106 protein-coding genes and 5 pseudogenes are annotated in these 115,343 nt (G+C 58.7%); 63 read left to right on the forward strand and 48 right to left on the reverse strand.

Features of this window, described 5'->3' with window-relative positions; translation table 11 throughout:
- Positions 1-416 (reverse strand): helix-turn-helix domain-containing protein (locus J2X43_RS27885; RefSeq protein ID WP_310300333.1); only part of this gene is annotated, 416 nt, incomplete at its 3' end.
- A 122-nt stretch (positions 417-538) separates the two neighbouring features.
- Between J2X43_RS27885 and dnaE2 the strand changes: the two are divergent.
- The 3 genes and pseudogenes from dnaE2 to J2X43_RS27900 form a co-directional block, all read left to right on the forward strand.
- Positions 539-1,075, forward strand: a pseudogene (dnaE2, locus tag J2X43_RS27890) (error-prone DNA polymerase); the annotation flags it as partial.
- Between the two features lie 248 nt (positions 1,076-1,323).
- Complete coding sequence (locus tag J2X43_RS27895; RefSeq protein WP_112386889.1) at positions 1,324-1,632, forward strand: DUF1778 domain-containing protein; 309 nt, start codon at positions 1,324-1,326, stop codon at positions 1,630-1,632.
- Positions 1,632-2,174, forward strand: coding sequence for a GNAT family N-acetyltransferase (locus J2X43_RS27900; protein ID WP_310300336.1), 543 nt, complete (start codon positions 1,632-1,634; stop codon positions 2,172-2,174). Before J2X43_RS27895 ends, J2X43_RS27900 begins: the two co-directional genes overlap by 1 nt.
- Before the next feature lie 634 nt (positions 2,175-2,808).
- Here the strand turns inward: J2X43_RS27900 and J2X43_RS27905 are convergent.
- The 6 genes from J2X43_RS27905 to J2X43_RS27930 all read right to left on the reverse strand — a co-directional run bounded on the left by J2X43_RS27905 (position 2,809) and on the right by J2X43_RS27930 (position 10,031).
- Complete coding sequence (locus tag J2X43_RS27905) at positions 2,809-3,210, reverse strand: carboxymuconolactone decarboxylase family protein (RefSeq protein ID WP_112540884.1); 402 nt, start codon at positions 3,208-3,210, stop codon at positions 2,809-2,811.
- An 18-nt stretch (positions 3,211-3,228) separates the two neighbouring features.
- On the reverse strand, positions 3,229-4,737 hold the full coding sequence (locus J2X43_RS27910) for a sugar ABC transporter ATP-binding protein (RefSeq protein WP_112540883.1): 1,509 nt from the start codon (positions 4,735-4,737) through the stop codon (positions 3,229-3,231).
- Position 4,738: 1 nt separating this feature from the next.
- Positions 4,739-5,788: a hypothetical protein gene (locus J2X43_RS27915; RefSeq protein ID WP_310300340.1), complete on the reverse strand. Its 1,050-nt coding sequence runs from the start codon at positions 5,786-5,788 to the stop codon at positions 4,739-4,741.
- Positions 5,785-7,908 (reverse strand): ABC transporter permease subunit, encoded by a 2,124-nt coding sequence (locus J2X43_RS27920; protein ID WP_310300343.1) that lies wholly within the window; start codon positions 7,906-7,908, stop codon positions 5,785-5,787. Before J2X43_RS27920 ends, J2X43_RS27915 begins: the two co-directional genes overlap by 4 nt.
- A gap of 73 nt (positions 7,909-7,981) precedes the next feature.
- Positions 7,982-8,998, reverse strand: coding sequence for a sugar ABC transporter substrate-binding protein (locus J2X43_RS27925; RefSeq protein WP_310300345.1), 1,017 nt, complete (start codon positions 8,996-8,998; stop codon positions 7,982-7,984).
- Positions 8,999-9,047: 49 nt separating this feature from the next.
- Entirely contained in the window at positions 9,048-10,031 is a 984-nt protein-coding gene (locus tag J2X43_RS27930) for an ABC transporter permease (RefSeq protein WP_310300348.1), read from the reverse strand.
- Positions 10,032-10,453: 422 nt separating this feature from the next.
- On the opposite strand from J2X43_RS27930, the gene J2X43_RS27935 reads away from it, so the two are divergent.
- The 8 genes from J2X43_RS27935 (at position 10,454) to J2X43_RS27970 (ending at position 16,337) form a co-directional block, all read left to right on the forward strand.
- Positions 10,454-11,350, forward strand: a complete 897-nt coding sequence (locus J2X43_RS27935; RefSeq protein WP_310300350.1) for a MurR/RpiR family transcriptional regulator — start codon at positions 10,454-10,456, stop codon at positions 11,348-11,350.
- On the forward strand, positions 11,343-11,987 hold the full coding sequence (locus J2X43_RS27940) for an isochorismatase family cysteine hydrolase (protein WP_310300352.1): 645 nt from the start codon (positions 11,343-11,345) through the stop codon (positions 11,985-11,987). Before J2X43_RS27935 ends, J2X43_RS27940 begins: the two co-directional genes overlap by 8 nt.
- Complete coding sequence (locus J2X43_RS27945; protein ID WP_310300355.1) at positions 11,984-13,303, forward strand: glutamine synthetase family protein; 1,320 nt, start codon at positions 11,984-11,986, stop codon at positions 13,301-13,303. The genes J2X43_RS27940 and J2X43_RS27945 overlap by 4 nt, the downstream gene beginning before the upstream one ends.
- Positions 13,300-14,049, forward strand: a complete 750-nt coding sequence (locus J2X43_RS27950; protein ID WP_310300360.1) for an N-formylglutamate amidohydrolase — start codon at positions 13,300-13,302, stop codon at positions 14,047-14,049. Before J2X43_RS27945 ends, J2X43_RS27950 begins: the two co-directional genes overlap by 4 nt.
- A gap of 191 nt (positions 14,050-14,240) precedes the next feature.
- On the forward strand, positions 14,241-14,417 hold the full coding sequence (locus J2X43_RS27955; protein WP_310300363.1) for a hypothetical protein: 177 nt from the start codon (positions 14,241-14,243) through the stop codon (positions 14,415-14,417).
- Between the two features lie 63 nt (positions 14,418-14,480).
- Complete coding sequence (gene rsgA, locus J2X43_RS27960; RefSeq protein WP_310300367.1) at positions 14,481-15,503, forward strand: ribosome small subunit-dependent GTPase A; 1,023 nt, start codon at positions 14,481-14,483, stop codon at positions 15,501-15,503.
- 308 nt (positions 15,504-15,811) lie between these two features.
- The gene (locus J2X43_RS27965) at positions 15,812-16,018 is read left to right on the forward strand and encodes a hypothetical protein (RefSeq protein WP_310300370.1); all 207 of its coding nucleotides are present in this window, start codon (positions 15,812-15,814) and stop codon (positions 16,016-16,018) included.
- 97 nt (positions 16,019-16,115) lie between these two features.
- Entirely contained in the window at positions 16,116-16,337 is a 222-nt protein-coding gene (locus tag J2X43_RS27970) for a hypothetical protein (RefSeq protein ID WP_112540874.1), read from the forward strand.
- 196 nt (positions 16,338-16,533) lie between these two features.
- On the opposite strand, the gene dhaL (J2X43_RS27975) is transcribed toward J2X43_RS27970, so the two are convergent.
- The 10 genes from dhaL (J2X43_RS27975) to J2X43_RS28020 all read right to left on the reverse strand — a co-directional run bounded on the left by dhaL (J2X43_RS27975) (position 16,534) and on the right by J2X43_RS28020 (position 26,502).
- Entirely contained in the window at positions 16,534-17,175 is a 642-nt protein-coding gene (gene dhaL / locus J2X43_RS27975; protein ID WP_310300374.1) for a dihydroxyacetone kinase subunit DhaL, read from the reverse strand.
- 56 nt (positions 17,176-17,231) lie between these two features.
- Positions 17,232-19,256 (reverse strand): bifunctional sugar-binding transcriptional regulator/dihydroxyacetone kinase subunit DhaK, encoded by a 2,025-nt coding sequence (locus J2X43_RS27980; protein WP_310300741.1) that lies wholly within the window; start codon positions 19,254-19,256, stop codon positions 17,232-17,234.
- A gap of 201 nt (positions 19,257-19,457) precedes the next feature.
- Positions 19,458-20,105: a dihydroxyacetone kinase subunit DhaL gene (dhaL, locus tag J2X43_RS27985; protein ID WP_310300377.1), complete on the reverse strand. Its 648-nt coding sequence runs from the start codon at positions 20,103-20,105 to the stop codon at positions 19,458-19,460.
- A gap of 10 nt (positions 20,106-20,115) precedes the next feature.
- The gene (locus J2X43_RS27990) at positions 20,116-21,108 is read right to left on the reverse strand and encodes a dihydroxyacetone kinase subunit DhaK (protein WP_310300380.1); all 993 of its coding nucleotides are present in this window, start codon (positions 21,106-21,108) and stop codon (positions 20,116-20,118) included.
- 33 nt (positions 21,109-21,141) lie between these two features.
- Entirely contained in the window at positions 21,142-21,915 is a 774-nt protein-coding gene (locus J2X43_RS27995; RefSeq protein ID WP_112517603.1) for an SDR family oxidoreductase, read from the reverse strand.
- Positions 21,916-21,977: 62 nt separating this feature from the next.
- Positions 21,978-22,964, reverse strand: a complete 987-nt coding sequence (locus tag J2X43_RS28000; protein WP_112386871.1) for a substrate-binding domain-containing protein — start codon at positions 22,962-22,964, stop codon at positions 21,978-21,980.
- 84 nt (positions 22,965-23,048) lie between these two features.
- The gene (locus J2X43_RS28005; protein WP_310300386.1) at positions 23,049-24,053 is read right to left on the reverse strand and encodes an ABC transporter permease subunit; all 1,005 of its coding nucleotides are present in this window, start codon (positions 24,051-24,053) and stop codon (positions 23,049-23,051) included.
- Between the two features lie 54 nt (positions 24,054-24,107).
- Complete coding sequence (locus tag J2X43_RS28010) at positions 24,108-25,586, reverse strand: sugar ABC transporter ATP-binding protein (RefSeq protein ID WP_310300389.1); 1,479 nt, start codon at positions 25,584-25,586, stop codon at positions 24,108-24,110.
- A 333-nt stretch (positions 25,587-25,919) separates the two neighbouring features.
- Positions 25,920-26,333, reverse strand: coding sequence for a helix-turn-helix domain-containing protein (locus tag J2X43_RS31165; protein WP_405049654.1), 414 nt, complete (start codon positions 26,331-26,333; stop codon positions 25,920-25,922).
- Positions 26,269-26,502 (reverse strand): BrnA antitoxin family protein, encoded by a 234-nt coding sequence (locus J2X43_RS28020; RefSeq protein WP_310300396.1) that lies wholly within the window; start codon positions 26,500-26,502, stop codon positions 26,269-26,271. Before J2X43_RS28020 ends, J2X43_RS31165 begins: the two co-directional genes overlap by 65 nt.
- A gap of 469 nt (positions 26,503-26,971) precedes the next feature.
- Between J2X43_RS28020 and J2X43_RS28025 the strand changes: the two genes are divergently transcribed.
- From J2X43_RS28025 to J2X43_RS28055, 7 genes are all read left to right on the forward strand, one after another.
- Positions 26,972-27,604: an SDR family NAD(P)-dependent oxidoreductase gene (locus J2X43_RS28025; RefSeq protein ID WP_310300398.1), complete on the forward strand. Its 633-nt coding sequence runs from the start codon at positions 26,972-26,974 to the stop codon at positions 27,602-27,604.
- A gap of 214 nt (positions 27,605-27,818) precedes the next feature.
- Positions 27,819-28,916: a GSU2403 family nucleotidyltransferase fold protein gene (locus J2X43_RS28030; protein WP_310300401.1), complete on the forward strand. Its 1,098-nt coding sequence runs from the start codon at positions 27,819-27,821 to the stop codon at positions 28,914-28,916.
- A gap of 153 nt (positions 28,917-29,069) precedes the next feature.
- On the forward strand, positions 29,070-29,933 hold the full coding sequence (locus J2X43_RS28035; protein ID WP_310300403.1) for an SDR family oxidoreductase: 864 nt from the start codon (positions 29,070-29,072) through the stop codon (positions 29,931-29,933).
- Positions 29,930-30,817 carry a TIGR02587 family membrane protein gene (locus tag J2X43_RS28040; protein ID WP_112386863.1) on the forward strand — a complete coding sequence of 296 codons (888 nt, stop codon included), beginning with the start codon at positions 29,930-29,932 and terminating at the stop codon, positions 30,815-30,817. The genes J2X43_RS28035 and J2X43_RS28040 overlap by 4 nt, the downstream gene beginning before the upstream one ends.
- Before the next feature lie 67 nt (positions 30,818-30,884).
- Entirely contained in the window at positions 30,885-31,235 is a 351-nt protein-coding gene (locus J2X43_RS28045; protein WP_310300406.1) for a hypothetical protein, read from the forward strand.
- A gap of 57 nt (positions 31,236-31,292) precedes the next feature.
- The gene (locus J2X43_RS28050) at positions 31,293-31,502 is read left to right on the forward strand and encodes an SDR family oxidoreductase (RefSeq protein WP_310300409.1); all 210 of its coding nucleotides are present in this window, start codon (positions 31,293-31,295) and stop codon (positions 31,500-31,502) included.
- Positions 31,503-31,530: 28 nt separating this feature from the next.
- The gene (locus tag J2X43_RS28055; RefSeq protein WP_310300412.1) at positions 31,531-32,322 is read left to right on the forward strand and encodes an SDR family oxidoreductase; all 792 of its coding nucleotides are present in this window, start codon (positions 31,531-31,533) and stop codon (positions 32,320-32,322) included.
- A gap of 57 nt (positions 32,323-32,379) precedes the next feature.
- On the opposite strand, the gene J2X43_RS28060 is transcribed toward J2X43_RS28055, so the two are convergent.
- The 6 genes from J2X43_RS28060 to J2X43_RS28085 form a co-directional block, all read right to left on the reverse strand.
- Positions 32,380-32,829 carry a hypothetical protein gene (locus J2X43_RS28060; RefSeq protein WP_310300415.1) on the reverse strand — a complete coding sequence of 150 codons (450 nt, stop codon included), beginning with the start codon at positions 32,827-32,829 and terminating at the stop codon, positions 32,380-32,382.
- 62 nt (positions 32,830-32,891) lie between these two features.
- Entirely contained in the window at positions 32,892-33,014 is a 123-nt protein-coding gene (locus tag J2X43_RS28065; RefSeq protein ID WP_310300418.1) for a hypothetical protein, read from the reverse strand.
- A gap of 972 nt (positions 33,015-33,986) precedes the next feature.
- Positions 33,987-35,150, reverse strand: coding sequence for a zinc-dependent alcohol dehydrogenase (locus tag J2X43_RS28070; RefSeq protein ID WP_310300420.1), 1,164 nt, complete (start codon positions 35,148-35,150; stop codon positions 33,987-33,989).
- A gap of 43 nt (positions 35,151-35,193) precedes the next feature.
- Positions 35,194-36,069 carry an SDR family oxidoreductase gene (locus J2X43_RS28075; protein ID WP_310300423.1) on the reverse strand — a complete coding sequence of 292 codons (876 nt, stop codon included), beginning with the start codon at positions 36,067-36,069 and terminating at the stop codon, positions 35,194-35,196.
- Between the two features lie 168 nt (positions 36,070-36,237).
- On the reverse strand, positions 36,238-36,756 hold the full coding sequence (locus tag J2X43_RS28080; RefSeq protein WP_310300426.1) for a DUF4142 domain-containing protein: 519 nt from the start codon (positions 36,754-36,756) through the stop codon (positions 36,238-36,240).
- Between the two features lie 11 nt (positions 36,757-36,767).
- Positions 36,768-37,817: an alpha/beta hydrolase gene (locus tag J2X43_RS28085; protein WP_310300430.1), complete on the reverse strand. Its 1,050-nt coding sequence runs from the start codon at positions 37,815-37,817 to the stop codon at positions 36,768-36,770.
- A gap of 372 nt (positions 37,818-38,189) precedes the next feature.
- On the opposite strand from J2X43_RS28085, the gene J2X43_RS28090 reads away from it, so the two are divergent.
- The 6 genes from J2X43_RS28090 (at position 38,190) to catE (ending at position 47,414) form a co-directional block, all read left to right on the forward strand.
- Positions 38,190-39,266 carry a catalase family protein gene (locus J2X43_RS28090; protein ID WP_310300433.1) on the forward strand — a complete coding sequence of 359 codons (1,077 nt, stop codon included), beginning with the start codon at positions 38,190-38,192 and terminating at the stop codon, positions 39,264-39,266.
- Positions 39,267-39,343: 77 nt separating this feature from the next.
- Entirely contained in the window at positions 39,344-41,737 is a 2,394-nt protein-coding gene (locus J2X43_RS28095; protein ID WP_310300437.1) for an FdhF/YdeP family oxidoreductase, read from the forward strand.
- Complete coding sequence (locus J2X43_RS28100) at positions 41,734-43,002, forward strand: cation:proton antiporter (RefSeq protein ID WP_310300440.1); 1,269 nt, start codon at positions 41,734-41,736, stop codon at positions 43,000-43,002. Before J2X43_RS28095 ends, J2X43_RS28100 begins: the two co-directional genes overlap by 4 nt.
- A 16-nt stretch (positions 43,003-43,018) precedes the next feature.
- On the forward strand, positions 43,019-43,894 hold the full coding sequence (locus J2X43_RS28105; protein ID WP_112386852.1) for an alpha/beta fold hydrolase: 876 nt from the start codon (positions 43,019-43,021) through the stop codon (positions 43,892-43,894).
- 778 nt (positions 43,895-44,672) lie between these two features.
- The gene (locus J2X43_RS28110) at positions 44,673-45,176 is read left to right on the forward strand and encodes a ferritin-like domain-containing protein (protein ID WP_112386851.1); all 504 of its coding nucleotides are present in this window, start codon (positions 44,673-44,675) and stop codon (positions 45,174-45,176) included.
- Between the two features lie 87 nt (positions 45,177-45,263).
- Positions 45,264-47,414, forward strand: a complete 2,151-nt coding sequence (catE, locus tag J2X43_RS28115; RefSeq protein ID WP_310300444.1) for a catalase C — start codon at positions 45,264-45,266, stop codon at positions 47,412-47,414.
- A gap of 59 nt (positions 47,415-47,473) precedes the next feature.
- Here catE and J2X43_RS28120 read toward each other — a convergent pair whose 3' ends face one another.
- Positions 47,474-47,641: a hypothetical protein gene (locus tag J2X43_RS28120; RefSeq protein ID WP_310300447.1), complete on the reverse strand. Its 168-nt coding sequence runs from the start codon at positions 47,639-47,641 to the stop codon at positions 47,474-47,476.
- Between the two features lie 526 nt (positions 47,642-48,167).
- Here J2X43_RS28120 and J2X43_RS28125 point away from each other — a divergent pair.
- The 3 genes from J2X43_RS28125 to J2X43_RS28135 all read left to right on the forward strand — a co-directional run bounded on the left by J2X43_RS28125 (position 48,168) and on the right by J2X43_RS28135 (position 50,455).
- Positions 48,168-48,521 (forward strand): response regulator, encoded by a 354-nt coding sequence (locus J2X43_RS28125; protein WP_310300450.1) that lies wholly within the window; start codon positions 48,168-48,170, stop codon positions 48,519-48,521.
- A gap of 532 nt (positions 48,522-49,053) precedes the next feature.
- Positions 49,054-49,281 carry a DUF6894 family protein gene (locus tag J2X43_RS28130; RefSeq protein WP_310300453.1) on the forward strand — a complete coding sequence of 76 codons (228 nt, stop codon included), beginning with the start codon at positions 49,054-49,056 and terminating at the stop codon, positions 49,279-49,281.
- Positions 49,282-49,831: 550 nt separating this feature from the next.
- Positions 49,832-50,455, forward strand: coding sequence for a hypothetical protein (locus J2X43_RS28135; protein ID WP_310300744.1), 624 nt, complete (start codon positions 49,832-49,834; stop codon positions 50,453-50,455).
- A 20-nt stretch (positions 50,456-50,475) separates the two neighbouring features.
- Here the strand turns inward: J2X43_RS28135 and J2X43_RS28140 are convergent, their stop codons facing one another.
- Complete coding sequence (locus J2X43_RS28140) at positions 50,476-51,228, reverse strand: sulfite exporter TauE/SafE family protein (protein WP_310300456.1); 753 nt, start codon at positions 51,226-51,228, stop codon at positions 50,476-50,478.
- A 97-nt stretch (positions 51,229-51,325) separates the two neighbouring features.
- Positions 51,326-51,462 (reverse strand): annotated as a pseudogene (locus tag J2X43_RS28145) (SDR family oxidoreductase); the annotation flags it as partial.
- A 205-nt stretch (positions 51,463-51,667) separates the two neighbouring features.
- Here J2X43_RS28145 and J2X43_RS28150 point away from each other — a divergent pair.
- From J2X43_RS28150 to J2X43_RS28160, 3 genes are all read left to right on the forward strand, one after another.
- Positions 51,668-51,883: a hypothetical protein gene (locus tag J2X43_RS28150; protein ID WP_162698877.1), complete on the forward strand. Its 216-nt coding sequence runs from the start codon at positions 51,668-51,670 to the stop codon at positions 51,881-51,883.
- A gap of 412 nt (positions 51,884-52,295) precedes the next feature.
- Positions 52,296-52,499, forward strand: coding sequence for a cold-shock protein (locus tag J2X43_RS28155; RefSeq protein ID WP_112386845.1), 204 nt, complete (start codon positions 52,296-52,298; stop codon positions 52,497-52,499).
- Positions 52,500-52,689: 190 nt separating this feature from the next.
- A complete protein-coding gene (locus tag J2X43_RS28160) occupies positions 52,690-53,139 on the forward strand; it encodes a hypothetical protein (RefSeq protein ID WP_310300460.1) in 450 nt (149 codons plus the stop codon).
- A 31-nt stretch (positions 53,140-53,170) separates the two neighbouring features.
- On the opposite strand, the pseudogene J2X43_RS28165 reads toward J2X43_RS28160, so the two are convergent.
- The 8 genes and pseudogenes from J2X43_RS28165 to J2X43_RS28200 form a co-directional block, all read right to left on the reverse strand.
- Positions 53,171-53,798, reverse strand: a pseudogene (locus tag J2X43_RS28165) (SDR family oxidoreductase).
- A gap of 217 nt (positions 53,799-54,015) precedes the next feature.
- Positions 54,016-54,654 (reverse strand): glutathione S-transferase, encoded by a 639-nt coding sequence (locus J2X43_RS28170; RefSeq protein ID WP_310300463.1) that lies wholly within the window; start codon positions 54,652-54,654, stop codon positions 54,016-54,018.
- An 80-nt stretch (positions 54,655-54,734) separates the two neighbouring features.
- The gene (locus tag J2X43_RS28175; protein WP_310300467.1) at positions 54,735-54,962 is read right to left on the reverse strand and encodes a hypothetical protein; all 228 of its coding nucleotides are present in this window, start codon (positions 54,960-54,962) and stop codon (positions 54,735-54,737) included.
- Positions 54,959-55,141 carry a hypothetical protein gene (locus tag J2X43_RS28180; RefSeq protein WP_310300470.1) on the reverse strand — a complete coding sequence of 61 codons (183 nt, stop codon included), beginning with the start codon at positions 55,139-55,141 and terminating at the stop codon, positions 54,959-54,961. Before J2X43_RS28180 ends, J2X43_RS28175 begins: the two co-directional genes overlap by 4 nt.
- Before the next feature lie 762 nt (positions 55,142-55,903).
- A complete protein-coding gene (locus J2X43_RS28185) occupies positions 55,904-56,239 on the reverse strand; it encodes a hypothetical protein (RefSeq protein WP_310300473.1) in 336 nt (111 codons plus the stop codon).
- 561 nt (positions 56,240-56,800) lie between these two features.
- Entirely contained in the window at positions 56,801-59,086 is a 2,286-nt protein-coding gene (locus J2X43_RS28190) for a xanthine dehydrogenase family protein molybdopterin-binding subunit (protein ID WP_310300476.1), read from the reverse strand.
- On the reverse strand, positions 59,083-60,072 hold the full coding sequence (locus J2X43_RS28195; protein WP_112386838.1) for a xanthine dehydrogenase family protein subunit M: 990 nt from the start codon (positions 60,070-60,072) through the stop codon (positions 59,083-59,085). The genes J2X43_RS28190 and J2X43_RS28195 overlap by 4 nt, the downstream gene beginning before the upstream one ends.
- The gene (locus tag J2X43_RS28200; RefSeq protein ID WP_112386837.1) at positions 60,069-60,602 is read right to left on the reverse strand and encodes a 2Fe-2S iron-sulfur cluster-binding protein; all 534 of its coding nucleotides are present in this window, start codon (positions 60,600-60,602) and stop codon (positions 60,069-60,071) included. Before J2X43_RS28200 ends, J2X43_RS28195 begins: the two co-directional genes overlap by 4 nt.
- Before the next feature lie 846 nt (positions 60,603-61,448).
- Between J2X43_RS28200 and J2X43_RS28205 the strand changes: the two genes are divergently transcribed.
- The 5 genes from J2X43_RS28205 (at position 61,449) to J2X43_RS28225 (ending at position 64,371) form a co-directional block, all read left to right on the forward strand.
- Positions 61,449-61,631 (forward strand): hypothetical protein, encoded by a 183-nt coding sequence (locus J2X43_RS28205; RefSeq protein ID WP_112446054.1) that lies wholly within the window; start codon positions 61,449-61,451, stop codon positions 61,629-61,631.
- A gap of 175 nt (positions 61,632-61,806) precedes the next feature.
- Positions 61,807-61,995, forward strand: coding sequence for a hypothetical protein (locus J2X43_RS28210; protein WP_112386836.1), 189 nt, complete (start codon positions 61,807-61,809; stop codon positions 61,993-61,995).
- A 229-nt stretch (positions 61,996-62,224) separates the two neighbouring features.
- Positions 62,225-62,434: a hypothetical protein gene (locus J2X43_RS28215; RefSeq protein WP_112386835.1), complete on the forward strand. Its 210-nt coding sequence runs from the start codon at positions 62,225-62,227 to the stop codon at positions 62,432-62,434.
- 288 nt (positions 62,435-62,722) lie between these two features.
- Entirely contained in the window at positions 62,723-63,079 is a 357-nt protein-coding gene (locus J2X43_RS28220) for a hypothetical protein (RefSeq protein WP_310300484.1), read from the forward strand.
- A 959-nt stretch (positions 63,080-64,038) separates the two neighbouring features.
- Entirely contained in the window at positions 64,039-64,371 is a 333-nt protein-coding gene (locus J2X43_RS28225; RefSeq protein WP_310300487.1) for a hypothetical protein, read from the forward strand.
- Positions 64,372-64,569: 198 nt separating this feature from the next.
- Here the strand turns inward: J2X43_RS28225 and J2X43_RS28230 are convergent, their stop codons facing one another.
- Positions 64,570-64,863: a hypothetical protein gene (locus J2X43_RS28230; protein WP_310300490.1), complete on the reverse strand. Its 294-nt coding sequence runs from the start codon at positions 64,861-64,863 to the stop codon at positions 64,570-64,572.
- 1,189 nt (positions 64,864-66,052) lie between these two features.
- On the opposite strand from J2X43_RS28230, the gene J2X43_RS28235 reads away from it, so the two are divergent.
- From J2X43_RS28235 to J2X43_RS28255, 5 genes are all read left to right on the forward strand, one after another.
- Positions 66,053-66,778 carry a Crp/Fnr family transcriptional regulator gene (locus J2X43_RS28235; RefSeq protein WP_310300493.1) on the forward strand — a complete coding sequence of 242 codons (726 nt, stop codon included), beginning with the start codon at positions 66,053-66,055 and terminating at the stop codon, positions 66,776-66,778.
- Between the two features lie 77 nt (positions 66,779-66,855).
- Positions 66,856-67,083: a DUF6894 family protein gene (locus tag J2X43_RS28240; RefSeq protein WP_310300496.1), complete on the forward strand. Its 228-nt coding sequence runs from the start codon at positions 66,856-66,858 to the stop codon at positions 67,081-67,083.
- Positions 67,084-67,506: 423 nt separating this feature from the next.
- Positions 67,507-67,944, forward strand: coding sequence for a DUF2231 domain-containing protein (locus J2X43_RS28245; RefSeq protein ID WP_310300499.1), 438 nt, complete (start codon positions 67,507-67,509; stop codon positions 67,942-67,944).
- A 1-nt stretch (position 67,945) separates the two neighbouring features.
- The gene (locus tag J2X43_RS28250) at positions 67,946-69,283 is read left to right on the forward strand and encodes a PQQ-dependent sugar dehydrogenase (RefSeq protein WP_405049655.1); all 1,338 of its coding nucleotides are present in this window, start codon (positions 67,946-67,948) and stop codon (positions 69,281-69,283) included.
- 120 nt (positions 69,284-69,403) lie between these two features.
- The gene (locus J2X43_RS28255) at positions 69,404-70,588 is read left to right on the forward strand and encodes a low temperature requirement protein A (RefSeq protein WP_310300502.1); all 1,185 of its coding nucleotides are present in this window, start codon (positions 69,404-69,406) and stop codon (positions 70,586-70,588) included.
- A 693-nt stretch (positions 70,589-71,281) separates the two neighbouring features.
- Here the strand turns inward: J2X43_RS28255 and J2X43_RS28260 are convergent.
- From J2X43_RS28260 to J2X43_RS28275, 4 genes are all read right to left on the reverse strand, one after another.
- Positions 71,282-72,481: a mandelate racemase/muconate lactonizing enzyme family protein gene (locus J2X43_RS28260; protein ID WP_112386826.1), complete on the reverse strand. Its 1,200-nt coding sequence runs from the start codon at positions 72,479-72,481 to the stop codon at positions 71,282-71,284.
- 17 nt (positions 72,482-72,498) lie between these two features.
- The gene (locus tag J2X43_RS28265) at positions 72,499-73,860 is read right to left on the reverse strand and encodes a mandelate racemase/muconate lactonizing enzyme family protein (RefSeq protein WP_310300507.1); all 1,362 of its coding nucleotides are present in this window, start codon (positions 73,858-73,860) and stop codon (positions 72,499-72,501) included.
- 66 nt (positions 73,861-73,926) lie between these two features.
- Positions 73,927-75,093: a mandelate racemase/muconate lactonizing enzyme family protein gene (locus J2X43_RS28270; RefSeq protein WP_310300510.1), complete on the reverse strand. Its 1,167-nt coding sequence runs from the start codon at positions 75,091-75,093 to the stop codon at positions 73,927-73,929.
- Between the two features lie 42 nt (positions 75,094-75,135).
- A complete protein-coding gene (locus tag J2X43_RS28275; RefSeq protein WP_112386891.1) occupies positions 75,136-75,846 on the reverse strand; it encodes a GntR family transcriptional regulator in 711 nt (236 codons plus the stop codon).
- Between the two features lie 203 nt (positions 75,847-76,049).
- On the opposite strand from J2X43_RS28275, the gene J2X43_RS28280 reads away from it, so the two are divergent.
- The 7 genes from J2X43_RS28280 to J2X43_RS28310 all read left to right on the forward strand — a co-directional run bounded on the left by J2X43_RS28280 (position 76,050) and on the right by J2X43_RS28310 (position 84,454).
- Complete coding sequence (locus tag J2X43_RS28280) at positions 76,050-77,528, forward strand: sugar ABC transporter substrate-binding protein (protein ID WP_310300513.1); 1,479 nt, start codon at positions 76,050-76,052, stop codon at positions 77,526-77,528.
- 75 nt (positions 77,529-77,603) lie between these two features.
- Positions 77,604-78,563 carry a sugar ABC transporter permease gene (locus J2X43_RS28285; RefSeq protein ID WP_310300516.1) on the forward strand — a complete coding sequence of 320 codons (960 nt, stop codon included), beginning with the start codon at positions 77,604-77,606 and terminating at the stop codon, positions 78,561-78,563.
- Positions 78,560-79,450: a carbohydrate ABC transporter permease gene (locus tag J2X43_RS28290; RefSeq protein WP_112386821.1), complete on the forward strand. Its 891-nt coding sequence runs from the start codon at positions 78,560-78,562 to the stop codon at positions 79,448-79,450. Before J2X43_RS28285 ends, J2X43_RS28290 begins: the two co-directional genes overlap by 4 nt.
- Positions 79,451-79,460: 10 nt before the next feature.
- Entirely contained in the window at positions 79,461-80,558 is a 1,098-nt protein-coding gene (locus J2X43_RS28295) for an ABC transporter ATP-binding protein (protein WP_310300520.1), read from the forward strand.
- A gap of 30 nt (positions 80,559-80,588) precedes the next feature.
- Positions 80,589-81,752: a mandelate racemase/muconate lactonizing enzyme family protein gene (locus J2X43_RS28300; RefSeq protein ID WP_112386819.1), complete on the forward strand. Its 1,164-nt coding sequence runs from the start codon at positions 80,589-80,591 to the stop codon at positions 81,750-81,752.
- Between the two features lie 23 nt (positions 81,753-81,775).
- Positions 81,776-82,522 carry a ribonuclease activity regulator RraA gene (locus tag J2X43_RS28305; protein WP_310300523.1) on the forward strand — a complete coding sequence of 249 codons (747 nt, stop codon included), beginning with the start codon at positions 81,776-81,778 and terminating at the stop codon, positions 82,520-82,522.
- 225 nt (positions 82,523-82,747) lie between these two features.
- On the forward strand, positions 82,748-84,454 hold the full coding sequence (locus J2X43_RS28310; protein WP_310300526.1) for an adenylate/guanylate cyclase domain-containing protein: 1,707 nt from the start codon (positions 82,748-82,750) through the stop codon (positions 84,452-84,454).
- A gap of 178 nt (positions 84,455-84,632) precedes the next feature.
- On the opposite strand, the pseudogene J2X43_RS31170 reads toward J2X43_RS28310, so the two are convergent.
- A pseudogene (locus J2X43_RS31170) lies at positions 84,633-84,767 on the reverse strand (hypothetical protein); the annotation flags it as partial.
- A 250-nt stretch (positions 84,768-85,017) separates the two neighbouring features.
- Between J2X43_RS31170 and J2X43_RS28315 the strand changes: the two are divergent.
- The 5 genes from J2X43_RS28315 to J2X43_RS28335 all read left to right on the forward strand — a co-directional run bounded on the left by J2X43_RS28315 (position 85,018) and on the right by J2X43_RS28335 (position 91,643).
- Positions 85,018-85,524 (forward strand): hypothetical protein, encoded by a 507-nt coding sequence (locus J2X43_RS28315; RefSeq protein WP_310300528.1) that lies wholly within the window; start codon positions 85,018-85,020, stop codon positions 85,522-85,524.
- A gap of 83 nt (positions 85,525-85,607) precedes the next feature.
- Positions 85,608-86,765, forward strand: coding sequence for an efflux RND transporter periplasmic adaptor subunit (locus J2X43_RS28320; RefSeq protein ID WP_112515449.1), 1,158 nt, complete (start codon positions 85,608-85,610; stop codon positions 86,763-86,765).
- Complete coding sequence (locus J2X43_RS28325) at positions 86,765-89,902, forward strand: efflux RND transporter permease subunit (RefSeq protein WP_310300534.1); 3,138 nt, start codon at positions 86,765-86,767, stop codon at positions 89,900-89,902. The genes J2X43_RS28320 and J2X43_RS28325 overlap by 1 nt, the downstream gene beginning before the upstream one ends.
- 21 nt (positions 89,903-89,923) lie before the next feature.
- Entirely contained in the window at positions 89,924-91,177 is a 1,254-nt protein-coding gene (locus tag J2X43_RS28330) for an arsenic transporter (RefSeq protein WP_310300537.1), read from the forward strand.
- A gap of 166 nt (positions 91,178-91,343) precedes the next feature.
- Positions 91,344-91,643 carry a PRC-barrel domain-containing protein gene (locus J2X43_RS28335; protein ID WP_112386813.1) on the forward strand — a complete coding sequence of 100 codons (300 nt, stop codon included), beginning with the start codon at positions 91,344-91,346 and terminating at the stop codon, positions 91,641-91,643.
- Positions 91,644-92,564: 921 nt separating this feature from the next.
- Here the strand turns inward: J2X43_RS28335 and J2X43_RS28340 are convergent.
- The 6 genes and pseudogenes from J2X43_RS28340 to J2X43_RS28360 form a co-directional block, all read right to left on the reverse strand.
- Positions 92,565-92,996 (reverse strand): hypothetical protein, encoded by a 432-nt coding sequence (locus J2X43_RS28340; RefSeq protein ID WP_310300751.1) that lies wholly within the window; start codon positions 92,994-92,996, stop codon positions 92,565-92,567.
- Between the two features lie 96 nt (positions 92,997-93,092).
- Entirely contained in the window at positions 93,093-93,344 is a 252-nt protein-coding gene (locus J2X43_RS28345; protein ID WP_112386811.1) for a hypothetical protein, read from the reverse strand.
- 384 nt (positions 93,345-93,728) lie between these two features.
- Positions 93,729-93,995, reverse strand: a pseudogene (locus J2X43_RS31175) (VapC toxin family PIN domain ribonuclease); the annotation flags it as partial.
- A gap of 72 nt (positions 93,996-94,067) precedes the next feature.
- Positions 94,068-94,466 carry a response regulator gene (locus J2X43_RS28350; protein WP_310300540.1) on the reverse strand — a complete coding sequence of 133 codons (399 nt, stop codon included), beginning with the start codon at positions 94,464-94,466 and terminating at the stop codon, positions 94,068-94,070.
- Between the two features lie 394 nt (positions 94,467-94,860).
- The gene (locus J2X43_RS28355) at positions 94,861-95,181 is read right to left on the reverse strand and encodes a helix-turn-helix domain-containing protein (RefSeq protein WP_310300543.1); all 321 of its coding nucleotides are present in this window, start codon (positions 95,179-95,181) and stop codon (positions 94,861-94,863) included.
- Between the two features lie 149 nt (positions 95,182-95,330).
- The gene (locus tag J2X43_RS28360) at positions 95,331-95,870 is read right to left on the reverse strand and encodes a Pycsar system effector family protein (RefSeq protein ID WP_112540852.1); all 540 of its coding nucleotides are present in this window, start codon (positions 95,868-95,870) and stop codon (positions 95,331-95,333) included.
- 112 nt (positions 95,871-95,982) lie between these two features.
- Here J2X43_RS28360 and J2X43_RS28365 point away from each other — a divergent pair, with 112 nt between their 5' ends.
- Positions 95,983-99,630 (forward strand): FecR domain-containing protein, encoded by a 3,648-nt coding sequence (locus J2X43_RS28365; RefSeq protein WP_405049656.1) that lies wholly within the window; start codon positions 95,983-95,985, stop codon positions 99,628-99,630.
- Positions 99,630-101,609 carry an adenylate/guanylate cyclase domain-containing protein gene (locus J2X43_RS28370; protein ID WP_310300549.1) on the forward strand — a complete coding sequence of 660 codons (1,980 nt, stop codon included), beginning with the start codon at positions 99,630-99,632 and terminating at the stop codon, positions 101,607-101,609. Before J2X43_RS28365 ends, J2X43_RS28370 begins: the two co-directional genes overlap by 1 nt.
- Before the next feature lie 529 nt (positions 101,610-102,138).
- Here the strand turns inward: J2X43_RS28370 and J2X43_RS28375 are convergent.
- Entirely contained in the window at positions 102,139-102,375 is a 237-nt protein-coding gene (locus J2X43_RS28375; protein ID WP_310300552.1) for a hypothetical protein, read from the reverse strand.
- Between the two features lie 634 nt (positions 102,376-103,009).
- On the opposite strand from J2X43_RS28375, the gene J2X43_RS28380 reads away from it, so the two are divergent.
- From J2X43_RS28380 to J2X43_RS28420, 9 genes are all read left to right on the forward strand, one after another.
- Positions 103,010-104,947 (forward strand): methyl-accepting chemotaxis protein, encoded by a 1,938-nt coding sequence (locus tag J2X43_RS28380; protein WP_310300555.1) that lies wholly within the window; start codon positions 103,010-103,012, stop codon positions 104,945-104,947.
- Between the two features lie 4 nt (positions 104,948-104,951).
- Positions 104,952-106,385, forward strand: a complete 1,434-nt coding sequence (locus tag J2X43_RS28385) for a chemotaxis protein CheW (RefSeq protein WP_310300558.1) — start codon at positions 104,952-104,954, stop codon at positions 106,383-106,385.
- Positions 106,386-106,387: 2 nt separating this feature from the next.
- Positions 106,388-107,473, forward strand: a complete 1,086-nt coding sequence (locus J2X43_RS28390) for a chemotaxis response regulator protein-glutamate methylesterase (RefSeq protein ID WP_112386803.1) — start codon at positions 106,388-106,390, stop codon at positions 107,471-107,473.
- Positions 107,473-108,339, forward strand: a complete 867-nt coding sequence (locus J2X43_RS28395) for a protein-glutamate O-methyltransferase CheR (protein WP_310300562.1) — start codon at positions 107,473-107,475, stop codon at positions 108,337-108,339. Before J2X43_RS28390 ends, J2X43_RS28395 begins: the two co-directional genes overlap by 1 nt.
- On the forward strand, positions 108,340-109,842 hold the full coding sequence (locus tag J2X43_RS28400; protein WP_310300565.1) for an Hpt domain-containing protein: 1,503 nt from the start codon (positions 108,340-108,342) through the stop codon (positions 109,840-109,842).
- Entirely contained in the window at positions 109,724-110,299 is a 576-nt protein-coding gene (locus J2X43_RS28405) for a chemotaxis protein CheW (RefSeq protein ID WP_310300753.1), read from the forward strand. The genes J2X43_RS28400 and J2X43_RS28405 overlap by 119 nt, the downstream gene beginning before the upstream one ends.
- A gap of 346 nt (positions 110,300-110,645) precedes the next feature.
- Positions 110,646-111,029 (forward strand): response regulator, encoded by a 384-nt coding sequence (locus J2X43_RS28410; protein WP_310300569.1) that lies wholly within the window; start codon positions 110,646-110,648, stop codon positions 111,027-111,029.
- The gene (locus tag J2X43_RS28415; RefSeq protein ID WP_112386798.1) at positions 111,026-111,664 is read left to right on the forward strand and encodes a chemotaxis protein CheX; all 639 of its coding nucleotides are present in this window, start codon (positions 111,026-111,028) and stop codon (positions 111,662-111,664) included. The genes J2X43_RS28410 and J2X43_RS28415 overlap by 4 nt, the downstream gene beginning before the upstream one ends.
- A gap of 30 nt (positions 111,665-111,694) precedes the next feature.
- Entirely contained in the window at positions 111,695-114,055 is a 2,361-nt protein-coding gene (locus J2X43_RS28420; RefSeq protein ID WP_310300572.1) for a PAS domain-containing protein, read from the forward strand.
- Positions 114,056-114,215: 160 nt separating this feature from the next.
- Here the strand turns inward: J2X43_RS28420 and J2X43_RS28425 are convergent, their stop codons facing one another.
- Positions 114,216-115,262 carry an HWE histidine kinase domain-containing protein gene (locus tag J2X43_RS28425; RefSeq protein WP_112386796.1) on the reverse strand — a complete coding sequence of 349 codons (1,047 nt, stop codon included), beginning with the start codon at positions 115,260-115,262 and terminating at the stop codon, positions 114,216-114,218.
- Between the last annotated feature and the right edge of the window lie 81 nt (positions 115,263-115,343).

The raw sequence follows: 115,343 nt of genomic DNA on the forward strand, positions 1-115,343 counted from the left end.
TAGGCTTCGCGCCGCAGCCGCGGCTGATGAAACGTCCGCCGCTGCTTGCGCGACAGCCAGAGGCCGGCATCCGCCATCCAGTTGCGCACCGTCTCGCGCGACACCCGCAAACCATCGCGTTCAGCCAGCTTCTCCGTCGCCAACGTCGGCCCGAAATCCGCATAGCGTTCGCGAACCAGCGTCATCGCATAATCGCGAACCCCGTCGCTGATCCGGTTGTTCGACGGTCGGCCGATCGCCTTGTGCCGGATCGAAGCCGCGCCGCCAGTCCGCATACGCTCCAGCAGCCGGCGCACCTGGCGCTCGCTCAGATCAAGCACATGCGCCGCTGACACCGTGGTCATCCGCTGGGCAACCACCTTCGACAAAATCTCGATCCGCTGCAGATCGCGTTCGCTCATCGCAATCAATCCCATCTGCAATCTCCCAGACGTCATTCAGACCCGGGGAGTGTGACATTCCAACTTTGCAGAAACAGGACATTCTAACTTTGCGGCTACACACGAAGATCGCATAATCAACATTATGGAACATGCTGCAGCAGGAGCCGGCGGTGGCACTTCGGCAGATGACGGATGGCCAGAACGCCATCTAGGATTACAGCCATACTGGGCTGACCCTGCCGCAGCATCCGATTGCCTTCCTCCGCGAGGATCTTTCGGCGCGCAACATCAACACCTGCGCCGATGCGATGAGCGCGCGCGACGGGCGATGGGTCTATACGACCGGCCTTGTCCTAGTGCGCCAAAAGCCGGGATCCGTAAAAGGCTTCATGTTCATCACCATCGAGGACGAAACCGGCCCCGCCAACCTTGTCGTCTGGCCGACGCTGTTCGAGAAGCGCCGGCAGGTCGTTCATCTCGTTGCCCATCAGCTGTTCGACCTGTCTGGCGATCTCGGCCTCGCCGATCGCGACGAGGCCTTCAGATTGCCGGCCGGCCCCGGCGACGAGTTTGCCCATGGCGGAGGGCCGGATCCGCGGGATACACCGAAGCCGGTCATCGCTCCGCGCGATATGTTCGTTCCGGACCTTCATATCGACACACTGAAGATCAAGGCGCGGAATTTTCACTGATAGCGGTGCGGTTGCGTGAATTAAGGACCCCTGCTGTTTTTCACGATTGCTGAACGTTGAAGTCGATGGTTCTGTTTCTTCGACGACAGCAGCAGCGCTGCCGGAACAGCCGATCAAAAGAATCATGGACGCAGTTCGATCGTCATTGTACGTATGTATGACGTACAATGATCCATCTGCTAACTTGACGTGTACGTCGTTTAGACGTACATGCATAATGACAATATTATCCTGACCAGGAGGCGATGATGGTTGCTTTCAAAGATATGACCGCAGAGATCGATGAGCCAAGCGACGCACGTATGGGCTTTCGTACGAAGGCGCGGATCAAGACAGCAATCCAACGTGCTGCTGCGCTGTCCGGTGTGGACGATTCGGCTTTTACCATCAACGCGGCTTATCAAGCGGCTATGACCACGATTGCCGCTCATGAACGGACCCTTTTGCAGCCGGCCGATCATGCTGCCTTTTTTGCGGCGCTGGACAATCCGCCAGAGCCGACAGATAGCCTTAAGGCGGCTTTCAAGCGCCATAGCGCGACTGTCGTCTCAAAATAATGCCGCAGAGTGAGGCACCAAAGCCGATCATCGAGCCGTTCGATCCTTCGAAGCACGATCGGGCGGCGTTTTCTTGCGGGATTGAGCAGGTCGATAACTTTTTCCAGAAGACGGCAAACAAGCTTCAAAAGAGCGACAATCTTCGTGTTTTCGTGATGACTCGAGACGGAGGCCTAGTGATGGGCTTCTACGCCATCAACAACCATGCCGTGGACTATACCGAGCTTCCGAAGAAGTTTGCCCGTGACCGGCCCGGACACGGCTCAATTCCGGCAGCCTACATCTCGATGATCGGTCGCGACCTGAAATTCGCGGGCAGCGGATACGGCGGCGACTTGCTGATCGACTGTCTCATGAGAATAGCGCGGATCTCCGATGAGATAGGAACGGCTATCGTCATGCTCGATGTCCTTGATTGCGGTGATGCAGCGCGAACCGAGAGGCGGGTGAAGCTTTACAAGCAATACGGCTTTCAGCCCTTGGCCACCAACGCGATGCGGATGTTCATCGCCGTCGCAACGATCAAGAAGATGTTCGACTAACGCCCTGCCGCTCAGACGTCCTTCGACGATTTTCCCGTAAAGATTCAATGCCAGTTTATAATGTGAGGCAGGGCGCCCGAACCGCCGCGTCGTAAACCCGGAGCACCATGCCACGCTAGTGCTACCTGATTTCGTTGCGCTCATTCTCTACGCTGGCAAAAGCTGCTGTCGCCGTAGCGTCGGCTGACCGAAAAGCTGGTTTGCACCGCTATCGATTGCGTGTGAGTGCCTCTACTTCCTGAAGGTATTCCTCAGCCTGTCTGGCCAGATCGGCGAAGAAATCCTTGGCGACGGCGGAAGCTGAATAAACGGCCGGTTCGGTGCCTTGGTATTCCTGCTCCACCGTGAGGGCGGTGCCCCAGGCCGTCATCCCAGCCGGATAGGCGATCTCACGTTCGAACGTGAGGATCGTCTCGTCGCGCAGGTGATGAAGAATGCCGAAGGTCTCGATATCGTTCCAAAGCGTCGAACACCAACAAACGCATCCGACGCTTCATGCCTGGGGACATGGATCTTGCCAATGTCACCCAGCAACGGTTGAGCGACTTGGCGCCAAGCCTTTGCTGCCTATCTGCGAGAAAGTGGCTGATGCCCTACCCTCCAAGGCGGCCATCATGCGCTTGGGTTAGCTTCTCTAGAGAAACGCCTCATCGACCGGAATTTGCATCGCGGTGACAAGATGATTTGTTTGCCCTGCGAGCCCTATCACCGCCAGCAGTTCCGCATGCTGAGCCTCAGTCATGCCACGCGCCTTCGCTGCGGCCGTGTGCGAATGAACGCAATAGGAACAGCCATTTGCGGTGGAGACCGCAATGTAGATCATCTCGCGCGTCAGCGGATCGAGAACGCCTTCGACAGCCATGACGGCCTTGAGGCCTTCCCAGGTGCGCTTCAGCAAGGGCGGATCATTGGCTAGGCCACGCCAGAAGTTGTTGATGAAATCCGACTTCCGGGTCGCCCGGATATCGTCGAAAACGGCCTTCGCAGCCGGGATCACTTCGATTTCGGCATCGGTCAGGAGTTTCACGGTCGCCATTGTCGTTCCTTTCGCTCGTCAGTGGACGGCAGCGTACATGATCTTTGCCTCGGTGGAATCGCCTGGCGAAAATTCCTCGACGATCCGGCCCTGCCTGCAGACAAGGATGCGGTCCGACAGGTTCATGATCTCTGGCAGATAGGATGAAATCACCACGACCGCCAATCCGCGATCGGCGAGCTCATTGATGATCTGATGGATTTCAGCGATGGCGCCGACATCGACGCCGCGGGTCGGCTCGTCAAAGATCACCACCCGCGGCTCCTGAACGAGACCCTTGCCAATCACGACTTTCTGCTGGTTGCCGCCTGACAGTTCAACGACGCGCGCGTTGTCGTTGATCGCGCGGATGTTCAGCTTGCTCGTCCACTCGACGGCAAGCTTGTGCATCTCGCTCATGCTGATGATGCTGCTCTTCTCGCGGTCGGCGGACAGAAGACCGCCGAAGATATTCTCGGCAATCGACATCGTTTCGAAAAAACCCTCGCTCTTTCGATCCTCGGTGACGTAGACGATGCCGTCCTTCACCGCCTCGCGGGGAACGTAATAGCGGACGGGCTTGTCATCGAGCTCGACAGAGCCGCCGCGCTTGAAGTCGCGCTTGTAGATGCCGGAGACGACCTTGAAGGTTTCGGTCCGGCCCGATCCGATAAGCCCGAAGACGCCGGTGATCTGTCCTTCGAAAATCGAGAACGAGTTGTTGCGCACAACATTGCTCATCGACAGGTCCTGAACCGAGAGCACCTTCTTGCCGGGCTTACGGATGGTGGATGAATCGCGCTTGCGATAGAGTTCTCCGGTCAGCGTTCTGCCGACCATCGCCGCGATGATCTTTTCCCGGTCGAACTCCGACGTGTCTCCCGATGCGACGAGTTCACCATCACGAAGGATGGTGATGCGATCGGCGATCGCCAACGCTTCCTCGAGCGCATGGCTGATGAAGACGATCGACACTCCCCTCGCCTTCAACCGCCTCACGAGTGCAAAAAAGTGGCGCTTCTCTTCAGGGGTCAGCGTTGCAGTCGGCTCGTCGAAAATGATGATCTCGGCATTGTGGTGAACGGCGCGGGCAATCTCGACCATCTGCTTCTTGGCGGCACCCAGGGTTTCGACCATAGCCGTCGGATCGACAGGGAAGTTGAGTGACTGCAAAAACTGCTGAGCGGAGATGTAGATGCCGCGCAGGCGGTTCAGAAAGCCTTCCGTCCCCAGATAGAGATTTTGTGCCACCGTCATGGACGGTACGAGACTGGTCTCCTGGAAGACCATTGCGATCCCGGCGTCCAGCGCCTGGTACGGCGAGCCGTAGCTGACCTCCTTGCCATGGTGGGTCATGGTACCGGACGTCCGTTCGACGACACCGGCGATGATCTTCGTCAGCGTCGACTTGCCGGCGCCGTTTTCGCCCAGCAGCGCGTGGACTTCGCCCTTGCGCAAATCGAAGCTGACATTCTTGACCGCGGGAACGCCGCGATACTCCTTGGTGACGTTCTCCAGGTGGACGATGATCTCGTTTGCTGCCGCCATTCTATCTGACCTCCGCCACATCCATGGATACGAGCATGCCGGCGCCCTTGCAGGTGATGAATAGCCTGCCCTCGTGTTCGGCAACGCTGGTGGTGCCGTGCCTGATGCCATCGGCGCGGCTGTGCAGGCTTGATAGCGGTTGCAGCCGGGCATCAAGCTTGACGACCAGACCGTAGGAGCGGCTCGGTGACCAAGGCTTGTGGATTCCCATGGTCTTGATGCTGCCGCACTGCAGCGGCTCGAGAAAACTCGTTCCCGATGAGAGCGATGGCGCGATCCAGAATTCGGGCGGGACGCTTGCCATCATGTCTTCACGATACCGCTGCTCCTGAAGAACAAATTCGATCAGGCGGTTACGCGGAGCAAAGATCGAGAGCCACGCTCCCCCATCGGCGGCCTGAGAAAGCCGCGCTGGGTATCCGGGAAGATTGTCGACCACTGTCTCTATGGGGCCTGATGCCGAGATCCTGACGATCCGGTGATGCCAGGCTTCGCTGACGGCAACGCCATCGGAATTTGCCAGAAGCCCATAGGGGAATGCCAGGCCGCCGGCGACCTTGCGCGGCGCCCGGCTGCCGGGTTCGATCTTCCAGACGCTTCCTGAGCGCCCTTTTGACATGAGATCCTGTGCCCATTGATCCGGCGCGATGCGATCTGCACCATTTGCCAGCCACAATGCCCCATCGGGGGCGAAGGCAAGCGCGGTGATGCACCTGATCTCTTTAGGGAGCGGCAGCGCTTCGCGATCGAGAACGAGTGAGCCGGACACTAGAGCGATCGCCAGCGTCCCCGACGCCGACGCCGCCGTTGCGCAGATTTCCGCATCGAACTCCTGCAACACCTCTTGTTGCCCTGTGGACAAGATAGAAAGCAGTTTTCGTCCGGACGAGACGACGAGCCGGCCATCGTGCACGAGCGCATTGTCGACGTCAGGAAGTGTCGCGATCAGCGGCGCATCGTCGAGCGCCTGGTTCGGACGAAATGCACCGTCGAGCGGCGGGATGGTCACGGCCTTGCCGCGAAACAGATCGAGGATCGGATCGAAAATCATAGGGCGCTCCCCCAATAGGAGGACGGCCCGGTCCATGTCTGACTGGCGCTCGAGAGCTTGTAGCGGCCGACGCGGTTATTCAGGATGCCCCCGACGTAGAGATAGCCCTTGTGCTCGCGCATCGATGTGACCATCGGGTGTGAGACGCCGGAAAGATCGGCCATGGCATCGCGGATGGTTCCGGTCTCATCGAATTTGACGATGCCGCCGGTGTTGATGTTCGGAAACAGCCAGTCGTCCTGAGGGAGGCGCCGGGTCATGCGCTTGCGCATGCCTGGGTGGCGAAGCGACAGGTCGAAGCTTGGTGTTCGCATGCCGAGCCAGGCCATCCAATAGGTGCCGTCCGAGGCGCGATTGATATTGTCGGGATAGCCAGGCATATCGGCGATCACGCATTTGGCTGTGCCGGCCTTCGGTCCTTCCAGCCAGTAGCGGTGAACACGGCAGGCCCAGCTTTCGGCAAAGAAGATTGATTTGCCGTCATGGGCGACGCAAACGCCGTTGGTGTAGCGATACCCATCCAGCAGGGTCTTGGTCTTGCCAGTCTTTGGATCGTAGACCAGCAAGCGGCCCGTCGCGCGGTTTTCGATCGAGTCCAGCGCCCAGTCATGCGCGTCGTATCGCTTCGTCGAATCGGTGAAGTAGATTTGGCCGTCGGGCGCGATGTCGCAGTCGTTCGGGTCGCGCAGCCGCGCGTCATCGACGACGGAAGTCCAGGACCTCGATGTCTCGGCCGTCAGCTTGGTCACCGTACGGTCCGGCGCGATCGAATAGAGACCCATCGCACCGACACAGCTGATCAGGTTGCGGCCCTTGTCGAAGGCGAGGCCCAGCGGGAAGCCGCCGACATGGGCAAAGACTTCCGAGCGCTGGTAATCAGGGGCGAAGAAGCGGACGATCTCGCCGTGACGCGTGCCGCAATAGAGATTGTCGTCATCATCAAGGATGACATCCTCGGGACCTTCGAGCTCGCCAAGGCCGATATATTGCGTCTGCGACAACCGGTCGTCCAGCGCATAGGGCGTGCCCGAACCGGGGACGGCGGATTGCGCTTCCCCCATGCGCAGGTAGACGGGAGCGACATAGACTTCGTTCAAGACCTTGTGACGGTTCTTCAGCCATCTGATATCGATCGTGACGGCGACTGCCAGCATCAGGCCGAGTACCATCTGGTTGGTGCCGGTTCCGTAACCCAGCCGGATAAGACCGTTGGTCATGACGAGGACGATGATTGCGCCCATCAGGCCCTTGATGACCGACCCTCTTCCGCCGCCAAGACTATTGCCGCCGACGACCGCCGCCGTAAGCGCCAGAATCTCGAGGTTGAGGCCCGTGCCGGGCCCTGCCCCGCTCAGCCGGCAGGCAATCAGGAAGCCTGCGATCGAGGAGCAAAGCCCAGAGAATACATAGGTCAGGAACACGGTCCGCTTGACCTTGATGCCGGCATTATGCGCCGAGCGGCGCGAGCCGCCGACGGCGAGAATATGCCAGCCTGGGCGCGACCGCGTCAGGGCAATATGCGTCAGGACGATGAAGACGATCGCCGTCAGGACGGACACCGATATGCCGAGCACCGTGCCATCGCCGACGAAATCCCAGACGTCAGACATGGCCGAGGACATCTGGATCTGGGCGGCGAAATTGACGACGAGGATGTCGTAGACCGCTCTGCCGATGATGAAGGTCACCAGCGTCGTCAGAAATGCCCGGAGCCTGAGAAAACCGACCAGATAGCCGTTGATCGCACCGAAAGCGACACCGGTCGCGATCGAGGCCAGCAGGGCGACCCAGACGGGCTGCTCGAAGATGAAGAAGGTGGAGACGGCCGCAAAGCAGGACAGCGCAAAAATCGAACCGACCGAAAGATCGATCCCGCCCCCCAGCATGACGACGGTCAGCCCGGTGACGACGATCGAGAACTCGCCGAGCTGACGGGTCGAATCCTGGAGCGAATTGATCTTGAAGAAACCCGGGATTGCCGAGCCAAATCCGGCGACGACGATCACCAGGGCAAGGAATGGTATTGCATTGTCGGTCCAGCGCTTGGTCAGGATCTCGCCGGCGAGGTGATCCGGGATCAAATTGTATCGCCACACCTGCAAGCGTTCTCTGAATGTCATGTGTATGGACCGGATGAGATGGGGAAGACGTGCGAAGCCCCTCGGCCGAGGGGCTCCATTTGCAGACAGGTGCTTACTTCGCAGCCGTCTTCAGTGCCTTGAGGTCCCAGCAGCTGTCGGGCTTCAGGTCCGCCTTGGTCGTCGCCTTTTCCAGGGTGTAGATATAAGCCTTGGAGGTGCCGGCAGGCTGGCCGCTCTGCAACAGGAATTTGATGATGGCGTTGATGTCGCGCGACTGGTGATGAAGTTCGGTCATCACGACAGCGCCGTAGGTGCCGTTTTCCAGATTATCGCAGTCGGCAGCCTTTTCACCGCCGCCGGTGGTGACGAGGAACACCTTGTCCTGCAGCTTGGCATCGCGAATGGCTGCAGCTGCACCCGAGGCGTCGCCATCCCAGAAATCGATGATGCCGCAAATATCGGGGTGCTGTTGGAGCATCGTCGTGGTGACGTTGCGGGAGGTCGTCGCATCCCAGTTGGAATCGGGTTTCGCGACCACCTGGAAATCCGGGTTCTTCGCCAGAACCTTGGTGATGCCTGCATATTGGTAGAGGCTGGAGGCATTGACCTGGTCGCCCTGGACGAGGCCGATCTTCTTCGAGGAATTGGGCCCGCAGCCCTTGATCACCGCTTCGGCTTCCAGCTGGCCAAGGCGGTCCCAATCGCTGCCGACGAAAGCGTCAGCGGCGAAGTTTGCAGGATTGTCGATCAGGATGACGTATGTACCGGCGGCTTGCGCCTTCTTGAGCAGACGCGCGTAGGAGTTCAGGTCCGGCGAATGGACGATGAGGACATCCGGCCGGGTGTCCGAGGAGATCGCCTCGGTGATCGCCTGAGCGCCGGCCTCGACGCTCCAGTTGGGGTCGCGGGTCTCGAACACGCCGCCGAAGGCCTCAACTTCGGTCTGGAGATAATGCGCCCAGCCCTGCGCGAGGTCGAAGCCCATGGCCATCGGAACGAGCATCACCCGCTTGCCATTGAGGGCCTGGGAATAAGCTGCCGGACCCGGATCTTCCTGCGCTGGAGCGGCGGTTACGAAAACCGACAGCGACAAAGTCGCTGCGGCAAAGAGTGCCTTCACGTATTTCATGGGGTCCCCCGATGAGTTGACGGATGAATTCGTTCGTCCCGCGCCACGTTCAGATGTCCCCCTGCTGGGCCGTCTGCTCGTCACGCGGATTGAGAAGCCCGTCGATTACGATGGCGACGAGCAGGATCGTGGATTTGATCAGGTTCTGGTAGATCAGCGGGATGTCGATGATGGTCATCGCGTTCAGCATGATGCCGATCAGCGCCGACCCGAACAGCACGTTGCGAACGCTCCCCTTTCCCCCCGAAAGGCCGATCCCGCCAATCACCGCGACCAGCACGATGTCATAGAGGAGCGTCGAGTTGACGACGCGCGTATTGATCGAGTGAAGGCTGGCGGCCGTCAGCAGGCCGGCAAGAAACGCGACGAGCGCGGAGAGGACGTAACGAAAGACCAGCATCGGCCGGACGGGCATGCCCGCGTTGCGGGCGGCGACCGGATTGTCCCCGGCATAATACACGTAGCGTCCCCATTTGGTGTAGCGAAGGAACAGGAAGATAACGAACGCGAGAGCGGCGAAAATGAAGACCTCGATCGGGATGTCGAGAAAGCGCAGGCCGCCCAACAGCTGCAGCCAGTTGTCGGGCGGAACCGGCACGGCATCCTGGGCGATCAGCTGCGAGCGCACGAAGCCGAAGACGAACGAACCGCTGGCAAGGGTGACGAAGATCGCCGGCACATCGGCATAAGCGACCAGAAAGCCGTTGAGCAGGCCGATACCGACGACCCCTGCGAGCACAAGGGCGAGCGCTTGCCAGCCGGAGCTTCCATCGTTGAGCAGCTGGAGATACCACGCGACGGACATCGCCATGACGGCGACGGCCGACAGATCGATGCCACGCCCGATGATGACGACGGCCATTCCAAGCGCCAGGATGCCGAGCACGGATACCGAGCGGATGATCGAGACGACGTTTTCGGCCGTGAAGAAACCAGGCAGAGTAGCCGACGCCACGATAAAGATGATGACGGCGATCGCGGCCACGATCGTCTCCTGGCTCAACGCCGTCAGATGCAGTCCGCTACGTTTCATTCCACGTCCCCAAATCACGCGAAGCCTGCCGGTGCGCGGGAAGATCGTCAAAGTTTGAAGCCCCTAAATACAGCCGGAGTTGGAGAAGGAATTTCGACGCAAAGAGGCTTTCGCGCGAAATCGAATTCTCGGCGCTCCTCCACGCCAATGCGCGGAGCGGTGCATGCTGTACGGTGCTATTCGACTTGTTCCCACGCAGTCTGTTGCTGCGTTGCGAGAACGTTAGGCCCCTGCCCGCCGCGATGTCAATATCATTTCATGATGGGATGAAGCGCAAAGGCTTGAAATGAGATCGACAAGAAACGGGGACGGCGCCGCAGAAGGGACAATCTGAAAAATTCCTTTCACATTTTGCCATTTTATTGTATTTCGCAGATTGAACTTCAGGGGGAGCAGCCGTGACGGACGTCAGGACATTGCTGTTGGATCAAAAGCTGGTGCTGACGCCGTCGGAAGAACGGATCGTGCAGATTCTGCTGGCCGACTATCCGGCATCCGGCCTTGGTACGGCCGGAAATCTCGCCAAAAAGGCAGGCGTCAGCGATGCGACTGTCGTTCGTCTTGCGGTCAAGCTTGGCTTTGAGGGTTTTCCCGATTTGCAGAAGCGGTTGCTGTCGGAGGTCGAGGCCCGTCTCCATTCTCCGTTGCTGATGATGGAGGCAAAAAGGCAGGATGGCGCAGTCCAGGGCATTGCAGAGGCCTATCTTCACGCTGTCTCCGAGACCATCGACAAGACGATCGGCGCGACGCCCAGCAATACCTATGATAAGGTCGCCAAGATCATCATGGCGGCCAAGGGACGCGTCGGCCTGGTCGGCGGCCGCTTTAGCCGCCACATCGCCGGAATGCTCTCCGGATATCTGTCGCAGTTCCGGCCGAACGTGCACGATATCGGCACGCTTTCCGCACAGTCGTTCGACATTCTGGTCGACTATGGCAAGCGAGATGTGCTGATCGCCTTCGACTACAGGCGATATCAGAACGACGTCATCGCCTTTGCCTCACAGGCCGCCGATCGCGGAACATCCGTCATCCTGTTTACCGATCAGTGGCTCTCGCCGATTGCGGAACATGCCGAAGTCACGATCATCTGTCCTCTGGACGTCCCTTCGCCCTACGACACGCTGGCACCGGCCGTGGCCCAGATCGAGGCGCTGGTAGCACAAATTCTCGCCTCGCTCGACGATGCGACGCGCAGGCGCGTTGAAAGCCTCGAAGCTGTGCGTGCCTACAATGCCGTCACGCTCGATGGCGCCGACATTGTCAGCTCCACCCAACCCGGCCCCAAGCGCACGAAAGGTACCACAAGCGATGCCTAGCCCAATTCTGAGGCGGGATGCCCCTTACGTCCCAGGCGAAACGGCGATCTTGCTCGTCGACATGCAGCGCATCTGGCTGGAACCGGGGCTCGATCCCGATCATCCGGAGCGTGGTCCCGATCACTATTTCTACCGCCAAACGGCATCGGTCACCATTCCCAACAACGAGCGCCTGCTTGCAGCGGCAAGAGCGAACGGCATCGAGGTGTTGCACACGATCATCCAGAGCCTGACGGAGGATGGCCGTGACAGATCGCTCGATCACAAGCTGACGCCAATCCATATCCCGCCAAGCAGCCCTGAGGGCTTTCCTCCTGAAAATCTCGGCCCGAGGAATGACGAGATCCTCATCCCGAAGACGTCGTCCGGCGTCTTCAACTCGACCAACATCGACTACGTTCTCAAGAATCTCGGCATCCGCTACCTGATCATCACTGGCATCATGACCGACCAATGCGTCGACATGGCCGTCAGAGACGCGGCAGATCGCGGTTACTACGTGACCTGCGTATCCGACGCCTGCGCCGCCGCGTCCCAGGAACGCCATGACATCGCCTTGAAGGCATTCGGTGGCTATTGCTGGGTCACCGACACCGATACGGTCGTCAACCGCCTGGCTGCGAGGTCGGCTGCATGACCGGCGCCGGGGCTCTGACCGGGATCGTCACGACCGACATTGCTGCGGTGACCCGGGGCCGCTTTGTTGCCAGCAGCGCGTTTGAAAAGATGCTTACGGGCGGCGTCGGCTGGCTGCAGGCGAACCTTTCGCTGACGCCGTTCAACGTCATTGCGCATCCCAATCCGTGGGGCTCTTCGGGCGATCTGCGATTGCTGCCGGACGCGACAGCCCGATTCCGCACCGCAAAGACCGGCGCGGACACGCCATTCGATATGGTGCCGGGCAACCTTGTGGAACTGGACGGCCAGCCCTGGGCATGCTGCACCAGAACCATCCTGGCCAATGCTCTCAATGACCTGAAGGCACAGACCGGACTGACGATCGTTGCCGCTTTCGAACACGAGTTCAAACTGCTGGACGCCGGCCTGCCACGCGAACATGTGATGTCCTTTGCCGGCTTGCGGCGCGTGGATGGCTTCGCCTCGCAGGTGATGGAGGCGCTCGACGAAGCCGGTCTCAAACCTGAAGTCATCATCTCGGAATATGGGGAAGACCAGTTCGAGGTGACGAATGCACCGTCAACAGGACTTGCAGCCGCCGACCGTGCCGTCGCTCTGCGAGAGATCATCCGCGAAATCGCCCGTAACCGCGGCTGGAAGGCGTCATTTGCCCCGAAGACATCGCCGTCATCGGTCGGAAACGGTGTCCATATTCATTTCAGTCTCGTCGGGGCCGATGGACAACCGGCCTCCTATGACGCTTCAGGGCCATCGGGACTGTCGGAAGCGGCTGGCGCCTTCTGCGCCGGCATCCTCAAGCATCTTCCAGCGATCACCGCATTAACGGCGTCGAGCGTCTCCTCCTACTATCGTCTGAAGCCGCACAACTGGAGCTCTTCCTACACTTGGCTCGGCGACAAGGACCGGGAAGCGACCCTCAGGATATGCCCGACGGTGACGATCGGCGGCAACGATCCGGCGAAAAGCTTCAACGTCGAATATCGTGCTGCCGACGCGACGGCAAATCCCTATCTGGCGCTGGCGGCCATTGTTCGCGCCGGTCTGGAAGGCCTGAAGGCGCGGCTGCCCTGTCCGCCCGTTCACTCCGGCGACCCCGACGAACTGACGGAAGCAGACCGCGCAGAGCTGGGTCTTCGACGGCTCCCTGAAACGCTTGAGGACGCCCTCGAGGCACTGCAAGGCGATCCGGTCGTCGCATCATGGTTCCCGAAGGTATTCCTGGACACATTCACCGGAATGAAGGCGTTCGAAATCAAGTCGCTTGAAGGCCTCGACGAGGAGGCGACCTGCGCCAGCTACAGGGCGGTCTATTGAGCAGCCGGACATCAGATTTTCACGCGTGGCCAGATCCGGTCGAGGTGCTCAACGCCGAAGGCCAGTCCGAGATCGTGCTGATTTGCGAGCACGCCTCGAATTACATTCCGGAGGTGTTTGACGGCCTCGGGTTACCGCCCGAAGACCTGGTTCGCCATATCGCCTGGGATATCGGAGCAGAAGCCGTAAGCCGCGCGCTTTCATTGCATCTCGACGCCCCGTGTTTCATCGGCAAGTATTCGCGGCTTCTCATCGACCTCAACAGGCCACCCGAAAGTCCGACAAGCATTCCCGAACGGTCCGAAGCAACCGATATCCCCGGCAATTTCCACCTTGGGGCCGAAGACAGGCAACTCAGAACAGACAGAATATTCACGCCGTTCCAGGCTGCAATCTCGCGGCATCTCGACCTGCGCCAGCAGCAAGGACGGCCAACGAAGATCATTGCGATCCATTCGTTCACCCCAGTGTTCCTGGGAGAGCAGCGTCCCTGGCACGCCGGCATCCTGTTTGGTAAGTCGTTTGGACTGGGACGGCAGATCATCGACCGTCTGACGGAGATCACCAAGTTGAGGATAGGAGCGAATGTCCCCTACGTGATCGAACGGATCAGCGACTACGCCATCCCTGTCCATGGCGAAGACCGGGGGCTGGATGCCGTGCTGGTCGAGATCCGCCAAGACCTGATCGGATCCGCCGATGGTCAATCGCGCTGGGCAACCTATCTCGCCGGGGCTTTGAGCTGAAACCGGCGTGTTGCCGACCCTTGGACAGCCGGGTCATGTGGGTGCCCGGCAGAGCGCTTACTTGAAATGTTCATCTTCGTTGCCGCGATGATTGATCGCATTTTGTGTCAGCAAGTGGTAGATGACAGCCGACGGGGGCATGAGCCGTTGTGTATCATTCTCAAAACTGTGAAACGGTACTGGAGAACTTTTTGGGTTGGAAAACACCGAAGTTTGAATACGTGAACGGTTATAAGATCGTTGAAATTGATGGGCCTGCCTTCAAGGTCTATGACGGTGACCGTCAGCTTGGGGAGGATTTCCCCTATCCCGGCGAGGCTGCAGCTTACGCAACCTCTCTGCCAAAGCCGGATCAGCCACGCCGTTAGGCGATAAACCGCGAAACAGCATTGAGAAACGAATGTGACAACCTTACCCGATGCGGTGCAAGATTGACCAGCTTCCCCCTTTCGTCACCGCTTAAACTGCTTGGGTGGTCTGAGTTCTTCGCGAAACAGGTCCAGCCCGGCGAGGCGGACTTGATCCCCAGACGGATTGCTTCAGTTCACCGCGCACGTCTTGAGGCAATCGACGTCACTGGACCGGCCGGAATTGAACTTCCAGCCCACGCCAACACCGCTGAATATGCGGTGGGCGACTGGATTCTTGCCGATCCCCTGACCGGTATGCTTGTCCGCCGTCTCGATCGGAAAAGTGTCTTTCAACGATGCCCGGAAGCTGGACGTGGCCAGCAACTTGTTGCCGCCAACATCGACACGCTGTTCATCGTCACCTCCTGCAATGCGGATTTCAATCTCGCCCGGCTGGAACGCTACCTGATCATGGCGATCCAAGCCGGCAGTAGCCCGGTGATTGTACTGACAAAGGCCGACGTCACTGAAGACGCCGGCAGGTTCATGGCGGAAGCCGGGGCGCTACAACGGGATGTGCCTGTCGTCGCCCTGAACGGGCGCTCTGCCGATGCAGTGTCGCAGTTGAGACCTTGGTGCGGCGCAGGTCAGACCGTCGCGCTGGTGGGATCCTCCGGTGTCGGAAAATCGACGCTTGTGAACACAATGACGGGGTCGGAATCTGACGCGAAGCAAAAGACGGGCGCGATCCGGGAATATGATTCACAGGGCCGGCACACGACCACGGCTCGATCCCTGCACGCAATTTCAGGCGGCGGCTGGGTCATTGATACGCCAGGAATAAGAACACTTTACGTAAGCGATGTTGCCGACGGCATAGATACACTCTTTGCTGAAATCACCGAGCTGGCGCCGCTTTGCCGTTTTCGCGACTGCACCCATGCCCATGAACCCGGATGCGCCGTCCAGGCAGCTGTTGCAAGTGGCGCCCTGTCCGCCGATCGCTTGGAACGCTGGCGCAGCCTGCTTGCGGAAAACCGTGAGCGAACACCTGTCGTGAGCGGACCACGCGGCAACAAGATCGTTCGCAAGAAGAAATATTGAACGCCTGTGGCGGGCGGCAATCGCGGGCGTCGCGTAAGCGGCGTTGGCAGGACCCGGCCTTGATTCGTATTTCGGCGGCTGCAGGGCAAAAGTTTATCAGCGCATCTTTCCCACCGTCATGCCCCGCCAGCACGGCTTATTTCTCGGCAGGGCCACGCAAGATCGGCAGCAGCAGAAAATCGTTCCGGTTGGGATCGAAGGCAACGATCTCCAGACCGCACGAAAATGCCTCCTACAGACCACCGCGTAGCGAAAGGAGATCGGAATCGTCAAACGTGCTGTTAACGGCAGGTGGCACGCGAACTCGCGTGCATTGGTCCCATGGCCGTCCCGCGGCGCGACCTGCATCGCTGAAATTCCTGGTATTGAAGTCGATGCAGCATTTCCGCGCCGCCTTCGAGCCACTCGCCGGCCAGGTCGTCGTCTGCTACAGCGGCGCTCTGGCCACGCCGCGCGCGGAGTTGCGGCCCTACGTCAATGTAAAGCGGTCGATCTGGCCGCTGGATCGCACCTGAAGCCTCATCGCTCTCGAAGCAATGCGAAGCCATAGCGCGACAATTGCTGCAGTTTACTCTACGTTCCCGCCTAAGATGAAGCGGGCAGAGAGTTGAGATGGGCCGATTTGAAGATACCGAAGCCGCAATAACCGAACGGCTCCGTGCGATGAAAGGAAATCCGGATGTGACGATCAACCTCTTCGAACTCGGGGTTCCCTTGAATGCAGCGGGGTTTACGCAGGATGAGATCACGGCGGTGCTCGAAGCCCTGGAGCAGGACCGTATCGTCGAGTTTGCACCTGGCAACAGGCTTCGGCTGATTAAGCCGCTGCCCTGACATCGTGCTGGTGCGTCCGAACCGGCGACAATCTCGCTCTGGCCCGCTTTCCTCTGCAATCGGTCATTTGGCGTATGTTCTCGCGCAAGCCCGTCGCACAAAGCCCTTTGCCTCCAGCCGCTGAAGCTGTGTTCCCGGTGCAATCGGATGGAGCATTGCTATCGGATGTCACGCGACAAATGCCGCTCTGATCAACTCAATCCGCGAATACTTCCATCATCGCTTTCAAAACCAGAACCGCAGAAGCCGCGCCCGGGTCGACATGGCCGAGGGATCGCTCGCCAAGCCGCGCCGCTCGTCCGCGCACCGCCACCATTGAACGTGTGGCCTCCGCCCCACCCTCGCCTGCCACCACCACGTCACGCCACAGTTCCCTTACCCCGCTTTTGCGCACGAGTGCTGCACGAGCCGCCTCGGCGGCCGGAATCCAGGCGTCAAGCATCGTCTTGTCGCCACGCTGGCCCTTCCCACGTTCCTGTATGCCAAGCGTTATCGCCTCCAACATGGCGACTTGCCCCGCAGCGTTCAGAGACTGCCGGCCTTCCAGTGCCTTTGCGGCACGTAAAAACGCTGTCGCATAAAGAGGGCCTGTCGAGGCGCCGACGGCGTTGAGGAACACCGAAGCTGCGGTTGTCATCACAACCGACGGCGGCATCTCGTCGAGATCGGACCGTGCCAATTCACCAGCGACGGCGCCAAAGCCAAGAGACATCGTTATCCCATGGTCGGCATCACCAATCGCGCCGTCAAGCTCGGTCAGGTAGTCTTTTTCTGCCGCGATCAAGCTGGATATCCGATTGAACATCCGGTTGAGCTTGCGCGCATCATTCTCTGCCATTGCTTCCCCTCCCATATGCACAAGACGCCCGATGATGAGGCCGGTGCATGCCGATCTTACGTTATCTTCAGCACCGCGGTGTCGCAGGGATGGTGCAAGAGTTCCGTCAGTTCCTGATCCAGCACCATGATCGAGATGGACGCCCCGACCATGTCGAGCGACGTACAGTAGTGCCCGACCCAATTGGCTTCGATCGCAATGCCCTTGGCACTCAACCGCTGCTCGACACGTCTGAACAGGATATAGAGCTCCATCATCGGCGTCCCGCCGAACGAGTTGACGAGCACGGCGACACGGCTGCCTTTGGCCGCCCTCATCTCCTGGAATATCCGATCCATCACCCTGTCGACGATCTCATCGGCGCTGATCATCTTTTCGCGAATGACGCCCGGCTCACCATGGATGCCCATGCCGAACTCGATATCTTCGGCGCCGATCTCGAAATTGGGCCGTTGCGTCTGCGGCATGGAGCATGGCTCAAGCGCCACGCCGACCGTATAGGTCTGTAAATTCGCCTTGCGGGTCACGGCTTCGCAGGCATTGAGCGGCAGACCGCGATCGCAGGCCGCACCAGCTATCTTGAAGGTGAAAAAATTGCCCGCCACGCCGCGCCGCCCATCCCGGTCTTCGATCGGCGAAGAGGTGATGTCGTCGGTGGTAAGAACCGTTCGCACGGGAATTCCCGCAGCCTCTGCCATCTCCGCCGCCATTTCGAAATTCATCACATCGCCGGCGTAGTTGCCATAAACGAAAAGAACGCCGGCGCCGCCGGATGCAGCTTTCGCGCAATGCAGGATGGGTATGGGAGGCGGTGACGAGAAGATGTTGCCGATCGCGACGGCATCCGCCAAACCTTTGCCGACATAGCCCAGGAATCCCGGCTCATGTCCGGATCCACCACCGATGACCAGCCCTACCTTGCCCGGTCTTGGTCCGTCGCGCGCAACCAGCGCGCGGTGCGATTTTTCGATCGGCGAAAGATACTTGCGATGGGCGCGCACTACGCCATCCAGCATCTCTTCGACGACATTGTCGGGATCGTTGAGAAATTTCTTCACGCGCGTTCGCGCGGCCGGCGGTAGAGGCGTCTGGCTTTCCGGCCGCAGGCGCTGGGGCGATCGCTGATCGATATCGGTCACGCCATCGGCGTTGAGAATGCCGCGGCCGGTCGCCGCGTCGGTAATCAGCACGTTGACATAGCCGCCGCGCAACGCCGCAAGAATGGACGGCACCTTGTCGAAGCCGCCGGCGGCGGCAATGCGCAGATCGATGTTCTTCAGCATCTCAAGGGAAATGCCGATCGTTCTGTCGTCGAGCGGCCCAGCGATCGCGCGGCCCTGCCCATCGATGAAACGTCCGGCCACCACGCCGACGGCGCCCTTGGCTAGATAGTCCTGCAGTGGAACAGATTCGAAGAAGCCGCTGGTATGAATGGTGGAATTGGGGCGCAGCGACGAAATGCCAAAAAGCGCCTTGTTGGCACCGGCAAGAGCACCGAATTGGCTCTCGATGAGCGGCTCTTGCATAAACGACTCACGCACGGCGTTCGCCGAGACGATGGCGGGTGCGGAGATGTTGATCAGCTTGCCGTTGACGGCGGTGGCCAGCGCCGCGGCGCAGAGTTCAGGCGTATAGGCGAAGCTTGCGCGCGTGCCGCCCGTTGCCTGCACAACGGTGACATCCTGCAATCCTGGAACCTCGGCGCGCTCGCTGATCGCCAGCACCGTGCGGCCCCACGACACTGCGACGGTATCGCCCGATTTGATCAATCGATGTAGCGCTTGGCCGCCGGCAACGCCGATCCTGTCGATCAGCGGCCTGGCGGTGTCCTCGCTCGGAACGACGAGGCAGTCGGCAAGGCCAAAATGCCGCTTGAGCGCTTGCGCAACGGTGAGCGATGCAAGCCGTGCCGGTTCGATAGCAATGTTGACGATGCCGCGATCACGTGCGTCGGCGAGATAGCTGTTCACCGTTGCGCGGGATATGCCCATCACCTCGGCGATATCGCCTTGAGTTAATCCGTCTTCGTAGTAGAGCCAGCATGCCCAGACATAGGGGTCGTCGCCGTAGCGCAACGGCATGGCGTCCGGCGCCTGTGCGAGGTCGTTCTTGCCTGCGCCTGCTTTTCGCGCCTGCTGGGTCTTAACCGCTGCCACTCTGGAATGAACTCCCGCTTAGATCTGCCGGGAAGATGCCGCCAATACCAACGCATTGCAACCGCGCGGCGCGCGGCCCGCCGCCATGGGGCGAGGCCGCGCTGTCTTGGGAGACAAACCGTCTGATCAGCCGCCCTCAAGCCGGCTGGCAACACCGATTGAAATTTCACTGAGAATGAGGGCACAGGAGGTCGCGCCCGCATCCAGAACACCGCGAGAGCGTTCGCCCAGGCGGCTGGCGCGGCCGATCTTGGCGACCAGATCGATCGTCGAATCGCGCCCCTTTTCGGCTGCTTCCGCCAAAGCCGCGAGCGCATCGGCAAAAGACTTTCCGGATGCTGTCGCCTCGTCGAAAGCATTGACCGCCGGGACAAAGGCATCAATCAGCGTTTTGTCCCCGACTTTGGCCGAGCCGATCGACTGAATGCCATCCAGGCCAGCATGCAACATCTGGCTGAACAGCTTGGCATCGACGGCATCCCTGCCCTCGATTGTCTCACCGAATTCGGTGAACATGACGCCATAGAGCGGGCCCATTGAGCCGCCGATCTCGGTCATCAGCAACGTGCCCAGCGTCTCGAACGCGCCGCTGAGCGATGAGTCCTGGCCTTTCAGACGCTCCGCCGCCATGCCGAACCCCTTCGCCATGTTAACCCCATGGTCGCCGTCGCCAATCTTGCCATCGATCTCGCTGAGATAGGCCCGGTTTTCAACGATACGGTCGGCCACCGAAAGAACGATGGCGCCCGCCGAGGCATTCTTGAAACTTTGCATGTAGCGTTCCCTAGAGCAAGATTGTGCAGGACGTTTCGAGGTCGAGCAGCGGCTTCGTCTCGTCATCGAGCGCAAAGACCGTCAGCGTCGCGCCAACCATCTCAAGCGACGTGAAGTAATTGCCGACATAGGTTTTGTAGACAACGAGACCTCGGCCGCTGATCTCGCTCTCGATCGTGTCGTTGAGAATGTAGAGTTCATTGAGCGGCGTGGCGCCCAGGCCAGAGACAAGAACAGCAACCTCGGTGCCTTCCGGAAGATTGTGATCGTCGAGCACGATCTTGCACATGTCCTTGGCCACCTCGACCGCAGTCTTGAGCGGCTCGACGCGCACGCCAGGCTCGCCGTGGTGGCCGATGCCGACTTCCATCGTACCCGGCTCGATCTGGAAATTCGGATGACCGACGGCCGGCAAGGTGCAAGGACCGAGACCGACGCCGATCGAGCGGCAGTTGTCGATCGCCTTCTGCGCCGCGGCGCGAACCTCTTCGAGACTGCCGCCCTTGGTGGCCTTGGCACTGCCGATCTTCCACATGAAGATCTCGCCCGCAACGCCCCGGCGCTTTTCGCGTTCCGACAGCGGTGCCGAGCAGACGTCGTCATTGGCAACGACGGTCGCGACCTCGATGCCGTCCTTGGCGGCAAGTTTGGTCGCCATCTTCACGTTCATATTGTCGCCAGCATAGTTTCCATAGAGGCAGACGACGCCCGCGCCGCCATTGGCTTCGCGAATTGCATCGTGGAAGCTCTTGGCGGTCGGCGACGAGAACAGCTCGCCCACGGCGACGGCGTCCAGCATGTTCTTGCCAGTGTAGCCCATGAAACCGGGCTCGTGGCCAGAACCGCCACCCGTGATCACGCCAACCTTGCCATTCACAGGCGCGTTCTTGGCGACGACAACACGCGGGTTTTCGGCAAGCCGTACGATATCGGAGTGGGCCTTGATGAAGCCCTTGACTGTATCCTCGACGACGAGATCGGGATTGTTGACGAACCGCTGCATGGGATCTCCTTAAAAATGTCCTGGCGCTCCGGCTCAGAGAATGGTGTAGCCGCCGTCGATCAGAAGATCGGCGCCGTTGATCATGTTCGCGCCGTCCGAAACCAGAAAGACAGCAGCGGCAGCGATTTCCTCGGGATAAGCGAAGCGGCCGGTGGGGATCCGCTTCTTGGCGGCCTCCCCCTTTTCGCCCGCCCAGGCCTTCTTGCCGAGTTCGGTCAGGACCACAGTTGGCGAGATAGTGTTGACGGTTATGCCGTACTTGCCCCATTCGGCGGCAAAGGTCTTCGACATACCGATGACGCCGAATTTCGAGGCGCAATAAGCCACGTGCTCTTCAATGGCCACGGTGCCAGCCTGCGACGCAAGATTGATGATCTTGCCGCCTTTACCGGCGGCGATCATGGCGCGGCCGGCAGCCTGCGTGACAAGAAAGCTGCCCTTGAGATTGATGTTGATCGTCTTGTCCCAATAGTCGAGCGACAGGTCTTCTGCAGGCGCCAGGAACACGACGCCGGCGCTGTTGACGGCAATGTCTATCTGGCCGAAAGCGGCGACCACGTCGGATATGGCGCGATTGACGGAATCAGGCTGCGAGACGTCACAGACGAAGAATTTAGCCCCATGACCAAGCGAAGCTGCCTTGGCGCTGGCGATATCGGCATTGATATCCAGGACAGCGACCGTGGCGCCCTTTGCCGTCAATGCATCGGATATCGCCGAGCCGATCCCGGACGCGGCACCCGTGACGACAGCGATCTTGCCGGTCAGGGGGAAATTGAGGTCAATCTGGGGAGAAGTGTCTGTCATCTCTTCAAGCCTTTGCGATGTGGATGCCGGGGCGGCGCGACGCCGCCCCGGCGGTGCATTTTTTACTTGCGGGATTCGAGCAGCTTGTCGGCATTTTCCTTGGTGACCGGCGTCCACGGGACGAGGTAGTCCTTGGATGCGCCCTCTTCCCACTTCATGTCAGGATACTGGGTCCAGATCGCCGATTCCGGCTTGGCGTCCTTGTTCGCAGCCTTGATGGCCACGTCGAGAGCACCCTGTGCCTGTGCGTTGGCGTCCTGCAGGATCGATGCCATCTCGCCACGCTTGACGGCATTGATCGCATCGGTAACGCCATCGACGCCAGCGATCGCGAAGTCTTCGACCTTCAGGTTGGCGGCCTTGATCGCTTCAATAGCGCCGAGCGCCATTTCGTCGTTCTGGCCGATGACGCCGTTGATCTGGCCGGGATGCGATGTCAGCCAGTTCTCCATCAGGGTCTGGGCTTCCGCACGCGACCAATTGGCTGTCTGCTTTTCGAGAACCTTGACGTCAGGGCACGCCTTCAGCGCCTTCTCGTTGCCTTCGAGGCGCTGGATCTGACCGGACTGGCCGATCGGGCCCTCGAGGATGACGAGGTTACCCTTGCAACCCATCTTGTCGAGAACGGCCTTGGCTTCCAGTTCACCGGCCTCGACGTCGTTCGATCCGACGTAGGAGGTCAGGAGATCGGAGTTGACGCGGGCGTTGGACCCGACGACCGGGATGCCGGCATCGTGGGCGGCCTGAACAGCTGCGGCACCCGCCTCGACGTCCATCGGCACAAAGATGATAGCGTCGAACTTCTGGGTGATCATGGTGTTGAACTGTTCCTGCTGGACCAGCGCATCATAGCGGCCGTCGAATACCGTCAGCTCCACCTGGCCGCTCTTGACCGCCGGATGCTGCTTCAGCGCGGCCGACCAGATCTGCATGAATTCGGCATTGAGGCCGTAGGTCGTTGCACCGATCTTCAGCTTCTTGTCCTGCGCCATTGCTGGCGCGGCAAGGATCGCAGCGCTGGCGACGAGGGCGAGCATCAGTTTCTTCATGTTTTTCTCCTCCATAGAGATATCCGGTCGCCGTTATGACGCGCGGTTGGTCGACGGACCGCGGATGCGATCCGAATGATGAGGTCAGAGACCTTGATTTCGCTTCTGATCCAGCATGACGGCGCCGACGATAAGCGCGCCCTTGAGCACCTGCTGGTAGTAGGATTGGATACCGAGCAGATCGAGACCGTTGTTCATGACGCCGATGATCAGCGCCCCGATCAGCGTTCCCGTCACCCGGCCAACACCGCCCGAGAGGCTGGTGCCGCCAATGACGACGGCCGCGATGGCATCGAGCTCGTAGGCGATACCGGCTTGCGGCAGCGCAGATCCCGTGCGGGCCGAGAGCATCATTCCGGCGAGACCGGCGAGCGAGCCCGAGATGCAGTAGACCGTGAAACGGATGCGGGTGACGTTGATCCCGGAGGTAATCGCCGCATGCGGATTGCCGCCGACCGCGTAGATGTAGCGGCCAAAGCGGGTGCGAGTCAGAACCCACCAGGACACGATGAAGACGACGGCCAGGATTACCACCGGCATCGGCACGCCGAGAATGTTTCCGGTACCTATCCAGCGGAACTCGGGGATCAGCGCCGGGACAGGCTTGCCGCCACCATAGATCAGCGTCATGCCGCGCGCTGCCGACAACATGCCGAGCGTGGCGACGAAGGCCGGGACGGCAAAGCGCGAGACGATGAAGCCGACGACAGCGCCACAGGCCAGACCGACCGCGATACCGGCAATCAATGCGACGATGGCAGGGTACGGGGCACCCGCAATGCCGGCCGTTGCCGACGTCGTGACGAAGCTGGCGCTGACGATGCCGGCAAGCGCCACCACCGAACCGACCGACAGATCGATACCACGCGTCAGGATGACGAAGGTCATGCCGATCGCCAGCACGCCGTTGATGGATGTCTGCAGCAGCACGTTCGAGATGTTGCCGGCTGTTAGGAAGTACTCGTTCGACACCGACAGGATCACGGACAAGAGTAGGAAGGCGAAGAAGATGCCATATTCCTGGATGAGCAGCCTGCGGCGATCCGAGTTGAACCAGCCCGTCGTTGGTTTGTTATCTGTAAGGGACACTGTTTCTAACCTCTTCCCATGCCGATCCGTATTGAGAAATTCGCGGCGCACCTGTTACGTCGACAGATGCACCAGCGCTTGCGCGTCGGTTTCCACCCGCGGGTAGACGCCCGCCGAGCGGCCGTTGCGCATCACGAGAATGCGGTCGGACATGCCGAGCACCTCGTCTATCTCCGATGAAATCATCACCACCGTGCCTCCCGTGGCTGCGAACTCGCAGATGATCCGGTAGATTTCGCGCTTGGCGCCGACATCGACGCCGCGCGTCGGTTCGTCGAGCAGAAGCACCTTTGGGTTGCGCAGGAACCACTTGCCCAGCACGACCTTCTGCTGGTTGCCGCCTGATAGTCCCGAGACCGCCATGGTGTCGCGTGCGGTCTTGATGCCGAAACGCTCGATCATCTGCTGGCTGGCCGCCTGCTCGCGGCCGCGGCGCATGACGAAAGCCGGGCTGAACTCCGGCAGGCTGGCAAGCGCGATGTTGCCCCTGACGTTATCGACGAGATTGAGCCCTGTCAGCTTGCGATCCTCGGTGACGAGGGCAAGCCCTTGCTCCATGGCCTCGACAGGCTTGCTGACGGTGATCGCCTTGCCATCGAGCCTGATCTCGCCCCTATCCATCCGGTCGAGACCGAAGAGGCAGTTGAAGATCTCCGATCTGCCGGACCCCATCAGCCCATAGATGCCGAAAATCTCGCCCTTCTTCACGGAGAACGATACGTTCTCGACCTTGCCGCTCGCCGTCAACCCTACGACCTCGAACCCCGTGACATCGGTGGGCGTGTTGGTCTTGATATATTCCTCGCCGAGTTCACGGCCGACGATCATCCGGATCAGTCCCGCGCGATCAATATCGGCAAGGTCACCCGCACCGATATACGAACCGTCACGGAACACGGTGTAGGCGTCGGCGATCTGGAAAATCTCCGACAGACGGTGCGAGACGTAGACCACGCCCTTGCCCGCGGCCTTCAACCGTTCGATCGTCTTGAAGAGTTGCTGTGCTTCCTTTTCGCCGATCGCTGAGGTCGGCTCGTCCATGAAGATCACTTCAGCGTCATGGCTCAACGCCTTGGCGATTTCGACCAGCTGCATCTGCGCAACAGAGAGATTCATCATGAATTGCGTCGGGCGGATGTTGAACTCGAGTTGCTCCAGCAGCCGCTGCGCATTCTGGTTCATGGTCTTGAAGTCGATGCCGCCGAAACGTCCTGACGGCTCACGGCCGAGATAGATGTTTTCGGCGACCGTCATGTGCGGCACCGGACTGAGCTCCTGCTCAATGATCGCGATGCCTGATGCCAAAGCCGCCGCCGGACCGGAGAATTCCACGTCCACACCCCGTCGCCGGATAGATCCCGCGTCGCGCTTGTGGATACCCATCAAAATCTTGAGGAAGGTGGATTTTCCGGCGCCATTGCCACCGCATAGCGCATGCACGGATCCAGCCTTGAGCTGAAACCGGCCGTCGCGAAGCGCCGCGACGCCATTGAAGGACTTTGCCAGCCCTTCGACTTCCAGAAGATGTTCCACCCAAGTTCCTCCCGCGATCGGGCCATCTCACGATGGACCAATCATGCATCACGCTCCATCTCCAATGGAGCGATTTTTACAAGTGTCAAATACATTTCGACAAATGTCAATCAAGCAATTTACCTTGTGCATATCCCTTGAAGACGAGCGGAGGCGGCGTCCTCCCCTTTCAGGTAAGGCCGGCTGAGAGAACCGCATTTGCTGACGAGTTGCCGTAATTTCACGGCTGCGGACTACATGATGAGTGCAATCACATACGCTTGCGGAGAAGCTAGCGTCGTCTGACTGAGATCAAACATCGATCGGTGAATACAAAGATCAGAACAGCCGCCTTCAGCCTTTTCGGGGTCGCCCGCTCTCCAAACTGCGCGCGATAGAACTCTGGGCCGGCGTGGAACGCGCCTGCCGTGGCGACAGGCCGCACAGGGTCTTGAACGCCCGGCTGAAGGCGGCCTCGGAATCGTAGCCGTGGCAGCCGATATTGCCGACGCGCAGGTTCGATTTACGCAACAGGTTGGAAGCGACAGCCAGCCTCCAGCCGTGCACGTATCGCAACGGAGACTCGCCAACAGAAGCGCATTCGACGCGCCTGATCCGTGCATAGGTCAGGGCTGCCGGCGCCGTCCAGCCATCTATTGTCACCCTGACACGGAAGGTAGGCCCATCATAGCGGAAACCGATGTCATCGGCTGGCTTCCATGGTCTCGCGCAGCGCCGCGTTGATGCGGTCCTGCCAGCCGGGGCCATCTTCCTGGAAGAAGGCGAGCACGTCGGTGTCGATCCTGATCGATACCGGTTCCCGGGTGGAGGGGATTGCCTGCCGTTCTGCAGGTGCAGCCGGGGCCTTGGTGGCGGGCTTAAACAGGGCTTCAGCAGCATCGAGCGGATTGGCCGGCCTGCGGGGTGTGCGGTTCATGGATTTCCTTTAAATTTGTTGCGTAGAAGGGCTCGCTCACCGAGACACTCGGTCATGAGCATGAAATATCAGACGATACGTCTAGGCGCAGTCGCGAAGCGCACGATAGGACGGATGTAGCATGGATCGGCTGGGTTCCGCCGTGTTTTCCGTGCGAGCAGGGAAGAAAACCGGTGAGATTGTAGGCGGCCCCTGCAGCAGAAAACGAGACAACTCGTCGAAGAAGACGGGAACAGCCGATCCGTGCATCCTGAGGAGCCGTCTGCTGGCCAAGGACGCCAGTTTCTGCGCGGATTTTGCGCAGGCTTATGGCATGGACGCTCTCGAGTGCGAGATGCGATTGCCGATCAATGATTGTCCTGCGCTTTCGACCGGATAGCGGCGCGCTCGCGTCGGGAGTGGTCACTGAAACAGGCGGCCGCGTGCAGACAATATCGCCGTCGCGAAAGTTCGAACATTCATACTCCTGTTGATTGGAAGTCGGGTAGTTAATAGGATACGAGCGCCGCTCATCCGCCAGTCGCGCGACGAAACATCCCTCTGGAGCAATTGTAAGCTTCGTGGTGAACGCTTCCCCACGCCCAATGTGGTGATCGCCAATGCCGGAATCTCGCGGACCGAAGACATGACGTCCGACACATGGAATGTCTCATCGTCGGTGGACATGATCCAGACTAACATTGTCGGCGTGATTAGCACTGTTGCGGCTTTCCTGCCTGTTCTGAAGGCCCAGCGGAATGCCACCATCATGGCAACCAGCTCTGCTCTCGCCTTCCTGCCGCGGGCAGATTTTGCCACCTACTGCGCCAGCAAGGCCTTGCTGCATTCATGGCTGACGTCGTTGCGTCATCAGCTGCGGAAGTTGCCAATCGAGGTTCTCGAACTTTCCCCGCCCTATGTGCGGACGGAGGTGACCGGCCTTTCTCCAGCAGCCGATCCGCGCGCCATGCCGCTCGCCTCTTACATCTGCGAGGTCATGTCCATGCTTGAAAACGGACAGCACCCGCGTGGCGAGCTGCTCCTGGAGCGGGATCAAGCCCGCCGCTGGGCCGAGCGTGACGGGACGTTCGACAGCATCTTCGCGGCCATGAATCCAGCCTGAGCTTGTCCGGGCGCGGCATATCCAAATGTAACAAGGCGCACAGTCACAACGCGCGTCTTGTGCACGCCATCGCAGGTTGTACGCGGGCAAGTTATAATGTTCCTGCCAAATCATTATAACCCCTCCGTTGGCTTCTCGTATCGGCGCTATAATGTTTTTGTCAGAAAATTATAACTCCGGTTCGGTGCTGAGAAGGCTACAAGCAGGAACGGCCATGTCGAAAATCAAACAAGTCGATATTAGCTACCGGACAATGTTCGCAGAGCTCGTCGAGCGCTCGCTCGATGCCCAATTCCAGGCAGACTTTCCCTTGGAGGGCCGGTTCGTGACCGTACCGGTCAAGGATCGCAATTACTGGTACTTCGACCTGCCCACTCCTGGCGGCAAAGACAAGCGAAGCTATGTCGGCCCGCACCACGATGAAGCGATCACCGCCCGAGTGAATGCCCACATGGAACTAAAGAATTCGATTCGTGACCGGAGGCGAATGGTAAGCACATTGCGCCGCGCTGGTCTTCCAGGCCCCGATCCGTTTGCCGGAGACGTCACGCAGGCGCTTGCAAATGCAGGGTTATTCCGCCTGCGCGCAGTTCTAATAGGGCCCGTCGCTTTCAGCGCCTATGCAGGCATTCTCGGCGTTCGCTTACCATCCTCGGCCATGCAGACCGGCGATGCTGACTTTGCACAGGACTTCGCGATTTCGGCGGAGGTGGGCGACAGCCTGCCTCCCGTCCTGGAAATCCTCCGGTCAATCGATAGCGGCTTTCGCCCGGTTCCCCACCAAGGGGACAAGGCCAAGGTTGTCGCCTTCCAGAATGCGAGGGGATACCGGGTGGAATTTCTCACCGGCAATCGCGGATCAGCCGAACACACGGGCAAGCCCTCGCCGATGCCCGCTCTTGGCGGCGCTTCCGCAGAAAATCTAAGGTTTCTCGACTACCTCATCTACGAACCGGTGCGCACCGTTCTCCTGCATCGAGAGGGTGTGAATGTGCTGGTTCCTGCTCCGGAGCGTTTTGCTGTCCATAAGCTCATCGTCGCTTCGCGGAGGCTCGGAGATGCGCTGGGGCGAGCAAAGGCCGACAAGGACCTTTCTCAGTCGGCCCTGCTGTTTGAGGCACTCGTTGAAACGCGACAGGGCGACGTTGTTTCAGATGGCTGGCAAGAGGCGTGGGATCGCGGCGCAGCCTGGAAAGAAGGCATCTCAAAAGGCTTTCTCAGGCTACCTGAAAACGGCGTCGCCGCTTTAAGAGCCGCGCTCGGCCCGCAGCAGCTCGAAGGCGTCATGAGTGGTGATAGTCCCTCCCCGTGACATACGATCGCATCGAAGGCCCGGTCGAACGCACGCATGTCGCCGTTGGTCGACAATGGCTGCGCGAGCCCAAACTCCGCTGATACCTCTCGCTGGATTGTGGAACCAAGCCCTATCCGGTCCGTTCTCTCACCTAAAGGAGAGGACACAACCATGCCGGAAACCAATCGCCCAATACCGCCGCAACCTGAGCAGCAGCAACCGCCGCCTGGGCTGACAAGATTGATGAAGCCCGCACCCGATCACGGCGAGGAGAGCTACAAAGGCAGCGGCAGGCTCAAGGGAAAGGTAGCGCTGATTACGGGCGCAGATTCCGGCATCGGTCGTGCCGTGGCGATCGCCTTTGCGCGTGAAGGCGCCGATGTCCTGATCTCATATCTCAGCGAAGACGAAGATGCCGTGGAAACGGCGAGATGGGTCGAAGAAGCTGGTAGCCGTGCCTTGGCCGTTGCCGGCGATATCACCTCAGAAAGTCACTGCATTGCTCTCGTCGAACGAACCGTCAGGGAGTTCGGAGGCATCGATATTCTTGTCAACAACGCAGCCTTCCAGCGCACCTACGCTGCAATCGGCGACATCACCGAGGAGGAATGGGACGAGACGTTTCGCACGAACATATATGCCCCTTTCTTCCTCGCCAAGGCTGCCGTGCCTCACATGAAGCCTGGCGCCAGCATTATCAACACCACGTCCATCCAATCGCGCCAACCCTCCTCCCATCTTCTGGCCTATGCCTCCACCAAAGGCGCGGTTTCGAACTTCACCGCGGGCCTTGCCGAAATGTTGGCGGAAAAGGGCATACGCGTGAACGCGGTCGCCCCCGGCCCGATCTGGACGCCTCTTATCCCTTCGACCATGCCGCCAGATAAGACTCAGGATTTCGGCAAAAAGACGCTGATTGGCCGCGCTGGCCAACCGGCCGAACTCGCCGGGGCATATGTGTTGCTGGCCTCGGCTGAGGGTAGCTATATGACCGGCGCCATTATTCCGGTCACGGGCGGCGAGATCATGATTTGAGCGCGGCACCGTCGTCAGAAAAGCTCAGGGGCAAAACCCAGCCGAAATTCGACAGTCTAGAGTTCGCCGCTGGAATAGCGCGCGGTTTTGCAGGCGCACTGCTTTTTGCCCTGCCGATGCTGATGACTATGGAGATGTGGGAACTCGGGTTCTACATGGACCGCACGAGACTGCTGCTTCTCCTCGTCATCAATATCCCGCTGCTCATCTTTCTGTCTGACCGCATTGGCTTCGAGACAACGTCTACCTGGAGCGAAGCGGTCCGAGACGCGAGCATCGCCTACGGCCTTGGCATCGTCTGCAGTGCTCTTATCTTGTCCGCAATGGGCATCCTCCGGAATGACCAGTCTGCGCATGAGGTCATCGGCATGATTGCCATCCAGGCAGTGCCGTCGAGCATCGGAGCAATGCTGGGGCGCAGCCAGCTTGGCGGGCAGTCCGATGAGATTGATGATCACGGTGACGGAGATGACCCGGTGGATAGCCGGGAGACGAGCTATGCAGGCGAACTGTTCTTGATGGCTGTCGGCGCCCTTTTCCTCGCGCTTAATGTGGCGCCGACCGAGGAAATGATCCTCCTCTCCTACAAAATGTCGCCCTGGCACGCATTGGCTATCATCGTGGCGTCTCTGGCGATAATGCATGGCTTCGTCTACACCCTGTCGTTCCACGGAAGCCATGACCTTGCCGAGGGGACGCCTGGGTGGCACGCCTTTGTCCGCTTCACCCTGCCAGGCTATGTCATCGCTCTCGCTATCAGCGGCTTTTGTCTGTGGACGTTTCACCGGATCGACGACACTTCTACGACACAGGCGTTGATGACAACTGTGATCTTGAGTTTCCCGGGCGCTATTGGCGCGGCTGCTGCGCGGCTGATTTTATGAGGCAGGCATGACCAAGATATCGAGATCTTCAAACATCGAAAATGCCGAACCGCATTGGATTGAATGGTTGACCGGCCTCGTCTCGGCAGCCCTCGTGATCGTGCTGATTACCTGGATCGGCAAGGACGCGCTGATGGATAAAGACAGCTCTCCTGACCTTGAGGCGGCTGTCGTCCGGACGGAACAACGCAGCACCGGCTATCAGGTTTTGTTCGAAATGAGCAACAAGGCCAGCGCCACGGCCGCCGACGTGACGGTGCGAGGTGAACTACAGGACGGAAAAGCCATCATCGAGAGTGTCGAAACCGTGCTTGCCTATGTTCCAGGCCGGTCCAAAACGAGGGGCGGTTTGATCTTCGAGAATAACCCTGCCGGAAAGACGGTGGTTGTCAAAGCCTCGGCCTACAACGAGCCGTAAAGCTGATCACGCGGCAAGTTCGATTGCTTTCAGCTCAGTTCCAGGGCTGAACGCGGGATGATCTTTGCGGGGTTCGGGGCATTGGTGCGTGCGATAATCGAGCCGATCGATATCTTTCACGGATGCCGGCATCAGCTGGTCGGGTCGACGCCTTTACGAATCAACGTGTCGGAGGTTGCAAAGACCGTGGTCTTCTTCGCATCTGACGAAGCCTCCTATATCGTCGGCAGCGAGCTCGTTATCGACGGCGGCATGAGCAATCTTTAACCGGTACCCAACTTCACAGGAGCGGAACATGCAAATCGATCTCAAAGGCAAGACCGCTCTGGTGACTGGGTCCACGGAGGGCATAGGCTACGCCATCGCCCGTCAGCTCGCCAGAGCCGGCGCGGACGTCGTTGTCAACGGCAGGTCCGAAGGCAAGACCGAGAAAGCAGCAGGACGGCTGAGAAGCGAAGGCGCCAAAGGCAGTGTCACGGGGGTGGCGGCCGATCTCGCCACCGCCGAAGGGTGCGCAAAACTCGTGGCAAAGGTGCCGCTGGTCGACATCCTCATCAACAATGCCGGTATCTTCCAGCCAAGCGATTTCTTCGACACCACGGACGAGGTATGGGACCGTCACTGGCAGGTGAACGTCATGTCTGCAGTCCGGCTGTCCCGCGCCTATCTCCCAGGCATGCAAGAAGCAAACTGGGGCCGCGTCATCTTCATCGCATCGGAATCCGGCTTCAACATTCCGGTGGAAATGATCCACTACGGCGTCAGCAAGACGGCCGACATCGCTGTCGCGCGCGGGCTTGCCAAACGAATGGCAGGCACTGGAGTTACCGTAAACTCGGTTCTTCCTGGTCCCACCCTTTCAGAAGGCGTCGAAGCAATGCTTGCCGCCGAGCGCGAAAAGACAGGAAAGTCGATTGAGGAGGTCGCTGCCGACTTCGTCAAGCAGCACCGGAGCAGCTCCCTCATTCAGCGCGCGGCCAGCGTCGAGGAGATCGCGAATATCGTCACCTATCTGTCCTCGCCATTGGCATCAGCCACGACTGGGGCTTCGGTGCGCGTGGACGGCGGCCTTATCGACACGCTCTGAAGATCAGACAAGCCCAAGCCAACCAGGGCCTCTGCGAACAGCACAGGCTTCCTCTCGTCATGAAACCGCGACGTCCCTACCGTGGAACTCGTCGCGAAATTCCTGTGCTCGATTTTTGTCAGGCGCGGTGACGATGACGAACCGGCGGCCGGCCTCCGGCGTCTCCTGGTGCGCAAGATCGATCATCCAGATCGTGTTCGCCGACCTTTGGGTCATTTCGATGAGTTTCTCCATGACGGGGTCGTCTTCGTCCTCGATACCGAAGGTTGTCTCATAGGCGAAGGTTTCCTGCGCGGGAGAACCCCTAATCTGCTCCCGCAGCCAGCCCCAAAGGTTTTCGAAGTCAACCGGGAACGGAGAAAACTCCATGTTCACCTGGACAACATCTCGGGCAAAGACGACCTCGCCATCACAGAAGGCATGCATTCCCAGGAAATATTCGGAAAGCTCCATATGGTCTGAAAGGGCCTCGCGCAGCGTCTTTAGGTTAGAGGTTGTCTGGAACATTCAGGTCTCCCTGGCAAAGGTCTGGGATTGGCCGCGGCGAAATGCCGAGTGGCTTGCATAATCTATCGTCGCGTGATGTCGTACGGCCTCGGATAGGAAGCCTCGTGGCGGGAAGGCAGCAAATTGGCGGCAAGGACTGCCAGCATGAGCACGATGATCGAAGTGGCGATCAGAACGACCTTCATCAGGAATCTCCTATACCAATAGAACCGTCGTAAGGCTCGCTGGTTCCAACACCCCGCGCGCCGTGTCGCCTTTGCCTGTCTGATCGAGGAACTTGGTCTTGCTGCCGGAGTTCTCCTTCAGAATTCAGAAGGAGACCTGCAATGATCACGAAATCGATCCCCAATTCCGACGAGCTTCTCCCGAGGACCTTGAACAAAGACAGGCAGGACGAAGCAATTCCTCACTCAAGCATAGACGACCGCCGGGCTCCGCCCGTGAACATGGGCACCAGCCGCGTAGCCGGAGACGGCTTGACCGAGGCCGATTCGAAGACTGGCCGTGCAGATCCCAAGAGTCGTATCCCCGCCCCGCAGACGGCCAACCGGGAGTGAAACAATCACGGACTGAAGCCGTTGCTTGAACATCGACGAGCTGCAGTCCGACGACGAGATTTCGCCGTAGCCGGACGGTGCGAGCGCGGTCGAGACAAGAAGAAAGAGCGGAAGTTCGAAATCGCCAGAGCCACACATCTTCCACTGCGACCGGCGACATCCAAATAGAAGATTTGACGGTATCCCAACACCGGCCGAAAAATTTTCGCTCTCCAGAGCGGCCACGGCCTTCCTGACCGCTCTGCTCCACCTGTAGTGGTGACGGAAGAGCAGGCCCTACGGATCTGCGCGTACTTGGACGGCGACCAGGAACGCAAGGACGACGCCGACTTTCACGAGAGGCAGCTCCGCGCGGCCGAAACACGGTTAAGCCTGATGCCCTGTACGTTCTCCTCGTCAGCGTATTCGCGTTCGAACTCGATCAGCGCGGTTAGCCGTGCAAACGAGGGAAACCATACACGGAGCAGGCAAAAAACAGCTTTCCGAAGCGCAGGGAAGGAGCGCGCTCAGGGCGCCAGCTATGCTGACGAAGCTCGACAAACAGGGCGTACGCGCCGACGAACGATGGCCTCCAACACTGGAGTGGGAAAGATCGGCAGTTTAACCGTTTGGCCGGATGACAACCTTAACGCAGCCGTCTTGCTTATCACGAAAGGTTTTGTAGGCATCCGGCCCCTCTTCAAGACCGATGCGATGCGTAATCAGGAAGGACGGGTCGATTTTTCCGTCGATGATCAGCTTCATTAGCGGTTCGAGATAGCGTTGCACATGGGTCTGGCCGGTCTTCAGTGTCAGGCCCTTAGCAACGAGTGCGCCGAGCGGTGCGGGCACGGCCGGTCCTACGAAAACACCCGGGAGCGACACGGTGCCGCCTGGACGGCACGCGAGGATCGCTTGGCTCAAGGCGTAAGGCCGCTCCGTTGATGTCAGTTTGGTCTGCAGGCTCTCCATCATTCCACCGGCGCCGTGGCTCTCCAGCCCGACTGCCTCGATCACGGCGTCCGGCCCCTGCCCACCCGTCATCTCGACGATTTTTTGCTGAAGGTCGTCGTCTGTGTAATCGAGCGTTTCGGCACCCGCCTGACGCGCCAGCGCCAGACGCTCGGGCACGGTGTCGACCGCAATGACGCGTTCGGCGCCCAGGAGGAACGCCGATTTGATTGCAAAGAGGCCGACGGGACCGCATCCGAAAACGGCGACCGTCTGCCCCGGTTGAATGTCGCAATTTTCCGCCGCCATGTAGCCGGTCGGGAAGATATCGGAGAGGAAGAGAACCTGCTCATCACTTAAACCGTCTGGCACCTTGATAGGGCCGACATCGGCAAAGGGCACGCGCAGATATTGCGCCTGCCCGCCGGGGAACCGGCCGTACATGTCGGAATAGCCGAAAAGCCCTGCAGTCGGATAACCGATCTGCTCGGCCTGTTTAGCGCCGGACGGATTCGACCGCTGGCACAACGAAAACAGGCTGCGTTGGCACATCGAGCACTCGCCGCAGGAAATCGTGAAGGGAACGACGACGCGGTCGCCAACCTTGAGTTTGGAATTGCCGCGACCGACCTCGACGACCTCGCCCATCGTCTCGTGGCCCATAACGTCGCCTGCATGCATGCCTGGAACGAAACCGCCGTACAGGTGCAGGTCGGAGCCGCAGATGGCGCAGCTCGTCACCTTGATGATCGCATCGCGCTCGTTCTGGATAATCGGATCGTCGACTTCTTCACAACGGATGTCTCCGCTACCGTGCCAGGTTAAAGCCTTCATGTCGTTCTCCTCTGCGCGTTTTTCTTGGATCATCGTTTAGGATTTAGGGCTGGCCGCCACCGCCGGCCGCGCCATACACCTGCCCTGTTGCGTAACTGGCCGAGGGATCGGCAAGCTGAACGTAAATCGAGGCGAGTTCGGCCGGCTGGCCTGGACGACCCATCGGCGTCTTGCCACCGAACTGTTCCAGTTTTTCCATCGTCGCGCCGCCGGCCACTTGCAGCGGTGTCCAGATCGGTCCCGGCGCCACGCCGTTGACCCGGATGCCCTTCGGCCCGAGCTGCTTGGCCATCGACTTTGTGAAGTTCATGCCGGCAGCCTTGGTCATCGCGTAGTCGACCAAGTCCTCGGAGGGGTCGTATGCCTGCTCAGACGTCGTGATAATGATGGCCGAACCAGGCTGCAAATGTTTGAGCGCGGCCTTCGTCAGCCAGAACATCGCGTAGATGTTGGTCTTGATCGTCGCGTCGAAGGCATCGGAAGTGATCTCCGACAACATTCCCGCCTGCTGCTGGCGTCCCGCGTTGCTGACGAAGATATCAAAACCGCCCAGCCCCTTCACCGCATCCTCGATAAGCTTCTCGCAGAAAGCCTGATCGCGAAGGTCGCCAGGCAATGCCACGCCCTTTCGTCCTTCTTTTTCAATGAGCGCGATAACTTCCTTGGCGTCGAACTCTTCGTCAGGAAGATAGTTGATGGCAACATCCGCGCCTTCGCGGGCATAAGCAATCGCAGCCGCCCGGCCCATTCCGGAATCGCCGCCGGTGATCAACGCCTTGCGCCCGGCGAGCCTACCCGAGCCTTTATAACTTGTCTCGCCGTTATCCGGTTTTGGGTCCATCTTGCCGGCAAGGCCCGGAAAAGGCTGCGACTGGCGCTGGAAAGGCGGCTTCGGATATTTCGTGGTCGGGTCTTCCATGGATGTTGATTCCTTCGATCGGGCTTACGATTGCGCCGGGAGCGCGGCGGCGGCAAAAGTAGCGGTCGTCGCCGCAAGAACTGACCGACGCGTCAAATGGAGAATGCTCTTCATTGTTTTCCCATGCAGACCACAGACAACGGATTGCCGGCCGCGGTCTGGGAACGTTCAGTGCGCGGCCACGAGCTTCATTACGTGCATCTCGAGCTTAGGCAGCGTCTCTGCCGCAAATTGCTTGACGGCAGCATCGTCCCCGCCCTTCGCGTAGGTCGCGAAGAGTGTCACCGCATCCATGTGCGCGGACGCCTGCATCTCTATGTAAAGCGCCTGGAAATCCTCGCCCGAGGCACCCTTTAGGGTGTCAAGCATGGCCTGGTGTTTCGGCGCGAGCACCGGCGGCTCGTCACCGAGCTTGGCGGCTTTCTTCAGACCTTCGGCCGCTTTTGTATGATCTGCGATCATCTGCTTGGCGAAGTCTTTGACGTCGCCATCCCTCGCCTTTTCCTCGGCGAGCTTGCTGGATTCGATCTCGAAGGCATTGGCACTCGTGACGACCTTCACGAAGGAGCCCTTGTCGACGTTCATCGGAGCAGCGACGGTGTCGGCGCTTTTTGGCATGGCAGCGAAACTCGCGGTGGACATCAGCAGGGAGAACGCAACGAGCGAGGCAGAAATCATCTTTTTCATGTCGGCATTCCTTACTTGGCCTTGTCAAATGCGGCGGTCAGATCGGCAACGGCCATGTCCATGGCCTGCTTTGCCTGAGGCACCACCTTGGCCATGCCGAAGAACTCGTGGGTGACGCCATCGAACGTCTTGATGTCGACCGAGACGCCAGCGTCCTTGAGCTTTGCGGCATAGGTCTCGCCGTCGGACCGCAGCGGATCGATCTGCGCCAGGATCACGGTCGCCGGCGCGACGCCGGCAAGGTCCGAGCGTCCGTTGAGATTGATGCGGGGATCCCTGGCGTCGTCCATCGACGTGACGGTGTTCTTGACGAACCACTCCATGTCGGCCTTGCCGAGCGGCTTGGCGTTGGCGTTTTCCTTGTAGGAGGGCGTGTCCATGTCGTTGCCCGCCACCGGATAGACCAGAAGTTGGTGGACCGGGTTCTTGGTCTTCATCTCCTTCGCCATCAGCGCAACGTTGGCGGCAAGATTGCCGCCAGCGCTTTCGCCAGCGACTGCGATCTTGTCGGCGTTACCATTCAGTTCATGAATGTTCTCGACAACCCATTTGTAGGCGGTCCAAGCGTCTTTATGGGCTGCCGGAAACTTGTATTCCGGTGCATGGCGATATTCGACCGATACGACGATCGCGTGGGCGCCGAGCGAAAGCGCACGCGGCGCGCCGTCATAGACATTGACGTCGGCGACGACCCAGCCGCCCCCGTGATAGTAAACCACAACCGGAAACGGCCCTTCCCCGCCTGGAATATAGACGCGCGCGGCCAAGCCGCCTTGCTCCGACGGTATCGCGATATCCTTGGTGGTCACCTGCGCTTCGGGATTGGATGATACGCGCTTGTCCCACTGGACGGCGCGCGCGGCGTCGGCCGGGCTCGCCTGCATACGAGCTTCCGGCACGGTTAAGGTCGAAAACGGCTTTGAGCCGAGGGCAGCCAGCTTATCGAGCACGGCCTGCATCTCCGGCGCAGGCTTCGGAGCATCCTGCGCAAATACGGGGGCGGCGGTTGCCAGCAGCGTGCCAAAAAGCAGCGCCGTCTTTCGGGCGGTACGAGGGGTCATTGATTGGTTTCCGATTAAAAGACGTCACCCAACCTCGGCGAAAGCCCATTGTTCCCTTCATCCTGAATAAAGGATCGGGTGGTCCTGATGAACCGGGTCCGTCCACCTTTATACGCCCGCGATCTATCCCCAAGACCGGGAGACCATGCCAGCTCGCCGCGGAGTTCAGGAGAAGTCCGCGAGACGCTCGCCGTCCGTCTCCGTCGACCGTCAAAAGCTCTGCTTCTCCAGATTTCTTTCCACCTGCCGAAGGGGACGTATCCGGAAACAGCGCGCCATCGAGCGGACGACGTTTTTCAAAGGATGTCAGGCATTGTGGAACATCTCGCCGTTCCCGAACTTTTAGCACTCTCGCGCCCGCAAGGAGTTCCCATGCCTTTCAACCCGCCAATCCTTTATACGCCAGAGGTCGAAACCTTTCACGGCGACGAGCAGCAAACCGTCTCGGAGCTCAACGAGACGTTCGATATCATTTTGAACAAGACCGCCGCGGATTACGGACATGCCGTGCGGTCTGTGCATGCGAAGGCTCATGGCATCCTTGAAGGCACGATGACGGTCAAGGGGGGCCTGCCGCCGGAGCTAGCGCAGGGCCTGTTTGCGAACCCTGGTGCCTACAAGACCTACATGCGCATCTCAACGAATGCCGGCGACATCCTCCCAGATGACATCTCGCTGCCGCGCGGACTTGCTCTGAAGGTCGTCGAGGTTCCGGGCGCACGACTGCCAGATGCGGAGGGAGCGACCCAGGACTTCGTCATGGTCAACGGGCCGGTCTTCCAGGCAAAGAATGCAAAGAAGTTCCTCAGCAGTCTGAAAATACTCGCCAAGACGACAGACCGCATGGAAGGCACGAAGGAGGTCCTGTCCAACGTATTGCAGGGCGTGAATGCGACTTTGCAGGCCGTGGGCCTGTCGAGCCCGACAGTGCGATCGATGGGTGGGGCGCCCGACGTCGATCCTCTTGGCGAGACCTACTATAGCGTGACACCGTTCCGCTATGGGGACTATATCGCCAAGTTCAGCATTCGCCCGGTCTCGAAGGACCTGACCGAATTGACCGGCAAGGAGATCGACACGAAAGACCAGCCGGATGCTATTCGCGAGACGGTACAAGTAGAGATGCGGCATCTGTCCGGAGAGTGGGAGTTTTGTGTCCAGCTCTGTCGCGATCTTGAAAAACAACCCGTCGAGGATCCGACGGTTCAGTGGGACGAGGACGAAGCCCCATTCGTGGCGGTAGCGACCATACATGCAGTGCCGCAGGACAGCTGGTCTAAAACCAATGTGCAGAAGGTCGACGAAGAAATGAGGTTCAGTGTCTGGACGGGCCTTGCTGCACACGAACCGCTTGGAAACATCAACCGGGCCCGCAAGGCGACCTATGAGCATTCGGCGAAGTTCCGCGCGGGCTTCAACAGGTGCCCAATCCACGAACCTGCCTCCTGATCGTGCATCCCGCCGTCGGCCGGCGCCGCTTTTCAGGCGGTGCCTTTTCGCATTGAGACGCACCAAGGATAAGCTTCATGGCCGACAACATTCCAAACCCCAACTCAGAAGGTCCCTCCGGTGGCTGGGGCTCGCTGAAAGGTATAGCCAGTACCTATGGCGAAAGCTCGCCCACGCCCGCCGCGCTTGAGACCCTTGCACGCCAGAACAAGCCGGGCGGTTTCATGTGCGTCTCCTGCGCCTGGCCGAAGCCCGTCAACTATCATCCCTTCGAGTTTTGCGAAAACGGAGCGAAGGCGACACTATGGGAGCTGACGTCGCATCGCTGCACGCCCGATTTCTGGAACGACCACACGGTTGGCGAGCTTCGGCAGTGGAAAGATCACGATCTGGAGATGACAGGTCGCTTGACGCATCCCCTTCGCTACGAAGCCGGCACCGACCGCTATGTCGAAGTGACATGGGATGAAGCCTTCGTAGGCATCGCGACCATTCTCAACCGGCTGGAGAAGGAGAGTGTCGTATTCTACTCGTCCGGCCATGCCGGGCTGGAGGCTTCTTATCTCTACGCGCTGCTTGCCCGTTCATATGGCAACAACAATCTGCCGCAGAGTTCTAACATGTGCCATGAGACGACATCCGTCGGCCTGAACAAGGTTATCGGATCTCCTGTGGGTACCGTCGTCTGGGAAGATCTCGAGAAGGCCGATGCGTTTTTCTTCTTCGGGCAGAATCCAGGATCAAACAGTCCGCGCTTCCTGCATCCGCTCCAGGACGCAAAGCGGCGAGGCGCCCGAATCGTCACGTTCAATCCGGTTCTGGAACAGGGCCTGATCTCCTTCGTCAACCCGCAGAACCCGATCGACATGCTGACAGGAAACGAGACGCAGATCTCCGATCAGTATCATCAGGTCAAGGCGGGCGGCGACATCGCCGCCATCCTCGGCATTTGCAAGCATATTATCGAAGCCGATGACCTCGCTGTAGCGGACCACAAGCCGCGTATTGTCGACTTCGAATTCATCGAGGAGCACACGACGGGCTTCGATCAGTTCGTCGAAATGGTGCGGGAAACACCGTGGCCAGACATCGAACGCGAGAGCGGGCTTACCGAGGTCGCGCTGCGCGATGCCGGCGACGTCTATATCGGCGCTAAAAGCGTAATTGGCGTCTACGGGATGGGTCTTACCCAGCATGCGCAGGGCGCCTTGAACGTTGCGATGGTCGTGAACCTTCTGCTGCTTCGCGGAAACATAGGCCGTGAAGGCGCCGGCTGTTGTCCGGTGCGCGGCCATTCGAACGTCCAGGGCCAGCGCACTGTCGGCATCGCCGAAAAAACCAAGCTGATCCCGATGGACAAGCTCAAGGAGCTGTTCGATTTCGATCCCCCGATGAAGGACGGAATGACGATCGTCGACGCAGTGAAGGGCCTCATGGATGGCACCGTCAAGGCCTTCGTCAGTCTTGGGGGAAACCTCGTTCGCGCCGTTCCCGACCAGTTGGAAATGGAACGGGTATGGGCCGCTCAGGAACTGACGGTCATGGTTTCCACGAAGCTCAATCGCAGCCATCTCTTCCCGGCGAAGACAGCCTATATTCTCCCCTGCCTGTCTCGTACCGAAATCGACAGGCAAGTATCGGGAAACCAATCTGTCACCACCGAGGACAGCTTTTCCCATATTAGTGGCAGTACGGGCAAGCGCTCACCGGCGTCAAAATGCCTGCGAAGCGAGCTTGCCATTGTCGCCGGCATCGCCAAGGCGACGCTCGAACCCGGTCCAAGGCTGCGCTGGGACGACTGGATAGCGGACTACAGCCTCGTTCGTGACCTTATCGAGAAGACCTATCCAGAAGACTTCAGGGACTATAATGCCCGCATGTTTCAGGCGGGCGGCTTCTATCGTGGAAACGACGCCCATGAACGAGTTTGGAACACACCGGAGCAAAAGGCCGTCTTCACGAAACCGGATCGATTGAACGCGCTGTCATTCGCGCCCGCCGAAGGTCGCTTCCGGCTCGTAACGCTCCGGTCAAACGACCAGTTTAACACGACGATCTACGGTTACTCTGATCGGTTCCGCGGCATTGAGGGCACCCGCGATGTCGTCCTCATGTGCAAGGCAGACATAGCGTCGGCAGGCCTCTTCGAAGGGCAGCGGGTCACGCTGGTGAGCGATTTTTCAGACGGCAAACATCGGGAGTTGGCCGGCCTCGAAGTGCGGGCGCATGCCCTACCGATCGGAACGATCGCCTCATATTACCCCGAGAGCAACGTGCTCAACGCGATCGATCACCATGACGAACTGTCCAAGACCCCGGCATCGAAAGCTATTCCCGTCCGGATCATGTCGGGGCACCGTAACGCTTTCGGGTCTCGGGAAATCGAGACTGCGATGGAGCGGCCAGTATTTGTGTCTGGTGACCGGGAGCTCAAGAGGGAAGCTTTTCAACGAGAGGGAAGCGTTGATTGAATGCTTATGTCGTCACTCTCCTGATTTTCGGCGCCGTCGTGCTGTTGACCGTCTGGCTACCAATGGCCTTGAGCCGGCTGCCGTTGTCACTGCCGATCTGCTGCCTCGCCATCGGCATGCTGCTGGCCTGGTCGCCCTTTACGCCTCTTCCCGCGATTAACCCTCTAGAAAATATAAAATGGGCCGAGCACCTCACGGAATTCGTGCTGATCGTCGCTCTGATGGGTGCCGGCCTCAAGATTGATCGACCGCTGGGCCTGCTTCGGTGGTCGGCGACGTGGCGGCTTCTCGGTATCGCGATGCCGCTCTCGATCGGAGCGATCGCTCTTGTCGGCTGGAGCGTACTTGGCCTGGGTTTGGCTTCCTCCATTCTTCTCGGTGCCGCCCTCGCCCCGACCGATCCCGTTCTCGCCTCCGACGTACAGGTGGGGCCGCCGCAGACCGGCGAGGAGGATTCCATCCGCTTCTCGCTAACATCTGAAGCCGGTCTTAACGACGGCCTCAGCTTTCCTTTCGTCATGGCCGCAATCGCCATCGCCGGTCAGCAGCCGGGCGGCGGGTTCGGGTGGCTCCCGCGTTGGTTTGCCTTTGATGTCGTCTGGAAACTAGCCGCCGGTGTGGCAATGGGATGGGTGGTCGGGAGGCTTCTCGGTTATCTGACCTTCCGGATGCCGGAGGCTGGTCGCATTGCCAGAACGGGGGACGGGCTGGCGGCATTGGGCTTCACCTGTATCGCCTATGGCGCGACCGAAATCGTACATGGTTATGGGTTCGTGGCAGTCTTTGTGGCCGCCCTGACCCTTCGCGGCGTCGAGCGCAAGAGCGAGTATCACGGGCATCTGCACGATTTCGGCGAGCAGATCGAGCGATTGCTGATGATGGTGTTGCTTGTGTGCTTCGGCTCGATACTCGCTGAGGGTTCGCTTCTGTCGCATACCGACTGGCGAATTGTCATGGTCGCAGTTCTCGTGCTCGCCGTCGTCAGACCGGTCGCTGCATGGGTGAGCTTGATCGGCTGCCGGCTGCCATGGGCGGACAAGTTGATCGTTTCCGTCTTCGGCATCCGAGGCCTTGGTTCGATCTATTATCTCGCCTACGCGTCCGGCAAGGCGAAGTTCGAAAACCTGGAGACGGTCTGGGCGACAGTGTTCGTCATCATCCTTCTGTCAGTCGTCATGCATGGCGCGACGGTAACTCCGGTCATGCGCTGGATTGATCGCCGCCGCGGCCTAGATCCTTCGAAATCGACAACGATCTCCAGTTAGCACCAGGAGCGAAGCTATGCCGCACGTTCGAACGCAAGACCTCGATATCACCTTCTTCGAGACGGGAGCACAGCACGGAAAACCTGTACTCCTTCTTCATGGTTGGCCGGACGACCCCACAACATGGAACGGGGTCGCAGAGCGCTTGAAGGATCGAAATCTAAGGTTTGTCATTCCGTATCTGCGCGGCTTCGGCCCCACGACCTTCCGCAGCGACAGCGCGCTCAGGACCGCGAACGGCGGCATCCTCGCCATGGATGCGATTGCACTGATGGACGGGCTCGGCATCGAGCGGTTCTCGGTGGTCGGGCACGACTGGGGATCGCATATCGCCGAATGCCTGGCGATCGGCTGGCCCGACCGTGTCGAGAGGATTGCCCAGCTTTCGTCGACGCCGCGCATGGGCGGTCTGCGGACGCCGCCGTTCCGGCAGTCCCAGCTCTACTGGTATCAATGGTTCATGGCGACGAAGCGAGGGGCCGAAGCTATCGCCAAAGATCCTAAGGGGTTCGCCCGCATCCAGTGGGAAAACTGGGCGCCCCAAGGCTGGTTCGACGAGGCGACTTTCGGGGCAGTCGCGAAATCGTTCGAAAACTTAGACTGGGTGGCGATCACGCTTCACAGCTATCGGGTTCGCTGGGAAGAGGCAGAACCCGATCCGCGCAGCCTGTGGCTCGAGCAGAGAGTGAAGGAGACAGAGTCCCTGTCGCTTCCGGCGATCTTCATTCAGGGCAAAGAAGATGGTGTCACCCCAGCTGTGATGTCGGAAGCCGTCCACCAGAAATTCTCAGGACCTTTCCAACGCATTCTCCTTCAGAACGTCGGACACTTTCCGCAGCGCGAGGATCCAGAAACGGTCGCGCGAGAACTCGTGGTCTTTCTGGAAGGTTAGCGCCGCCTGCTGCGTGGTCGATTGCGGAACTTTGCTTCACGCGCTCATTGGGGCAATTGGAGAAATCATATGTTTGCGCTTCTGACTGCCCTCATCGCATCCATGTTTGTGGGGGCTCGTCGGAATGACTTTGAGAGAGCTAGACACGAAACGGTCGAACTGAAGGCGAGAGCGTTTCGCAGGTCCCGCCAGCAGTCGATGACGAAGAGTTCTATCTTGCTTTACAGCCCTCAGCGCTTCCTGGAACTTCGGTGGACCTGCGCGGTTTCATTCGAAGTAGCCATTCCACCGTCCCGGCCGTTTACAAGATTTGAAGCAGTGTCTGGATATCGCGCTGAAACACCTGAACGAGACGTCGAGAGCATCCGCCACGGAGAAGCGTGCTGAACTCATTGCGTCGGCGGTGGAAGCGGGGTGGGACATGATGAGGTCCGGTCTATAGTCGCGGACGCAGCTGATCTTCGCACCCAAGATGTCGGATTTCTAGCACCCACGCTTGGGGTCGTTCCGCCGTCTTCCGTGTAGCGCATCCGGCTCGCCTCCGGACCGCAAGTTGAAAGCTCTTACGCTCAACACATCATCGTTGGACTGAGCGATGACGGCTACAGACTGCGCAACAAGGCTCCATCAAATTTGGCGACTGCTCACGGCCGCTCCTTCTTTGTCCGATATTGGACAGGGAACAAACCAGCTGCGCGGAGGTTAGCTTCGCGTCTCTCACCTAGGATCAGAACGCAAACGAGATCGGCTGAGAGCGAGTAAAACAACGGAGAATATCATGGCAACGACCAAGACACTCGACGACCTATTTCTCGACACGCTCAAGGATATCTATTTTGCAGAAAAGCAGGTCTTGAAGGCTCTGCCGAAGATGGCCCGCGCCGCGCAATCGGAAGAAGGCAAGGCTGGATTTCTGCAGCATCGTGACGAGACACAGGGCCAGATCGAGCGGCTCGAACAAGTATTCGAAATTCTCGGCAAGCCGGCCCGCGGCAAGACCTGCGAAGCGATCCAAGGCATTCTTGCCGAGGGTGAGGAGATCATGGAGGAGTTCAAGGGCTCTCCTGCTCTCGACGCCGGACTTATCTCGTCGGCGCAGGCGGTCGAGCATTATGAGATCGCGCGTTACGGCACGCTCATTGCCTGGGCGAAACAGCTGGGCTTGACGGACGCCGTTCCACTCCTCGAAGCCACGCTTTCCGAGGAAGAAGCCACCGACCAGAAGCTGACACAGCTAGCCGAAAAGCAGGCCAACGCCGCCGGTAAAACCAAGGCCGCATAAGATCGCGACCTGTCAAGCAAAAGGCCGCCCGGAGGGCGGCCTTTTCGCAGTTATCCGAATTAAGATCAAGTTCAAGGGGACACTAACATGGCCAAACGCCCAGCGAAACCCACATCCCTTCCTTCGTCTGACGAAGTCGTCAAGATCCACGACCAGCAGCTTCATCGAGGCACTGGAGGCGAACTTCACCAGTTTGCCGAGGATGGCCAGGACATCCTAACCACGTCGCAGGGCGCGCCCGTCGACGACGATCAGAATTCACTACGCGTCGGTCCACGCGGGCCGCTTCTCGTTGACGACTTCCATTTCCGCGAGAAGATTTTCCACTTCGACCACGAACGGATCCCCGAGCGTGTTGTACACGCTCGGGGCTACGGCGCCCACGGCTTCTTCGAGACGTACGAATCCTTGGCGGACGTCACACGCGCGGACGTATTCCAGCGTGCTGGCGAAAAGACGCCCGTCTTCGTGCGATTTTCAACAGTCGCCGGCAACAAAGGATCCGCTGATCTTGCGCGCGACGTTCGGGGCTTTGCGGTGAAGATGTATACGAAGGAGGGCAATTGGGACCTAGTCGGCAATAACATCCCGGTCTTCTTCATCCAGGATGCGATCAAGTTCCCAGACCTCATCCATGCCGCCAAGCAGGAGCCGGACCGCGCCTTCCCCCAGGCACAAACCGCGCACGACAACTTTTGGGATTTCATCAGTTTGACGCCCGAAAGTATGAACATGGTCATGTGGATCATGTCGGACCGAACCATCCCACGGTCGCTCCGCTTCATGGAGGGGTTCGGCGTCCATACCTTCAGGTTCGTCAACGCCGAGGACAAATCGACCTTCGTTAAGTTTCATTGGAAGCCGAAGCTCGGCCTGCAGTCCGTTGCGTGGAACGAGGCCGTCAAGATCAACGGCGCTGACCCGGACTTCCATCGACGCGATCTTTGGAATGCAATCCAGTCTGGCAACTTCCCGGAATGGGAACTCGCGGTTCAGCTCTTCGATCAGGACTTCGCGGACAACTTCGATTTCGATGTGCTTGACCCGACGAAGATCATTCCTGAGGAAATCCTGCCGGTTAGGCCGATCGGGCGGATGGTTCTCGACCGGATGCCGGACAACTTTTTCGCCGAGACCGAGCAGGTCGCGTTCATGACGCAGAACGTGCCACCGGGCATCGACTTCAGCAACGACCCGCTGCTGCAAGGCCGGAACTTCTCCTACCTCGACACTCAGTTGAAGCGTCTGGGCGGTCCAAACTTTACACATCTGCCAATTAATGCGCCGAAATGTCCCATGCACAACTTTCAGCAGGACGGCCACATGGCGATGCGCAATCCCGTCGGCAGGGCGAACTACCAACCGAACTCGCATGGGGAAGGCCCCCGTGAATCGCCGTCCCGCGGATATCGGCACTTTCCTGCTGACGAACAGGGTCAGAAGGCGCGGCTACGTCCTGAGAGCTTTGCGGACCACTATAGCCAGGCCCGGCAATTCTTCATCAGCCAGACCGGGGCGGAACAGCGCCATATTGCGTCGGCGTTGACATTCGAACTGAGCAAGGTCGAATCGTTGGCGATCCGTGAGAGAATGGTGTCGCACCTTTTGAACATCGACGAGACGCTGGCGACGACGGTCGCGCAGAAGCTTGGCTTTCAATCGATGCCGAAACCGGCGGATGCCGCCATGCCGACAAGGCAGGATCTTGAAGCTTCCCCTGCGCTGAGCATCGTCGAACGCGGACCGATGCGGTTCGAAGGGCGCAAACTCGGAATTATGATTGCCGACGGCGTCGATGCGAAGCTGCTGAAAGCGTTGACGAAGGCAGTCGCAGCCCAAAAAGCCGTCATCGAGTTGATCGCTCCAAAGGTGGGCGGCGTCACGGCCGACGACGGGAGCTCCATAGAGGCGAACCATATGATCGACGGGGGGCCGTCGGTACTTTTCGATGCAGTCGTGCTTTTAACGTCGCATCAGGCAATCGACGACCTTGTCAAAGAAGCGGCCGCCCGCGACTTCGTCGCAGACGCCTTCCAGCACTGCAAGTACATCGGCTACGACCAATCTGCCATGCCGCTCCTGGAAAAAGCTGGAATTTCCGGTCAGCTTGACGAGGGAACGATTCAGTTATCAGATAGCAAGGACATAGAAGCGTTTGTTGAAGAACTCGGCAAGCTGCGTGTTTGGGGCCGCGAGCCTTCAGTGAAGCTCGGCAAGGCATCGCCGCCAATCGCCTGATTCAGTTCGGGCGCGGAGTGTTCCGCGCCCGTTAATCTTCTCGGATAAAGGGTTTGATGTCACTTCGAGTTCTTGTGGCTCTGTGCGCCGGCTTTGACGTGCTGCTCATGCGAGCCGCCCTGTTTGCCAGACGAGCTTGCGCTTTTCGTCGTCGATGATGCGCTCTTACCCGAGCTCGATTTGGACCCGCTCTTGGAATGCGAAGTGTCGGTGCCAGTGGATGCCATTATCATTTTCCTCCTTAAGAGATCCTCATGATCTCGAAAGCTTAACTCCCACTTTCCGATCGTGTTCCGAATGGTTTTCAAAAAGCGTGATTTCCTTCGTATCAACCAACCCGGACCTTGAGGTCGGGCGGAGCAGGCGGATCGAATAATGGGCCTTTTATTTTCCAAGTAGCGTTGCGACCTGCGCCAGACCGCTGCCGAACAGGTCGGTGATAGGTCGAATATCGGGCGGACGGTGCAGCCTCGCCTTGCGCTGTTTTCAAAGGTATCCTGCCCGGATCATTCAGCAATGATAGGACCTGTCATCGTCGCAGCCGCAGGAGACAACAATGGAGACGAGCTTTCCAAAGTTTCGGTGGCGCTTTGGGTGACCACAGGCGGCCAGTTGGAAAGCGCGCGGCTCTCAGAATGTTGCAGACGGTCGTCAAATGTACGGCATCGCACGCAACGAGCCGCACGAGTGACAAATCGGCGGCTTTCGGGTAGCGATTGAGACTGCCCAAGAGGGAAAATCATGGCTACAATAATGCTGCTCGAGGACCAGCCCTTCATCGCGCTCGACATTGAAATGCTGCTCGGCGAGTATGGCCACGATCACGTGACCTTTTCCACATGTGCAGATGCGAAGGATTGGCTGAACGACAACACTCCATCGACCGCGATCGTTGATCCACGGCTGTCGGACGGGCTGTGCGCAGAGGTTGTCAGAATCCTTGTTGAGAGAGGCACACCGTTCATCGTCTATTCTGGCGAGGCCGAGTCCCTACCGGAGATCGAACCGGCCTTCGCCGAGGGGGAACAACTTTCGAAACCGTGCGAACCCGAGTTCCTTGTGGCTGCGGTTGCCCGCGCCTTGAAAGATCGGCCTGGCCAGGTCTAAACGCCGTCCCACCCGTCAACAGATGTCGTCGCGATACCGGCGGCAAGCCTGTTCAAAAGAGCCGCTCGGATGTTGGTGCGGGTGCATGCGAAGGAGAGAGCAATCGTTAGCTATAGGCTTGGCACTTCGCGATTCCTTTAAAAGAAATGCCCTCGGTTCGAGAGGGAGGGAACCGAGGGCTGAGTCTCGACAGGCTATCGTGAGGGGTTTCGATCGTGGCCCCGATTGGGAACGAGGTTTCCGTGTCGCTATAAAAACCTTGATCAAACAAGTTGGTTCCGCACACGTTGCGCGAAACCGTCTATCGTCGTGAGACGGTACCGGACGAACGAAGTGGTGCGAAGTCTGGAGCTCGCCGGAGGGGACGTGCTCAGCATACAACTGCCCGCTCGAATGCATGATCGCCGACCGTCTCCTCACAACCGCCGACCTGTAATATTGTTAAAAGGGGCCGAACACCGGCTTAACCGTATCAAGGCCACAAGTTGCTGTTATTTTTGGAACGAATGCGGTTTCTCTTGGTTCTAAGCAAATGCGGCACTACTTCCATATCCACGAAGATGCAGTCTATATCGAAGACGTGGAAGGCATCGACTTACCGGGCGGTGGGGAAGCCCGCAATGAAGCCGTCAAGGCTGCAAGGGAGATGGTTGCCGAGCTTGTTTTAAGCGGCGAACCTATCGACGGAAAGACATTTGAGGTCCGCGACGAAGGCGGCACCCTCATCGCGACAGTACCCTTTTTGTCGGTCATAAAGTGAGAACCTGAAACTCAGCTTCGATCGGATGGGCTGATCAAGGTCGGCCCACCGGTCACTGGCTGTGGGGCGGATCCGCTTTATTGATCCTGCGGTTCCGTGCGCATGCCATCTGAAGTCCGTAAAGTGTCGGTCGCGACCACCGAGCCACAGGGTTCACAACGACTGGTCACAGCCTCTTAACCCATGCTCCAAGACTTCCGCAGATCGAAAATCGCTCCGGCGCCGCAGGGGTCGCGCGCCGGCCGCCAAGCACTCGCGAACCCAGTCCCGGCTGCCCCGAGTTTCGTGGCTCCGCCCATATCATGCGTCAGTCATTCAACGGATGACGCGTCGTTGGTGCAGGGTGCCTGCGTAGATGCAATTCCTGATCCGCCGGCGTGCTGTTTCTAAGGCGATCGCGCTGTGCCGACTGTAATTTTCCACGGTGCATGGAGGATTGACCTGGCAGTTCGATCCTTCGCGATGACCCGCGCGACAGAATTGTGGCTTTGGCAGGTTGAGCGACACTCGCCTCGTTGACGAAGAGCGCGCGGCAACCCATTTCATCACCATGCGGAAAGAACAGAAGAATGATGTCGAACTCCTGAAGACATGGCGACTCGTGCCGGCAGCGACGATGGGATCGACGGTTCGTGCGAAAGGCATTCTCATGGAGCTTCGCGCCAGGGTGCCAGCGCCGGCGAAGAAGTCGCTTGACCTTGATGGAGGCGAAATCACTCTGGTGATGCCTGCCAGCCAGAAGGCCGAGTTTCATGCGATATCGGCGATCGTCGCCAATCTACTCGATGGCATTGAGCGATTGCCGGTGATCCCGCGCGAGATCCAGGACATCTTGACGATCACAACCAGCGAACGCCATCGCTGGCTGGCGGACGGCCGCCTGCCGAGCGCAGGTACGCGAACCGTCCGGCTGAATGGCAGGGCACGCCGGATCACCTTCCACGTGTTCGATCCCAAGGTGGTTGAGGACATTCTGGACCGGGGTGTGGTGGACGAATGGCGCGATGAAGACGCGATTACCAAAGCCGAAAACCGGCGGCGCGCCGCATATCAGGCGAAGCTGACGCGATCGCTCAAAAAGAGTAAGCCCGCTAAGGTCCGGACCATGGCAGACGCCGACGCTTCAAAATTGGATGGCTGGGACGAGTTCGGACGCGACGGTTTCTTGAAATAGGTTTGGCTATACGCCAGCTTCTAAGAAAAATAGGCCCGGACAAAAAACAGCGCCGTTGTCGCCACCGCGAGCGCAATCGTGAGGGCACGGACCGCGGAAGCTGGCAATTTCAAGCCAACATGCGCACCTGCCCAGCCGCCGAGAAGCGCGCCCGTCAACATGGGAAGGCATTGGAACCAGGCAATCGCCCCAGCTGCGACGAAAACAATGACAGCCACTGCGTTTGCAGCAGTCACCATCAACATCCGCATCGGGTTTAGTTCCTTGATCTCGCCTCCGCCGAAAATACTCCAGGTGGCCAGCATCATCAGGCCGACCGCTCCACCAAAATAGCCGCCATAGACGCCGAGAAGGAATTGGATTGGGACGATGGTCGCGGTTCGGGCTGAAGCGCGGCTCCGGAAGGCCGCACTGATGCGCCGACCGAAGACAAGCATGCCCGTAGCAATCAGAAGCAGCCAGGGCAGTATGGCGTCGAAGACACGGGAAGGCGTCAATAACAGCAGCATGCTGCCGCAGAGTCCGCCAAGGACGGTTGCAAGCGAAATCGGCAAAACCGGCACGCCGCAGACTTTACCGAAACCATCGCGATACACCCAGGAGCTCGCCAACCTACCCGGGAAAAGAGAAAATGTGCTCGTCGCGTTGGCCGCGACAGACGGCACGCCGACGGAGATCAACGCCGGCAGGGACACGAAGGACCCGCCGCCCGCCAAGGCGTTCATGCTCCCTGCCAGCATCCCTGCGAGCAACAGGAGCAACATATCATTCATTGGCACTGCCGGGGTTCGCATATGACCGCATCACTGACGATCTAACATTGTCAGCGCGTCGAAGCGAGGCCGCGTGGGTGTTATTGGCTGGAGAGCGCTAGCCGACGCCATAACCGCCATCGACGGGCAACGTCACACCCGTGACAAAGGCCGCAGCCGGCGAGCACAAAACAAGATTGGACCCACCAGATCGTCGGCTGTGCCCCAGCGCTTGAGAGTTGAGCGGCTGGCAATCGCGGCATGCGCGTCAACGTGTTGCCTCTGGCTACCACCAAACCGACATGACGAGACCGCTCTGGTCCGTTCCGGACAGCGAGGAGAGGTCCCGGCCCTGTTGCAGTGCTTTCGTGAGCCAGAGACGATGCCGTCCTGGCCGCGTGTGACGACGCCCTCGCGGGCAATATAGCTGCACCGTGTATCACTGCCGGCTGAGCCGAAAATGGTTGAACGCGAGCAAACGGAGGTTTCCCTATTCGGCTACTCTCAATGCTTCGCCGAACTTCGAAGCGAGACGGCGGCAGTCCTTGCAATTGAGTACGATGCCTGCCAGTGCGACCGAAGCCTCGTGCTCGTCGCATTTCAAAGTTTCGAGGCCAGCGAGATGATGGATAGCATTGCCGAGGAGCATATTGCAGGGTGCGCCTTCAACGTTTGATCCGGTGGCCTTATGTGTCAAGACGCCGCTGACAGTAGCGAGCCAGTCACGCCGCGAAAATATGAGTTCATCATCCATTTCAGTCTCCGAAACTAATGAAGCATACCGTGCCCTGTTCGAAAAACGCGGCGGATCGCCCAACAGTTCCAGGGGCTGCATATGTTCCCAGTCAAACCATTGCGTTCGCAATTGGCGCCCAGGAACATGGATGAAGACTGAGCCCTCCGCATCAGTGGACAGATTCTCAGGCAAGAAAACATGTGACGGACAAAAAACTCACTGGGAGCAGGCCTCCGCTGGGGATCAATTTGAAGGTCCTGCCCGCCGAGTGCGACAGGAAGGTTGCGGACTGGCTGGCAGCTGCTTAAGGTCGGCAGCGGTAGTTAAGGCCGCAATTCTCACGAGGATAAACATGGCAACTGGCACAGTGAAATTCTTCAATCAGGAAAAAGGTTTCGGCTTCATCACCCCCGATGCCGGCGGACCTGATGTCTTCGTTCATGTCAGCGCGCTCGGTGGTCAGGGATCACTGCGCGACGGCGACAAGGTCAGCTATGACGTTGGCCAGGATCGCAAGACTGGAAAATCCAAGGCTGAGAATGTCAGACCTGCCTAAGCTTTTGCGCCCCGGCCTCTGTGGCCGGGGTGTTTCGGCTGCTGCGGGCACCGAATCGCAGTAACAAGCGACGATAATCTCCCCTCCAGACTGACCGATCATCCATCGCCCGGTGAAACCGCGCATCAGCACGGAACCGTTAGGACCCCCCGTCGTTACGACTGACACACCAGCACGATGGAGATCATTAATGTCGAATGTATCGAGAGCAGGCGGAGAAAATCCCAACAATGCGACCAGTCAGGTCCGCTTCGGAAGGTCTGTCGAGAGCAAAGCTCAGATTGATGATGCGGCTGCGGCCGGTGCCGACTTTGGTGGCGAAACCCTGAATCTTTACAGGCTGGAGCCAATCGCGGCGCCGACCGATCCCAGATGGGCCAATTCGCCTGGCCATGGGACTGTTGTTGTTGCTGCGCGCAGCTCAGGAGACGCCCGTATCGTTGCGACCAGCCGCGAGCTCGACTTCATGGAGATCGACTCAGCTCCGGCCGAGGGCGTGACCACGACGAATGCCAGCTCATTTCGCGACGACAAGCTTTATTCGGTGACCGAGATCGACCACGGACGCACTGATCTTGAGCGTGGTTTGGTCGATGGCAAGATTTCGGTCGATACGATACGGCCAACGCAGGACGACTAAGGCCGAACGGCTAAAACCGCCGTAGCCGTCTTTACCGGAGAAGTCCCTGATCTCCGTCGATAAATAGCGGCGGGCCGGTTATGTGCCTCGCGCTAGCGGTCAGCAGAAAATGGATAGCGTCAGCTGCATCAGCGCTGTTCCTGGCTGGCCTTTCGTGAGAGCAACGCTACCTTCCGGACACACGACGGGACCTCCACATCCTCGCGATGCCTGATATGCGTCGAGGCTGATATTTCGGTAGCGATCGCGCCCGGACAAAGAACGTTGATCGGATTGAATGACGGCCGAGTTCGAGTGCCAGCTGCTGAGCCATCGCGACCTGGGCGCCTTTTGTCGCGCTGTAAGCAATCGCACCGGGTGAGGTGAAAGTGCGAACGCCAGCGTGAGGTACGTGCCGCGCAGGTTGACGCGAACGATCCTGTCCCACTCGTTCGGCATCAGATCGTCAATTGGGGCCCACACCCCATTAATGCTGGCGTTGTCGACAATGGCATCCAGGCGGCCGACCCTTGCCAAAAGGGCCGCGCGAGCACCTCCAATCTCTTCGTCCGACGACGATATCCGCACAGAAAGTGAGGCAACGGTCACTGGAAAATTTCGAGCGGACCGGTTCCCTAACTATCGGAATCGACCAATGCGAGATCGAAGTCGGTCGCCATCCTGAACGCCGTCGCCAATCCTATTCCAGATGCGGCGCCTGTAACCAAAGCGACAGGCCTGGCAATGATCTTCAGACCCCACCTATAGAGACAGGTGTGCGATGGCGACCTTAGTTTCGACGATATGCCTTTCGTCAGCCTCGTCGAACGACAATGCGCCGCTGACGATCCTTGTTCCCGTACAGCTTGCGACAGTGGTCCGAGATAACATCTTCGATCACTGTGCAAACCTGTAAGGCCCGCCCTTTTCGAGCGCCCGGATATAGGCCGGGCGAGCATGAATGCGTTTGAGCCACTCGGCGATTGCAGGCCGGGAACCGCTCAGGCGGGCATTCTTGGCTGCAGCCTCAAGAGGAAAGCTCATCATGACGTCGGCGGCCGAAATGCTCTCGCCAGCGAACCAGGGCCGCGTCGAGAGCTCAGTTTCGATATAGTCGAGGTGCACGTCGAGCATAGGGCGAAGCCTTTTGAAGGCGACCTTTCCCAGAAGCGGTACACGGGACACTGCAAGGAGCGCAAACAGCACTGGCATGACAGAACCCTCGGCATAGTGGAGAAACATGCGGTAGCGAAGCAGGCCGGAGGGGCCTTCCGGCGGGCCCATCTGGCCGTCAACTTTTGCGACCAGGTATTCGCAGATCGCCGCGGTCTCGGTCAGTATGGGTTGTGTGTCCCCGTGGCCGGCATCTTCAATCACGGGCGACTTTCCGAGCGGATGAACGCGCTTCAGTTCATCCGGAGCACTCATGTCGGCATTGCGCCTGTAGTGACGGACGTCGTATTCGAGGCCGAGCTCCTCCAACAGCCAGATCACACGTTGAGATCGGCTGTTATTGAGATGGTGTAAAATGATCATTGAACCTCCGGCGGGCCGCGTCCATATGCGGTCGCGCGCTGTTACGAACAGTACAGGTGTACGGATCAGTGCAAGACCGATTAGCTTAACAGCATGGCGCCATCGCCGCCCGCGTTGTCGTTAAACGGCAAGCCGCGAATACGCCACGCTTGGCGCAAAATGTCCTGCAGTTCTTCAACGGAAAACTCATCGAAATTTGCCCAGAGCTGAACAGCAAGCGACCTAAGATCTACGGTCGTTTCAGGCTCGGCTTCCGCGGTCACGGCGAGAGCTTCCACCTCGAGCTGGAGGTCGGCATTCTCGGTCATAGTGCAACGCCGGTAACCGGATCAATGCTTGGACGTTCGCTCTCGTCCTTGCTGCCTGCAGGCTGCACCGTGGCAGGCGCCAGTGATTCCTTGTCGGCAATGTGGGGCTTCTTGGGAACCGGCTTTACATCGCGCGGGCGTCGTTGCTCGGGTGTAGCATTGGTGTCATTCGTGGCCATCATATCCTCCTAAAAAGGGCCGTTATGCCCGCTTTACCTGCCAGATTCATTTCTTTTGATTACCTTAAGGGGGGCAGCTTCACCACTTTTCTAAAGCTTTGCCAATCCGATCTCCAGCACCTGATTCATTTCACGTTTGAGGCCGGGTCAATGGTTACCTGACGTTTAACGGTGACGACATCGCGGTAAGGGTGCTGCAGCGGCGTTATGCGCCCATGGCTACACCCGCGATGAAGACAGATGGATCTCGACGTCGTACCGCTGCTTAACCGCGTCCTGATCTCGCATCGTCGAGCTTTGCGAGCCGATGGCCGGCGAGCGTCATGTCCGCAGCTGCGAATTTTGTAGGTAGAGTTGCCATTGATTTCCTTTTACAGGAAACCCTGCCTGCAAGGTGCTAATTCCCGCACCGCATTGGGAACCTTACCGACAGGCGAGGTTCGGGAACCTTCGGCCGCGCTGGGCGCTTCTTTCGCACAATTATAGGCAGAGAAGAAAAATGTCGACCATGACACTTTAGGATCTATCCAATCATCTGAGAAAGATAGACTTTTGCCCGCTATGCACTACTGGGTCGAGGGCGATGGCCCCTCGCCCCATGAGCAAGAATAACGGCGATATTGATGAGACGTCCCTGCGCAGAAGTGACACCGGCCTATCGCTACAACCGCCGCATACAAATCGGAGGAGGCCCTTAAAACCGCCTCTCCTGCGGCCTTTAGCATTTCGCTTGGACCGGCGAGCATCATGAGAGCTCTCTGCCTATCCGCGGCCACCGGATCGTGAGTGCTGTAAAAGCGTGGAAACGATCATAGTGAGCGCAAATACCGAAATCGTTTTCAGCACGCGATGGGAGGCCCTCGGGCCGCTTGCGCTGCTGCTTGTGCTTCGGCCTTGGATGATCGCCAAACGTGAGCGAAGGTTCGTCGCTTCACTTTTCAGCCATGCGAGCTCCTTTTCCGCTGCAGTTTTGGCTTCCGCAATATGCTCCGTGCCCGATATTTCAGATTCTGCGCGAGCTTCCTCCATTTCGAGCGCGTAGCGATCGAGCTCAGACTTGACGACGCGCGCATTCGTCCGTGTATGTGTTCCTGCCATAGGATCCTCCTGTCGTTCCAATAACAACGCACAGGATCTCCAAAAGATGCCTTCTTACGGAGGTCTTCGTCTGCAATGACGCGCCAAGGCATTTCCTGTCATTTTTTCGTCCGCCGATGCGCGCCTCAACGTGTTAACTGCTGGTAACGGCTGAGCGCCGTGGCCTGTAAACGTCGGGGTTGAACGAAGCATGGCCGGCGCGGGAAGCGGCTCGCGGACGTATAATACCAATGCGGTAAGAGCCCGGTCTGCGAGGTCATTCAGACAAGATCTGGAGCGTTCAGGCGCCGGGCTTGTCAAGGTCGCCGACAACAGCAACGATTGCTGCGGCGGCGCGGATGCAGCAATCGCTTCCAGTAGATGGCGCAGTAAATCACCCCGTGATCGAACGGGAGAAGCTCGTCAGCTGCCAACTGATCCAATCTTTACTATCACTCGCTAATTCGTTTCACGCCGCTCGCCGAAACACCAATCTGCAACACAACTGGGTAAAACAAGGGAGCCGTTAGCGGCAGCCTGCCCGATCGGCGATGGGCACTTCGCCGCCTAGGAAACATTCGTTCAGAGGAGCTTGTCTAATGTGATCGGCAGGTCACGGATCCTCTTGCCCGTCGCGTTATAGACAGCATTGGCGATGGCCGCCCCTACCCCAGTTATTCCGATCTCGCCTATACCGCGCGCTCCCATTGGCGCTTGAGGGTCGGCCTCGTCGAGGTAAATGACGTCGATCTGAGGAACGTCCATTTGCACTGGAACATGGTATTCAGCCAGCGAAGCATTCACAATGCGACCTGTACGCTCGTCAAAATTAGTCTCCTCCGTCAGGGCAAGCCCTATTCCCATGATGATGCCGCCCTTGAACTGGCTGGTCGCCATCTTGCCATTGAGTATATGGCCAGCGTCGAACGAGCCCAGAAACCGCCGGACCCTGGTCTCGCCGGTAATCTGATTGACACCGACCTCACAGAACTGCGCCCCATAGGAATGCATGGAAAAGGCTTCCATTTCGGCAGGCGGCGGTGCTTCGGCCTGACAGACAAGCTCTGTGCGTCCCGCCCGGAGCAGGATCGACTGATAGGTTTCAAAGCGGCTCTGATCCTGCACGTGACCAAGGCCGGAATTGCGTGCTTCCACGTCTGCAAACGACAGGCCTGCAAGGGGAGAGTCGTTGCCGGCGAGTTTAAGCAGCTCCTCGATGAACACTTCGGAGGCGGCAATGATCGCGCCTCCTATCGATGCCGTCTGCGTCGAGCCTCCCGCGATGACGCCGCGCGGAAGATGGCTGTCTCCGTATTCGAAGCTCACCTTGTCGAGTGGCACGCCCAGACGCGCCGAGATGTGTTGAGCCTGGGCGGTCGCGGTGCCCATGCCCATGTCGTGAACGGCTGTCGAGACCGCAACGGAACCATCTTCTGTCAGTTTGATGCGCGCTGCCCCCCCTGGAAAGCGGTGATACGGGTAGGTCGCAGTCGCGCATCCCAAGCCGATAAGCCACTCGCCATCGCGCACCTGTCCCGGTTTCCGGTTACGGTGGCGCCAGCCGAACCTCTCCGCGCCCCGCTCGTAAGCTTCGACCAACATGCGCGAGGAGAACGGCTTCCTGCTCGTCGGGTCAGTTTCTGGCTCAATCCTCCGCCGCAACTCGATTGGGTCGATCCCCAATTTGTCGGCGAGCTCATCCAGTGCACATTCGAGGGCGAAGGTTCCAACGGATTCGCCGGGCGCTCGCATGAAGGTATTGGCGAGCATGTCCATATCCGCCACCTCCTGGGCAAGCCGGAAGCTTCCCGCAGCATAAAGGTGGCGTGCCGGAAAGGTGAATTGTTCCGGGCAGGAATTGTGCGGTGTCATGGCGACGATGCCAGTGTGGATGAGAGCGCCAAGCTTCCCCGTTTCGTCGGCCCCGAGGGCGACGCGCTGCTCAGTCACCGTGCGTCCGCCCACGACACGGAAAACACCTTCGCGCGATAGCATAATACGCACCGGGCGGCTGGCGAGCTTTGCAGCCGCGCAGGCGAGGATCTGATGATCCCAAAGGCATTTGCCCCCGAATCCGCCACCGACGAAGGGCGAAGTAAGATGGACGTTTGCCGGATCGATCCCGAAGATCTCTGCAAGCTGGCCGGTCGTGAGGTCGATAAGCTGGCTGGCGTCATGGACACGGAGGTTATCGCCGCTCCAGGCCACTGTTGCCGCATGAAGCTCGATGGCGTTATGATTGTGACGCGGCGTCCGGTAGAGGTTGTCGACCTGGACTGCGGCGGCTCGCAATGCGCTCTCGGCATCGCCGATCTCAAGAACGGGCGGCTGGCCAAGGAGGGTTTCGAGCTGACGCGGATTTGCCTTGGCCTCGGCGAAGGATGTCACGGCCGGTAAGAGATCATAGTCGGCGTCGATCAGCGAAGCGGCATAATCTGCCGCTTCTTGCGTTTCGGCCAGAACTAACGCAATCGGCTGGCCGTTCCAGTGGATCTCGTCAGTCTGCATTACCGGCAGGTCGCTGGCGCCAGCCGCATTGGGTGACGACATCATCAATGACGGCGCTTTCATGCGCGGTGCATTGCGATAGGTCATGACCAGGATGACGCCGGGCGCTTTTTCCGCATCGCCGACATGGAGCTGCGATATGCGTGCGCGGGCCACCGTGCTGAAAGCCAGGGCCGCGTAGCAGATATTGTCATAGGGAAACTCGGCAGCAAAGCGTGCCGCGCCCTGCACCTTCAGCGGTCCATCGATACGCGATACGGGTTGGCCAAGGGCGCCGTGTTTTCGAAGGAGCGGATCGCGGGTAACGGCGGGTTGCCAGTATCCGGGCTTCTGCGGTTTTGTATCCTGACCAGCGCTCATTTTTCCTCTCCCATCAATTCTTCAAGCACGACGGTGATCAGGCGCTTCGCCAGTTCGATCTTGAAACCGTTGTCCCTGAGCCCGACCGCTGCGGCGAGTTCGGCTTCCGCGGCGCGGCGAAAAGCGTCGGATCCGGCCGGATTACCTTTCAGGCTCGCCTCGGCGATGGCGGCGCGCCAGGGCTTGTGAGCAACGCCCCCGAGAGCAAGACGCACATCGCGCACGACACCGGCGTTATCGACATCGAGGGCGGCAGCAACGGAAACCAGCGCGAAGGCGTAACTTGCCCGGTCCCGAACCTTTCTGTAGGTCGAACGTCGACCAAAACCGAGCGGCGGTATTTCGACTGCCGTAATCAATTCGCCCGGAAGCAGTTCGGTTTCCACCTCAGGGTGGTCACCTGGCAGCCGATGCAGCGACTCCAGAGGCAGCATTCGTGTACCGAGAGGTCCGCCGAGATGAACGGTCGCATCCAGTGCAGCAAGCGCGACACACATGTCGGACGGATGGGTCGCCACGCAGGCAGGCGAAGCGCCCAGTATCGCATGATAGCGATTGAAGCCATCGCGCGCATCGCAGCCGGCACCCGGGACGCGCTTGTTGCAGCTTGCCGCGTTGTCGTAGAAATACCGGCAGCGCGTCCGCTGCAGAATGTTGCCCCCGACGGTCGCCATATTGCGGATTTGGGCGCTGGCGCCGGAAAGGATCGAGCGCGCCAAGAACGGATATCTGTCGCGAACGTGCGCGTTGGCCGCGAGCGCCGAGTTTTTGGCCGCCGCCCCGACGAAGAGACTGCCGTCAGCACGCATCTCGATCCGGTCATCAAGCCCGGTCACGTCGATCAGCACATCAGGTTGCTCGACGGTTTCGCGCATGAGATCAATGAGGTTCGTGCCGCCGCCGAGGTACTTTGCCCGACCGTTCGTCTTGGCGAGCGCAATGGCGCTCGCAGTATTGCCAGGCTGCTCGTAGGTGAAGATGTTCATGCGCGGACCCCCTCTCCGATTGTAGGGTGATTGCCGGCGGAAAGGGTCTCGGAAATCGCCTCGACGATCCCGTTGTAGGCGCCGCATCGACAGAGGTTGCCACTCATCCGCTCACGAATTTCCGTCTGATCGAGAGCGATGCGCGGCGACGTCAGATCCTTTGTAACGGCACTCGGCATGCCCCTCTCAATCTCGCTTGCCATGCCGATGGCGGAACAGAGCTGACCGGGAGTGCAATAGCCGCATTGAAACCCGTCATGATCGACGAATGCCTGCTGCAGCGGATTGAGATGTCCGTCTTGAGCCAACCCCTCGACAGTGACGATCTTGCGGCCCTGATACTGCACCGCCAAGGCAAGGCAGGAGTTAATGCGCTCGCCTTCAACAAGCACGGTGCATGCGCCGCAGGCGCCCTGGTCGCATCCCTTTTTCGTGCCTGTTCGTCCGAGGCAGTTTCTGAGCAGATCGAGGAGCGACGTCCGGATGTCTGCCTCGACATCGATCTGTTCTCCGTTGACAATGAAATGCATAGGCTCATCTCCCTTGTGCCGGATTCGGTCGACCCCCGCTGGTACAAGCTAGGGGGAACGCTGCCCGTTTCAAACGCCATCAGCCAATCTTCGTTCAATTTCAGCCGCAGCCTCAAAAAAATCCTAGGTAAAGCAATTCCATCCTCGAGGGAGGAGAACAGACCTCAACAGCCTTGTTTCGATTAGCTCCGCGCTGCTGATCTCACAAACTGTGGAAATCTGAAGCTTGAGCCTGATCGTGCCGCAGCACGTCAATGACAGCAGGAAAGACGGACGGCAGGAATTTGAAGGGGGATCTATGGGGAGAAAATAACAACGATAAGATTACGGCAGATCATGGCCTGACGAAGGCTCAGAGCAAGGCAATAGTCGAGGCCGCCAGGGCATGGTGCGCCGACGGCTTTAGCGTAAGACGAACACGGACCTGCCCGAAAGACAACACGTTCGTCCCAAAATCGAGTGGATTAGCGACTGGGCACGGTTGCACCTAGCGGGCCAAGCCGTCGATGCCAAGACGTTGGAACTCTGCGAGCGTGGCACCTACGAGGTGTGGCCAGCGCGCCAGACCTCGGGGCAAGGAGGACATTGAAGGGCGGAGGCCTGAACACGGGTGAACGGCGGTGTCGCATTTCCTGCACAGCGTTCCCGCCGCCAGAGAATGTTGCGCGCTCACTGTTAAAATTGCTGATCGGCTGATTAAAATCATAAAGTTCGCGTTCACGGTTGCTATGAATCCCGGCATCCGAAATTACGCCGAAGCGGAATGCGTGGCGATCGCGCACGGGCTAAGCGCGGAACTATCCAAGCGACCAGGGATTTAATCAGGCCGATGAAAGGGATTGCGAGATGAATAAGGACACGAAGGCCCAGCAGGCAATAGAGGAGACTGGAAAGAAGCCGGTCAATGGGGTGGATAATCCGCCAGCCGGACCCCATGACAAACCGCATCTTCAGGATGAAACCAAGACGCCTGGAGCAGGTTCGTTACCCGATAAGGGGGATGAGAGCGTGTCACCGGGTAGTGGGTGAACTAGCATACGAACTTATGCCGCTGGTCGTACTCGCCTCGGCCTGTTGACGTGGCCCTTAGATGCCGACCGGCAACTATCTTACGGCTATCCACTACCGATTAATCAACTGTACGGTATAGGACGCTTGCCGACCCGCGGCTTGCCGCTTTCTGACGGCGGCCTAGCTCGATGGCATGTCCAAACAAGATCCAGAACACATCCGACGCCGGAACACCTTAACGGCACAGGAACGCCGCGATCGCTTCGATACCACAAACGATCTGGCGATGGCGACCATCGGGGCGGAAATCGACGCGCGCCGCGAGAAAACCGAACGGCTGAAAGCTCAGCGTGAGGCTGCGGGCCGATCGTCTTCCGGCTGACAGTCTCGACTTCTTCTCGGTAACGGTTGGGGCAGCGAAACATTTCGCGGCTTCGATCAATATTGGAAGATGAGTGCAGGCGACGAGCAAGACACCCCGCAGTCCAGCGTCTCGGACAGCCGATCGATGCCGGCATGATCTTTGCCATGATAGGTGGTCGGTATGCAATTATAGGTCGGAGCAGGAACTGTTGATGCGCACGTGTGTTTCCTTGTGAAGGAGAAAGTTAATGACAAGCACATCACGGAAACTTGCAGAGGAATATGTGCGCTTAGGCGGACGCAGACTTGCGAATATCGACGACAACATCATTAGTGTCCGTTCCTGGGACAAGGACACTCCGGAGGCGGAGGCGTTCTGGAAGGAAAAGATATTAACGCTTAGCGAAATAGATCGGCACCAAGTTGAAGTACACCTGCCGTCCATCAGCGATCGTTGACGCTAGCCGTTCAAATTTGAACTCAAGACAATTTACGTCGACGTATGGCGCACGATGCCGGTCGCGGACTCGCTGGATAGATCAACCTTCGACGGCCGGGCCGACCATCCCCACGGTTTAGATATTCAGGGCGGTCCATAATGTCGCCGGAGGAAATCCCACCGATCTAGCGGAAACCCGTACAGCATTGGTGCGATATCGGGAACCTTCAGGCAACGACTAGCTTAGGACATAGCGCCTTCCGATGTGGTGGCCGCGAAATTCCAGCTCGCTCGAAGGATGTTCAGAATGACGAGAAACGATGGCGACCAAAGAGATGTGACGGAAACCGCCACGCAAGCAAGGCAGGGAAACCGCGGCAGGCCAGTCCTGATCGTGCTGATCAGTGGTCTTGTGCTTGCGCTGATCGCCTGGGCGGGCCTCGGTATATGGGGCGAAAGCATTGACATGGATGCCAAACCAACAGCCTCGACATCGAACGATCCTATCAACGCACAGCCATCCGGAGCAGGCACATTCGATAATAACGCGGCCGATGGCAGTGCACGTCCGCCGGAAAAAACAGACCGATCGCCGTCGCCTAGCGGCAGTGGGGGCGGGCCAACCCAGGTAACATCGCCATCGGGTACAGAGAAGATCCAGTAGGTCAAGGGATAGCGTCAGCGTGGTCCGTCTCATCGAATGGCGAGTGTCGCCTCACGGCATCTAGTTCTACCATCATTCTAGCTCCACCGAACATCGGATGGCTGCTTGACCGGGCTCTTAGTTGTCATGAACGAAGGCAGCGTCAGATCGCGCCGAGCGTCTTCCCACCGCGACAAGCATCACAAGCATCTGGTTCATTGCTTTGAGATCCCCAATGGTGGCAGTGCGAAGGTTGACGCCGTTCACTATCCCTGGCCTGTAAACACAGGTGTGTTTTCTGACGTCTGCGTTGTAATCGCCTCAACACACTCCAATACGCACACCCGCCCCGCCTTAGAGCGGGCCTTTTTCTCGATCTTCAAGGCCGAAGCTAAAAGGGGCGGCTTAACGGGAGCGCTCGGAATTGTTTTCGACGCTGGTCTCTCATTTGGGTCTGATGGGTGGCCCCGAAGCGTATAGTAAGCGCCCCTCGCTCACGAGGCGTGGCGGAAACGTTTCCTTATGGCCTCAGTGAGGCTTCCCGCGCCCGCCTAGTCCCTACCAACCATTGAAAGTTTCATTTCGCGCACTACTTATAGGTGATGAACAAATCAGCGACCAAAGCACAAGCCACCCATACGGAATCCATGTCGATCATCGCCGCACAGGATGCCGCTCGCGATAAGAAGACATCGCAGCTGCGGGAGTTGCGCTTAGCCCGCGACGCGGAGAGAGCCGCTACGGTCCTGCTTGAACCCGTCAAGCCCGTTAAGCCTAGACGAAAGCGAACCGCCTAGTAGGTCGGTTGGTGCACCATCGCGGCAATGTGCTTGACCGGCCCGAGAGCTACCATCTAGCGCCGTAGCACTTCTGTGATTGTGCCGCCCGAAGCTTGGCTTTTTAATCATATTGCCAACCTTCAGTTTACCCGGAGCTCAACTTTTCCTTGCGTTCCCGCATGGTCACGGCATCCTTATGGAATGCCGACACACCGCTCATTTCCGCCCCCACGATACCGAGTGAAGCAGGCGCCACCGCTCTTCTCGATGAAGGCGTTCTATCTGGCTGTCATCGGCGCAGGCGTGATTGGTTACGGTGCCGTCGATGCGGTCAATCTTCTCAGCCCCACATCAGCGCTCAGTGGTGCTTGCAACATCAAGGGCAACATCAGCATCCAAAGCCGTGAACACATTTACCATGTGCCAGGCCAGGAATATTACGAAGAGACCAAGATTTATCCCCAGTATGGAGAACGGTGGTTCTGCTCAGAGGCCGAGGCGCGCGCGGCGGGCTGGAGACGCGCGCGCAGTTAGACGCAAACCTAGGATCCCTTCGCGCAAATCACCGCCATGTCCACTACATAAAGCCTAGTGCGCCGTCCACGCTGCGATGAGGCCGCTATCGTTGCGTCCATATCCTATGACGAAGCTAGGCATCTCCTGATGTGAAAAGCCGCCACCTGAATGAAAGGGCGGCGGGGCGTGGAATTTGCGCTGTGTCTATGAAGGCGCCTACGAGCCGATGTTCCGATCGCTCTGGCGCTTGGCAACAACGGGCACCTCTTCAATGTTTGCGAGCATGCGGTGCTTTATCAGGAACCGACGAAGGTTTTCCCTGAACGCTGGCAAAGGAAAGATACCTTGGGCCGCCATGCGGCAAGCCTTTTCAATAACCTCATAGGTGGCATCTCTTTGCTCTTCCGCCCATTCGTCGAGGAAGTCAAAGACATCTTCGAGGCTAGCGAGTTCCTGAATATAATGCCGCTTCCTCAGGAACAACGGAGCGTCAAACGAGGTGTTCGCCATGGCCATCTCCTTCCTCGTTGCGTGTTTGACGGCGCAAGATTGAGGAGAAGGCGGCGGAAAATCAAGACCTGTTTTAACGCACCTAATGGGTGGTGGGCCGCAGCGTTCTCGCTGGTCACAAGCGAGTTTGGCCATCAGGCTCATCTTCGCAAGACCGTATTTTTGCAACGGAAGGCGGCCCGATCTCTGAAACGAAAAAGACAACCCGAAGGCGGCCTGATTTGGTGGTCGCTTCGTGCAAATCACCACAATATCCACTACGCACTGTAGAATGTTCACCGGGACAACACCCCGGATGAAAGCCCCGATGCACAGCCAAATCCTCTTAGGCGTCTTTCAGGTAATCCGCCAAGGTATGGCGAGCGCGTTTGGATATGCCAATCTCAGCTATCCGGCCCTCGCCTCCACATTGTCACCAGATCCTAGTGTCGGCGGCCGAAAGATCGCGGCAGTTCTTGAGTAAGACATCCCGCGGCGGCCTGCAGTACGATGCCTTCCTTGCCAGCGCTGGAGCGTTCGGCACTTGCTGCAATCAATGGGGAGCACGCGAATGACTGATCGTCTTTCGAAATGCTTGGCTTGTAACGGTTGCGGCTACTTCCGCTGCGACTGCTGGCCGGGTGACTGCATCTGCGATGAAGGCGGTACACAATCGCACGACAGAGTAAAAGGGACATCGTTTTGGCAACAAAACGCTGTCGATCCTGAAGCTGCTGATGGACTGCGCGGAGGAAGCCGGATGGATCTCTGAACACCGGATCAAGGGCATACTTTAACCGCAGCGATGTCCCCCGGCGTGTCGAGGGTATTATCGTGACGCTGGCATAAGGAAATTACGATGATCGAAATTTGCCGATAGTCCACCTTCTTCGCGTTGGGCGGAGATTGCAACGCCGCGAAACTGGAACATTTGTCGCAGCCTGCTGTTTACTCGTTGAATATCTGCTGTGTTCAAGCAGAACAGTGGAAATATTAGGATGTTCGTTGATTGCGAAGCACGTCAGATGCAACCCGTATCGATCGCCGCCGGAAAAGACAGTCGGACTTCGCTGGTTGCGCCGTCGCGCTCTTAAAGGTCAACGGGCCGTTTTCCGGGTCACTGGCGGAAGAAGCGGTGGCTTTTTGAGACAATGCGTCTTGCTAACATTAAGCCGCGTTCGTTCGTCGATAACGCCTTGAGGAGTTTGAATTGACCTTTCGCCAGAACGAAGTCGGCAACCGGATGCTCGCCGCATTGATGCCCGCGGACTTCACGCTTCTGCAACCGTATCTTGAGAAGGTTAAGCTGCCTGCACATTTCGAGATCGCCCGGCCGCGCAGCAGACTTGAGTATCTTTACTTTCCGGAGTCGGGCATCGGCGCGGTGATGACCGTTTCACCGAATGACAGGTCGGCGGAGGCAGGGATGTTCGGATCGGAAGGTTTTGTTCCAACTTCGACGATCATCGGCGATGACATCGTCCCCTACTTGATTGAGATGCATGTTGCTGGCCTGGGTTACCGTGTTCCAATCAAAGTAATGCGGGAGTTGACGGCAAGGAGTTCCTCACTGCAGATCCCGTTCATCAAGTACATGCATGTGTTCGCAACACAGGTCGCCTATACGGCGCTCGCAAATGCCCGCTATAGGATCGAGCAGCGCCTAGCGAGGTGGATCTTGATGTGTCACGACCGTCTCCGCTCAGACGAACTCGATATCACGCACGAATATATCGCTTTCATGCTTGGGACACGTCGCCCAAGTGTGACGACGGCGTTGCACGTGCTTGAGGGCGAGCGGCTGATCCGCTCAAATCGTGGCTTGATCATTGTCCTCGATCGGAAAGGCTTGGAGGAATTCGCTGCTGGATCCTATGGTATCCCTGAACAGGAATTCGAAAGGCTGATCGGCCGCGCGCATATGGAAACCGAATAATACTCGGAACAATCTGAAGCGCACATCATTCGGAAAAGAGATTTTCCAAGAAAAGACACTGACCCGCGGAGCAGAACATGCGCTATTTTTTTAATATTCGAGATGGCGAAACATATATTGCAGATCCGGAAGGTAGTGACCTCGGTTCGCTTGAAGCCGCGATCGATGAGGCAAAAGCAAATGCGCGGGAAATGATTGCCGAGCGCTTGAGGACCGGTGCCGCCCTTCGAGACCAGGTGTTTGAATTGACGAACGAGTCAGGTGACATTGTTGCCCGCATTGACTTCAAAGATGTTCTGCATTGATCGGTAGCCCGCTTAAACACCGGATGGATCAGGTTCTTAAATCGACCTCGCAAGGCCACAGAGCGGCTTCCCGTTCAATGGCAGTGCGTTTGCGCGGTGATGATGCCCCGGCACATTGCTCCGTGGAACCTATCATCGGATAGTAGCAAATTGCGGCCGATCGCCAAGATCTTATTGCACCTTGAAAAATGACTTCTCGCAGCACGCGCTGCGGCCAGTGAACTATAAATTTTGCCTGATAAAGAAATGTCTGGCTTGGTTTGCGTCCTGCGAGATCCAGGCTGTAACATCCCCCACGCGAAACAGCGTGTCTATGTGGCGTAGCTAACTTGCGTGCTGGCTTCTCGGTTCGATGACGGGCGGGAACAATTGCGACCGGTGGTGGTTTGTGAAGAACGCGAAGACGTTCCTCAGGATAGACCCATGATCCCCGTAGAAGCCTCCATCCCCATCTACAAACCATCCCTTCGCTCAATCCCTCTTCATTTTTCAGCGGCCTGCTTCATTGGTGCGTTGTTCACTGACATTGCGTATTGGCAGACGGCAGAAATGACCTGGGCGAATTTCTCTGCATGGCTTCTGGCAGCCGGGCTGGTCACCGGCGGTGTTGCCCTCCTTGCCGGTCTTGTTGATCTCGCGCTTGGTCGGTTTCGCTTCGCCGGGCTCGCCTCAGCGCTCTACGTTCTTGGTGGCATCGCGATTTTCGCTATTTCATTTGTAAACGCGCTGATCCATAGCCGCGATGCCTGGACGTCGGTCGTTCCCTTCGGTCTAGCTTTGTCGATCGTGGCGTTTGTGCTCATCGTGGTGGTTTCGATTTGCGGCTCCATCACCGAGCGGCGGATCGCCAGAGGATATTGATATGATGGCGCGCCAACGTTCCCGCCTTTTTGTTATAGCAACACTTTTCGCCTCGACTGCCCTTTTGGTTTCCGCCTGCAGCGACAATGAGCCCGATCCAAACGCAGAGATCGGGCCAGATCCAAAGCTTCCCAATCAATCCCAATATCTGATTCCGCCAATGCATATAGCCAAGGTCGTAGGATGGAAGGACGGCAAAGTGCCGACTGTCGCGAGCGGTCTTGAAGTAAAGGCGCTTGCCTCCGGATTACAGCATCCGCGCTCAGTGTATACGTTGCCCAACGGTGATATATTGGCGGTGGAGTCAGTGGCGCCTCCCGAGGTGTCAGCGAAGCGTCCAAAAGACTTGATCATGGGTATAGTTCAGTCGTTCGCGACTGGAGGAACCGGAAGCAGCGGCAAAAGCAACCGCATCACGCTGCTGAGAGACGCCGATGGCGATGGGACGGCCGAAATTCAAGACGTTTTCCTCGATCATTTGAACTCGCCCTTCGGCGTAGTTCTTGTCGGAAACGATCTATATGTCGCCAATACCGACGCGGTTGTGCGCTATGCCTATACGCCGGGCGAGACAAAAATTACCGAGCCTGGCACGGTACTAACAGATCTTCCTGGAGGGCCAATCGACCATCACTGGACAAAAAGCATGACGGCGAGCGCGGACGGTTCGCTGCTTTACGTGGGTGTCGGCTCAAACAGTAACATTACGGAAAACGGCATCCAGGCGGAGAAAGACCGGGCAGCGATCTGGGAAATCGATCGGCAGACGGGAATGCACCGCGTTTTCGCAAGCGGTTTGCGCAATCCAAATGGGCTGAGCATCGAACCGCAGACAAAGGCTCTCTGGACGGTGGTCAACGAGCGTGACGAGCTCGGACCAAACTTGGTGCCTGATTACATGACTTCCGTCAGAGAGGGCGGCTTTTATGGCTGGCCCTACAGTTACTACGGCCAGCACGTCGATCCGCGCGTCATGCCGCAACGGCCTGACCTCGTCGCCAAAGCGATTGTCCCCGATTATGCGCTCAGTTCCCACGTCGCCCCACTCGGCATGGCGTTTTCTAACGGCACGAGCTTGCCTGAAGAATATCGAAGCGGCGCCTTTGTCGGCGAGCATGGCAGCTGGAACCGCAATGCGTTCAACGGCTACAAGGTGATATTCGTGCCATTTTCAGAGGGAAGGCCCAGTGGCGCGCCGAAGGATGTGGTGTCCGGGTTCTTGAACGATCAGGAACAGGCGCAAGGCCGGCCGGTCGGCGTGACGCTCGATAAAACCGGCGCTTTACTCATTGCCGACGATGTCGGAAACAAGGTGTGGCGAGTGACGGCCAAGCCTTGAAGCGCGTCACTGGTTTGCGAGGGCGAGAGTTGCCCACATTGGCGTTTCGCTGCGACCAAAGGAGAACCACATAACAATGAGGGCCGCTGGCAACGCTAACCCTGGTCGATGGACATCTCAATGAAGGCGAGAAAATCTGGCCGGGCCTGGCTCCGTGACAAGGACGCGGAAAAGTCGAAAGCAAGCTTCCCAGAGCTGTTTTTCGATCTCGTCTTTGTATTCGGGCTGATCCAGTTGTCCCACACTCTTGCGGAGGATTTCACCTCAGCGACCGCAGGAGAAGCCCTACTGCTCATCTTGGCGATCTGGTGGCTTTGGATCAATACGACCTGGGTCACAAACCTTCTAAATACCGACAGCGAGCCTGTCCGCTTACTTTTGTTCGCGCTCATGTTTGCGGGTATTCTCTTGGCTATCGCCCTTCCTGAAGCTTTCGGTGACCATCCTCTGCCATTTGCCGTCATTTATGTTGGCATGCAGATCGGAAGGTCACTTTTTGCATGGTTCGCATTTCGCCGTCATGATCCCAAGTCGGCTTCCACCTTCCTTCGCATCACCGTTTGGGCATGCGCTGCCGGAACGCTCTGGATCGGAGGCGGGCTGGCTTCATTCGAATGGCGGCTGTCCATCTGGAGCATTGCTCTGGGGCTGGAATATAGTGCGCCATTGTTGCGGTTTCGCTTTCCAGGCCTGGGGGGATCCGAAAAGGAAACGCTGCACCTGAACGGTGAGCACCTTGCTGAGCGCTGCGCTTTGTTCGTCATCATCTGCCTCGGCGAGACCATTTTGACAACCGGGCGTAACGCTGCCGAACACATGGGCACAGATTTAACTTTTTTGGTATTTTGTGGGGCCTTTCTAACCACAGTCGCCATGTGGTGGATTTATTTTCACCAGGGCCAAGAAGAGGCCGCCGAAAAGGCCGAGGTGACATCCAAGCCGGAAGCTGTCGCGCACAATCTTTTCACCTACGGTCATCTGCCGATCGTCGCCGGCATTATCTTGACAGCGGTTGGCGAAGACTTTGCGCTCTCGCACCCTCACGAGCAAGCTGACCTGAGGGCCACTGCAGCAATCGCCGGGGGGCCATTCCTGTTCCTATGTGGAAACATTTGGCTAAAACTGGCCGCGGCGGAGCGGATACCGTTTTCGCATGCCGCAGGCCTCGTTGGACTTCTGGCAATCGCAATCGCTACGCCGCTGCTGCCGCTCTACGGTATGAACATCGCCGCCACGGCGGCACTGCTCGCCACAGGCGCTTGGGAGTATGCTGCGCTTCGCCGGCCATCTGCGCAATCGGCATAATAACCGCCTCGCGCTGCGCAACACCCGTGCGATGAGCAAAGAGATCCGTGGCGTTAGAGCGGAAGCCGCGATCGCTTGTCCGCGGGCTTGGTGACTTCCGGTGGGCAGGCTCCCGAGCGTCGGTAGGGCAATGGCTGCCACAATGGCGCGATGAAATTGCGGCACCTTGCAATGGGGCAGGATCTTGTTCAACCTTGCATTTTAAATCCCGCAAAAGTGGTTCTGCGCTCAGAACGAACTGTATGTCCCGCAAGCTAAGGTCATCTTCTGCAGGCCTTTAAGTCGCCCTTCAGGGCACGAAATAGCGCACATAGTGCGGCTTGTGACAGTTGTTTGATTGCGTTTTTGGCTTTCCAGGTTTGAATTGACACTTTGACCATCAGACGTGGGCAGCAAAATCAACAAATGATGCAACAGCAGCCTAGAGCGACCTTACGCGCTCTCGCAAGACATATCGGGGACCACAGCAAGTCGGGCACTCAAGGACAGCCAGAGCTGAACGCGGAGATCATCGATCAAAACGCGCTGCTGAAAAGACTTGGTTATCGGCCCAGCACGTGCGATGTCCAACCTTCGCACGGGTCGATCGCAGTCAATCGCGTGGACGCCAACTTGCGCCCGCACTTCGTTTGAAGTTCTCCGCGATGGCGATCTCTTTGCTACGAAACGAGCTTCCACGTCACGCGAGGACGTTCAGGCGAAAAAATCCGCATCCTCTTCCATAAGATATTTCTTAGCACGCTCAGCATCTATATCGACGCCCAGGCCCGGAGCCTCTAACACGTCCACCATGCTGTCCTTTACGATCTTCGGCGGCAGGCCAATGACCAGATCCTCCCACCAGGCGTCGGAGGCGCTTGGATATTCGAATGCGACATAATTTGCCGGCAAGGTGGCGCAGACATTGATCAGCGCTCCTAGGCCCAAAAGGCCGTTGGCAGTGCCATGCGGCGCCATCAGGATCGAGTGCATGTACGCATGCTCGGCAACCCATTTGAGTTCGGCAATGCCGCCAATGTCAGCTGGATCCGGCCCGATGACGCGCACTGCCTGCGTCTCGATCAATTCCTTGAAATTGTGCCGCAGGTAAATTTGCTCACCGGTATGGATCGGTGTCGAGGTGGAGGTGGTCAGTTCGCGATAGGCCTGGGGATTGACCCAGGGAACATAGTCCCCGGTCAACATATCCTCGAGCCACATCAAATTGTACTTCTCCACCGCTCGCGCGAACTTAATCGCATCCGGCAGCATCCAGCCCGGCCCGCAGTCGAGCGCTAGACTGACCTTATCGCCCAGCACCTCCTTCATCGCGATCACGCAGTCGAGCATGTGGTTGAAGCCGCGCTCGCTGATTACGCCCTGATCCATTGCGCCGTGATAGCCAGCCTTCTTCTGCGTTACGCCGTAGTGGAAGCCCTCGATGCTGTCTTTCATATTCGAATGGAACGAGATCCCTTGCTTCACCATAAAGAAGTTCTGCGGCTGCTCCATCATCCATTTGACGTCGGCAGCGTAATCCTCCGGCCGATCGCCGGTGCGCTTCTGGCGGATAGAGCCATTGTAGACGCGCACCTTGTCGCGTACCTTGCCACCGAGCAGCTTGTAAACGGGGACGCTCGCCGCCTTGCCGGCAATATCCCACAACGCATGCTCTATTGCGCTGACCGCAGCCCCATATGGCTTGAAAGACCCGCGTTGGCGGATTTTCAGCATCACTCTTTCGACGTCGGTCGGGTCTTCGCCAATCAGCGCATCGCGGAAATGCAGCACAAACGGTTTTAGGTAGGACTTCGTGAATTCGACTTCGCCAAGCCCATAGAGGCCCTCATCCGTCACGACACGGACGATAGGATGTTTGCCGATAACGGCGCAGCGCAGATCGGTGATCTTCATCTTCGTTCCTCCTCGCTTCAGCTCCAGGTACGATCCCAGGAATACTCGTTGTCCCAGCGGTCGGTAGGCTCCCAAATCCCGGCAACGCCCGGCTGCAGATGACGTGAGATGAATTCATCGACGACGTCGTCTATCCCCAGGCCCGGCTTGTCCGGTACGGTGATGAAGCCATCTTTGACGAGAGGCTTTGGGAGGCCGGTGACGATGTCGTCCCACCAGTCGACATCGGCCGAATGATATTCGAGCGCCATGAAATTCTCGGTCGCGGTCGCAACATGGGCAGCCGCCATCGCGGCGATGGGGCTCTCCGCCATGTGGATTGCCATCGCGACACCGTATTCCTGTGCCATGTCGCCGATTTTCTTGGTTTCCAGTATCCCCCCACTGGTCAGCAGATCCGGATGGATAACGGAGACGCCGCCGCCGTCGAGAAGCGGCTTGAACCCCTCCTTCAGGTAGATGTCCTCGCCGGTACAGATCGGGACGGTGGTCGAATCCTGCAGCTGACGATATTGCTGCGCATATTGCCAGGGGATCACGTCTTCGAGCCAGGCCGGGACATATTTCTCGATCCGCCTGGCGAGGCGAATGCCGTTCTGCATCGAAATATGGCCAATATGGTCGATTGCCAGCGGGATATTCATGCCGATGACTTCACGAACTTCGGCGATGTACTTCTCAAGCAGGTCAAGGCCCTTGTCTGTAAAGTGGAGGCCGGTGAACGGGTGCTGAACGTTGTGCAGATCGTAGGCGGCATTGCGCAGACGGCGCTCATCGATGGTTTTCAGCGGCCCACGCACCGGGCTTTTGCGGTATCCCTCGAGCGATCCTGCGGGAAACACGACAGCTCCTGGCACATCAGCAATCTGCATCAGCCCGAGATCCATCTTCAGGAATGTGAAACCGAGTTCCATGCGCTGCTTCAGGCGCTTTCCGGTCTCCGTGCCGCTCGGCACGGTGGCGTCGGTATCGCAATAGACGCGCACCTGCTCGCGAAATCGTCCGCCAAGCATCTGGTAGACCGGAACGCCATAGGCCTTGCCGGCAAGATCCCACAAAGCAATTTCAACCGCCGACACGCCACCGCCCTGGCGCCCGTGTCCACCAAACTGCTTGATACGCCGGAACAGGCGATCGATGTCGCAGGGGTTCTCCCCCAGCAAGCGGCTTTTCAGCATAAGAGCGTAGGTCGCGCTAGCCCCGTCTCTAACCTCGCCGAACCCGACAATTCCCTGGTTCGTATAGATCTTGAGAAGCGCAGAGGTGAACGGGGCACCGTTGATCTCGGCGACCCGCATATCCGTGATGCGAAGTTCGGACGGTTTTGAATTCAAGTTTATCCGATTGAGCGCTTCTTCCGCTCCATCTACCTCTCGCATGATTTGATTCCTCGTTCTAGTCGATAGGGCTTGTCGCCGCACGGCCGACACAGCCGAAAACGTCGGTCAGTCCAATTCAATCTCGTGGTCTTGAAGGTAGTCGCGGTTCATCTCGACGCCGAGGCCCGGCTTTTGGGCAAGCCTGAGATTGCCGTTCGAGACATCCAGCGGCCGGTCGATAAGGTGATCATATTTGCCGAGGTTCCATTCCGACGTCTCAAGCTTGTAGAAGTTCGGGACGGTCATCATCACCTGCGCGCCCGCAACCACGTTGATCGGGCCGGCGGCGTCATGCGGGGAGACCGGGATATAATAGGCCTCGCACAGCGCCGAGATCTTTTTGAGCTCGGTAATGCCGCCGGTCCAGGTGACATCCGGCATGATGTAGTCGGCGAGCTTGTTTTCGAGCACGGGAACGAAGTCCCACTTGGTATGACCACGTTCCCCCCATGAAATTGCAGCATTTACCTTTTCCCGGACCTGTTTGAGCGCGTTTAGACTCTCGGGTGGGCAAGGCTCTTCGAACCAGTCGATCTGGCCTGCTTCTTCAAGGCTGCGGCAAAGACGGATGGCGGTTGGGACATCGAACCGGCCGTGGGCGTCAATGAGAATGTCGACGTCCGGGCCTGCTGTCTTGCGGATCAGTTCCGTCAGCTCGGCGGCTTCGCGTTCGTCCCTGCGGGTCATGCTGCCGTCGAGATAACCGTCCCGCTGTTCACGCGCGATTCCATCGGCACCGCGGCCTTGATGAGGGAACGGATCGAACTTCAGTCCTGTGTGGCCGGAATCGACAATATCCCGAATTTCGCGGATGACAGCCTCTTTGCTGGTGAATTTCGCCTGGTTGGGATGGGTATAGAGGGCGATCTCGTCGCGCACAGGCCCGCCAAGTAACTCGTAGATCGGCTTGCCGAGGACCTTGCCGCGGATATCCCACAGAGCGATGTCGATGGCGCTTACGCATTCGACCGCAGCACCCCTGCTGCCCATGTATGTGAAGCTGCGGAATATTTTGTGCCACAGATATTCGATACGGGCAGGATCTTCGCCTCTGAGAGCCTGACCGATCTGGCGAAGGATTGTGCAGAGCGCGCGATTGGCGAGCTTCGTCGTGGTTGTTATTTCGCCCCAGCCACTCACCCCCTCGTCTGTCGTTACCTCCACGAAAAGGAATTCTCCCCAGTAAGACGCATCGGACTTGATGAGCCACGGCCGTACGCTTGTGATTTTCATCTGGGCTACCTTTTGAACTGAGCAGATGTTTGCCGGCTTGTCCTATCCCGCGCGGGCCGCGCTACGTGCCCTCATATGTTCCAGGAGATGTCGGCCCGAACCCTCGACGTGGCGCGCAATGAGTTCGGCTGCCGCATCAGCATTTCCGGCCTTCACGAGCGCAATAAGTTCACGGTGTTCGCTAAGGATGGCTGCGCGCCGGGCGAGCGTGAAGTTGAAACGCCGGCCGACCGCTCTCAGAACTTCACGATGCTTCCACCAAAGCTCGGCGGCGTGGCGGTTATAGTGTTTCTGATACATCACCGTGTGGAAAGCGGTATCCAGCTCACTATGCTTGAATGGGTCGCTGAAGTTGTTCTGCTCGATCAAATCCTGAATGCGCTCGAGTTCTGCGATGTCTTCCACGGTCGCCATGGTGACGAACCATCGCGTCAGTGCCGGCTCGATCAACACGCCAATCTCGTAGACATCCCGAACGAAGTCCTGATCGATAGGCCGCACACGCGCACCGCGGTTTGGCACGAAGGTAACGAAACCTTCGCCACGCAACAGCTGCAAGGCCTCGCGAACCGGATTGGTCGATGTGCCGTGGCGTCGGGCGAGATCGGTAGCAACCAGCCGCTCGTTTGCTGCAAGCCGACCCTCGATGATGTCATCTCTGATCAGTTTGTAGAGGGTGGCTCCCTCGCTCGATGCGCCATCTGCGTCGATGCCTTCGGGTGGCATGGCTCTGAACTCAGTCGTCTCGGTCAAAATGTTCCCCATGAATACTGTATTTTCCCAATTATCATGCAAATCTCAGCCAAACAATGTACGATTTTGTCGATTGACATACATTCCTTGATCTGAAAACGTATAATCTGCGTCATGGGATACACTGGCTTGAGGAGGTCAGTCCCACGAGCGTGGACCGCCTGCCCTGAGCAGAGCGGCTTGGGAGAACCTGGAGGATACCTATGACGAGGATTTCACTCGGAGGTGCCGTCCTGCGCAGCACCGTCTCGACTGCTATGCTGGTGTCTATGCTGTCTACTTCCGCTTTTGGCGCGTCGGTGGACTTGAGCAAGTGGTCACCGGACTACGTTCGTTCTATTGCTGGCACACAGGACTTCGATACCGCGGCCGATTGCAGCAAGGTTACGCCCCTGGACTACAAAGGACGTCTGACGTTCTGGTACCAGGGTATCTTCGAAGGCGATCCAGACTCGCTGCGGCAATATTACAAGGATTTCTTTGCGACCTTCCGCAAGACCTACCCGAATATTCAGCTCGAGGAACAGGGGCTGACTTACAACGACCTGCTCGATAAATTCCGCACCGCACTGCTCGGCAATGCCGCTCCGATGGCGGTTCGCCTGCAGATCCTGGGAGGCGTCGAGTTTGCTGCCAAGGGCTATCTTCAGCCTCTGAAGCCAGAGGATGTTGGTTATTCAACGGATGATTTCTGGCCTGGCGCCATGAAGGCCGTCAGCTGGGACGGTGTGCCCTACGGCATTCCGACCAATAACGAAACGATGGCCTTCATCTGGAATGCCGACATATTCAAAAGAGCTGGCCTCGACCCCGACAAGGCTCCAGCAACCTGGGACGATGTTGTCAAGTATTCCAAGCAGATCCACGACAAGCTTGGAATCTCGGGCTACGGCCTCGTGGCTCGCAAGAACGCCGGCAATACGCCTTACCGCTTTATGCCGCAGCTTTGGGCCTATGGCGGAGGTGTCTTTGACGAGGCATCCAAGGATCCGACCTACAAAGAGGTTGAACTTGCCAGCCCTCAAAGCAAGGCCGCATTGCAGGCTTCCTATGACATGTATGTTCGTGACAAATCCGTACCTGTCTCAGCTCTTACAAACCAGCAGGCAGACAATCAGCCGCTTTTCCTGGCTGGCCAGCTTGGTATGATGGTTTCTCATCCGTCTGACTACGACGTCATGCTGGATCTGCAAAAGAAGGCGACCGCTACGGATAAGGAGAAGGCGCAGACGGTCATCGACAATATGCGTTACGGACTCATTCCGACCGGCCCCGACGGCAAGCGTGCCGTTGTCTTTGGCGGTTCAAACATTCATATCCTCAAACCCGAATACGTGGAAGGAGGCAAGGTGGACGAACCAGCCGCGAAGGCTATCGTCTGCATGTGGTCCAGCCCTGAATGGTCCTTGAAGTTGGCCTATGTCGGCTCGAACCCAGGCAACCTCAACGGCTTCAAGACCAAGTGGATGAAGGACCGTCTGGACAAGATCAAATTCCTTGACGTCACCACATCGATGCTGCCGTTTGGCATTCCGTTCCCCGCACTACCGCAGTCTCCCGAGATCATGAACATCATCGTACCGGAAATGCTGCAGAACGCTTTGACTGGTGCGATGACGGTCGACCAGGCAGCCGACGATGCCGCCAAGAAAGTTAAAGAAATAATGGACGGTGGGCTCTAGCCCAGATCCGACGATCTAACCGGCTGCTGAGAAACCCGCAGCCGGCTTTGTCTCAAAGGATGAGGGCCTAGCGTAGTGGCGATCTTGACTGGAAAGGCAGACGTTTCCCGGCCGCTTGAACAATACAGGCCCGGTTTGTTGCGAAAGATCTGGGACCATCGTGCTGACTACGCATACGTTCTGCCGTCGATCGCAGTGATGCTCATCGTGATAGCATACCCGATCTACTATACGATCGAGCTGTCTTTCTTTAACACGCCGCCCGGCCTACAGCTCAAAGACAAGATTTTCGTCGGCCTCGACAACTACACCGCCATCCTTAAAAGTCCGGTGTTTTGGACTGTGACCAAAAACACCCTCATCTGGACCCTCGGGTCAACTTTCATCTCCTTCGTTCTTGGGTTCGCCTGTGCTTTGGCGCTCCATCGTGACTTCGCCGGCCGTGCAATCCTGCGAGCCATCCTGATCATCCCCTGGGTCATCAGCGCAGTCGCCGCATCCTACATCTGGAAGTGGATCTACCATTCGGACTTTGGCGTGATCGGCGCGGTATTGGTCGGCGTAGGCCTTGCCGACCGGCCACCGAATTTCATCGACAGTGTCGATACGGTGCTGCCCTCGCTTATCGTCGTCAACATCTGGAGAGAGTTCCCGTTTGCCATGATCATGATGATGGCTGGCCTACAAACAGTGCCCGATCAATTGCTGCGTGCGGCGAAAGTTGACGGCGCCAATGCCTGGCAGCGGTTCTGGCACGTCACCTTCCCGCATGTCAGAAATGTCTCCACGGTAACGATCCTGCTCTTGGCGGTGGCCAACTTCAATTCCTTCATCATCCCATGGATCATGACGGGCGGGGGACCATCGAACGCATCGCACATCTGGATCACGCATATCTATGAACTCGCGTTCGGACGCCAGCGGTGGGGTGTGGCATCGGCCTACTCGGTCCTGCTGTTCTTGATCCTGATGTCTTTCGGCTACTTCTATGTTCGCGCGCTAAGCGCCAATGGGCAAAAGGAAGGAAGCGAATGAGCACAATTCCCGGGACCGCGCAGACCAGGCAGGCACGCGGCCGCACAACCATCGACGGATGGCGGTGGGGCGGCCGGGTGTTCCTGCTCTTCATGCTGCTCTACACAGCTTTGCCGATGGTCTGGATGCTGCTGACATCAATCAAATCTGGTTTTGCCGCAATGCAGTTCCCGCCCCAATGGTGGCCGGACCAACCCACTCTTGCCAGCTACCAAAAGCTGCTTGATCCCCAAAACAGCGTCGGCCAAGACTTCCTGCGTTTCTTTTGGAATAGCCTTTTCGTGTCCACGGCGACTACAATAATGTCGGTTGTCGTGGCGGTACCGGCTGCCTACGCGTTTTCCCGCTTCACCTTCCCGGGACGGAACTTCCTGTTTTTCGCTGTCTTGCTTCGCAATATGTTCCCGGCAGTCATCTTCCTCGTGCCGCTGTTTATTCTCATGCGCGCATTAGGGCTGGTGAACACCCATGGGTCCCTCGTCCTGACCTACCTTACATTTGGCTTGCCGCTCGCAATCTGGCTCCTCAAAGGCTTCTACGACAATATTCCGATCCAACTGGAGCAGGCCGCACGCATTGACGGGGCGACCCGTTTCCAGGCCTTCGTGCTGATTGTCGTGCCACTCTCAACGCCTGGGATCATCGCTACAGCGATCTATTCGTTTATCGGCGCATGGAACGAATACATTTATGCCTACACGTTCCTGTCGAAGAATGAACAGTTGACCCTACCCGTTGGCATCCAGCGTTTCTTCTCGGAGAACACCACCGACTTTCCCGGTCTCATGGCGGCCAGCTTCATCATGAGCGTACCGGTCGTCGTCCTTTTTCTGCTTCTGCAACGATACTTCGTACGCGCCCTCACCGAAGGCGCAGTCAAGCATTAGGGAGTTGCTCGTGGCCCATGTGGTCCTCAAAGATCTGATCAAGAATTATGGCAGCTTCAATGCTGTGAAGAGCGTCACGCTGACTGTTAACGACGGCGAGTTCGTGGCACTCGTCGGCCCGTCAGGCTGCGGCAAGACGACAACGCTCAACTTGGTGGCGGGGCTGACGTCTGTGACGTCTGGCGATATTGTCATCGGCGACCGGGTGGTCAATGATCTCGACCCCAAGGACAGGGACATCGCGATGGTGTTCCAGAACTACGCTCTCTATCCTCAGAAGTCGGTCTATAAAAACCTGGCCTTCCCGCTGCAGATGCGCAAACTGCCAAAGGACGAGATCGACAGGAAAGTCAGGGAAGCTGCACGCGTCCTGGACATGACGCAGTTGCTGGAGCGCAAGCCGCGGGAGCTTTCGGGCGGCCAACAGCAGCGCGTGGCGCTCGGCCGCGCCCTCGTACGCGATCCGGCCGTGTTCCTGATGGACGAGCCGCTCTCCAATCTCGACGCCAAGCTCCGCGTGCAGATGCGTTCGGAGATCAAGCGTTTTCACCAAGATCTGAAAGCCACAATCATCTACGTGACGCACGATCAGCTTGAAGCGGTCACGATGGCCGACCGGATGGCGGTGATGAACGGAGGCTATCTGCAGCAATACGATACGCCGGCACAAGTCTTTGCCAATCCCGTGAACATGTTCGTGGCAAGCTTCGTCGGCAGTCCGGCGATGAGCCTCGTTCCGCTGGAAGCATCCACCGCAGGAGGCAATACGGTCTTGACCAGCGCGGAAGGTTGGCGACTGGAACTTTCGCCGGAGAATGCCAGGAAGGTCGCCAAAGCGGCATCCAAGAAGGTCGTGCTCGGTGCGCGTCATTCGACCATCAAACTGCATAAGACTGCGACCCCAGGAACTGTCCCCGCCAAAGCCTACACGGTTGAACCGACAGGAGACGTCACTTTCGTACAGGCCTTCCTGTCCGGCGCTATCGTCAATATCAGCGTGCCGCCAGCCGTTGTCGTCGCTCCAGATGAACCGATCTGGCTGGAGTTCGATCAGGAGCGGATCCACTTGTTCGACGGCGAAACAGAAATGGCTCTCAAGGCAAATTGAGATGACGCGCATGCGCAACACGAGGCGTCGATGACGACGAAACTTAAAATCACGGCGATCAAGCCATATCCGATCTGGGTCGGCATCCGCAATCAGATGCTGGTCAAAGTCGAAACAGATTGCGGGATCTTCGGGTGGGGCGAGAGCGGCTTAAGCGGACGAGAGCAAGCAGTTGCGGGCGCAATCGAACATTATCGCGAATTCCTGATCGGCCGCGATCCGATGCAGATAGGGCGGATATGGCAAGAGCTTTATCGCAGCCAGTATTTCGAAGGCGGGCGCGTTTTGCAGGCAGCGATTTCCGCGATCGATATTGCCCTCCATGACATCAAGGGTAAGGCGCTGGGCGTACCGGTCTACGACCTTCTGGGTGGCAAACAGCGCGAGCGCATACCGACCTTTGCCTCTACCGGCGATGAGGCGGAGGGCGATGCTGCGATTGACCGTGCGAGCGAGCTGCGCGAACAGGGTTGGCAGGCGATCCGCTTCTTTCCGGCCGGACAAAGCAACCGCGAGGTCTTCGAACCACGAGAGTCGATTGGCGCGACTGCGGCGGTGCTGAACAAGGCCCGCGAGGTTCTGGGCGACAACGTCGTCCTCGGCATCGACTATCATCACCGGCTATCGGTTGCGGAAGCTGCAAGCTTCTGCAGCAAGCTCGGGAGTGGCGTACTGGATTTTCTTGAGGAGCCAATCAGGGATGAGACCCCAAGCGCATATGAATCCTTGCGCAAGATGACCAACATTCCATTTGCCATAGGGGAAGAGTTCGCCAGCAAATGGCAGTTTCTACCCTTCATCGAGCAAGATCTTCACCAGTTCAACCGGATCGACGTCTGCAATGTCGGCGGCCTTACCGAAGCTATGAAGGTCGCCGGTTGGAGTGAGGCGCATTATGTCGATCTGATGCCGCACAATCCGCTTGGTCCTGTATGCACGGCCGCGACGATCCATTTTGCGGCTGCTGTAGCCAACTTTGCTTGGTTGGAGACCAGAGCTCCTGAGACGAAACTTGGCTTTGATAACTCTGACTTCTTTCCCGTGCAGCCGAGGCTCGACGGGACCGACTACCCGGTCAACGCCCTGCCTGGGCTCGGCGTTGAGGTAAACGAGGATGCAATTGCGGCACAAAGCTTCCGCTTCTGGGAAGCCCCTCACCTCAGGCGCCGTGATGGTTCCGTCACCAACTGGTAATCCACTCAACATTGGAGCTTGTCATGACGCAGACGCCCGACATTACGCGACCACCCAAGGAATTGATCGATGCATTAAAGGAGATTGGCGCGGCGACGATTTCCGGCACACTCGGGCATATGGGGTTTCGCAATCCGCACATGGTCGGTCCCACTTCACAGAGACGAGGCAAGTCGATCGTCGGACCGGCACTGACGCTCCAGTTCATGCCCCAGCGGCCGGATCTCTTTAGCGAAGGAGAGTATGCTGATCCTGAAACGCAGCTGCATCGCCACGTCCTCTACCACGTCCAGGAAGGCGATGTCGTCGTCGTCGATGCACGTGGCGACATGAGCTCCGGCGTCTTCGGCGACATGATGTCGACCTATTTCAAAGGCCGCGGCGGTGCTGGCATCGTCATCGACGGATGCATGAGAGACAGGCCCAATGTCGAAAAGCTGGATCTTTCCCTGTGGCTTCGCGGCTGGACGCCAAATTATCACGTCCAGACGAGCATCTACCCTAACGCTGTCAATGTTCCGATTGCCTGTGGCGGTGTCACGGTAATTCCAGGTGACATCATCGTGGCTGATGATGACGGCGTGGTGGTGCTTCCCGTCGCGATGGCCCGCAAGGTTATCGAAGAATCGCAAACGCATCACGACTGGGAAGAATTTTCGCGGATGAAACTCATGCAGGGCGGATCTCTGCAACGCTATTATCCACTGCACGACGATGCCCGCAGTGAATACGAGGAATGGAGCAGGACCAATCCGCCTGGAAGAAGGTAGGCGATGGGCGGGACGGGTATCCAATGATCTGTGTGATACCTGTGCGATCTCCAAGAAACGAGATATGGGCTTTTTTTATAACTCGATGTCTAGCCTGGTGAACCGAGACCTCCAAAGGCGCAGATCTCTATTCGCTGGTCTGCGAAACGATCGTATTTTTCGGCTTGTTGACTGATCTGCGGGTGAACAGTACCTTACGAGGCAGGTCGTTAGGCTTGTCCTCATATGACAGATCAATCTCTTCAACGCCGCCTTGCTGCCATTGTCGTTGCTGACGTGGTAGGATATTCGGGCCTTATGGAAGCCGATGAAGCCGCAACCTTGGCGAACGTCAGGGAGCTGCGCTTTGGAATTATCGAGCCTGCTGCGACGCGCCACAAAGGTCGCATCTTCAAGGTTCTGGGCGACGGATTCCTGATCGAGTTCGGTAGCGCAATGGATGCGGTCAAAGCAGCGTTGGAAATTCAACGAGCCACCCTTGCTGTTGAGGATCTCGGAGACCGGCGCCTCCTCTTGCGGATAGGCGTGAACCTGGGGGATGTCATCGACGACGGTTCAGATCTGCTTGGCGACGGGGTAAATGTCGCGGCGCGCCTTCAAACGGCGGCCGCACCGGGCGGCATTTGCATTTCAGCGGACGTTCATGGCGAGATCGCCGGCAGTATCGACGAGCGGTTCTTCGACGCAGGCCAATGCCACCTGAAGAACCTTATCCGCCCGGTCCACGTCTGGCACTGGCCAGATCAGTTGCAAAGCATCTTCCCGCTGCCCGATGGCCCCTCGATCGCGGTGTTGCCTTTCACCAATATAACCGGGGATGAAGCGGACGGCTATTTTGTCGACGGCTTGACAGAGGATCTGATCACCGACCTCTCTCGAAGGCCTGGACTGTTCGTCATCGCGCGCAGCTCGGTGTTCGCGTACAAGGGCAAGCAGATCGACGTGCGGGTGGTGGCCCAGGACCTCGGTGTCCGCTTTGTCCTGGAAGGGAGCGCGAGACGCTCAGCGGGCCGTGTTCGCATCAATACGCAGCTGTTCGATGCCCGTGCCGGCCAGCACCTGTGGGCTGATCGCTTTGACAGGACGATGGAAGATGTCTTCGAGCTACAGGACGAAGTTAATGCCAAGATTGTTGAGGCGCTTGTCGGACGGCTGGCTGTGCCGATACAACGTAATCGGCCGAAGCACTTTGAGGCGTACGATCTTTGTGTCCGCGCTCGGCGCTTGACGGAAGAGTCGCCGCATACCGCGCGCGAGGCCTATATGCTGCTCCAACGTGCTGTTGAGCTTGAGCCATCATATGCCGAGGCGCTTGGGCTGCTCGCCTATAATCGGTGGCTCGCCTGGACTCATTTTGGAGAACCGGAAGATCTCAATCGCCGGACAGCGACGACGTTCGCGCAGAGAGCAGTCAGCCTCGATCCAAACGATGCCGGGTGCCGTTATGTTCTGGGGACCATTTTAGCTTACGAGCGGCGATGGGAGGAATCAGAGGCGGCCTTCGCCAAGGCCCTGGAGCTGGATCCCAACCATGCTGATACCTGGGCGGCGATGTCGGACATGTCAGTTCTCGACGGCAGGGTCGCCGACGGACTGGCACAGATCGAGAAGGCGCTGCGGCTCAATCCGCATCCACCCTGCTGGTATCTTTGTCATCTTGGACAGGCCCAATACGCTACCCGCAATTATGACGGGGCGAAGGCCACTCTCCGCCGGGATGAAACCTACCGAACCAACTCACGTAAATTTCTTGCTGCCTCGCTTGCACAATTGGACGACCTAGAAGAGGCTCGTCGCGAGGCAGAGCTGTTCTTGATCGCCCACCCCCATTTCACGATCAACCATTGGCTCAGTTCCCAACCGCTGCGTGATCCATCTGTTGGAGACCATTTTGTCGACGGTTTCCGCAAGGCAGGCCTTCCGGAGGGATGACAGAAGAGTTGAGCAACTCCACTAACAATGCGATCTTGTCGCCACGGACACCGAGTTAACGTGCCCAGGCGGCATACTTGCGGAGTCCGCGGAGGCCGTCCGCTGTTTCGAATTGAACAAGTCCGGCGAACTTCCTGAGCGCCGGTCCGTTCGCACCCAAGAACGTTGCGGCAACACATCACTGTGACGGCTTGAGCAGGCCAGAGGATGCCGGAAATTCAACGGTCGCTGCCAGTCCCCCACCTTCCCTCTGCTTGAGATGAAGCGGTCCGCCGAAGAGCCCGACAAGCTCCCGTGCTATCGAAAGGCCGAAACCGTGTCCGGGGAAGTCTCATCCAGCCGCACGCCAGGTGAGACCGCCTCGGGGTCAAAGCCAGCGTCGATGCCCGGCCCATCATCCGTCGTCTTCGACCAGCAATATGCGCATCGTGAACCCAGTTTCTCTGATGTCTTCATGAGAACTAGGGCGCGTTTGCTTAACTGAAACTGAACCGCGACGTTCAGCCTGCGTCGATCCGGACACGCCTATCATCCTCCAGTCAAAACGAACTGGAGACAGCATCATGTCCATGGAAAACGACGCTCCCGGCACCTCGCCTGAGCGGCCGGTCCGCAGGGCCGGCTCGCGCCGGCCGGCAACGCATCTGGCGGCTTTTGGAATTGCGGCCTTTGCGGTCCTTGCAATCGGTGCGGCCGGCGGTGCCGCGGCAATGAAATTCACCCGGCCCGGCATCGAGCTTGCACCCTTGACACCCACCTCGATCTCCAGCCTCAAGGACGATTGGGGCGTGGTGACGCTCAAAGGCAAGGTCACGGAGATCTACGGTAACAAGTTCATCGTTCAAGACGAAACCGGCAAGGCCTTGATCGAGACCGGTCCGGCCGGCGATGACGGCAAGCTCGTTGCTGTCGGCGAACCCATCAGTGTCCAGGGCCGCTTCGACGACGGGTTCCTGCATGCGAGCTACGTTGTTCATCAGGATGGCAAGACCGACGCCCTTCGCCCGCCGCCTGGACCTCCCCCGCATGGCGGACCGCTCGGCAATATGTCGCACGAGATGAAGCCCTGAAGCTTCCAAAAACGACGCCTGGCGCGCCGTTGAACCAAAATCAACGGCGCGCGTTATCTGGCGGATTTCCGGGAGTGGCACGCATGATCAAACCTATTGTTCAATTGCTTGCCTCTCCTGGCAAGTCCGTCTTCTTCACGGCATGCGTCGTCACCGCGGCCTTTCAAGGCAGTTCAACAATCGCAGCGGATGCCGCCGCAGTGCCGGTAACCGCAATCGCTGCGCGGACGGGAACGATCGACCGCGTCATCAATGGCATCGGAACCGTTGCACCCCTGCAGTCTGTGACGGTCAGGCCCAGGATCGACGGGCAAGTCGTCGACATCTCCTTTGCTGAAGGGCAGATGGTGCAAAAAGGCAGTGTTCTTCTCAAGCTGGACGATCGCGAATTGATTTCCGCTCTCGCATCTGCAAAGGCGAAAAAGGCCCAGGACGAGGCGCAGCTAAACAGTGCCCGGACAGACGCACAGCGGTATGCGGCACTCGCCGAGAAGGGCGTTGCGTCGGCTTCGACGCTTGAGCAAAAGACCGCGTCGAGTCAACAATATGCGGCGGCCGTCCAATATGACGACGCGCTTATCAAAAGCGCGGAAACCCAGCTCGGGTTTGCCACGATCACCGCCCCCTTTGAAGGACGCACCGGATTCAAGCAGGTCGATGTCGGCAGCGTCGTAAACGCGAGCTCCACGACTGGCATCGTGACGATCACGCAGATGGATCCGATCGGGGTATCGTTCGTGGCGCCGGGCGACAAGTTTGGCGAGATCAGGGACGCTCTGAATCAGGGTATAGCAGAGGTCAAACTGACGAGCACCGACGGCAGCCGCACACTTGCCACCGGGAAACTGACCACTCTCGACAACTCCGTCGATGCCTCGAACGGCTCCATCCATCTCAAGGCGACATTCGACAATGCCAAGGCGGTGCTCTGGCCCGGTCTGCCCGTCGCAACAACGCTGACGGTCGAGAAACGCACTGGTGTCATCGTTCCCGACAAGGCGCTCGCCCGCGGTCGCGACGGGCTCTACGCCTACGTCGTCGGCGCCGGCGGAAAAGCGGTCCGCCGCGCGGTCAAGACCGCCTTCGTCACCGATGCGATGGCGCTGGTTACAGAAGGTATCAGTGACGGCGATCAGGTCGTCATGGACGGTCAGTCACGCATCGGCGATGGCGCTCTGGTTTCGGTCACCCCATGGACCGGCTCCCCGGCAGGTGAGCTCGCAGACAAGGCAACGCCATAATGATCGATCGCGAGCGTAAGCCCGGAGAACCAGCAGGATTTTTCGATTTCTTTATCGTTCATCCGGTCGCGACCGGGCTGATCATGTGCGGCATCTTCCTTCTCGGGGCCATCTGTTATCCGTTTATGCCGGTCTCGGCTTTGCCGCAGATCGACTTCCCGACGATCCAGATCGCAGCAAACCTTCCCGGCGCCTCGCCTGAGACCATGGCTGCCAGCGTCGCCCAGCCGATCGAAGACGCGTTGTCGCGCGTCAGCGGCATATCCGAAATGACCTCGAACAGTTCGCTCGGTACGACCTCGATCACGGTGCAGTTTGGACTCGACCAGGATATCCAGACGGCCGCAAGCGACGTTCAGACGGCAATTAGCGAAGCGGCTGGTCAGCTTCCGAAGGACATGACGTCTCTGCCCACGGTGCATAAGGCGAACCCCGCCGACGCCCCCATCATGCAACTGTCGGCAAGCTCCGATGTTCTAACCTTGCCTGAACTGGATGAGTTTATCGAACGCAATGTGGCATCCAAGATCGGTCAGGTATCGGGTGTCGCTTTCGTAAACATCGGCGGCAAGCAGAAGCCCGCGATCCGGATCGCGGTCGATCCCGGGCGGCTGGCGCAGGCGGATATCACACTCGAGGACGTGCGAACGGCGATCGGCAATCTCAGTCTCAGCGCGCCCAAAGGAAACATCGACGATCCGACCAGGACCTTTCCGATCTACACGAATGACCAGATCGGTAGCAGCGCACAGTGGAACGACGCAGTCATCGCCTATAGCAGCGGCGGTCCAGTTCGTATCCGCGATATCGGTCAGGCGGTCGATGGCGCCGAAGACAACAAGATGGCGCATTGGACCAATGGCGAGCGCGGTATCGCGCTCGACGTCTTCCGTCAGCCGGGCGCAAACGTCATTGCTGTCGTAAACGCCGTGAAGGAACAGCTCCCGGCGCTTCAGGCGTCACTGCCCAAGTCGATCAAGCTCGAGCTCGTCACTGATCGCACGACAACGATCAGGGCATCAGTCAATGATGTTCAATTCACGCTGATGCTGACGATTGGTCTCGTCGTCGTGGTGATATTCCTTTTCCTGCGAAACCTCCGCGCGACGATCATTCCGGTGCTGACGCTGCCGATTGCGCTCGTTGGTGCGTTGGCGCCGATGTGGGTGCTCGGTTTCAGTCTCGACAACCTGTCTCTCATGGCCCTCGTCGTGGCTGTCGGATTTGTCGTCGATGATGCGATCGTCATGCTGGAAAACATCACCCGCCATATCGAAGACGGCGTCGATCCCCGTGATGCCGCCCGCAGAGGGGCGCGTGAGATCGGTTTTACCATCGTCTCGATCAGCCTGTCGCTGATCGCTGTTCTCATCCCGGTCCTATTGATGGGCGGCATCGTTGGACGCCTGTTTCGCGAATTTGCGATCACCTTAACGGTCGCGATCGTCATTTCCGCCATCGTGTCGCTGACGTTGACCCCGATGCTGGCTTCCAAGCTGATCCGCCCGATCGATGAACGCCAACGGGGGCGGTTCTACCGCCTCGGAGAAGCGTTCTTCGATCGCCTCACGTCGCTTTATATCGCGAGCCTGAGTCCGGTGATCCGCCATAGGATATTGACGCTTGGCGTCTTCATCGCGACGATCGCAGGAACAGCCTATCTGTTCATTGTTATCCCCAAGGGCTTCTTTCCGGAGCAAGATACAGGTTTCATTGGCGGGCTATCGCAAGCCTCTCCGGATATTTCCTTCTCGGAGATGTCAAAACTGCAGGAGCGGGTTAGCGCCATCATCCTGAAGGATCCGGCGGTCTACAGCGTGTTCATGGACATCGGCGGCGGCAATGGCGGCAACGCGCTCAATCAGGGCCACGTGAACATTACACTGAAGCCATTGGAGAGCCGGAACGTGAGCGCCAGGCAAGTCATCGAACGGCTCGGCCAGGCTTTGAATGCGCAGCAAGGCATCAAGCTTTTCATGCAGTCCGCCCAGGATATCAATATCGGCGCGCGGCCTGCCAAGACCCAATATCAGTTTACCCTTCAGGACGCCGATATCCAGGAGCTTGGTACCTGGGCATCGAAGGTTACCAGCCGCCTTCAAGGCGTCTCGCAACTGCGGGATGTTGGCAGCGACGAGCAAGCTGAAGCGCCCAATCTGTCGATCAAGATCGATCGCGCCGCAGCGACGCTTTACGGGGTCTTGCCCTCCGCCATCGACGACACGCTCTACGATGCCTTCGGCCAGCGGCAGGTCGCGTCCTACTCGACGCAAACGGATACGTTCCGGGTGATCCTCGAAGTCCTTCCCAACCTTCAGCGCGACATTGCAACGCTGGACCGGCTTTCCATTCGTGCCAGCAACGGCACCTTGGTTCCGCTTTCGGTGGTGGCAAAGTGGTCGACGGACGGCGTCTCACCGGTCTCCATATCGCACCAGGGTCAGTCGCCCGCGGTCACGATCTCGTTCAACCTTGCCCCAAATGTCGCGCTTGGCGAGGCGACGCAGACAATCGAAGCAGCGGTGGCCGACATGCATCCGCCGGCTTCGCTGCAGACGAGTTTCTCCGGAAGCGCCAAGGCGTTCAAGGATTCGCTCGGAACCGTCCCCTTGCTGATCCTGGCGTCGCTCGTCGTTGTCTACATCATTCTCGGCGTCTTGTATGAGAGCCTCGTCCATCCATTGACGATCCTGTCGACGCTGCCATCAGCGGGTCTTGGGGCATTGCTTGCCCTCAAACTGGCAGGTTTCGACTTCGGCCTCGTCGCAATGATAGGGGTCATCCTGCTGATCGGCATCGTCAAGAAGAACGGCATCATGCTGGTGGATTTCGCGATCCAGGCAGAGCGGGAAGAAGGTCTCGGAAGCGAGGACTCGATCGTAAAGGCAGCACAGATGCGGTTTCGCCCGATCCTGATGACCACGATGGCCGCACTGCTTGGAGGGCTGCCTCTTGCCATCGGTCACGGATCGGGCTCCGAATTGCGGCAGCCGCTCGGCTACGCAATTGTCGGGGGTCTCCTTGTGAGCCAGTTGCTCACCCTCTATACGACACCCGTCATCTATCTGCTGCTCGACAAGCTACGCAAAAATCGTACAGAGACGGCGGGCAGTCAGAGCAGCGCCTCAGCCGCATAGCTTCCAAGCACGGGAACAGATATGAACACATCCTTCTACACCTGTGCCATCGCGAGCGTCACAGCCGCCGGTGTCGTTGTCCGGCCGTTTCGTGTGCCTGAGGCAATCTGGGCCGTTGGCGGCGCTTTGCTCATCCTTCTTTCCGGCATCCTCAACCCCATGGAAGTCTGGGCCGGGGTGGCAAAGGGTAACGACGTCTATCTGTTTCTGATCGGCATGATGCTGTTATCCGAGCTTGCCCGGAAGGAAGGGCTGTTTGACTGGCTTGCAGCCATTGCCACGTCCTATGCAAGAGGATCGCCAACGCGGCTCTTCGCTCTTGTCTATGGTGTCGGCATTCTCGTCACTGCATTTCTGTCCAACGACGCCACGGCCGTTGTTCTCACGCCCGCGGTCTACGCCGCATGCCGCGCGGCAAAAGTCAGGGATCCGTTACCTTACCTCCTGATCTGTGCTTTTGTCGCCAATGCCGCAAGTTTCGTCTTGCCGATATCCAATCCCGCAAATCTGGTGATCTTCGCTGGCGGCGACATGCCATCGCTGTCTCGCTGGATGAGTACGTTCATGCTGCCATCCATCGCTTCTATCGTCGTGACTTATCTGACGCTCTATTGGTCGCAACGCCGGACGCTCGTCGCTGACACCGTGGACACCGCGATCGCGCGCCCGCATCTCAGCATCTCTGCACAGCTTGCCGGATTTGGGTTGGTCGTCACAGCGGCCATTCTTCTGTGGGCCTCAGCGATGCATGTCAGCCTGGGGCTGCCTACGTTTCTGGCCGGCACGTTAACGACGCTGGCCGTGCTCGCCGTTATCCGGCAAAACCCAATCAACGTCTTGCGCGATGTCAGTTGGGGCGTCATCCCTTTGGTCGGCGGATTGTTCGTCGTCGTTGAGGCGGTCAATCATACGGGTGTCGCAACCATACTTGCGGACCATCTCAGGACGCTCAGCGCGCATTCCGAAGTGCAAGCAACCGCACTTGCAGGGACCGGGGTCGCCCTGCTTTCGAATCTCATCAACAATCTGCCTGCCGGTCTTTTCGCCGGAAGCGCTGTCCAGGCCGCAGAGGTCTCCGATCGCATAGCCGGCGCCGTGCTGATCGGCGTGGATCTCGGCCCAAACCTTTCGGTGACTGGTTCCCTTGCGACAATCCTTTGGCTGACGTCATTGCGCCGGGAGGGCATCGAAGTCAGCGCGCTATCGTTTCTGAAAATTGGCGGCGTCGTGATGTTCCCCGCACTGTTGTTGTCGCTTGCCGTTCTCTTGGCCTGATCGAGAGGGGTCCCATCAACACCGTGCTGCAGTCGCATCTCTGAAAAAAAGAATTTATTTCAGATACTTAAAGAAAGAATTCTCCGCTGGTCGCCAATCTTCAACCGATGCCGGAACATTTGGTCCCCGATTTGATTATCCCTGCTTCACTAAGGAGGAAATAATCATGGATCATACAAACCACGTACGCCTGACGGCATCCGAGTTGACGCCCGCCGTTCTCGAAGGTGCCACGATCTACGGCGTCGATGATCATAAGGTCGGCAAGATCGATCATATCCATGCTGCTGGCGGCGCCGGCGGATCCGCAGTGATCGATGTTGGCGGGTTCCTCGGCATTGGCGCCAAGCCGGTCGCAGTTCCGATTTCGGATCTCGAGTTTATGCGTGACGAGGACGGCGATGTTCACGCCGTCACCAGTTGGACCAAGGATCAGCTCAAGCAAATGCCTGAGCACCGAGACTGAGATCGTCTCGAACTGTTCTCCAGCACCGCAATTGGCGGTGCTGGAGAGATCGCACCCGATCTAACTGTATCTCGGGCCATGCTAGACAGTTCGACTAGCCTCTGGCTTAGTGAGTTTGTATTTCCTTAACCGGCAAGTGACGGAGGCAGGCGCGAACGATACGTCGACTGGGTCTTATAGGCCGGGCGGGAGCCTGCCCCTATTGACGACGCTATAGCCGAGGAAACGCAAACCACGGACAAGCGCCAGTGGTCCCTCTTTTTCATCCACTCTAGTCTCTCCGATACCGTCCCAGTGTCGGCGCTGCCAGCTTTTGAACAAGGTCTCGAACGCTGCATAGTCAGCATCGGACATGGGAAATGGCTCCGGAAAATGCGCGACATAAATTTCGCCGGCATTCAATGGTTCCCATTCGATGACTATCGCTCTCAACGCGTTAATCTCCCGATTTTCGGTTGGGCGGCTAGCGAAGCTCACGCCGCAGATCTTCCGGAATCGGCCGCTCCCCGCTCAATATCTTGCACTTTGTCCTCTCGAGCGAATCCACCCGGTTAACTTCTGGAAAACTAGCCATCTCCGAGACTTGTGTGGCTAACCAATCTCGCACTCTACACTGTCTATATAGCAAGCTCGAGGGGCCAGTCTGCCTCGATCGTCCACGCCACTGCGCTTGGCGCCTGGTTACAGGTACCCGCCGAGCCAGGCGAAATCGCCCTTGATCGCTTTGCCTTTACGGCCCACCGAAACGGCGTCCTCAAGGGCACCCTCGCCAGCTTCGGCAATGCCTCTGAGGATCGGCCATGCCCTCTGTCGCAACGCGTCCAAAAGGGGCCAGCTGGATTAGCACACCTCAACTGAGGTTCTTGATCTGCGTTGCGATATGAGGGTCCCCCGCGCTCCGTAGCGCCATCGTCGTCACAACTACTTTTGGCAGAGTTTGGACACGTTGCGTTGGAGACCCCGAAGCAGCGCTTGAGCGATTTCATCTTTTAAACCTTGGACGATATCGCCGAACGGGCCACTGGTGCGGATGATCTCGAACGAGCTTTCCGTGGTTTTGCAGGAAGATAGATCGAAATGCAGGCTGACATCAGCTGTTGCCGAAAACCCGCCTTGCACCAAAGTATTGTCTGATGTCTTGCAAGCCAAGGTTCCCCGGGCTTTTGCCTCGGCAAGGTCACCATTCACGGACACGTCGAGCCTCTCGATCTTCACATAATCTAGCTTGTCGACGCCAACTTCAACGCTGATGCCAAAGCTCGATGCGTTTACCTTAAGCGCCCGGCACGGCTGTGCGTCACCGATCGCTCGCTCCAGCACATTCTCTGCTGCGGCAGGACGCTGTGCAACCATCAGCGCTATTGCTGTAAACACTGCAAAGGCGCCCACCCATCCTGGCATCATTCTTTACCTTCCGCGAGGCTCGAGCCGTGAAACCCGACCCGTGAGTTAATGGCTGCTGTAGAGTTCGGAGCGGAAATCCTCATCCGCTCTTTCGGGGAACAAGTGCCGCCGGGTCTGCCGCAGGCCGTCAGCTTGGCGTCGATGCTTCTCGACCACGTGATTTGTCACGTCAATAAGCGGGCCGCCATCTCGCTCAGCAATGCGGACCGTGCCTCCTTGAGAAAGAAAATCGCAAAACGCCTCGACCGATCTGAGGTGGGCCGTGAGCTCGACGTATCGGTGATCGTATTCTTTCATGACATCCTCCAGCGGAAAAGATCACAAGAGACTTCGGCGAGAAAATGGCTGCGCGCTGAGATTTGCGGTTAGGGGTTATCCAGCCGTTCAACCGTCTATGCATCGGCCCTCGAACTTCCACCCGACTGGCTGGCAGCAACTGGAGGAGCTATCCAGCGTGATTGGCAGGTCGCGTACTTGCTTGCAAGCGCCGATTTAGACCATTCCGATTCCGTCGAAGTGATCGTGTGACGCCGGATGCGTTGGGAGCGGGTGCTCCTTGTGTATTCATCAGTTCTCTCTAGGCAGATGCTGGAGATTGGGCATGCGAGTCTCCATCCCAGCCGGGCTCTACGGTGATTGCCGCCGCCTCTCACAAATCTTTATGGCGGTTCCTTAGGCTCGTCACGAACCGACAAATACCGTTCCCTGATCCTGAATGTTACGCGCCACAACTGCTAATCCGTGAGCGAGCGCGGTGGCGACGGCGATCGCATCAGCTTCGTTGCGGCGATCAGGAATATGTAAGTGGGCCTACCGCTTAGGGATAGCGCCATCGATCGTTATAACTCGCTCTGAAAACTCCGGCCGAACGCGGCTATCCATCCATGCTCGCAAGTGCGGTCCCAGTGCGCAGTCTCGGGGTGGCATGCAGAGTATTCCACGCTCAAGTTATAACATAATTTAATAGATTATTAATTCCCACCGGTTTGCTCAATGCCAATGCTCATACTCTGACGCGCTTCAGAAAGCCCGTTTTCGCATTCCGCCTACCCTGCAATCAAGGATTGCCGTCATGTCGCCAACCATCGAGACAATGGTTTCCAGCCGATAGGGTTTTGCGATGAAGGTTGCTCCGCCAGGCAACTCGTCAGGGCGCAGGCAATGACCTCCTGAAGCGATGATCACTGGAACGGGCATGCTGGTCAACGAGATCATCCTGGCCAGATCGAGCCCGCTCAGTCCACCGGGCATATCAATGTCCGTAACGACGGCGTCGATCTTGCGCCGAGCGAGAGCCGCGATTGCCTCAAGGACATTTTCGGCTTCGACAACGTCGTAACCCTCATCCCTAAGGGTGTCTGCCAACATCATCCTGATGAGAAATTCGTCTTCAACGATGAGAACTGTGCGCTGATACATGTCAGTTTCGCTCCGTGGTCACGAGATGAACTCGCAGCGACCCGAATAGATCGTCTTTCAGACAGGAGTATTCGCAGACATATTTAATAAAATACGAATGAACCACGGCTCTATGCCGCGAACCAGATGCCGGAACGTTTATTGTCTGGTTGGTCAGCCTCGGTTGCTTCCAGAAACCTCATCGGCTGTTCAATATGCGGTCTAGTTCCTTCAACCGGGATAAAAGCAGCCCGGCTTCGGAGGCGAAGGCAGGCCAACGGCCCACGGTTGCTCGAAGCTCGTTGATGATCTCGTTCGCAATTCGTGCTGGTATCGAAGCTGCCTTGGCGATCAGCAGCGGCATGGCTAGAATGTCGGGCGCATATTCGAAATTGCTTCGCCTCTCGGTGCCGCTTCACGCCAAGGTACCGAGCTTGCGCGACCGCCCCTCCAGATCAATCATCACAGCCATTTGTTGACAGGTTCGAATTTGACGATTGCGCACCCTTTTCCTCAGTGGCCGGTCGATGACGTCATCAATGGTTCTGGGCGCCTGCGGGGGGGACAACTGGCCGAATTCGACTTCGGCACGAAGCACGAAAGCAATCTTGACCAGGGCTTCGATCGAGATCTTGCCAGCTTCCTCGAAAAGGCGCAGCGAACTATAGGATAAGCCTGCTTTGGCAGCGAGATCGCGCTGCGTCGAACCTAGGACGAGAGCGGCCTCAACGATCATAGCGTGATGGAGCGGTATGGTCCTTCGATAGCGACGGCCATGGCCGATTTTTGGCCTACCATTGAACGGATGGTACGGGACCACTTCAGGAGACGCAGGTCACATTCGGCTTTAAGCAGTACGCTGGGGGACCGTCATACGCAGACATATCAGGCCGCGATAAGCAACATCACATAGGCGACTACAGTCACCATCAGTCCGCGGAAGGCGAGCGTCACGCAGCGGTACTTGCCGCGAGCGATCGCCGAGAGAATATCAGCGTTGTCGAGATACTCGGCAAAGAGGTAACGCTGGTCGTGGCGCGCAGCCGCTTCCCAGAAAAGCTGCCGGTGCTTGCCCCAGCTTCCCCAGAACATCGAAGTCGACTTGTTCACGTGACGAGGCAACACGACGAGTATCGCCGATAGAATCGAGAAGACCGATGCCGCAGCCAGAAGCCCGGAGAACAGCAGTGTCTTTGGATCGCCACCGACATAGCGCGTCCATGTAAAGACGGCCCTGACATCCCCCGAGCTAACGAGGAACGCAAGCATGAAGGTGAAGATGTAAGCCGCCTTTTGATCAGATATCTTGATCTGGTCGTAGAAGATATCGTTTATCTTCTTGATATGATCGAAATATTCCGATCCTATGACATTCGTCGAAGGAAAACTTTCCATCAACTCAGTAGCACCTTCAAGATCGCTCACCCAAACATCCCCACCGTCAAGTGTCTCCCTGATATTACACTTAGCCGCCAAAGCAAGATGAGCGGTACAACTTCTATTGACTTTTCGCGACGGCGAGGACAAACGCTTTGCTATGAGGGGTAGCTTTACACATTCCATGTCCGCCATGATGGTGTTGACGGTGGCCGCATCCGTTGCTGCGCTGCCGGCCGGTGCCGAGCCGCTGTCTCGTGCTGAGCCGGCTGCCGGATCGGTGATCGACCGGAAGATGGGCGAGGAAGTCCGCTTCGTCGATCTTTCCAACTGGCAGGATGTCGATCTTCACCAGGATCTGCTTGGCGGCGACGTGCTGCGCACCAATGCGACCGGCCAGCTTGCTATACTGTTCGCAGATCGCACCCAGGTGCGCCTAGGCCGCAACTCGGCGCTCCAGGTAAAGCAGATGGCCCGGCAGGGCGACACCGTTCTCAACCTGCAATCCGGAACCATGTGGGCCCGCGCCCAGCGCGGCGGCACGGGGTTGACGGTGGAAACGCCGGCGGCGGCCGCCGCCATCCGCGGCACCGACTGGACATTGACGGTCAAGGGCGACCAGACTTCGCTGATCGTGCTCGAGGGCCAGGTCGAGCTGAAGAACGACTATGGCAGCGTGCAGGTAGCCGAAGGCGAAGGCGCGGTGGCGACGATTGGCCAAGCGCCACGCAAGCTCGTCATCGTCACGCCTGACGATCGCGAGCAGATGCTGTTCTACCTGACGCTGCGCAGCGGCTTCACCTTCATGCCGGCCTCCCCCCTGCCAGTGCAAACGATGCGCCGCGAACGCAGCCGTATCGAGGACAAGGCCGAGGAGGCGCGAAACGCCGAAGACTGGCTGACGCTGGCGGAAATACAGATATCGCTCGACGGCCGGCAGAAGGCGCTGAACTCGCTTGCGAGAGCGCGTGCCTTACGCTTGTCCGCAACACAACGCGCCCGTGCCGATCTCATTGAGGCGCTGATTGCAGGCGCCGAAAAGCGCTACAGCGAGGCGGCGAAACTGTTCGTGAGAGCCGAACGCGGCCTCGATCCGCTCCGCCGCAGCATCGCCGCCTATGGCGGCTACTACGCCCGCTCGCTGCAGGATCCATCCCGCAACGAACATCCACCGGCCAATGTCACCGGCCCCTACGCCGCCGTGATGAAAGCCTATACGGCAGGCTTCCTGGAAGATATTCCGGCTGCGATCGCAACGATGAAGGCGGCCGAAGCGCGCTATCCCGATGACTCGACGCTCCCTGCCCTGCGCGCGCAGCTGGCGCTGCTGATCAACGATCGCGTCCAGATGCAGGAGGCGATCGACAGGTCGCTTTCGATCGACCCGGACGATCCGAATGCGCTGCAGGCCCGCGCCCGCATGCGCGCCGATTATCAGGGCGATCTCGAGGGAGCACTGAGCGATCTGAATGCCGCGCTCAAGGTGGCCCCCGGCTCCTCCATGGCCTGGAACGACCTCGGCCTGCTGCAGAATGCCCGTGGTGCAGCGCGCGAAGCCGAAGCGGCGCTGAAACATGCCATCGAACTCGACCGCGACGATCCGATCGGCCACGCCAATCTAGCGATCCTTTATCTCGACCAGTCGCGGATGAAGGAAGCAAAGCGCGAAATCGATCTGGCGCTCGCCGCCGACCCGGCCTTCGACATCGCCCTTCTGGCCCGCGGCCGCTACTATCTGCAGATGGGCGCGATGGACAAGGCGATCGACGACCTGCTGGCCTCCTCGACCGCCAATCCGGCGCATTCCCAGGCGCAGCTCATGCTCGCTGCCGGTCACTACGAAAAGGGCGACCGTGTTCTATCCGAACAAGCGCTCGACAATGCCGACAGACTGGACAGGAACGACCCGGTCATTTCCTCCTTCCGCACAGCCGTTGCCATCGACGACTACGACCCCGATGGCGCGCTGGACTACGCCCAGGAGTTCCTGCGGCGGTCGAAGGCGCGCGGCGGCCATTACGGCTCGCTCGGCGCCAATCAGGATGCCGGCTCAACGCTCAATAACGCCTTCCGCCTGCGCGGATTGAATGCTTGGGGCCGATATTACGGCGACGCGGTCTTCGATCCCTTCGCCGGCAGCGGCTACGTTGACCAGTCTATCCGCGGCAATATTCGCCCCTTCGCCACTACCGAGATCTTCGACGACGAGATCGATCTCTACAAGCTGAACTCCAACAGCTTTTCGGCGCTCTTGCAGGGCCTGCTTCTTGACCCGCACATGCTGTCCGGCCGCTCTCGCTCGGCCAATCTACTACGCCGACCGTTCCTCGAAGGCTCGATCGGCGGCGGCGTGATCAACTCCTCCGGTGAAACCAAGCCGATTGGCGAGGCTGAACTGCAGGGCTTTGCCAACGAGCCGTTCCCGGTCAGCGGCTATCTGAACCTGAAATGGGAACAGACACCTTACGGCGGTGACTATGGTTCATTCCTGACAACCCCTTTCGCTAGCCCCGGCAGCCTTGATGGGGATATCCGCAGCCTTTCCGGCAACGGCTATCTTACGGCAACGCCAAATCCGGACGACCGGTTCGTGCTTTACGCCAACCACTCCGACAGCAAGCTTGACCAGGCAATCGACTTTCCGGCTGCGGGCTATAACGAGAGCGGTGATATCGATACGAAATCCACAGCCGCGGGTATCGGCTGGAGCCATACGTTCGGCTATCGCAACGTCGTCAATGCCGCATTCTTCTACACCAGCACCGAGCAAAACGTAGAGCAGGAAGTCATCGCCCCACCGCCGCGCATCGCAGACAGTCTGCAGCGCAATTACGTCGCGGCAATCAACCATCTTTACGGCGTCGATGATCTGACCTGGCGCTACGGCATAGAGGGCGGTTTCGTCGATATTAGAGCCGACGATTCGCTGCTTGGGACATCGGTCGACGAGCGGATAGGAATCGGCAGAGCCTACGTCGATCTGCTTCACGACATCACACCAAACCTAAAGGCGGAATACGCACTCTTCGGAACGGCCATAGACGGCGGCTCGACGGATGTGAAGCGGCTTGAGCCACGCCTGGGCATTGCCTGGGCGCCGCTCGACGGCCAATGGCTGCGCGCTGCTTTCATGCGGCAAAGCTATGATATGGGCTCCCCGACCTTGTCGCCGATCGGCGTCGTTGGCATTCAACCCAATCAACCTTATTCGGGCATCGACGGATACACCGATACGATCGCGCTTCAGTGGGACGCGCAATGGACTGAGCGCTTGTTCACTAGCATCGAATACCAGCATCAGGAAATTCGTGACCTCGATTTGGCCTACCCGGTCGGCGGTCCATTTCTCCCCTATCTTCCGGGTGGCTTGACCATCAGCAATGCAAATGTCGATCGCGTTAGCGCAACCGCAAACGTCGCCCTCCTTTATGGATTCGGTGTCTCAGCAACCGTGGCCTATTCTCATTCGAAGAACGAGGATGCTGGCAGCATCGGGTTTGACGAGGCGCTGCCTTACATTCCGGAGAGAAGCGGGCAACTCGCTCTGACCTGGGTCAATGAGGCCAACGTCAAGGCAACGCTTGCAGCGAACTATACCGGAGAGCGTCAAGGTGATGGCGGCATCCTCGGCCCCGAGGTGCTCGACGACTACTGGACCCTTGATGCCAACATGATTTGGGAGCCGATCGACAAGCGCTTTGCCCTCGAAGCTTCGGCCTTCAATCTTCTTGACGAAGATTTCGAGGTGGCGCCTGGTGTTCCAGGCTGGGGCCGCGCGGTCAAGGGCAGCCTGAAGATCCGCTTCTGATGCCGGGCAGAAAGACACAATCCACCCGCCCAACCGGCTGGCCCGTCTCCAGCCGTCCGGTCAGACTAGCCGTCCTCGTACTGGTGACACTGGTGGCGATTTCGCTGCTCTCGCGTCTGCCGGCATGGTCGCTGCTGGAGCTCAGGAGCTTCGACTATCTCTCGACCGTCGATGATCCGCTGCCACCCGAGGAAGCGCCTGTTATCGTCGCGATCGACGAGCCGGCACTGGCGCAGATCAACGAACAATGGCCGTGGCCACGCAGTCTGCACGCCCGCCTGATCACCGCCCTGCGGGCTGCGGGCGCAAAGGCTGTCGGGCTTGATATCATCATGGCTGAACCCTCGTCGCCTGATAACGACGGCGCGGTGACCGCAGCTGTCGGCCCCGATGTCGTGTTGGCCGGCGACGAGACGCTGATCCAGGCGCCGCAGGCAGACCAGCTCATTCGCACCACGCCACTGCCTCAATTTACCGCTGCCGGCGCAAGAACCGGGATCGCCTCGATTGATCTCGGCGGCGACGGCATCTTCCGCACCATTCCGTCCTATAAGGACGGATTTGCCGTAACGCTGGCTGCTGCAGCTGGCAGGACGCCAATGAAGACGTCAAAAAATGCGATGATCCAGTCCTTCGGACCGTCTCGCAGCTATCCCACCGTGTCCTATTATCAGGCGCTTGACCCGCAGAATTTTCTGCCACCGGATTTTTTCAAGGATCGCATCGTCCTGGTCGGCCTCAGCCTACAAAATGCGCCTGAGATCGACAAAGGCGGCGCCGATACATTCGCGACGCCCTATACAGTGCACACCGGCAAGCTGGTCGCCGGAGTCGAAATCCAGGCGACGATCTACGACAACATCGTCCACGGTTTCTTCATCGAAAAAGCCGGACTACCACTCGTCGCCCTAGTGATCCTTGTGGCCGCCGTGCTTGCAGCTGCAAGCGTCCTTCGCTCGACCAGCTGGCTAGCGATGGCGGCGGCCGTTACTGCCGTCTGCCTTTTCTCGGCCGCAAGTTTCGTAGGCATCCGCTTCGGCCATATCTTCGTTTCGCCGCTCGGCCCGTCAATCGCCTATATCGCCGTCGTCTTCGGCCAGGCGGCATTCGACTTCGCCGAGGAGCGGCGCAACAAGCTGCAGATCACCCGCGCCTTCTCGCAATATCTCTCGCCCGACCTCGTCAAGCGCCTCTCTGAAGACCCCTCGCAGCTTAAGCTCGGCGGCGAGCGGCGAACCCTTTCGATCCTGTTCTCCGATGTGCGCGGGTTCACGACCATCGCCGAGACCCTGAAGGACGATCCCGAACAGCTGACCGCGCTGATCAATCGGCTACTGACGCCACTATCTGAAGTGGTGATGAACCATGGCGGCACGATCGACAAATATATGGGCGACTGCATCATGGCCTTTTGGAACGCGCCGCTCGACGATCCCGATCACGCGATGCATGCCGTCGTCGCGTCGCTGGCCATGCAGGAGGAAATTGCCAAGCTGAATCTGGAGCTGGAGGCCGAATCCGAAGCCAGCGGCATGCAGCTGCATGTCCTCAAGATGGGCGTTGGCATCAACACTGGCGAATGCGTCGTCGGCAACATGGGCTCCACCCGCCGCTTCGACTATTCCTGCCTCGGCGACAGCGTCAATCTTGCCTCGCGCCTCGAAGGCGCCTCGAAGAATTATGGCGTTGCATTGCTGCTTGGCGAGACCACCGCATCCCTGGTGAGCGGCCGGTATACGATCGCAGAGCTCGACCGTGTCATCGTCAAGGGCAAGACGGTTCCCGCTCCCGTTTTCACCATCCTGCACCGTGCCGAGGAAGACGCACTGGCGGCGCACGCCCAGTTTCTCCGGGCGAAATATGCGGGCGAATTGCGGGAAGACGATCCGCGCTTCGATGCAATGGCCGGGATGATACCGGAGCTATCGGGCTATTACACGATCATGCGCCATCATGAACGCACTGCGCGCGACCGGTAGTCCCGCGCGCGCGTTTGATTTATCGGCTAACGTGCCGCAGCGCCCGCATGGTACTCCCGACAACCTAAACGATGCTGTAACGCTAGCAGCCCCGGCCCGTTTGGGCGGGCGACTCAAAGGAAAAACCCTTACGGCTGCAACCGCAAGGGTTCTGCTGCGGTTGAGGTCACAGCGCGCGGACGCGTCAGGAGGGCATTCTAACGACGTCCACTGCTTACAACCACGATTGCATTCGATGGTTCCAACAAAAAAGCGCCACCTTTTACGGTGACGCTATAGTTGAGGATACAGGAAATCACTCGACAAAGACCGAGAGGTCATCACGACTGAGTACACTTGTGTGTCGAGTGATCAGGGTGAGAACAGTCTCACCCTCTGTATGTTCCTAGGGCTTTGAAAATAAATGGAGTTCGCGCCATCACGTTTTGCTAAGCCGACGAACACCTCCCCAGCTTTCAACATTCCCATATGATGAGGTCGGCGGGTATTGATGACGGCCAGATCACTTCTTAGCTTTGGGCGGTGGGACTTAGTCGAAGATAAGGATCCAGGCAAAGCTCCACGCTTCGATCGTACCGGAGCCGTGGAGAAAATGTGCCGCACCGTTCGCATCTTCGTTTTTCTGGAGGTGGTCGATCAGCGCCTTGGGCGAGGAAAGTCCTGGCAGGGTCATCAGAGAAAGGGAATGCTCGATTTCATCAACATCACCAAGCCCGACGACTGGCGGCGAACCCGGCGTCATTAATGTCCAACTGTACTGTTTCATTCCCCGCTCCCCAAGACCGAATAAGGCCCGCCCCTGTCACAGTGGTGAGCCTATAGCCTACAGCCGACCACGTCCCTTATGAAACTATTTACCCACCTCGAACCGTTTGCATGATTTGGCGTTTCCAAAGCAAATTACCCACTTCAATCTTGGGTGCGATCTCGGCATGGCCACTGACGCAAATCTTGTGTCGGTTAGTGAGGACGAGTTCCTAATCCGCATGAACCTTATGGAAGAGCTTGGAAACGGCGACCGCGGATGAAGCACCGGCGGTTCTGAATGACTGCCCAGATATCGAAGCGATCTTAGCTGGCATCGACATGCCTGGCTCTTCAAACGGCTTGGGGCTGGCCAAGGTCGTGCATGGCTCCCTTCCGGAATGGCGATCATGGTGACGTCGGGCTTCCTCAAGGTTCCCAGCAATGGCCTTCCGGCCAGAATTCCATTTCTGCCAAATCTTGTGACGTCAGTCACGTCATAAACCATATCCGCGAGCTGGTCCGTTAGCAGGGCAGGAGAGATTGCTTTACCAGGCCCTTTAAGCCATAAAAATCAAGTGAGTTAGCTGCCTTGTGCTTGCTCGGCGCCTTCCGTCGTGGGCGCGCATCCGAGGCCCAAAGACAACGGAAATCCTATGGCACTGGTCAAGACCTCCCAACTGGGCGCAAAGCCGGCCTCCAGCAAACTGGTAACATCCGCTCCGGCGGCAACCGCCGTTGGCGACAAATCGGCGGCCTCCCGCCGTTCTCAAGATCGCACCCGCGTTCGCCAGCAGAAGGCGGCCGAGCGCATTGGTGCTGCAACGGAAGAATTGTCGACCGGAGTCGCCGAGGCGGCAGCGGCAGCCGAGCAACTTCATCGCGCACTCGAGCAGATTGCTGCCGGCGCCGAAGAAGCAGCAGGGGCCGCCCATGAATCCCTCTCCGCAACTACGCAACTTTCATCAAGGTTCGGTGATGCCCGGTCCGAAGCCCAGACTGCACGGGCGCGGACCGAAAGGCTGCAGGCTTCAGTGCTGGAAGCCGCCGCACAGATCGACACATCGGTCACCGCCATCGACACGAACGCGTCGCGGCAGATCGCATCCGTTGCCATCATCGAAAGGCTTCAATCTCAGGCTGAGAAGATTGCCGCGACCACGGTCGCTGTTACCGATATCTCGGATCGCACTAACCTCTTGGCCTTGAATGCCGCGATCGAGGCCGCCCGCGCCGGTGGAGAAGGTCGGGGATTTGCAGTCGTTGCCGACGAAGTCCGTTTGCTGGCGGAAGTCGCCGAACGCAGTTCGCGTAACGTCAACCAGCATGCCGAGACCATTGTCGACGGGGTCCGTCGTATTACCGAGCGCATGAACGCTGCGGCGGCTAAGGCGCGGGAACAAACGGTATCGGGACGGGCGGTCGCCGAAGAACTGCACGCCGTCCGCTCGGGGCTGACCTCCTTGTCGCAGAGCAGCCAGACTATCCTCATCGCCGCTGTCGAGGCGGAGATGGCCACCCGCGAGGCGCAGAAAGGTGCCGAAACGGTGGCGGCAGCCGCAGAGCAACAGTCCGCGGCGGCCAGTGAGGCGCAACGCTCCGTCCTGCAGCAGAGTTCGGCGCTTGAGGAAAGCCAAAAGACCGCCCAATCGCTAGCCATCCTTGCCGACGAGCTCATGAATGAAGGGGGCCGGGCCTCACGGGCGGAAGAACTGAGTTTGGCCGCCGAGGAACTGTCCGCGACCGTCCAAGAGCTTTCCGGCGCCGCCAGCGAGATCCTGATCGCCGTCGAGCAGATAAGCCGCGGCGCTGAGGCCCAAGCGGCCGCCACGCAGCAGGCCAACGCCGCGATGGTCCAGATCGAAAAAAGCGCCTCACAGGCCCAGGTTAGTGCGGAAAACGCAAGCGAGCGAGCTCAGGAAATCAAGGCGTTGCTGGCAAGAAACAAAACGGGCCTGACGGGTCTTGCATCCGGCATCTCCGATGCCCTGACAGAAACCCGCAATGCACTGTCAGACCTTAATTTGCTCGGCGAAATCGGCTTCCAGATCGAACGCACCGTCGACCGGATGGTGCTTGTCGCCGTCCAGACCAACATGCTGGCCGTCAGCGGCTCGGTGGAAGCGGCGAGAGCCGGCGACGCGGGCCGCGGTTTTGCCGTGGTCTCTACCGATATCCGCAAGCTCGCCCAGGACGCAGCAGAAAATATCGATGGCGTGAAGGACATTGTCCGGTCGATCCAGATCCAGATCCTCGCGGTCCAGCGCGAGCTGGAAGCGATTATGGTGGCTTCCGAGGCGGAGATCGCCAAGAGCAAGCTGACCGTCGATCTTCTGTCCGTAGCAGAAGCCGATATCGAGACGACGGTGCGCGGCAATGCCACAATCCTGGAAGCCGCGCAGGCAATTTTCATTGCGGCCAAGCAGGTTCAGGTCGGCACGCAGCAGATCGCCTCCGTCGCCCAGGAGGCAAGCGCTGCCTCGGAACAGGCCGCCACCGCGGCACGGCAGCAGTCCCGCGGGGCAGAAGACCTGGCAGCGGCCGTCGAGGAGATCGCATCGCTGGCCGACGAACTCCAGATGTCTGGAAGCTGACACGATGGAAAGCTCCCCCCCGCAGGCGGACCTGCGACGCCGGCTTGCGTTCAGGGTCGGACAGAGACGCCACGAGATTGACGCGGATCGGGTTCTGGAAGTGGTCAGGGCCGGCCACATCACCCGGGTGCCGAACGGTCCAGCGGCCCTGAGTGGCATTGCCAGTCTGCGCGGCCGCCCGATACCTATCCTGTCGATGCGGCGGATCCTGAGCGGCGACGATAGCGCTCCCCCTCATGACGGCAAGATCATCGTCTATGATTACGGTGGAGCGGTTGGCCTGCTCGTCGATGACGTGCTCACGCTCTCAGAAGAAACCACCGCAGCACCACTCAAGGGCTTAAGCGGTCTTCTCGATGCCGCGTTCAAGACCACGCGGCGTGCGCAGGCGGGGCGAACGGGCTCTATCGCACGCGACGCAGGTAGCCAGGCGAGCGTGACTTTGACGCCGATCTTGTCGTTTCACGTCGCCGGCCAGCTTTACGGACTGGCGCTCAAGCACGTGAGAGAAGTGGCTATCATGCCGAACGACGTCGCGGTCCTTGCCAACGGACAGGGAGCGGTGATGGGGCTTATGTCCCTGCGCAATAGCCTCCTGCCTCTGGTCTCGCTCGCCTCGCTGATGGGCCTGGAAATCACCCGATCGACAGCGGAAAATGCACGAGTCGTGGTTGTCCAGCATGAGGGTGATCTGTTCGGTCTTGTCGTCAACGCGATGGACGTCATCTATCGCCTGCCCGAGCAGGCCATCGATCCCGTGCCGGAAGTCCTGCAGCGTGGGCGCGGCGATGGCCAGATTGCGGCGATCGGCCGGATTGCGGATGGCAGACGACTGATCTCGATCCTGTCACCGGAAAAGCTTTTCGCTCACGACGAGGTCGCGAGGGTCATCGGCCAGAAAACAGGAGCCGCACCAATGGACACAGCGCCTGAAGCGGACGATGCAGTGGAACAAGTCCTGATCTTTCAGCTGGGCGAGGAAAACTTCGGCATTCCGATCGCCTCGGTGGACGAAGTCATCAGGGTGCCACTCGATGTCACTCGCATACCAGGAGCGCCTGCCTTCGTTATCGGGGTCATCAACCTGCGCGGCAGGGCCGTTCCCCTGATCGATCAGCGAAGTCGCTTCGACAGCCCGGCCTCGATGCAGACAGCCGCCGCGCGCGCCATCGTGGTGACGATCGGCAAGCTACAGGCCGGCTTCGTCGTCGATACCGTGTCGGAGGTCAAGGCCCTGCCGGCGGCGGCCGTTTCCGTAGCTCCCGAGTTTGCTTCTCAACAGACGGATGTCTTCGACCGCATCGCCCATATCGAAGCCGATGGCCGGATGGTACTGCTGGTCGATCCCCAGGAGCTTCTGACGAAGGCAGAGCGGGACGTGGTTGCCGCCATCACCGAAGGCAAGGCCGGCACCAGGGAAAAGACGGGCGGCACCTGACTATGATCCGTCTCCTCATCGTCGAAGATTCCGCCCTTATGCGGAAGCTGCTCGGCCAGATTTTCGGCACTGAGCCTGATTTCCAAATCGGGTTCGCCCGCGATGGCGATGAGGCGCTGAAGATCATCTCGGACTTTCGCCCTGACGTCGTAACGCTCGACATCCACATGCCACGGATGAACGGCCTGGAATGTCTCGACCGCATCATGCTTGAGCACCCCTGCCCGGTGGTGATGGTCTCCTCTCTCACCGAAGAAGGAGCGGAAGAGACTTTGGCGGCACTCGAGATCGGTGCTGTCGATTTCATCGCAAAACCGAGCGGCGCCATTTCCCTTGGCATCGAGGAACTGGCGCCTCGCCTGGTCGAAAAGGTCCGCATCGCCGCTTCGGTGCGCATCCGGCGCAGCCGCCGGCTCGCAGAGCGCGTCCGTTTCGCCCGGTCCGTGCCGTCTGCACCGGTATCCTCGTCCAAGCTTCGCGACACCACCTCTAGTCCCGTGACCCAAGACGCGGCGGCCCACGGGCTGGTGCTGGTCGGCACGTCGACAGGTGGCCCGCCGGCGCTGGACGCGGTGCTTACCCGTTTGCCGTCCGACTTTAAATGGCCGGTCGTGGTCGCGCAGCACATGCCCGCCTCCTTCACCGGAGCCCTTGCCAAGCGTCTCGACAGGATATGTGCGATGACCGTCACAGAAGTCACCCGGCCGATACGTCTGGATCCGGGCAATATCTACATCGCCAGGGGTGACGCCGATATCCTCATCTCTTCCCGCGCCGGAAATCTGGTCGCCATGGCGGCACCGAACAATCCCGAGTTCCGTTGGCATCCGAGCGTCGATCGCATGGTGCGCTCGGCCATGAAGCATGTTCCGGCAAGATCCTTGATCGGCGTCCTTATGACCGGCATGGGCAATGACGGCGCGGCGGCTATGGCCGATCTCAGATCAGCCGGCGGTTATACGATTGCCGAGGCCGAAGAGACCGCCGTCGTCTGGGGAATGCCGGGCGAGCTGGTGCAGCGCGGCGGAGCGAGCGAGGTGAAGCGGCTCGACCAGATCGGGCAACATCTGATGGATCAGGTCTGCTGATGGCCATGCCACCGATCACCTCGAAAGAATACGGGCTGGAGCCTCTGTCTGCGGCTGACCTCGAGGAAATCTGCGCCCTCATCTACAAGCGCAGCGGCATGGTGTTTGGTGAGACGAAGCGCTATTATATCGAGCGCCGCATTACGGACCTGTTGCGCCAGCGGCGGGCGCGATCCGTCAGGGACTACATTTCGATACTGCGCAGCGATTTCGGTGAATCCGAACTGCTGATCAACAGCTTCACAATTAACGAGACGTATTTCTATCGCGAATTGCACCAGCTTTCGTGCCTGAGCAATTCGATCCTTCCCGACCTCATCCGCGCAAAGGGTCCGGGCGACCGGATCCGCATCTGGTCCATGCCCTGCTCCAGCGGCGAGGAACCGTATTCCATCGCGATCTGGCTGCTCGAAAACTGGCCGCTCGTGGATGCCTATAATATCGAGATCGTCGGGTCAGATATAGATACAGAGATCCTGCGCCGCGCGGTCGATGGCTATTTCGGCCAGCGGGCGCTCTCAAAGCTGTCCCCGGATCTTCTCGACCGCTATTTCGAACCAGAGCGGGATCAGCAGCGCCGGCTGATCGGCGATCTGAGGGAGTCCGTCACCTTTGCGAAGGGCAATATCATCGATCGCCAGAGCCTTGCCGCGCTCGGTCATTTTGACGTGATATTCTGCCGCAACCTGCTCATCTATTTTGACGAAGCGGCCCGCGAGACCGCAGCACGAAACATTCGCGAAATGTTGAATCCCCGCGGCTATGTTTGCCTTGGCCATACGGAGTCTATGTCGAGAATGTCGAAGTCCTTCGACACGGTGCGCTTTCCCGATGCCATCGTTTATCGCGAGACGAGAGATATGTAGATGGATGAATTGATCGAACAGTTCGCCATCGAGGCGCGCGAGCTCGTCCAGCAGGCCTCAGACGACCTGATGGCGCTGGAGGCCGACGCCGGCAACCGAGAACATCTGGAAAGCGCTTTCCGGGCAATCCATACGCTCAAGGGTTCCGTGGGCCTTTTCGACCTCGGCCCGATGAAGGACGTGCTGCATCACGCCGAAAACCTCCTGTCCCACGCGCGCGCCGGCATGATCGCGGTGGATGCGACCCTTGTCGATCCACTTCTGTCGGTGGTCGAATGGGTGGAAGACAGCATCGACGCGATCGTTGAAACCGGCCATCTGTCCGACGCCCAGGACAAACAAGCCTCCCGGCTTTTCGGTCTTTTGAAAGGCGAGATGACCGGGCGCGAAACCGTTGAGGCAATCCGTTCCTCGACGACAATACCGGAATGGGCGCTCGCACTTGCCGAACGCCTACCGTCCTCTGGCACCCCAGGCACCGTGATCGCCATTCGCTACGAACCGCACCCTGAATGCTTTTTCAACGGCGACGATCCTCTGGCGACCATCTCGCGCCTGCCGGACCTTCAACATCTGTCACTCTCGCTTACAGAGCCGCCTCCGTCGCCGAAAAACTACGATCCCTTCCGCTGTAGCCTGGTGATCGAGGCCGTTTGCGGTGGGCCTCTGTCGAAGCTGGAACCAGAGTTCCGCCTGATCCCCGATCAGGTGAAGCTGGTAGAACTGCCCCGGCCGGGCGATCAGCGGACATCCGCCGCAATTGATAGATCGCCGCAACGCCTCACTGATCGCCAGGCGACTATGCGGGTGGATTCGGCGCGAATCGACAGGCTCATCGAGATTGCCGGCGAGCTGGTCACTGCCAAGAACGGCCTCGTGCCACTCGCCGAGGAGGCGCAAAACCATGGTGAAGGCGCGCTTGCTAGACGCATCGGCTCCAGCCACGAGGAGATCGAACGGCTTGTGGCCTCGCTTTACAGCGCCGTCACTCAGGCCAGGATGATCCCCCTGGAGCAGACGTTCCGCCGTTTTCCGCGGCTGGTCCGCGAGACATCCACGAAGCTCGGCAAAGCACTCGATCTGGTGATCGAAGGCGAAACCGTCGAAGCCGACCGGGAAATCGTCGAAAACCTGTTCGAACCGCTGCTCCACCTCATTCGAAACGGGCTTGACCACGGTATTGAACACGACGGCGAACGCTTGCAATCGCGGAAGTCGGCGAGAGGGCGCATCCTCCTGCGCGCACGCCAGCGCGGCGACCAGGTCGAGATCGAAGTGACCGACGATGGCCGGGGTATGGACCCGGAGCGCATCCGCAAGACCGCCGTGGACAGGGGCCTGTTGACCGCAACCAGGGCGGGCGTCCCTGCCCGACAGGGATGCGCTGCAGCTTGTCTTCGCGCCAGGTTTCTCGACCGCGTCGGCAGTATCCGACCTTTCGGGCCGCGGCGTCGGCCTCGACGTTGTGCAACGTTCCATCCACCAGCTCGGCGGTACACTTGACATGCAAACTGCGCTTGGATCGGGAACATCCTTTACGCTCAGGCTCCCGATCAGCTTCTCGATGACCCAACTGATGGTCGTCGAAGTGGGAGGCGAACGTTACGGCATCCCCATTTCCGACATCGTTGAGACCCAGAGACTGCCGCTGCGGGCCGTTCAGCCGATCAGGGCCGGCCGCGCATTCATCCTGCGCGATCGCACCATCCCCTTGCTCGATCTCGCCGACCTGCTTCAAATCCCGCGCACCGGCGCAGTGTCCGCCGACCTGAAGGTTCTCGTGGTCCGGGCCGGAGAAGACCAAATCGGCGTGGTGGTCGATGCAATTGCAGAACGGGCCGAAACCCTGACGCGGCCGCTGTCCGGTTTCTTGCAGGGAGTGACGGGGATAGCTGGTACCACCCTACTCGGCGACGGCAGGGTCCTGCTCGTCCTCGATCTGGAGGAGCTGATCCAATGACTATAAGCGTCGATGAGAAGGCAATTCGATTGAAAGGTCCATGTGGCGTCGAGGAAGTCGAGACACTGGTGGACTACATGGATCGCCATCCCGACCTACATATAGACCTGAGCGCCGCGACAACGATCCATACTTCCCTTTTGCAAGCATTGATGGTTTTCCGGCCAACTCTTATGAGCCCCCCTGTATCATCCTTGATATCGGATAGTGTACTACGAGAAATTTACGCTTGTTGCAGGCAATCCGGCCAGTGATAGGCTATCCAACGAGCGAATGCTCCTGCACAAACATACGTGTTACAGGTCATGAGTATGCATAGGTTCGCAATGATATGTCGGGGAATGAAATGACTGTTACAGTCCTGGTCGTGGATGATAGCAAACTGGCTCGCATTGTCGCGGGCAAGGCGATTGCCGCCTTGCAGCCCGATTGGACGCGTGTCGAAGCCGGCAGTGCTGCGGATGCCTTGGAGCTCGTGGGCTCCCAGCATATCGACGTGGCGATACTGGATTTCAATATGCCGGATAAAGATGGCCTTGAGCTGGCATCGGAGCTGCGGTCCGCCCACCCTCACATGCCGATCGCGGTGATTACCGCGAACGTCCAGGACGAAATTGTCGCTCGCGTGCGTGCCCTTAACGCCACATTCGTCGCCAAGCCGGTAACACAGGACGCGCTCAGCCCTTTTATTGCAGGGGCCGCTCTTCGGCTCAAGAAAGCCGGCACATGACGGACGATACGATCGACCTCAACGAACTCGAGCGCGACGCGCTGACCGAACTCGTGAATATCGGCGTCAGCCGCGCGGCCGCAAGCCTGCGCAAGATGGTCGAAAAAGAAGTCATCCTTTCGGTGCCATCGGTCGAGATCGTTACCAGGAAATCCGCTGCGTCCCTGATCGGCCAACGGGAAAGCGAAGCTCTCATAGCCGTGCAGCAGCAGTTCGAAGGCCCGTTCTCTGGCCGGGCGCTGCTGATCTTCCCGCAAAGCAACGGCCTGTCGCTCGTGCGCGCCATCGTTGGTGATGAAATGGAAGAGGCAGAGCTTCTCGAGATGGAAGACGAGGCGCTCGCCGAGACCGGCAACGTCATACTCAACGGCTGTCTCGGCTCCATGGCGAACATGCTGCAGCATAGCTTGAAAATGTCGCTCCCAGATGTGCTGCGCGGCGACAGCAGCCTGCTCTTCGAGGTTTACAACCGAAGCGGCGAAGGAAGTTTCGTGCTATTCCTGTACATTAACTTTTCTGTCCGGGAACGTGATATCCGCGGCTACATCGCGATGATCATGGACTTGCCGTCCATGGAGAAGCTGAAGCAGCTCATTGGCGACTTTATCGACCGTGTAATGACGGATACCGAGTAGCACAAACCCGAATTAGCATTGGCGAACTTCATGACAAATAGTGCCGATAACCCGGTGATCGACCGTGAACGTTCGCAGATGGACGCGGCACAACGACGTCTGCAGTTGGTTCTGGAAGCAGCTGGCGCGACTTGCAGCTGGGAATGGGATATTGCCGAAAAGCGCCTTGTGGCAGACGCGCGTTTTGCCTCCATAACCGACCAAGACCCAGTCGCGCTGGCCGAAGGCGTCGCGACCGACCGGTTCTTCGCCTCCATCCATCCCGACGACCTGACGCGGGTGAAAATTGCTGTTGCGGGGATTCTGGCCGGCTCGGAGGTCTTTTCCAAGGAATATAGGCTGCTGCGCAACGATGGTGGTTATCGCTGGGTCCGTGCCAGCGGACGGGCGATCCGCAACGCAGACGACGAGCCGGTAAAGTTCGTCGGCACTCTTGTCGACATCACCGAACAGAAGCGCAGCGACGAGCAACTTCGCATCGCCCAGTCTGCAGGCGGCATCGGTACTTTCGAATATATCGTCGGCTACGGCACGATCCGCGTCTCGGAACAGTTCTGTCGACTGTTCGGCCTACATCCGACAAAAATATTACCGGTCAAGACCCTCAACGACCTCATTTATCCCGGCGACAAACCTATTATTGATCTCAGCGCTCCCAATAGTCTTCAGAGCGAACATAACATCGAGTTTCGGGTCGCGCGCGCCGACGACGGAGAAGAGCGCTGGCTCGCACGCCGCGGCGAATATGTGGAGAACATCGAGACCAGCGGCCGGCGCTACGTCGGCGTCATCTTTGATATAACCGATGCCAGGAAAACGCAGGAAAGTCTGCGGCATGCCAACGAGAAGCTTGCCGAGATAGCGCGTGACAGCATTCGTGAGCGGGACCGCGTCTGGAAAAACTCGCGAGACCTTCTCGTCGTAATCGATACGAATGGGGTGTTCAGGGATGTCAGCCCGTCCTGGCGTGACATTCTCGGTCACATACCGGGTGAGGTCATCGGCAAAAGAGTACTCGACTTCGTCTGGGCGGAGGACCGTGACCAGACGCAGCCCGACCTAAAGAGGGCCTCAGAGAACACCCATACAGCGCTTGAAGTGCGACTCACCCATCACGATGGTTCGCCTCGGGTGATTTCTTGGATGACCTCCCGCGAAGACGACCGCATCTACGCATATGGTCGCGATGTCACGCTCGACAAGCAACAGAAAGCGGTCCTTGAGGAAACGGAAGCCCAATTGCGGCAAGCTCAAAAAATGGAAGCTGTTGGTCAGCTCACTGGTGGTATCGCGCACGATTTCAATAACATGCTCACGGGGGTGATCGGCGCTCTATCCATCATCAAGAGACGGATTGCTGCCAAAAAAACCGATGATCTCGACAAGTTTATCGATGCAGCGACATCGTCCGCGCATCGCGCTGCATCACTCACTCATCGCCTACTTGCCTTTTCCCGCCGCCAGTCCCTTGATCGGCAACCTGTCGACGTAACGAAACTCGTTGTTTCCATGGAGGAGTTGTTTCGTCGGACCCTTGGGGAGCAGGTAAAACTGCAGATTATTCCGGCACCCGAGACCTGGAACGCGATCACCGATGCCAACCAGCTCGAGAGCGCTATCCTCAATCTGGTCATCAATGCCCGCGATGCGATGCCGGATGGTGGTCAGTTGACCATTGAGACTGCAAATGTTGGTTTCACCAAGGCCGACCTCGCCCACGGCGAGACCTTGGAACCCGGGAATTACGTCGTGATCGCCGTGAGTGACACCGGCACGGGCATGTCGCAAGCGACGATTGATAAGGCATTTGATCCCTTTTTCACGACAAAGCCGATCGGACAGGGTACGGGTCTCGGTTTGTCGATGATCTATGGCTTTGCGCAGCAATCGGGGGGCCATGCCCGCATTTATAGCGAAATCGGCATCGGCACGACGATCAAGCTGTACCTTCCGGGAGGAACGGCAACCGAAGCAGGGGCGCCCACCCAACAGAAACCCGCAATTTCCCTGCCGCGCGGCGACGGGGAAACCGTCCTTGTTATCGAGGATGATGACTCCGTTCGCATGCTCGTCGTCGACGTACTCAAGGAGCTCGGGTACCGCGTGATTGAAACAGTTGACGGCAACCAAGCCCTGCCCGTGATCGAAGGGTCTGAACGTATCGATTTAATGGTTTCGGACGTTGGCCTTCCGGGATTGAACGGGCGCCAAATCGCGGAAATCGCCGTCGCCGCCCGTCCCGGTCTGAAAGTTCTATTCATCACCGGCTACGCCGCAGCCGCCGCCGCCAGAGCTGAATTTCTCGGCCCTGGTATGGAGATGATCACAAAACCCTTTGCGATTGATGATCTTGCCCAGAAAGTGAGAATGATGCTGACGGTTATCGGCTGAGATGCCTACCTGACGTCCACACTCGCTTCCATCGTAATGGCTGGCAGAGTCGGATCGACGAAGTGATTCCGTGGAGGGAAAGCGTTCGCAAACCTTTCCGCCGACCAGACTGCGCCTCCGTCTGCAACAGCTCGCTCTTCGTCGGTCCCGACAGCAGGTGTCAAGGTTTGGATCTGAGACTGGCGCCGACACGGTTCAGCGACGGCAGCTCGACCCTGACGTGAAGGTCTTGGTCGCGCCACTCCCGGCTTATTTTGCCACCAAGTTGCTTCTCCAGCACGGCGCCAAGCAAAACAGTGCCGAAGCCCTTCCGGGGCGTAGCGCCGTTCTTGATGCCCTGCTCGCGCCACTCAATCGTCAGCCCGTTGTCCGCCTGTCGCCAGGTGACAGTCAGGCTTCCCTCAGGATGCGAGAGCGCTCCATGCACCGCAGCGTTTGCGGCAAGCTCATGAATTGCCAGTCCGAGTGGCTGAACCGAAGGCGCGGGGATCATGACCGACGGACCGCTGATCTCGACAGCTTTAGCCCCGTAGGCACTGATCTGCAGCGATATGATGTCGTGGAGCGAGGCCTCCTGCCAGCCATTCTCGGCGAGCAGCATGTGGGTTCTGGCAAGCGCCTGAACCCGCTGCTGAACGGACGCGGCATAGGCAGCGGCGTTGTCGGATCGTGTCAGGCGCACGATGCTATCGACGATGGCCAGCACGTTCTTCGTTCTGTGGTCCACCTCCAGCAGCAAACGGTGCTCAGCCTCTTCGAGCGTCTGGACCTTCCGATATTCGGTGACGTCGATCTGGGACGCAAAATAATAGGCAAGACGACCGTCGTCGTCCCTGATGGGGCTGAGATGAAGCTGGTTCCAAAAGGCACTTCCGTCCTTCCTATAGTTTAGGATTTCGACTGTGCCCTCGCGCTCAGCGCCGATGATGGCCCGTATCTGGGCGACAGACTCTCTCGATGTGTTCTCTCCCTGCAGAAGCCGACAGTTCCGTCCCACGAGATCTTGCGCGTCATAGCCGGTGAGGTGAAGGAAAGCTTCGTTTGCAAGAACAAGTGGGTAGTCGGGCTGACGGGCATCCGCGACCACAATAGGCATCCGCGTTCGCTGAAACGCGAATGCAGCGAGCTCCTTGTGATCGACCATCCCTTGTGTGGAGGCCGCGGCCGGCTTGTCCCCATGAATGTCTGACGGCTTGGCTTCGATCACGGCTCACCCTGTGTGCTCACTGGATTGACACAACGTCGAAGCCAGACAAAAGTTTCGCCGAACACGACATCGGGCAGCGTC

Origin of the sequence: Rhizobium sp. BE258 (assembly GCF_031457345.1) — a bacterium.
Classification (GTDB): Bacteria; Pseudomonadota; Alphaproteobacteria; order Rhizobiales; family Rhizobiaceae; genus Rhizobium.

Bases quoted from the DNA above. Each gene is read 5' to 3' on its own strand.
- J2X43_RS28375 (WP_310300552.1), bottom strand. From the start codon at position 102,375: ATGAAACAGTACAGTTGGACATTAATGACGCCGGGTTCGCCGCCAGTC.
- J2X43_RS28305 (WP_310300523.1), top strand. From the start codon at position 81,776: ATGACGCAGACGCCCGACATTACGCGACCACCCAAGGAATTGATCGAT.
- J2X43_RS28205 (WP_112446054.1), top strand. From the start codon at position 61,449: ATGAATAAGGACACGAAGGCCCAGCAGGCAATAGAGGAGACTGGAAAG.
- J2X43_RS27945 (WP_310300355.1), top strand. From the start codon at position 11,984: ATGACCGGCGCCGGGGCTCTGACCGGGATCGTCACGACCGACATTGCT.
- J2X43_RS28310 (WP_310300526.1), top strand. From the start codon at position 82,748: ATGACAGATCAATCTCTTCAACGCCGCCTTGCTGCCATTGTCGTTGCT.
- J2X43_RS28195 (WP_112386838.1), bottom strand. From the start codon at position 60,072: ATGAACATCTTCACCTACGAGCAGCCTGGCAATACTGCGAGCGCCATT.
- J2X43_RS28420 (WP_310300572.1), top strand. From the start codon at position 111,695: ATGACAAATAGTGCCGATAACCCGGTGATCGACCGTGAACGTTCGCAG.
- J2X43_RS28180 (WP_310300470.1), bottom strand. From the start codon at position 55,141: ATGGCCACGAATGACACCAATGCTACACCCGAGCAACGACGCCCGCGC.
- J2X43_RS28340 (WP_310300751.1), bottom strand. From the start codon at position 92,996: ATGGTTGCACAGCGTCCTGCCGCAGCAGAGAATGTGCTGGAGCGAGCG.
- J2X43_RS28390 (WP_112386803.1), top strand. From the start codon at position 106,388: ATGATCCGTCTCCTCATCGTCGAAGATTCCGCCCTTATGCGGAAGCTG.
- J2X43_RS28345 (WP_112386811.1), bottom strand. From the start codon at position 93,344: ATGAAAGAATACGATCACCGATACGTCGAGCTCACGGCCCACCTCAGA.
- J2X43_RS28280 (WP_310300513.1), top strand. From the start codon at position 76,050: ATGACGAGGATTTCACTCGGAGGTGCCGTCCTGCGCAGCACCGTCTCG.
- J2X43_RS28355 (WP_310300543.1), bottom strand. From the start codon at position 95,181: ATGATCGTTGAGGCCGCTCTCGTCCTAGGTTCGACGCAGCGCGATCTC.
- J2X43_RS28055 (WP_310300412.1), top strand. From the start codon at position 31,531: ATGCAAATCGATCTCAAAGGCAAGACCGCTCTGGTGACTGGGTCCACG.
- J2X43_RS28320 (WP_112515449.1), top strand. From the start codon at position 85,608: ATGATCAAACCTATTGTTCAATTGCTTGCCTCTCCTGGCAAGTCCGTC.
- J2X43_RS28385 (WP_310300558.1), top strand. From the start codon at position 104,952: ATGGAAAGCTCCCCCCCGCAGGCGGACCTGCGACGCCGGCTTGCGTTC.
- J2X43_RS28410 (WP_310300569.1), top strand. From the start codon at position 110,646: ATGACTGTTACAGTCCTGGTCGTGGATGATAGCAAACTGGCTCGCATT.
- J2X43_RS28400 (WP_310300565.1), top strand. From the start codon at position 108,340: ATGGATGAATTGATCGAACAGTTCGCCATCGAGGCGCGCGAGCTCGTC.
- J2X43_RS28240 (WP_310300496.1), top strand. From the start codon at position 66,856: ATGCGCTATTTTTTTAATATTCGAGATGGCGAAACATATATTGCAGAT.
- J2X43_RS28095 (WP_310300437.1), top strand. From the start codon at position 39,344: ATGGCCGACAACATTCCAAACCCCAACTCAGAAGGTCCCTCCGGTGGC.
- J2X43_RS27900 (WP_310300336.1), top strand. From the start codon at position 1,632: ATGCCGCAGAGTGAGGCACCAAAGCCGATCATCGAGCCGTTCGATCCT.
- J2X43_RS28220 (WP_310300484.1), top strand. From the start codon at position 62,723: ATGACGAGAAACGATGGCGACCAAAGAGATGTGACGGAAACCGCCACG.
- J2X43_RS28105 (WP_112386852.1), top strand. From the start codon at position 43,019: ATGCCGCACGTTCGAACGCAAGACCTCGATATCACCTTCTTCGAGACG.
- J2X43_RS27995 (WP_112517603.1), bottom strand. From the start codon at position 21,915: ATGACAGACACTTCTCCCCAGATTGACCTCAATTTCCCCCTGACCGGC.
- J2X43_RS28060 (WP_310300415.1), bottom strand. From the start codon at position 32,829: ATGTTCCAGACAACCTCTAACCTAAAGACGCTGCGCGAGGCCCTTTCA.
- J2X43_RS28245 (WP_310300499.1), top strand. From the start codon at position 67,507: ATGATCCCCGTAGAAGCCTCCATCCCCATCTACAAACCATCCCTTCGC.
- J2X43_RS28210 (WP_112386836.1), top strand. From the start codon at position 61,807: ATGTCCAAACAAGATCCAGAACACATCCGACGCCGGAACACCTTAACG.
- J2X43_RS28155 (WP_112386845.1), top strand. From the start codon at position 52,296: ATGGCAACTGGCACAGTGAAATTCTTCAATCAGGAAAAAGGTTTCGGC.
- dhaL (WP_310300377.1), bottom strand. From the start codon at position 20,105: ATGCAAAGTTTCAAGAATGCCTCGGCGGGCGCCATCGTTCTTTCGGTG.
- J2X43_RS28160 (WP_310300460.1), top strand. From the start codon at position 52,690: ATGTCGAATGTATCGAGAGCAGGCGGAGAAAATCCCAACAATGCGACC.
- J2X43_RS28265 (WP_310300507.1), bottom strand. From the start codon at position 73,860: ATGCGAGAGGTAGATGGAGCGGAAGAAGCGCTCAATCGGATAAACTTG.
- J2X43_RS27910 (WP_112540883.1), bottom strand. From the start codon at position 4,737: ATGGCGGCAGCAAACGAGATCATCGTCCACCTGGAGAACGTCACCAAG.
- J2X43_RS27980 (WP_310300741.1), bottom strand. From the start codon at position 19,256: ATGCCGTTGCGCTACGGCGACGACCCCTATGTCTGGGCATGCTGGCTC.
- J2X43_RS28215 (WP_112386835.1), top strand. From the start codon at position 62,225: ATGACAAGCACATCACGGAAACTTGCAGAGGAATATGTGCGCTTAGGC.
- J2X43_RS31165 (WP_405049654.1), bottom strand. From the start codon at position 26,333: ATGGCCCCGGCTGGCAGGACCGCATCAACGCGGCGCTGCGCGAGACCA.
- J2X43_RS28380 (WP_310300555.1), top strand. From the start codon at position 103,010: ATGGCACTGGTCAAGACCTCCCAACTGGGCGCAAAGCCGGCCTCCAGC.
- J2X43_RS27905 (WP_112540884.1), bottom strand. From the start codon at position 3,210: ATGGCGACCGTGAAACTCCTGACCGATGCCGAAATCGAAGTGATCCCG.
- catE (WP_310300444.1), top strand. From the start codon at position 45,264: ATGGCCAAACGCCCAGCGAAACCCACATCCCTTCCTTCGTCTGACGAA.
- J2X43_RS28135 (WP_310300744.1), top strand. From the start codon at position 49,832: ATGCGGAAAGAACAGAAGAATGATGTCGAACTCCTGAAGACATGGCGA.
- J2X43_RS28230 (WP_310300490.1), bottom strand. From the start codon at position 64,863: ATGGCGAACACCTCGTTTGACGCTCCGTTGTTCCTGAGGAAGCGGCAT.
- J2X43_RS28315 (WP_310300528.1), top strand. From the start codon at position 85,018: ATGTCCATGGAAAACGACGCTCCCGGCACCTCGCCTGAGCGGCCGGTC.
- J2X43_RS28300 (WP_112386819.1), top strand. From the start codon at position 80,589: ATGACGACGAAACTTAAAATCACGGCGATCAAGCCATATCCGATCTGG.
- J2X43_RS28085 (WP_310300430.1), bottom strand. From the start codon at position 37,817: ATGACCCCTCGTACCGCCCGAAAGACGGCGCTGCTTTTTGGCACGCTG.
- J2X43_RS28395 (WP_310300562.1), top strand. From the start codon at position 107,473: ATGGCCATGCCACCGATCACCTCGAAAGAATACGGGCTGGAGCCTCTG.
- J2X43_RS28185 (WP_310300473.1), bottom strand. From the start codon at position 56,239: ATGGCAGGAACACATACACGGACGAATGCGCGCGTCGTCAAGTCTGAG.
- J2X43_RS28325 (WP_310300534.1), top strand. From the start codon at position 86,765: ATGATCGATCGCGAGCGTAAGCCCGGAGAACCAGCAGGATTTTTCGAT.
- J2X43_RS28370 (WP_310300549.1), top strand. From the start codon at position 99,630: ATGCCGGGCAGAAAGACACAATCCACCCGCCCAACCGGCTGGCCCGTC.
- J2X43_RS28140 (WP_310300456.1), bottom strand. From the start codon at position 51,228: ATGAATGATATGTTGCTCCTGTTGCTCGCAGGGATGCTGGCAGGGAGC.
- J2X43_RS28350 (WP_310300540.1), bottom strand. From the start codon at position 94,466: ATGTATCAGCGCACAGTTCTCATCGTTGAAGACGAATTTCTCATCAGG.
- J2X43_RS28130 (WP_310300453.1), top strand. From the start codon at position 49,054: ATGCGGCACTACTTCCATATCCACGAAGATGCAGTCTATATCGAAGAC.
- J2X43_RS28260 (WP_112386826.1), bottom strand. From the start codon at position 72,481: ATGAAGATCACCGATCTGCGCTGCGCCGTTATCGGCAAACATCCTATC.
- J2X43_RS28020 (WP_310300396.1), bottom strand. From the start codon at position 26,502: ATGAACCGCACACCCCGCAGGCCGGCCAATCCGCTCGATGCTGCTGAA.
- J2X43_RS28170 (WP_310300463.1), bottom strand. From the start codon at position 54,654: ATGATCATTTTACACCATCTCAATAACAGCCGATCTCAACGTGTGATC.
- J2X43_RS27940 (WP_310300352.1), top strand. From the start codon at position 11,343: ATGCCTAGCCCAATTCTGAGGCGGGATGCCCCTTACGTCCCAGGCGAA.
- J2X43_RS28335 (WP_112386813.1), top strand. From the start codon at position 91,344: ATGGATCATACAAACCACGTACGCCTGACGGCATCCGAGTTGACGCCC.
- J2X43_RS28190 (WP_310300476.1), bottom strand. From the start codon at position 59,086: ATGAGCGCTGGTCAGGATACAAAACCGCAGAAGCCCGGATACTGGCAA.
- J2X43_RS27915 (WP_310300340.1), bottom strand. From the start codon at position 5,788: ATGATTTTCGATCCGATCCTCGATCTGTTTCGCGGCAAGGCCGTGACC.
- J2X43_RS28225 (WP_310300487.1), top strand. From the start codon at position 64,039: ATGCCGACACACCGCTCATTTCCGCCCCCACGATACCGAGTGAAGCAG.
- J2X43_RS28125 (WP_310300450.1), top strand. From the start codon at position 48,168: ATGCTGCTCGAGGACCAGCCCTTCATCGCGCTCGACATTGAAATGCTG.
- J2X43_RS28330 (WP_310300537.1), top strand. From the start codon at position 89,924: ATGAACACATCCTTCTACACCTGTGCCATCGCGAGCGTCACAGCCGCC.
- J2X43_RS28050 (WP_310300409.1), top strand. From the start codon at position 31,293: ATGATCTTTGCGGGGTTCGGGGCATTGGTGCGTGCGATAATCGAGCCG.
- J2X43_RS27925 (WP_310300345.1), bottom strand. From the start codon at position 8,998: ATGAAATACGTGAAGGCACTCTTTGCCGCAGCGACTTTGTCGCTGTCG.
- J2X43_RS28415 (WP_112386798.1), top strand. From the start codon at position 111,026: ATGACGGACGATACGATCGACCTCAACGAACTCGAGCGCGACGCGCTG.
- J2X43_RS28150 (WP_162698877.1), top strand. From the start codon at position 51,668: ATGGTTGAACGCGAGCAAACGGAGGTTTCCCTATTCGGCTACTCTCAA.
- J2X43_RS27895 (WP_112386889.1), top strand. From the start codon at position 1,324: ATGGTTGCTTTCAAAGATATGACCGCAGAGATCGATGAGCCAAGCGAC.
- J2X43_RS27970 (WP_112540874.1), top strand. From the start codon at position 16,116: ATGGGCCGATTTGAAGATACCGAAGCCGCAATAACCGAACGGCTCCGT.
- J2X43_RS28110 (WP_112386851.1), top strand. From the start codon at position 44,673: ATGGCAACGACCAAGACACTCGACGACCTATTTCTCGACACGCTCAAG.
- J2X43_RS28290 (WP_112386821.1), top strand. From the start codon at position 78,560: ATGAGCACAATTCCCGGGACCGCGCAGACCAGGCAGGCACGCGGCCGC.
- J2X43_RS28000 (WP_112386871.1), bottom strand. From the start codon at position 22,964: ATGAAGAAACTGATGCTCGCCCTCGTCGCCAGCGCTGCGATCCTTGCC.
- dhaL (WP_310300374.1), bottom strand. From the start codon at position 17,175: ATGGCAGAGAATGATGCGCGCAAGCTCAACCGGATGTTCAATCGGATA.
- J2X43_RS28065 (WP_310300418.1), bottom strand. From the start codon at position 33,014: ATGAAGGTCGTTCTGATCGCCACTTCGATCATCGTGCTCATGCTGGCA.
- J2X43_RS27930 (WP_310300348.1), bottom strand. From the start codon at position 10,031: ATGAAACGTAGCGGACTGCATCTGACGGCGTTGAGCCAGGAGACGATC.
- J2X43_RS28120 (WP_310300447.1), bottom strand. From the start codon at position 47,641: ATGGCATCCACTGGCACCGACACTTCGCATTCCAAGAGCGGGTCCAAA.
- J2X43_RS28175 (WP_310300467.1), bottom strand. From the start codon at position 54,962: ATGACCGAGAATGCCGACCTCCAGCTCGAGGTGGAAGCTCTCGCCGTG.
- J2X43_RS28200 (WP_112386837.1), bottom strand. From the start codon at position 60,602: ATGCATTTCATTGTCAACGGAGAACAGATCGATGTCGAGGCAGACATC.
- J2X43_RS28270 (WP_310300510.1), bottom strand. From the start codon at position 75,093: ATGAAAATCACAAGCGTACGGCCGTGGCTCATCAAGTCCGATGCGTCT.
- J2X43_RS28030 (WP_310300401.1), top strand. From the start codon at position 27,819: ATGTCGAAAATCAAACAAGTCGATATTAGCTACCGGACAATGTTCGCA.
- J2X43_RS27990 (WP_310300380.1), bottom strand. From the start codon at position 21,108: ATGCAGCGGTTCGTCAACAATCCCGATCTCGTCGTCGAGGATACAGTC.
- J2X43_RS28075 (WP_310300423.1), bottom strand. From the start codon at position 36,069: ATGGAAGACCCGACCACGAAATATCCGAAGCCGCCTTTCCAGCGCCAG.
- J2X43_RS28080 (WP_310300426.1), bottom strand. From the start codon at position 36,756: ATGAAAAAGATGATTTCTGCCTCGCTCGTTGCGTTCTCCCTGCTGATG.
- J2X43_RS27920 (WP_310300343.1), bottom strand. From the start codon at position 7,908: ATGACATTCAGAGAACGCTTGCAGGTGTGGCGATACAATTTGATCCCG.
- J2X43_RS28070 (WP_310300420.1), bottom strand. From the start codon at position 35,150: ATGAAGGCTTTAACCTGGCACGGTAGCGGAGACATCCGTTGTGAAGAA.
- J2X43_RS28090 (WP_310300433.1), top strand. From the start codon at position 38,190: ATGCCTTTCAACCCGCCAATCCTTTATACGCCAGAGGTCGAAACCTTT.
- J2X43_RS28255 (WP_310300502.1), top strand. From the start codon at position 69,404: ATGAAGGCGAGAAAATCTGGCCGGGCCTGGCTCCGTGACAAGGACGCG.
- J2X43_RS28365 (WP_405049656.1), top strand. From the start codon at position 95,983: ATGAGGGGTAGCTTTACACATTCCATGTCCGCCATGATGGTGTTGACG.
- J2X43_RS28250 (WP_405049655.1), top strand. From the start codon at position 67,946: ATGATGGCGCGCCAACGTTCCCGCCTTTTTGTTATAGCAACACTTTTC.
- J2X43_RS28035 (WP_310300403.1), top strand. From the start codon at position 29,070: ATGCCGGAAACCAATCGCCCAATACCGCCGCAACCTGAGCAGCAGCAA.